General features: G+C 50.5%; 110 protein-coding genes, 1 tRNA gene, 5 pseudogenes and 1 riboswitch (2 of these 117 running past the window's edge). Of the genes and pseudogenes, 57 read left to right on the top strand and 59 right to left on the bottom strand.

Annotated features, from left to right (window positions below):
* On the bottom strand, window positions 1-140 hold the 5' portion of the coding sequence (gene tatA, locus WN53_RS15345; protein ID WP_024483208.1) for a Sec-independent protein translocase subunit TatA. It extends 67 nt beyond the left edge of the window; the window shows 140 of its 207 coding nt (coding positions 1-140); its start codon is at window positions 138-140; the stop codon falls past the left edge of the window.
* Between the two features lie 218 nt (window positions 141-358).
* Here tatA and adrA point away from each other — a divergent pair, with 218 nt between their 5' ends.
* Together adrA and crcB are read left to right on the top strand one after the other, a co-directional pair.
* Window positions 359-1,423, top strand: a complete 1,065-nt coding sequence (gene adrA, locus WN53_RS15340) for a diguanylate cyclase AdrA (RefSeq protein ID WP_024483209.1) — start codon at window positions 359-361, stop codon at window positions 1,421-1,423.
* 286 nt (window positions 1,424-1,709) lie between these two features.
* A riboswitch (Fluoride riboswitch) is annotated at window positions 1,710-1,773 on the top strand.
* Between the two features lie 72 nt (window positions 1,774-1,845).
* Window positions 1,846-2,229 carry a fluoride efflux transporter CrcB gene (gene crcB, locus WN53_RS15335; protein WP_024484953.1) on the top strand — a complete coding sequence of 128 codons (384 nt, stop codon included), beginning with the start codon at window positions 1,846-1,848 and terminating at the stop codon, window positions 2,227-2,229.
* Between the two features lie 248 nt (window positions 2,230-2,477).
* On the opposite strand, the gene cspE is transcribed toward crcB, so the two are convergent.
* On the bottom strand, window positions 2,478-2,687 hold the full coding sequence (cspE, locus tag WN53_RS15330; RefSeq protein WP_002210315.1) for a transcription antiterminator/RNA stability regulator CspE: 210 nt from the start codon (window positions 2,685-2,687) through the stop codon (window positions 2,478-2,480).
* 334 nt (window positions 2,688-3,021) lie between these two features.
* Between cspE and WN53_RS15325 the strand changes: the two genes are divergently transcribed.
* A complete protein-coding gene (locus tag WN53_RS15325) occupies window positions 3,022-3,504 on the top strand; it encodes a cold-shock protein (RefSeq protein ID WP_024484952.1) in 483 nt (160 codons plus the stop codon).
* A 73-nt stretch (window positions 3,505-3,577) separates the two neighbouring features.
* Window positions 3,578-3,739, top strand: coding sequence for a YnfU family zinc-binding protein (locus WN53_RS28845; protein ID WP_021180016.1), 162 nt, complete (start codon window positions 3,578-3,580; stop codon window positions 3,737-3,739).
* 4 nt (window positions 3,740-3,743) lie between these two features.
* Here the strand turns inward: WN53_RS28845 and WN53_RS15320 are convergent, their stop codons facing one another.
* Window positions 3,744-5,183, bottom strand: coding sequence for a GGDEF domain-containing protein (locus tag WN53_RS15320; protein ID WP_024484951.1), 1,440 nt, complete (start codon window positions 5,181-5,183; stop codon window positions 3,744-3,746).
* Between the two features lie 1,093 nt (window positions 5,184-6,276).
* Here WN53_RS15320 and WN53_RS15315 point away from each other — a divergent pair.
* The 16 genes from WN53_RS15315 (at window position 6,277) to WN53_RS15240 (ending at window position 22,525) form a co-directional block, all read left to right on the top strand.
* On the top strand, window positions 6,277-6,942 hold the full coding sequence (locus WN53_RS15315; RefSeq protein ID WP_024484950.1) for a DUF3313 domain-containing protein: 666 nt from the start codon (window positions 6,277-6,279) through the stop codon (window positions 6,940-6,942).
* A 221-nt stretch (window positions 6,943-7,163) separates the two neighbouring features.
* Entirely contained in the window at window positions 7,164-7,865 is a 702-nt protein-coding gene (locus WN53_RS15310; protein ID WP_024484949.1) for a Crp/Fnr family transcriptional regulator, read from the top strand.
* Between the two features lie 187 nt (window positions 7,866-8,052).
* Entirely contained in the window at window positions 8,053-8,805 is a 753-nt protein-coding gene (locus tag WN53_RS15305) for a nucleoside phosphorylase (protein ID WP_021805343.1), read from the top strand.
* Window positions 8,805-9,521, top strand: coding sequence for a nicotinamide riboside transporter PnuC (gene pnuC, locus WN53_RS15300; protein WP_024484948.1), 717 nt, complete (start codon window positions 8,805-8,807; stop codon window positions 9,519-9,521). The genes WN53_RS15305 and pnuC overlap by 1 nt, the downstream gene beginning before the upstream one ends.
* A gap of 99 nt (window positions 9,522-9,620) precedes the next feature.
* Window positions 9,621-9,827, top strand: a complete 207-nt coding sequence (locus WN53_RS15295; protein WP_021180021.1) for a hypothetical protein — start codon at window positions 9,621-9,623, stop codon at window positions 9,825-9,827.
* Between the two features lie 445 nt (window positions 9,828-10,272).
* Window positions 10,273-11,319: a porin gene (locus WN53_RS26865; protein ID WP_024484947.1), complete on the top strand. Its 1,047-nt coding sequence runs from the start codon at window positions 10,273-10,275 to the stop codon at window positions 11,317-11,319.
* 22 nt (window positions 11,320-11,341) lie between these two features.
* Complete coding sequence (locus WN53_RS15285) at window positions 11,342-12,247, top strand: alpha/beta hydrolase family protein (protein ID WP_024484946.1); 906 nt, start codon at window positions 11,342-11,344, stop codon at window positions 12,245-12,247.
* Between the two features lie 160 nt (window positions 12,248-12,407).
* Window positions 12,408-13,265, top strand: a complete 858-nt coding sequence (locus WN53_RS15280; RefSeq protein WP_024484945.1) for a MurR/RpiR family transcriptional regulator — start codon at window positions 12,408-12,410, stop codon at window positions 13,263-13,265.
* A gap of 133 nt (window positions 13,266-13,398) precedes the next feature.
* Window positions 13,399-14,226, top strand: coding sequence for an alpha/beta fold hydrolase (locus tag WN53_RS15275; protein ID WP_024484944.1), 828 nt, complete (start codon window positions 13,399-13,401; stop codon window positions 14,224-14,226).
* A gap of 9 nt (window positions 14,227-14,235) precedes the next feature.
* Window positions 14,236-15,606 (top strand): C4-dicarboxylate transporter DcuC, encoded by a 1,371-nt coding sequence (dcuC, locus tag WN53_RS15270; RefSeq protein ID WP_024484943.1) that lies wholly within the window; start codon window positions 14,236-14,238, stop codon window positions 15,604-15,606.
* A gap of 584 nt (window positions 15,607-16,190) precedes the next feature.
* On the top strand, window positions 16,191-17,171 hold the full coding sequence (locus WN53_RS15265) for a TIM barrel protein (protein WP_024484942.1): 981 nt from the start codon (window positions 16,191-16,193) through the stop codon (window positions 17,169-17,171).
* 65 nt (window positions 17,172-17,236) lie between these two features.
* Complete coding sequence (locus WN53_RS15260; RefSeq protein WP_024484941.1) at window positions 17,237-18,277, top strand: sugar ABC transporter substrate-binding protein; 1,041 nt, start codon at window positions 17,237-17,239, stop codon at window positions 18,275-18,277.
* Window positions 18,278-18,296: 19 nt separating this feature from the next.
* Window positions 18,297-19,790 (top strand): sugar ABC transporter ATP-binding protein, encoded by a 1,494-nt coding sequence (locus WN53_RS15255; protein ID WP_024484940.1) that lies wholly within the window; start codon window positions 18,297-18,299, stop codon window positions 19,788-19,790.
* Between the two features lie 41 nt (window positions 19,791-19,831).
* The gene (locus WN53_RS15250; RefSeq protein ID WP_024484939.1) at window positions 19,832-20,803 is read left to right on the top strand and encodes an ABC transporter permease; all 972 of its coding nucleotides are present in this window, start codon (window positions 19,832-19,834) and stop codon (window positions 20,801-20,803) included.
* Entirely contained in the window at window positions 20,803-21,660 is an 858-nt protein-coding gene (locus WN53_RS15245) for a MurR/RpiR family transcriptional regulator (protein ID WP_024484938.1), read from the top strand. Before WN53_RS15250 ends, WN53_RS15245 begins: the two co-directional genes overlap by 1 nt.
* 1 nt (window position 21,661) lies before the next feature.
* Window positions 21,662-22,525 (top strand): ribokinase, encoded by an 864-nt coding sequence (locus WN53_RS15240; RefSeq protein WP_024484937.1) that lies wholly within the window; start codon window positions 21,662-21,664, stop codon window positions 22,523-22,525.
* A gap of 41 nt (window positions 22,526-22,566) precedes the next feature.
* Here the strand turns inward: WN53_RS15240 and WN53_RS15235 are convergent, their stop codons facing one another.
* The 21 genes from WN53_RS15235 to hcaE form a co-directional block, all read right to left on the bottom strand.
* Window positions 22,567-23,322 carry a GntR family transcriptional regulator gene (locus tag WN53_RS15235; protein ID WP_024484936.1) on the bottom strand — a complete coding sequence of 252 codons (756 nt, stop codon included), beginning with the start codon at window positions 23,320-23,322 and terminating at the stop codon, window positions 22,567-22,569.
* A gap of 13 nt (window positions 23,323-23,335) precedes the next feature.
* Entirely contained in the window at window positions 23,336-24,076 is a 741-nt protein-coding gene (locus WN53_RS15230) for a sugar isomerase domain-containing protein (RefSeq protein WP_024484935.1), read from the bottom strand.
* Between the two features lie 17 nt (window positions 24,077-24,093).
* A complete protein-coding gene (locus WN53_RS15225; RefSeq protein WP_024484934.1) occupies window positions 24,094-25,404 on the bottom strand; it encodes a PTS ascorbate transporter subunit IIC in 1,311 nt (436 codons plus the stop codon).
* A 2-nt stretch (window positions 25,405-25,406) separates the two neighbouring features.
* Window positions 25,407-25,688 (bottom strand): PTS sugar transporter subunit IIB, encoded by a 282-nt coding sequence (locus WN53_RS15220; RefSeq protein ID WP_024484933.1) that lies wholly within the window; start codon window positions 25,686-25,688, stop codon window positions 25,407-25,409.
* A gap of 75 nt (window positions 25,689-25,763) precedes the next feature.
* Window positions 25,764-26,198, bottom strand: coding sequence for a PTS sugar transporter subunit IIA (locus WN53_RS15215; RefSeq protein ID WP_024484932.1), 435 nt, complete (start codon window positions 26,196-26,198; stop codon window positions 25,764-25,766).
* Window positions 26,170-26,931, bottom strand: coding sequence for a creatininase family protein (locus WN53_RS15210; RefSeq protein ID WP_024484931.1), 762 nt, complete (start codon window positions 26,929-26,931; stop codon window positions 26,170-26,172). Before WN53_RS15210 ends, WN53_RS15215 begins: the two co-directional genes overlap by 29 nt.
* 9 nt (window positions 26,932-26,940) lie before the next feature.
* Window positions 26,941-27,912, bottom strand: a complete 972-nt coding sequence (locus tag WN53_RS15205; protein ID WP_024484930.1) for a phosphotriesterase family protein — start codon at window positions 27,910-27,912, stop codon at window positions 26,941-26,943.
* A 176-nt stretch (window positions 27,913-28,088) separates the two neighbouring features.
* On the bottom strand, window positions 28,089-29,399 hold the full coding sequence (gene tcuC, locus WN53_RS15200) for an MFS transporter (RefSeq protein WP_024484929.1): 1,311 nt from the start codon (window positions 29,397-29,399) through the stop codon (window positions 28,089-28,091).
* An 84-nt stretch (window positions 29,400-29,483) separates the two neighbouring features.
* Window positions 29,484-30,602, bottom strand: coding sequence for a tricarballylate utilization 4Fe-4S protein TcuB (tcuB, locus tag WN53_RS15195; RefSeq protein ID WP_024484928.1), 1,119 nt, complete (start codon window positions 30,600-30,602; stop codon window positions 29,484-29,486).
* Complete coding sequence (gene tcuA / locus WN53_RS15190) at window positions 30,589-31,992, bottom strand: FAD-dependent tricarballylate dehydrogenase TcuA (RefSeq protein ID WP_024484927.1); 1,404 nt, start codon at window positions 31,990-31,992, stop codon at window positions 30,589-30,591. The genes tcuB and tcuA overlap by 14 nt, the downstream gene beginning before the upstream one ends.
* An 85-nt stretch (window positions 31,993-32,077) precedes the next feature.
* Window positions 32,078-33,004, bottom strand: a complete 927-nt coding sequence (locus WN53_RS15185; RefSeq protein WP_024484926.1) for a LysR family transcriptional regulator — start codon at window positions 33,002-33,004, stop codon at window positions 32,078-32,080.
* Window positions 33,005-33,145: 141 nt separating this feature from the next.
* On the bottom strand, window positions 33,146-34,156 hold the full coding sequence (mhpE, locus tag WN53_RS15180) for a 4-hydroxy-2-oxovalerate aldolase (RefSeq protein ID WP_024484925.1): 1,011 nt from the start codon (window positions 34,154-34,156) through the stop codon (window positions 33,146-33,148).
* Window positions 34,153-35,103 carry an acetaldehyde dehydrogenase (acetylating) gene (locus WN53_RS15175; RefSeq protein WP_046808102.1) on the bottom strand — a complete coding sequence of 317 codons (951 nt, stop codon included), beginning with the start codon at window positions 35,101-35,103 and terminating at the stop codon, window positions 34,153-34,155. Before WN53_RS15175 ends, mhpE begins: the two co-directional genes overlap by 4 nt.
* A complete protein-coding gene (gene mhpD / locus WN53_RS15170) occupies window positions 35,103-35,897 on the bottom strand; it encodes a 2-keto-4-pentenoate hydratase (RefSeq protein ID WP_024484924.1) in 795 nt (264 codons plus the stop codon). Before mhpD ends, WN53_RS15175 begins: the two co-directional genes overlap by 1 nt.
* A 14-nt stretch (window positions 35,898-35,911) precedes the next feature.
* Entirely contained in the window at window positions 35,912-36,781 is an 870-nt protein-coding gene (locus WN53_RS15165; protein WP_024484923.1) for an alpha/beta fold hydrolase, read from the bottom strand.
* Window positions 36,782-36,802: 21 nt separating this feature from the next.
* Entirely contained in the window at window positions 36,803-37,747 is a 945-nt protein-coding gene (gene mhpB / locus WN53_RS15160) for a 3-carboxyethylcatechol 2,3-dioxygenase (RefSeq protein ID WP_024484922.1), read from the bottom strand.
* Window positions 37,748-37,930: 183 nt separating this feature from the next.
* Window positions 37,931-39,130, bottom strand: coding sequence for a 3-phenylpropionate/cinnamic acid dioxygenase ferredoxin--NAD(+) reductase subunit (gene hcaD, locus WN53_RS15155; RefSeq protein WP_024484921.1), 1,200 nt, complete (start codon window positions 39,128-39,130; stop codon window positions 37,931-37,933).
* 8 nt (window positions 39,131-39,138) lie between these two features.
* Complete coding sequence (hcaB, locus tag WN53_RS15150; RefSeq protein ID WP_024484920.1) at window positions 39,139-39,951, bottom strand: 3-phenylpropionate-dihydrodiol/cinnamic acid-dihydrodiol dehydrogenase; 813 nt, start codon at window positions 39,949-39,951, stop codon at window positions 39,139-39,141.
* The gene (hcaC, locus tag WN53_RS15145; protein ID WP_024484919.1) at window positions 39,951-40,268 is read right to left on the bottom strand and encodes a 3-phenylpropionate/cinnamic acid dioxygenase ferredoxin subunit; all 318 of its coding nucleotides are present in this window, start codon (window positions 40,266-40,268) and stop codon (window positions 39,951-39,953) included. Before hcaC ends, hcaB begins: the two co-directional genes overlap by 1 nt.
* Window positions 40,268-40,789, bottom strand: coding sequence for a 3-phenylpropionate/cinnamic acid dioxygenase subunit beta (gene hcaF, locus WN53_RS15140; RefSeq protein WP_024484918.1), 522 nt, complete (start codon window positions 40,787-40,789; stop codon window positions 40,268-40,270). The genes hcaC and hcaF overlap by 1 nt, the downstream gene beginning before the upstream one ends.
* Window positions 40,786-42,147: a 3-phenylpropionate/cinnamic acid dioxygenase subunit alpha gene (gene hcaE, locus WN53_RS15135; protein WP_024484917.1), complete on the bottom strand. Its 1,362-nt coding sequence runs from the start codon at window positions 42,145-42,147 to the stop codon at window positions 40,786-40,788. The genes hcaF and hcaE overlap by 4 nt, the downstream gene beginning before the upstream one ends.
* Before the next feature lie 136 nt (window positions 42,148-42,283).
* Here hcaE and hcaR point away from each other — a divergent pair, with 136 nt between their 5' ends.
* The gene (gene hcaR / locus WN53_RS15130; RefSeq protein ID WP_024484916.1) at window positions 42,284-43,165 is read left to right on the top strand and encodes a DNA-binding transcriptional regulator HcaR; all 882 of its coding nucleotides are present in this window, start codon (window positions 42,284-42,286) and stop codon (window positions 43,163-43,165) included.
* A 65-nt stretch (window positions 43,166-43,230) separates the two neighbouring features.
* On the opposite strand, the gene WN53_RS15125 is transcribed toward hcaR, so the two are convergent.
* Complete coding sequence (locus WN53_RS15125; RefSeq protein ID WP_024484915.1) at window positions 43,231-44,175, bottom strand: DMT family transporter; 945 nt, start codon at window positions 44,173-44,175, stop codon at window positions 43,231-43,233.
* A 160-nt stretch (window positions 44,176-44,335) separates the two neighbouring features.
* Between WN53_RS15125 and WN53_RS15120 the strand changes: the two genes are divergently transcribed.
* Window positions 44,336-44,824 carry a YbaK/prolyl-tRNA synthetase associated domain-containing protein gene (locus WN53_RS15120; RefSeq protein WP_024484914.1) on the top strand — a complete coding sequence of 163 codons (489 nt, stop codon included), beginning with the start codon at window positions 44,336-44,338 and terminating at the stop codon, window positions 44,822-44,824.
* 204 nt (window positions 44,825-45,028) lie between these two features.
* Here WN53_RS15120 and WN53_RS15115 read toward each other — a convergent pair whose 3' ends face one another.
* The 7 genes and pseudogenes from WN53_RS15115 to nrfA form a co-directional block, all read right to left on the bottom strand.
* Entirely contained in the window at window positions 45,029-45,610 is a 582-nt protein-coding gene (locus WN53_RS15115; RefSeq protein WP_024486119.1) for a TPR domain-containing protein, read from the bottom strand.
* On the bottom strand, window positions 45,607-45,993 hold the full coding sequence (locus WN53_RS15110; RefSeq protein WP_024486118.1) for a heme lyase NrfEFG subunit NrfF: 387 nt from the start codon (window positions 45,991-45,993) through the stop codon (window positions 45,607-45,609). The genes WN53_RS15115 and WN53_RS15110 overlap by 4 nt, the downstream gene beginning before the upstream one ends.
* A complete protein-coding gene (locus WN53_RS15105) occupies window positions 45,981-47,678 on the bottom strand; it encodes a heme lyase CcmF/NrfE family subunit (protein ID WP_024486117.1) in 1,698 nt (565 codons plus the stop codon). Before WN53_RS15105 ends, WN53_RS15110 begins: the two co-directional genes overlap by 13 nt.
* A gap of 31 nt (window positions 47,679-47,709) precedes the next feature.
* A complete protein-coding gene (gene nrfD / locus WN53_RS15100; RefSeq protein ID WP_024486116.1) occupies window positions 47,710-48,657 on the bottom strand; it encodes a cytochrome c nitrite reductase subunit NrfD in 948 nt (315 codons plus the stop codon).
* Window positions 48,654-49,325 carry a cytochrome c nitrite reductase Fe-S protein gene (nrfC, locus tag WN53_RS15095; RefSeq protein WP_024486115.1) on the bottom strand — a complete coding sequence of 224 codons (672 nt, stop codon included), beginning with the start codon at window positions 49,323-49,325 and terminating at the stop codon, window positions 48,654-48,656. Before nrfC ends, nrfD begins: the two co-directional genes overlap by 4 nt.
* Entirely contained in the window at window positions 49,322-49,891 is a 570-nt protein-coding gene (gene nrfB / locus WN53_RS15090; protein ID WP_024486114.1) for a cytochrome c nitrite reductase pentaheme subunit, read from the bottom strand. The genes nrfC and nrfB overlap by 4 nt, the downstream gene beginning before the upstream one ends.
* 42 nt (window positions 49,892-49,933) lie before the next feature.
* A pseudogene (nrfA, locus tag WN53_RS15085) lies at window positions 49,934-51,286 on the bottom strand (ammonia-forming nitrite reductase cytochrome c552 subunit); the annotation flags it as partial.
* A gap of 517 nt (window positions 51,287-51,803) precedes the next feature.
* Between nrfA and WN53_RS15080 the strand changes: the two are divergent.
* Together WN53_RS15080 and WN53_RS15075 are read left to right on the top strand one after the other, a co-directional pair.
* On the top strand, window positions 51,804-52,442 hold the full coding sequence (locus tag WN53_RS15080; protein WP_024486112.1) for a TetR/AcrR family transcriptional regulator: 639 nt from the start codon (window positions 51,804-51,806) through the stop codon (window positions 52,440-52,442).
* A gap of 187 nt (window positions 52,443-52,629) precedes the next feature.
* Window positions 52,630-53,403, top strand: a complete 774-nt coding sequence (locus tag WN53_RS15075) for a MipA/OmpV family protein (protein WP_080660752.1) — start codon at window positions 52,630-52,632, stop codon at window positions 53,401-53,403.
* A 164-nt stretch (window positions 53,404-53,567) separates the two neighbouring features.
* On the opposite strand, the gene WN53_RS15070 is transcribed toward WN53_RS15075, so the two are convergent.
* Window positions 53,568-54,497 carry a LysR substrate-binding domain-containing protein gene (locus tag WN53_RS15070; protein ID WP_021180041.1) on the bottom strand — a complete coding sequence of 310 codons (930 nt, stop codon included), beginning with the start codon at window positions 54,495-54,497 and terminating at the stop codon, window positions 53,568-53,570.
* A 905-nt stretch (window positions 54,498-55,402) separates the two neighbouring features.
* Between WN53_RS15070 and WN53_RS15065 the strand changes: the two genes are divergently transcribed.
* From WN53_RS15065 to WN53_RS15035, 7 genes are all read left to right on the top strand, one after another.
* Entirely contained in the window at window positions 55,403-56,008 is a 606-nt protein-coding gene (locus WN53_RS15065; RefSeq protein ID WP_024486351.1) for an ankyrin repeat domain-containing protein, read from the top strand.
* Between the two features lie 39 nt (window positions 56,009-56,047).
* A complete protein-coding gene (locus tag WN53_RS15060; protein ID WP_024486350.1) occupies window positions 56,048-56,941 on the top strand; it encodes an oxamate carbamoyltransferase subunit AllH family protein in 894 nt (297 codons plus the stop codon).
* Window positions 56,901-58,448: an acyl-CoA synthetase FdrA gene (gene fdrA / locus WN53_RS15055; RefSeq protein ID WP_024486349.1), complete on the top strand. Its 1,548-nt coding sequence runs from the start codon at window positions 56,901-56,903 to the stop codon at window positions 58,446-58,448. Before WN53_RS15060 ends, fdrA begins: the two co-directional genes overlap by 41 nt.
* Window positions 58,448-59,866 carry a YlbE family protein gene (locus WN53_RS15050; protein WP_024486348.1) on the top strand — a complete coding sequence of 473 codons (1,419 nt, stop codon included), beginning with the start codon at window positions 58,448-58,450 and terminating at the stop codon, window positions 59,864-59,866. Before fdrA ends, WN53_RS15050 begins: the two co-directional genes overlap by 1 nt.
* Window positions 59,867-59,987: 121 nt before the next feature.
* Window positions 59,988-61,538 (top strand): xanthine permease, encoded by a 1,551-nt coding sequence (locus tag WN53_RS15045; RefSeq protein WP_024486347.1) that lies wholly within the window; start codon window positions 59,988-59,990, stop codon window positions 61,536-61,538.
* A 273-nt stretch (window positions 61,539-61,811) separates the two neighbouring features.
* On the top strand, window positions 61,812-62,762 hold the full coding sequence (locus WN53_RS15040; RefSeq protein WP_024486346.1) for a carbamate kinase family protein: 951 nt from the start codon (window positions 61,812-61,814) through the stop codon (window positions 62,760-62,762).
* A gap of 13 nt (window positions 62,763-62,775) precedes the next feature.
* Complete coding sequence (locus WN53_RS15035; RefSeq protein WP_024486345.1) at window positions 62,776-64,170, top strand: amidohydrolase family protein; 1,395 nt, start codon at window positions 62,776-62,778, stop codon at window positions 64,168-64,170.
* A 57-nt stretch (window positions 64,171-64,227) separates the two neighbouring features.
* On the opposite strand, the gene WN53_RS15030 is transcribed toward WN53_RS15035, so the two are convergent.
* From WN53_RS15030 to WN53_RS26860, 3 genes are all read right to left on the bottom strand, one after another.
* Window positions 64,228-64,428, bottom strand: a complete 201-nt coding sequence (locus WN53_RS15030; RefSeq protein WP_024486344.1) for a hypothetical protein — start codon at window positions 64,426-64,428, stop codon at window positions 64,228-64,230.
* A gap of 159 nt (window positions 64,429-64,587) precedes the next feature.
* Window positions 64,588-66,240: a PglL family O-oligosaccharyltransferase gene (locus WN53_RS15025; protein WP_051346377.1), complete on the bottom strand. Its 1,653-nt coding sequence runs from the start codon at window positions 66,238-66,240 to the stop codon at window positions 64,588-64,590.
* A gap of 215 nt (window positions 66,241-66,455) precedes the next feature.
* Entirely contained in the window at window positions 66,456-67,064 is a 609-nt protein-coding gene (locus tag WN53_RS26860; RefSeq protein WP_052754319.1) for a LuxR C-terminal-related transcriptional regulator, read from the bottom strand.
* 924 nt (window positions 67,065-67,988) lie between these two features.
* On the opposite strand from WN53_RS26860, the gene WN53_RS15015 reads away from it, so the two are divergent.
* The 7 genes from WN53_RS15015 (at window position 67,989) to WN53_RS14985 (ending at window position 74,646) form a co-directional block, all read left to right on the top strand.
* Window positions 67,989-68,558, top strand: coding sequence for a fimbrial protein (locus tag WN53_RS15015; RefSeq protein WP_024484816.1), 570 nt, complete (start codon window positions 67,989-67,991; stop codon window positions 68,556-68,558).
* Between the two features lie 264 nt (window positions 68,559-68,822).
* Window positions 68,823-71,246, top strand: a complete 2,424-nt coding sequence (locus tag WN53_RS15010; RefSeq protein ID WP_244887722.1) for a fimbria/pilus outer membrane usher protein — start codon at window positions 68,823-68,825, stop codon at window positions 71,244-71,246.
* Window positions 71,247-71,326: 80 nt separating this feature from the next.
* Window positions 71,327-72,022 (top strand): fimbrial biogenesis chaperone, encoded by a 696-nt coding sequence (locus WN53_RS15005; RefSeq protein ID WP_051346295.1) that lies wholly within the window; start codon window positions 71,327-71,329, stop codon window positions 72,020-72,022.
* Window positions 71,967-72,635: a fimbrial protein gene (locus tag WN53_RS15000; protein ID WP_235166967.1), complete on the top strand. Its 669-nt coding sequence runs from the start codon at window positions 71,967-71,969 to the stop codon at window positions 72,633-72,635. Before WN53_RS15005 ends, WN53_RS15000 begins: the two co-directional genes overlap by 56 nt.
* A gap of 37 nt (window positions 72,636-72,672) precedes the next feature.
* Window positions 72,673-73,647, top strand: a complete 975-nt coding sequence (locus WN53_RS14995; protein ID WP_024484814.1) for a hypothetical protein — start codon at window positions 72,673-72,675, stop codon at window positions 73,645-73,647.
* Window positions 73,648-73,661: 14 nt separating this feature from the next.
* Window positions 73,662-74,309, top strand: a complete 648-nt coding sequence (locus WN53_RS14990; RefSeq protein ID WP_046808096.1) for a helix-turn-helix transcriptional regulator — start codon at window positions 73,662-73,664, stop codon at window positions 74,307-74,309.
* A gap of 58 nt (window positions 74,310-74,367) precedes the next feature.
* Window positions 74,368-74,646, top strand: coding sequence for a helix-turn-helix domain-containing protein (locus WN53_RS14985; RefSeq protein WP_024484812.1), 279 nt, complete (start codon window positions 74,368-74,370; stop codon window positions 74,644-74,646).
* Between the two features lie 30 nt (window positions 74,647-74,676).
* On the opposite strand, the gene WN53_RS14980 is transcribed toward WN53_RS14985, so the two are convergent.
* The 4 genes from WN53_RS14980 to murQ all read right to left on the bottom strand — a co-directional run bounded on the left by WN53_RS14980 (window position 74,677) and on the right by murQ (window position 78,556).
* On the bottom strand, window positions 74,677-75,216 hold the full coding sequence (locus WN53_RS14980; RefSeq protein WP_024484811.1) for a FidL-like protein: 540 nt from the start codon (window positions 75,214-75,216) through the stop codon (window positions 74,677-74,679).
* A complete protein-coding gene (locus WN53_RS14975; RefSeq protein WP_024484810.1) occupies window positions 75,209-76,045 on the bottom strand; it encodes a winged helix-turn-helix domain-containing protein in 837 nt (278 codons plus the stop codon). Before WN53_RS14975 ends, WN53_RS14980 begins: the two co-directional genes overlap by 8 nt.
* Window positions 76,046-76,193: 148 nt before the next feature.
* Window positions 76,194-77,645: a PTS N-acetylmuramic acid transporter subunit IIBC gene (gene murP / locus WN53_RS14970; protein ID WP_024484809.1), complete on the bottom strand. Its 1,452-nt coding sequence runs from the start codon at window positions 77,643-77,645 to the stop codon at window positions 76,194-76,196.
* Between the two features lie 2 nt (window positions 77,646-77,647).
* Window positions 77,648-78,556, bottom strand: coding sequence for an N-acetylmuramic acid 6-phosphate etherase (murQ, locus tag WN53_RS14965; protein ID WP_024484808.1), 909 nt, complete (start codon window positions 78,554-78,556; stop codon window positions 77,648-77,650).
* Between the two features lie 228 nt (window positions 78,557-78,784).
* Between murQ and WN53_RS14960 the strand changes: the two genes are divergently transcribed.
* The 4 genes from WN53_RS14960 to WN53_RS14945 all read left to right on the top strand — a co-directional run bounded on the left by WN53_RS14960 (window position 78,785) and on the right by WN53_RS14945 (window position 84,262).
* The gene (locus tag WN53_RS14960; protein WP_024484807.1) at window positions 78,785-79,645 is read left to right on the top strand and encodes an SIS domain-containing protein; all 861 of its coding nucleotides are present in this window, start codon (window positions 78,785-78,787) and stop codon (window positions 79,643-79,645) included.
* 279 nt (window positions 79,646-79,924) lie between these two features.
* The gene (locus WN53_RS14955) at window positions 79,925-81,790 is read left to right on the top strand and encodes a glycoside hydrolase family 3 protein (RefSeq protein ID WP_046808095.1); all 1,866 of its coding nucleotides are present in this window, start codon (window positions 79,925-79,927) and stop codon (window positions 81,788-81,790) included.
* 18 nt (window positions 81,791-81,808) lie between these two features.
* Window positions 81,809-82,894: a hypothetical protein gene (locus tag WN53_RS14950; RefSeq protein ID WP_024484805.1), complete on the top strand. Its 1,086-nt coding sequence runs from the start codon at window positions 81,809-81,811 to the stop codon at window positions 82,892-82,894.
* 36 nt (window positions 82,895-82,930) lie between these two features.
* Window positions 82,931-84,262, top strand: a complete 1,332-nt coding sequence (locus tag WN53_RS14945) for an exo-beta-N-acetylmuramidase NamZ family protein (RefSeq protein ID WP_024484804.1) — start codon at window positions 82,931-82,933, stop codon at window positions 84,260-84,262.
* Window positions 84,263-84,474: 212 nt separating this feature from the next.
* Here the strand turns inward: WN53_RS14945 and WN53_RS27350 are convergent, their stop codons facing one another.
* Complete coding sequence (locus tag WN53_RS27350) at window positions 84,475-84,714, bottom strand: DUF1127 domain-containing protein (protein WP_071784964.1); 240 nt, start codon at window positions 84,712-84,714, stop codon at window positions 84,475-84,477.
* Between the two features lie 166 nt (window positions 84,715-84,880).
* On the opposite strand from WN53_RS27350, the gene WN53_RS14940 reads away from it, so the two are divergent.
* Window positions 84,881-86,305: an aminotransferase-like domain-containing protein gene (locus WN53_RS14940; RefSeq protein WP_037412198.1), complete on the top strand. Its 1,425-nt coding sequence runs from the start codon at window positions 84,881-84,883 to the stop codon at window positions 86,303-86,305.
* Between the two features lie 266 nt (window positions 86,306-86,571).
* Here WN53_RS14940 and WN53_RS27905 read toward each other — a convergent pair.
* Window positions 86,572-86,914, bottom strand: a pseudogene (locus WN53_RS27905) (hypothetical protein); the annotation flags it as partial.
* Window positions 86,915-87,048: 134 nt separating this feature from the next.
* Here WN53_RS27905 and WN53_RS14930 point away from each other — a divergent pair.
* The 4 genes from WN53_RS14930 (at window position 87,049) to WN53_RS14920 (ending at window position 91,150) form a co-directional block, all read left to right on the top strand.
* Entirely contained in the window at window positions 87,049-87,981 is a 933-nt protein-coding gene (locus WN53_RS14930; RefSeq protein ID WP_024484803.1) for a GGDEF domain-containing protein, read from the top strand.
* Between the two features lie 179 nt (window positions 87,982-88,160).
* Window positions 88,161-88,496, top strand: coding sequence for an ArsR/SmtB family transcription factor (locus WN53_RS27345; protein ID WP_024484802.1), 336 nt, complete (start codon window positions 88,161-88,163; stop codon window positions 88,494-88,496).
* Window positions 88,493-89,206, top strand: coding sequence for an arsenical resistance protein ArsH (arsH, locus tag WN53_RS14925; RefSeq protein WP_024484801.1), 714 nt, complete (start codon window positions 88,493-88,495; stop codon window positions 89,204-89,206). The genes WN53_RS27345 and arsH overlap by 4 nt, the downstream gene beginning before the upstream one ends.
* A 471-nt stretch (window positions 89,207-89,677) precedes the next feature.
* Window positions 89,678-91,150 (top strand): SulP family inorganic anion transporter, encoded by a 1,473-nt coding sequence (locus tag WN53_RS14920; protein WP_024484800.1) that lies wholly within the window; start codon window positions 89,678-89,680, stop codon window positions 91,148-91,150.
* 79 nt (window positions 91,151-91,229) lie between these two features.
* Here the strand turns inward: WN53_RS14920 and WN53_RS14915 are convergent.
* Window positions 91,230-91,415: pseudogene (locus tag WN53_RS14915) on the bottom strand (ArsC/Spx/MgsR family protein); the annotation flags it as partial.
* A gap of 42 nt (window positions 91,416-91,457) precedes the next feature.
* Between WN53_RS14915 and WN53_RS27900 the strand changes: the two are divergent.
* The 3 genes and pseudogenes from WN53_RS27900 to WN53_RS28945 form a co-directional block, all read left to right on the top strand.
* The gene (locus WN53_RS27900; protein ID WP_312847530.1) at window positions 91,458-91,604 is read left to right on the top strand and encodes a hypothetical protein; all 147 of its coding nucleotides are present in this window, start codon (window positions 91,458-91,460) and stop codon (window positions 91,602-91,604) included.
* 17 nt (window positions 91,605-91,621) lie between these two features.
* The gene (locus WN53_RS14910) at window positions 91,622-92,008 is read left to right on the top strand and encodes a hypothetical protein (RefSeq protein ID WP_024484799.1); all 387 of its coding nucleotides are present in this window, start codon (window positions 91,622-91,624) and stop codon (window positions 92,006-92,008) included.
* A gap of 513 nt (window positions 92,009-92,521) precedes the next feature.
* Window positions 92,522-92,656: pseudogene (locus WN53_RS28945) on the top strand (integrase); the annotation flags it as partial.
* Window positions 92,657-92,776: 120 nt separating this feature from the next.
* On the opposite strand, the pseudogene WN53_RS14905 reads toward WN53_RS28945, so the two are convergent.
* From WN53_RS14905 to WN53_RS14860, 10 genes and pseudogenes are all read right to left on the bottom strand, one after another.
* Window positions 92,777-93,610: pseudogene (locus WN53_RS14905) on the bottom strand (DUF4942 domain-containing protein).
* A gap of 113 nt (window positions 93,611-93,723) precedes the next feature.
* Window positions 93,724-94,044 (bottom strand): TA system toxin CbtA family protein, encoded by a 321-nt coding sequence (locus WN53_RS14900; RefSeq protein ID WP_024484798.1) that lies wholly within the window; start codon window positions 94,042-94,044, stop codon window positions 93,724-93,726.
* A gap of 36 nt (window positions 94,045-94,080) precedes the next feature.
* Entirely contained in the window at window positions 94,081-94,404 is a 324-nt protein-coding gene (locus tag WN53_RS14895; RefSeq protein WP_024484797.1) for a type IV toxin-antitoxin system YeeU family antitoxin, read from the bottom strand.
* 12 nt (window positions 94,405-94,416) lie between these two features.
* On the bottom strand, window positions 94,417-94,887 hold the full coding sequence (gene radC, locus WN53_RS14890) for a RadC family protein (RefSeq protein WP_024484796.1): 471 nt from the start codon (window positions 94,885-94,887) through the stop codon (window positions 94,417-94,419).
* 69 nt (window positions 94,888-94,956) lie between these two features.
* Window positions 94,957-95,778: a DUF932 domain-containing protein gene (locus WN53_RS14885; protein WP_024484795.1), complete on the bottom strand. Its 822-nt coding sequence runs from the start codon at window positions 95,776-95,778 to the stop codon at window positions 94,957-94,959.
* Window positions 95,779-95,899: 121 nt separating this feature from the next.
* A complete protein-coding gene (locus WN53_RS14880; RefSeq protein ID WP_024484794.1) occupies window positions 95,900-96,352 on the bottom strand; it encodes an IrmA family protein in 453 nt (150 codons plus the stop codon).
* 125 nt (window positions 96,353-96,477) lie between these two features.
* The gene (locus WN53_RS14875) at window positions 96,478-97,110 is read right to left on the bottom strand and encodes a hypothetical protein (RefSeq protein ID WP_024484793.1); all 633 of its coding nucleotides are present in this window, start codon (window positions 97,108-97,110) and stop codon (window positions 96,478-96,480) included.
* 5 nt (window positions 97,111-97,115) lie between these two features.
* Window positions 97,116-97,817, bottom strand: coding sequence for a WYL domain-containing protein (locus WN53_RS14870; protein WP_024484792.1), 702 nt, complete (start codon window positions 97,815-97,817; stop codon window positions 97,116-97,118).
* A gap of 212 nt (window positions 97,818-98,029) precedes the next feature.
* Complete coding sequence (locus WN53_RS14865; RefSeq protein WP_046808094.1) at window positions 98,030-98,905, bottom strand: GTPase family protein; 876 nt, start codon at window positions 98,903-98,905, stop codon at window positions 98,030-98,032.
* A 97-nt stretch (window positions 98,906-99,002) separates the two neighbouring features.
* On the bottom strand, window positions 99,003-99,848 hold the full coding sequence (locus WN53_RS14860) for a hypothetical protein (protein WP_158645283.1): 846 nt from the start codon (window positions 99,846-99,848) through the stop codon (window positions 99,003-99,005).
* Window positions 99,849-100,452: 604 nt separating this feature from the next.
* On the opposite strand from WN53_RS14860, the gene WN53_RS14855 reads away from it, so the two are divergent.
* From WN53_RS14855 to WN53_RS14845, 3 genes are all read left to right on the top strand, one after another.
* Window positions 100,453-101,031: a rolling circle replication-associated protein gene (locus WN53_RS14855; protein WP_046808093.1), complete on the top strand. Its 579-nt coding sequence runs from the start codon at window positions 100,453-100,455 to the stop codon at window positions 101,029-101,031.
* Window positions 101,032-101,140: 109 nt separating this feature from the next.
* Window positions 101,141-101,347, top strand: a complete 207-nt coding sequence (locus tag WN53_RS14850; protein WP_024484789.1) for a helix-turn-helix transcriptional regulator — start codon at window positions 101,141-101,143, stop codon at window positions 101,345-101,347.
* An 85-nt stretch (window positions 101,348-101,432) separates the two neighbouring features.
* Window positions 101,433-102,008 carry a hypothetical protein gene (locus WN53_RS14845; RefSeq protein WP_024484788.1) on the top strand — a complete coding sequence of 192 codons (576 nt, stop codon included), beginning with the start codon at window positions 101,433-101,435 and terminating at the stop codon, window positions 102,006-102,008.
* Between the two features lie 443 nt (window positions 102,009-102,451).
* Here the strand turns inward: WN53_RS14845 and WN53_RS14840 are convergent, their stop codons facing one another.
* On the bottom strand, window positions 102,452-102,931 hold the full coding sequence (locus WN53_RS14840) for a toll/interleukin-1 receptor domain-containing protein (RefSeq protein ID WP_261464898.1): 480 nt from the start codon (window positions 102,929-102,931) through the stop codon (window positions 102,452-102,454).
* A 536-nt stretch (window positions 102,932-103,467) separates the two neighbouring features.
* Between WN53_RS14840 and WN53_RS14835 the strand changes: the two genes are divergently transcribed.
* The 3 genes from WN53_RS14835 to WN53_RS14825 all read left to right on the top strand — a co-directional run bounded on the left by WN53_RS14835 (window position 103,468) and on the right by WN53_RS14825 (window position 108,278).
* Window positions 103,468-104,214, top strand: coding sequence for an HNH endonuclease (locus WN53_RS14835; RefSeq protein WP_024484786.1), 747 nt, complete (start codon window positions 103,468-103,470; stop codon window positions 104,212-104,214).
* An 82-nt stretch (window positions 104,215-104,296) separates the two neighbouring features.
* Entirely contained in the window at window positions 104,297-106,345 is a 2,049-nt protein-coding gene (locus tag WN53_RS14830; protein ID WP_024484785.1) for an ATP-dependent nuclease, read from the top strand.
* Between the two features lie 10 nt (window positions 106,346-106,355).
* A complete protein-coding gene (locus tag WN53_RS14825) occupies window positions 106,356-108,278 on the top strand; it encodes a UvrD-helicase domain-containing protein (protein WP_046808092.1) in 1,923 nt (640 codons plus the stop codon).
* A gap of 560 nt (window positions 108,279-108,838) precedes the next feature.
* Here WN53_RS14825 and WN53_RS14820 read toward each other — a convergent pair.
* The 5 genes from WN53_RS14820 to WN53_RS14800 form a co-directional block, all read right to left on the bottom strand.
* Complete coding sequence (locus WN53_RS14820; protein ID WP_024484784.1) at window positions 108,839-112,090, bottom strand: hypothetical protein; 3,252 nt, start codon at window positions 112,088-112,090, stop codon at window positions 108,839-108,841.
* Window positions 112,091-112,379: 289 nt separating this feature from the next.
* The gene (locus WN53_RS14815) at window positions 112,380-113,588 is read right to left on the bottom strand and encodes a tyrosine-type recombinase/integrase (RefSeq protein ID WP_024484783.1); all 1,209 of its coding nucleotides are present in this window, start codon (window positions 113,586-113,588) and stop codon (window positions 112,380-112,382) included.
* A gap of 195 nt (window positions 113,589-113,783) precedes the next feature.
* Window positions 113,784-113,860: transfer RNA gene (locus tag WN53_RS14810), tRNA-Arg, on the bottom strand.
* Window positions 113,861-114,002: 142 nt separating this feature from the next.
* A complete protein-coding gene (locus WN53_RS14805; protein ID WP_051346293.1) occupies window positions 114,003-114,308 on the bottom strand; it encodes a hypothetical protein in 306 nt (101 codons plus the stop codon).
* Entirely contained in the window at window positions 114,305-114,517 is a 213-nt protein-coding gene (locus tag WN53_RS14800) for a hypothetical protein (protein WP_024484781.1), read from the bottom strand. Before WN53_RS14800 ends, WN53_RS14805 begins: the two co-directional genes overlap by 4 nt.
* Window positions 114,518-114,745: 228 nt before the next feature.
* Here WN53_RS14800 and folD point away from each other — a divergent pair, with 228 nt between their 5' ends.
* A protein-coding gene (gene folD / locus WN53_RS14795; protein ID WP_021805409.1) for a bifunctional methylenetetrahydrofolate dehydrogenase/methenyltetrahydrofolate cyclohydrolase FolD crosses the window boundary here: on the top strand, window positions 114,746-115,343 show its 5' portion. Its footprint extends 269 nt past the window's final position; the window shows 598 of its 867 coding nt (coding positions 1-598); its start codon is at window positions 114,746-114,748; the stop codon falls past the right edge of the window.

Below are 115,343 nucleotides of genomic sequence, written 5' to 3'. Positions count from 1 at the left end.
GTGTCATCGCCCACCGCTTTTTTGAAGCCTTTCAGCGCAGCCCCCAGATCCGCGCCCAGAGTACGCAGTTTGCTGGTGCCGAACAGCAACACGATCAACACCGCAATTACCAGCAGCTTGGTAATACTGATACCTTCCATATTCACCTTCTTTATTCATTTATGGCTGCAGGACGCAGCACGGGAACAAACTTTGTCTATAGGTATTTAGCGACTTTCTTTCGGCTATAACAACAACCAGTTGTAACAAGGTGAGATCTACCTGAGATGATCTATGCTTAGATTATAAGGAATATTCTTGGCTATTCGCTTTTTCCGGCTCCAGACCGGCTGCATAATTCATCACAGGGAAACATGGGATGCCTACAGCTCCATCGGCTTTTAACACCCGGCGTGCAGGCCTCAACTTCGCCAGGCGCCTCTACCTGCCACGTATTGTCGGCCTGGCGATTGGTTTCTGGTGCGTACTTACGGCGCTCTATCCAGGACACCAGCCGGTTGGCGTGTGGATCTTGCTGGCAGTGAATGGCTTTATCTGGCCACATATCGCTTATCAGTGGTCTATCCGCAGCGAAGCCCCCTACGCCACCGAGATCCGCAACCTGCTCATCGATGCACTGTTAGGTGGGATGTGGGTCGCCATCATGGGTTTCAATGCACTCCCCTCCGTGGTGATCCTATCGATGATGGGGATGAACAATATCGCCTCCGGCGGGCCGTCTCTGTATTTCAAAGGGCTGATGGCGCAAATTATCGGGGCGCTGGTTACCAGTGCGATACTCGGCTTCCCGTTTACGCCACAATCCACACCGCTGCAGGTTTATCTGTGTCTGCCGATGATCTTCATCTACCCAGTCTTCCTGGGTTATGTGACCTACCAGACCGCCAAGCGGCTGGCAGAAAAGCAACAGGAGTTATTGCGTATCAGCACGCGTGATGGCTTGACCGGCGTGTTTAACCGCCGCCATTGGGAACACCTGCTGCACAATGAGTTTGATAGCTGCCGGCGCTATAATCATACGGCTACGCTGATCCTGATGGATATTGACCATTTCAAAGCCATCAACGACACCTTTGGCCATGGGCTGGGGGATGAGGCGCTGATCGTGCTGGCGGAAGAGTTGGTGCTGGGGCTGCGGGCGATGGATATCGTTGGCCGCTACGGCGGTGATGAGTTTGGCACGGTGTTGCCCAATACCAGTGCCGAACAGGCCAGCCTGGCGCTCCACCGCATTCAGGAGCGCCTGAACGAGGTCGTCTTCCGTGAAGCCCCTGAGTTAAAGCTGAATATCAGCGCTGGGATCGCCGATTACCAGCCCGAGATGCCCGGCTACCAGGAGTGGTTGAAGGCCGCCGATATCGCACTGTATCGGGCAAAAAATAATGGCCGCAACCGGCAGGAACTCGCCGTACATCATTGCTAACCCACTAGTTTATTAAGCTAATAACTTGATGGGTGGATAAGTTGCTAGCGTAATCAGGTGTTCGTCAGCTCCCCTCACCCTAGCCCTCTCCCACAGGGAGAGGGGACCGGACGTGCCACAGATTAGCTCCTGCGCCGGACCACAACACCGGACTGGCTCCCTCTCCTTTTTGGGGAGAGGGTTGGAGTGAGGGGGAACAGCGATGGCAGAATTGTTAGCAATACCCATCCAGCTAGCAAAACCACAGCGACAAGGTGTAAAATCTGCCCCGTGCGATTGCTTCGTGCCAACAAACGGAGATGACATTCCTCCATAACCGCCTTTCACAGGCTGATGATGTCTACGTAACCTCTCAGAGAGGTGCGTAGGCGCTTGCCTGAACCTTTCTGAGCCTCTTCCATCTTTAGATAGGGTTTATCACCATGTGGAGTTCTTTACTGGCTGTGTTTATTGGCGGTGGTTTGGGTAGCGTATTACGCTGGGCAGTGAGCCTTAAGCTAAACCCTCTACATCCGCATATTCCATTAGGCACTTTGACCGTCAACCTGGTGGGGGGGTTTATCATCGGGCTGGCACTGGCGCTGTTTATCCGTATGACACACATTGATCCGGTTTGGAAGCTGCTGATCACTACCGGATTTTGCGGCGGGTTGACTACCTTCTCTACCTTCTCACTCGAAGTGGTTTATCTGTTGCAGGACGGGCGTGTTGTCTGGGCCATCACCAATATGCTGCTCAACCTGGCGGGTTCGCTGGCGATGACGCTGTTGGCCTTTATGCTGGTCAGAGCGTTCTACGGCCAATGAAATCTCGGGGCTTAATGTTTTCTTAATCTGCCATCGGGATAATCCTCGCTCAGTAACCTGTGCTGAGTGAGGAATTGAATGTTTAACCTGCCAAAAACCACTACTGAATGGATTGTCACCCTGACGTGCGTGTTGATCGTCCTGGCCTTCATCAAGGTTTACCTGTTCCCTTAACCGCTCCCAGCCTGAAAAAAAAGCATAAAAAACCCGCTCATGGAGCGGGTTTTAACAATTTTGGCTACTGTAGCTTAGATAGCGATAACGTTAGCAGCAGATGGCCCTTTGGCACCGTTCGTGATTTCAAATTCTACACGCTGGCCTTCAGCAAGAGTTTTGAAACCATTGCTAGCGATGGCAGAGAAGTGAACGAAAACGTCCTTGCTACCATCTTCTGGAGTAATGAAACCGAAACCTTTAGATTCATTAAACCACTTAACGCTACCTTTAATCTTAGACATCAAACTTACCTTTAACGTGAATGTAAGACACAAAATGTGTGTCCAATACAGTACAGCAATTAGACGGGATTTTGTCCACAACACAGATCACATAAAATCGATAAAAAGTGAAAAAGTCGGTTATTTGCCATGTAAATTGATGTCCGCGGTTACCAGAGATGTCCGAGGCAGCCCAATCCGCCAAAAAACCGTTGAGCGACCGATTAAACACCTCTAAGGCCCATTGTTGCCCCTCAACCCTTTTCGTCTTACTGATGAAACACCGTCCCCCTGTCACTGCACGGCATTACGCGTTATCATTAGCGCTGTTACGAACGACCTGATGAGAATGACCATGAACGGCAAGATAACGACTTTTTTTGAAGACAAAGGCTTCGGTTTTATCACCGACGAGAACGGGGAAAATCGTTATTTTCACGTGATTAAAGTGCAAAACCCAGAGCTGATTAAGAAAAATGCGCTGGTAACCTTTGAGCCAACCAACAATACCAAAGGGCCCTCGGCCTATGCGGTAAAGGTACAGGCACCAAGCAAGTACATCACCATCGCCAACGAGAGGATCAAAATCTCCAGCATCAAGTCCTTCGATACCTTCACCAAAGAAGTGCCGGTCAAGGTGGAGGTCGATAAAGAGAACACCGTGTTGTCCGTTGGTTTGCTGATGAACCGTATCCGTCCGCAAGTAGCCGAAGCGCCACAGACCGCCACGGAAACGCTGCGTATGCTGTCAGTTACCACCTTCCAGAACGCGACTCACGTCTTCTCTGAGCATGAAATCGATATCGATGAAACCGTGCAGGCGTTGAAGACCCTATAGCCCCTGAAAACATTCGAAGCTATTTAATAGCACCTGTGTTAGCGTGGGTTTTCACCTGACACAGGTACGCGATATGTCTGAATCCACCAGCGTTAAAGGTTACAATAACCGCACCACTCAAATTGCCTGCCCAAAGTGTGCTTATGTTACCGAACAGCAATGTTCAAAACTGCGTAAACTCAGCACCTTGATTTGCCCCAACTGCGGCACGCAATTCGCACCAAAGCAGGGCTGAAACGCTATTTGAATATGACATGGTTGAGGCTGTTACCGCTGACCATGTTAAACGATTCTACGCAGTTGCGGCCTTGGGACTTGGCGCGATAAAGCGCAATGTCCGCCATATTCATCAACTGTTCCAGTGATTTATCCTCATTCATTGCCAAACTCGCCACGCCCACACTAATCGTGATCCGTAATGGCGCTTTGCCGTTCGGGTTCAGTTCGGCACTTTCTATCCGCCGGCGCAAATGTTCCCCCAGGGCCACCGCCTGCGTCCCCAGCGCTCGCGGCAGCATAATGGCAAACTCTTCCCCCCCCAGACGACCAAATAGCTGGTCGTGGCGCAGCTCACGTCGCAAAATATGGGCGAATGCTGCCAGAACATGGTCACCGATGGCATGACCATGGGTATCATTGATCAGTTTGAAGTGATCGATATCGATTAACAACAGCGACACCGCCTCCTTCGTGCGCTGCTTCTGTTCCAGCATTTCCCTGCCTTTGCGCGTTAAAGCACTACGCGCCAGTGTCCCGGTAAGGAAGTCGTGGTTCGCACTGTGCTCCAACCGGCGCAGCAGTTTACGGCTAACGGCAATCGAGCTGGACAAAATCAGCGGCCCCATCACCAACATGGCAATCCCCAAACGGGCTGACATCAGGCTGTCCATGACCGCCCCTCGCGCTCCCGGCGTTTCATACAGCATCAGATTGGCAGAAATGCTGACAATCTCCGTCACGCCGGTGAGAAACGTCAGCAAGGTGACGGTAAATAAATGATAACGCACGGCGCACCATAGCAGTGCGGGGATGGGGAAGGCTATCGCGCCCGGCCCACCGATATACACGCTAAGCGCCAACGAAAGCAACAACGCCAGCAAAGGCAGGCTGGAACGCAATTGCCAGCCAAACTGCAGGCTCAGCAATTGCTTTAAGCGTGGCGCGGCCAGCACCACCGGCAGGATTAACAGGTTGGTCGAGAACTGTTCGCTAAACCAGGACATCCAGGCAATGATCAGCGTATTGTTGTATTGACTGTCAGTGCGCAACACTGACAGCGTTGCCGATAGCGCGGCCCCCAGCAGACAGGCGGTAAACATATACAAAATCGCCTGGGGCTTGCCCATACGCCGTTGAGACTTGGGCAGCATCGACATCACGGCATAGCCGGTGGCAATCAGCGCCATATTGCAGGCATTTAGCCAAAGTGCCAGTGGCCAGTTTCCGCCGGCGCTGAAATCGGCAGCAATCATGCCAAGATAGGTGCCAATCCATCCCAACATCGTCGCATAGCCAGGTTTACGCAGCATCAGGCCAAGCAAAATAGCATTCACCGGCCAAAACAGAGAGAGTGACCCTAACGGGCGGGTGAAGATGCCAAACAAGGAAAGCAGGTAGGCCAATAAAAATACATTGACCAGCAGAACCGTCGCTGGCAAACGCTGTCTTTCTACGCTCATGAAATAACCTGCGAGGCAATAATAACAACACTGACTATAAGCATGCTTTCTTTCCCCAAAAAAGTAACAACGAACCACAACGCCCATTAAAATGGTCAATTAAATCAATCAAAAACCCTATCGTGTCTTATTAGTTTAATTCGCCGCTGACAATGTAAAACCCTGTTCGCTGGACTCATCCTTTTAACGAACATGGTTGTTAACAGCATAGTCTAAATTGTTAACGCTATTGAAATAACAAACTATGAGAAATTATAAGGGTATAAGGTTAAGACTCTTCTTACTTACGGGTTATTTTCCTGCAATGCCAGCAGAAGCGCAATGAGAAAAGCCCGTAAAGAGCTGCAGGCTGGCTGGAGGTCGAAAACTAAATGGACAGTTACGGCGCAGGCCCACAGGCCAGCACGGGTAGTGATGGTAAAGCAGCAAGCTTAGACGTAAAAAAGCCCGGCTAGGAACCGGGCATAAAGTGTCGAAATGCAGTGTTAGCCCAAACGGGCTAATAACCGGCATATCATAATCCTCAATTGTGCAGAAAAAGTGGATCCCCCCAAGCTCTCCCCTCTTTAACCGGCAAGTCACCACGCTATCTAACCGCTTCCAGACAGACTAACGCATTGAGCACGCCCGACGCGCAAAAAAAATCCCGCACAAGGCGGGATAAAATCAAAGGGATGGTAATACACTACAGGACTAACACAACATCATCGGGCTGGAATAACCTTACCAGCGCGAGTGTATAGAAATGTCATGCTTGGGTAAGGATGATGTGCCAGATGTAACGCCTGATAGAAGGCACTGACAAACCTGTGGTTTTACTCTGACAGGACATTAATTGTAACCAATGGCAACATGGTTTTTTATGGTGGGTGCGGCACACCAATCGCCGCTCACAGGGTGAATTGCGGGCCTTGCATTACAAACCCTTTGGCGACGCCATTGCGTCGGGGTTTATTAATGAGCTATCCCTGTCGTAATAAAAGCCAATCTGTAACAACGTTATTTTCTTTAAGAAGTTACCCCATGTTTTATTTTGCAGGTTAGTGCTATATTTTTTAGGCACAAACCAACCCTACTTCATGATGGGAAGTATATGAAAAAAAATCGTTTTGGCGTTGCCGCGGCCGTATTAGCTGCGGGTATATTGTTAGCGGGATGTTCCTCAAAGGTGGCAGAAACCACTCAGTACTCTGGGTTCCTGCAGGATTATAGCAAACTACAAAAAACAACAACCCCTAGCGGGCATGAGGTTTTACGCTGGATAGCCCCTGATTTTAATGTGTCTGATTACCGTGGTATCTACGTCCAGCCAGTTGCCTTTTACCCGCCAGCCAAACCGAATGCGCGCGTAAGCCAGGCAACGCTGGATCAAGTCAGGGAATACGCCAACTCACGCCTCAAAGCCGCCATCGCTCAGCGTGCAACCGTGTTACCTAACGCATCTGGTAAGCGCGTATTGGTCGCCAATGTGGCCGTTACCGCAATCGTTGCTGAAAACGAAGACCTGCAGTTCTATGAAGTCGTCCCGGTAGCCGCCGTGATCGCGACCACCATGGCAGCCAGCGGGCACAGAACGCAGAATGCCGCATTATTCCTTGAAGCTAAACTGGTCGATCAGGATACCGGCAAAACGGTACTGGCCGTGGTCCGTAAAGGTTATGGTAAAACTGTCGGCAACAGTACCGCACCAATCACCTTTGCGGACGTGAAAAAAGGTATTGATGACATGATTGACGATATTGTGAACTTCCCAAAATAATAATTAGTGCTGCAAAAGATGGGGAATTAGCTTTCCCCATCTTTTCCCCCATTAAATCTGTGAGTGCCATCACATCACCACCCTGCCGATAAACAAGCTGGGACAAATGTCCCGAGCAATATTCTAATATCAGAGCCAGCTTCCAGTTTTACGCCCTTTTTGACATTGCTGTCGGACTGGCGTCCTGTCCTTACCTGCCGAGGAACTTTATAGTTAACGCTATGCAGAACGACAAAAAAAGCAGTGAATGGTTGAGCGTTGTCGAGTTGGTTACCGGTGACGCCATACTTTACGACCTGCTGAAATATTGCCCGTTGGCTATATTACGCCGTTGGCAGTTACAACAGGTCAGACCCGGCACACTGATCTGCCAACAGCATGAAATTTGTCATGAATTTCATCTGATAGCGCAGGGTAACGTGGACGTTTTTATTCACGCCGACGATGGGCGTAAATATTTACAGGCGCGCTACCATGCCGGAGATATGCTGGGTGAGCTCGAGATCTTTGAGCAACGGCCGTATATCTGCTCGGTAGAAGCGACCAGTGAGGTGACATTGCTGACGCTTTCACGCAGCGATTTTTGCCATTGGCTGACGGTCGACAATTACTTCAACCAGAAAATCATTCAGTCGTTCAGCAGCCAGTACTACCAGCTATCGAAAAAAGCTGGCGAAGACAGTCTCTATTCATTGCACCAGCGCGTCTGCCATGCGCTGTGGCAAAGCTACCAACACCAGGGAGCCCAAAATGAAGGAGAAATTACCATTAATAAACAACAGCTCAGCGAACAGTTTGCCGTGGCCCCACGCAGTATCAACCGCATCCTGTTTGAACTGCGCGAGCAGCAAATTATTACGGTCAACGGTGAACGCATTGCGGTAATCGACCCAGTCCGGTTACACCAACAGGCCGGGTTTTAATTTCTGCGGTATTCGATTTACACCGCCGAACAGGAAATCCACCTATACCCTATGGATTTCAAGCTGCAGCTAGGCGACAAGCTATCCCAGCCCCAGGAGCTTACTTTTAGTAAGTGACTGGGGTGGGATAGTGCAGGTAACAACGCTGCAGTTTGAAAGACGACGGGTATAAATTTAGGTAAGTTCCATGACTCAACTACAACCACACATCCGGCTTAGCCGGCAGATGACACACGCCCATTACGCACTGTTACCGGGCGATCCGCAACGCGTCGAACACGTTGCCCGCTTTCTGGATCAGGTGGAGGATTTTGGCCAAAATCGCGAATACCGGGCGCTGCGCGGTTGGTTTCGTGGCGTGGAAGTCCTGGTGATTTCCACCGGCATGGGTGGCCCTTCAACCGCCATCGCCGCCGAAGAACTACATCAGATCGGCGTAGACTGCCTGGTGCGTATTGGCAGCTGCGGCGCGATGCAAAGTTCAATGAAGTTGGGCGATCTGGTGATTGCCAGCGCGGCGGTACGCGATGAGGGCACCGGCAATGCCTATATTCCCGCTGCCTACCCGGCCAGTGCCGACTGCGGTCTGGTTTATCTGCTGCGCCAGCAGGCACAAAAACTGGGATACAGTACACACTGTGGCTATGTGCGTAGCCATGACAGTTTCTACACGGATCGCGAACAGGAGATCACCGATTTTTGGTCGGCCAAAGGTATTCTCGCCGCCGATATGGAAACCGCCCCGCTGATGGTCGTTGGCGCACTGCGTAATATGCGCATTGCCTCTATCCTGAACGTGGTGGTGGAACACCAGGGCTGCCTGGAACAGAGCATCAACGACTATCAACAGCAGGAGCATTCCTGCCAACGTGGCGAGGAACGCGAAATCGTGCTCGCGCTCGAAACGCTGTATCAGGATCATCTTGAGAGGACGCAATAATGGATTTTTTCAGCATCAATAACGTTATGGTCAACATTCCTCTGGGCGAAGGTGGTTATGCCCTGTCATGGATCGAAGCCATAGGTACGGTGTTTGGCCTGCTGTGCATCTGGTTTGCCAGCAAAGAGAAGATTATCAATTACCTGTTTGGTTTGATTAACGTCACGCTGTTTGCCGCTATCTTCTTCCAGATCCAGCTGTACGCCAGCCTGCTGTTGCAGGTGTTTTTCTTCGTCGCCAACCTGTACGGCTGGTATGCCTGGAGCCGTCAGAACGAAAATAATGAAGCCGCGCTGAAAATTCGCTGGTTGCCACGGCAAAAGGCCCTCACGCTGCTGGTAGTTTGCGTGGTGGCCATCGGCCTGATGTCGCTGTTTATCGATCCGGTATTCGCCGTGCTGACGCGCATTGCCATCGGCATTATGCAGGGAATGGGGCTTTCAGTGGTGATGCCTGAACTGCAGCCAGATGCCTTCCCACTGTGGGATTCCACCATGCTGGTGCTGTCAATCGCCGCCATGGTGCTGATGACGCGCAAATACGTCGAGAACTGGCTGCTGTGGGTACTGATTGACGTGATCAGCGTAGTGATTTACGCCATTCAGGGAGTTTATGCCATGTCGTTGGAGTATATTTTACTGACGGTGATTGCGCTGATGGGATCGTTTGCCTGGATCAACAGTGCGCGCCAAAATGGCTCAAAGCCGTTGCAATAAGGGACAGCACTCAAGGCAATGCCTTGAAAATGGCGGGCATCCCCCCCATGTAACCTGTGTTGTCTGCCATTTCGGTAGGTCTAGCGAAAGGAAATGAATATGTTAGAGAATTATTTTGGCTCTGGGATCGCTCCAACTGAAGAGCAAAAACGCAGATTACTGGCGGTGCAGGCAGCACTGGAACTGTTGAAGGCAACGCTGTCTGACACCAACGACGGCAACGGTGTCGAATACCAGCTGAAAACGGCAGAAAAGCACGTCAGCTCTCTGGCAGATGCCATCCAGGCAGCCGTAGAGAAGAAGTAACGTCCTTGCCTTGCTGGCCCCTGTACAATTCACGTTGTGCGGGGGTTTTTATTGGCTGCTCTCCTCAAAAAAACCTCTTGCCTCCCCCGCTGTCTTTACCCGCAATTCATATTTGTGCCAGCACTCACATATTTAACCAGGGAATTTTTGATTCCCATTCACAACATATCCCCTCTTCCTATAGTGTGAAAATTAATCACCAAGAGGGCGATAACTAAAAATACACAACTTGGATTTCCTTATCAGCATTAAATCATGTGCGGCGCAGGTTGCTCATTGGCACGCTATTTTCTGTTCATTATTAAATAAATTAAATTCATTACCTCCGGCACAAGTCGTTAGAGAGATTAATGCATCCAACTCATTATTTTTAAGTGAGTCGCTTTAGTTCGCCTCATATTTATAAAAAACAAGAAAATGACTTACCTTACACAGGATCATAATAATGAAAACAATACCTCTGGCATTACTCCTTCCTGCCCTGCTAGCCACCAGCGCCGCCGAGGCGGTGACGGTCTATAACAGTAAAGGAACACAACTCGATATTTATGGCCGTATCGAGGCACAAACCGGCAATGAATGGACAGATGAACACACCAATGCCACCAACCTGACCGGCCGTCTTGGCTTTGAAGCCAAACAAAAGCTCGATGAGCAATTCGGCCTGTTTGGCAAGTTGGAATGGCAGGTTAACACTCAGAAGAACGATACCGAGGTCGCCGAAGATAACTGGGATATTCGTTATGGTTATATCGGGATTGACGGTAAGGATCTGGGGAAATTGATGGTTGGGCGTACGCGCAACCCGATGTACCAGTGGATGGGCATTACCGATCGTTACATGAACTACACGGCTAACGTTTACTCCAACTGGGTCGGCACGCGTATCGACTCCTCCTATCAATGGAACCGTCAGGACGGCACATTACAATATGAATATACGAATGGCGGGCTGGACGTTCGCACCGCCTACGTGATGGGTAACGGTGCCAGCGACAGCACCGTTGACGATGGTTATATGGCCAGCCTCGGCTACGCTTTTGAATTCCCGGTGATGGGTATGCCACTAAAAATCAAACCGGTGATCGCCTGGCAGAAAATGACCAAAGACCCCAAAAATACCAGCCTAAGCGGCAACTATACCGATTACACCCAAAAAGGGGTTGGCATACGCCTCAGCTACGACAAAGCTTATCTTGGTATCAACGTTGGCCGACAAACCTACGAGCAAACCGGCCAGCCAGACAAAGATTATGATGCCTTCGACTCGCTGGCCGAATACTGGTTTACCAGCAAAGTCGCGTTACGTGGTGGCTATTCTCAGTTGATCGAGTCTGAAAATGACTACGTCCATCGCAAACAGTGGATCTCCGAATTGGAATACCGACTGAAAAAAGATGTGCATCTTTCTGCCACCTATATTTATGACGATCGGGAAAGCTACGATTCGGCAGAAAATCTGTGGGTACTTGGGTTACGTTACGAATTTTAATCACTGAACAAGGATGAAAATCATGAACAGCAAACTCAGTTTATTCGCCGTGTTAGCGTTGAGTGCCAGCCTCAGCCATGCGGCCCCCCTGCCAAAAGAGAGCGGTAGTTTCGATTTCACCGTGCCACAAACCGGCAAGAAGATGGAAGTCTTCAGCTACCAGCCTCCTGGAGCCAACGCCAACACCCCGGTGGTGTTTGTCCTGACCGGGCTGAACCGTAACGCCGCTGAGTACCGCGACTCATGGGTAGAGAATGCCAAGAAAAACAAACTTATCGTCATCGCTCCGCTGTTCTCCGAAGCCGATTATCCCGGTAACGACGGCTATAATCTGGGGAATATTGAGAATGCCAAAACCCACCAGGTCAACCCTAAAGGGGAATGGGCCTTCACGGTCATTGACGATCTGTTTGCCGATATGCAAAAACAAGGGGTCACCAAACAACAAGACTATTATTTATTTGGCAACAGCGCTGGCTGCCAGTTTGTTCACCGGATGCTGACCTTTGTTCCTGAGGCCAATGTCAAAGCCGCCATTTGTGCAGCAGCGGGATGGTGGACCATGCCAGATGTGGAAAACCCATGGCCCTATGGGCTGGACAATGCGCCAGTGAAAGTGACGCAAAAACAGCTGGCCGACTATTTTGCCAAACCCGTGCTGATCACCGTCGGTGAAAAAGATAACGATCCGTATCACCCTTTGCTGCGCCGTTCTTATGAAGCCATGGCGCAGGGGGATAGCCGGTTAACCCGTGCACAAAGCTATTTCCTGACGGCGCAGCAGAAAGCCAAACGCTATAAGGTCGACTTCAACTGGCGCTTTACGACCTTACCCGATGTAGGGCATAGCGGCTCGAAGATGTCTGCCTATGGCGCCGAGCAATTTGCCTGGTTTGAACAGCATGGCGAGTTCAAGGTACAACCGTAATTCGAGGAGAACGCGCTACTGCCAAAGCAAGCGGTAGCGCGGGTCAGAAGGGAATGAGAGATGACACACACTTCTGACAAGGGAATTTTTGATTCCCCTTTTTTCTGCCTTGGGTTTTGTTATTAATGAAGGAAGAAATTACGTAGAGGGGAAAACTGACATGAACAGAGCGGAATTCACTCAACGTATTGCTGACATTGATAATCTGACCGAAACGGATCGGCGTATCATCGACTATTTTGACAAACACTTTGAGTCCATTCCCTACAGCAAAGTGATTGATGTTTGTCATGAAATCAACATCGCCAAGTCTACCTTGGGGCGATTTATGATGAAGCTCGGCTTCACCGGCTTTCGCGACTTCAAAGAGTCCACCATCGAGCCTGAGCAACGCAGAAACATCTCCCCCATAGAACGCTTCGACAACAGCAAAAACAGAAAAAACGGCATCGAATTCATTGAAAAACACTGCAGCGAGATCACCGATAATATCAACAATACGTTGAAAAACATCAATCGCCAGCATTTGGAGAAAACCATCGCGCTGATTTGCGATCCGGAAAAAAGGCTGTATGTGATTGGCAGCGCAACGGCACATGCCTTGGCCGAGTATTTTTATCTGCTTGGCCGCTATATCAAAAAAGACATTGTGCTGCTGGATGCCAATATTGCCAATTTACCGCATAAGCTAATCGACTCGAGAAAGGGCGATGTGCTACTGGCGATTTCTTATTATCGTTTTTCCAGCGTGACGACAAGGTTAATAAAATGGTTTTATCAAAATCGTGGCGATACCATCGTCATCACCGATAATGCCGTCAATCCGTTCAGCCACTTCGCCACGGCGATGTTGCTGATGGAGAGCCAGCATAGCGGGCTGTTCAGCAGCCGTAGCGCTGGCTTCGTATTAATCGAGGCGCTGGTTAATTATATGGGCGAAGTGAAAAGCAACGAATTAAACGAGAACTTCAACGTCATGGAGTCGTTATTCGAGGCATTTAACGTTTTTAATAAATAACACCAACACCAGGCAGTGTGAATATTCATCAACCATCTTTATAGCCCTGTTGCTTCAGGGCTAAGCATTGACTCACCAGAATGCCATGTAGCAATCCATCTCTGGCGTTTATTTAATGAAAAGAGGCTTTATCATGAGCAGTGAAAACAGCGCAATCCCTGTTTGCCCTGAGCAGCAAATTCTACGTACCTCACAGGGGAATTTATCTTTCCGCGCTTGCGGTGAGGGCGAAACCCTGATCTTTTTACACGGTATTCTGGGCAGCTCGAAGGCCTGGCCATTCCAGTTTGCCGCCTTTTCTCCCCACTACCGCGTCATGGCCTGGGATGCGCCCGGTTATGCCGACTCCGCGCTGGTTCCGGCCGATATCGACGCTTTTGTGCAGATGCTGCATGAGTGGGTGCAACACTGCGGGGCAGAGAAAGTTTCCCTCGTCGGGCACTCAATGGGCGGCTCCGTTGCCAGCCGCTACGCCGCCCGCTATCCAGAGCGGGTAAAAAACCTGGTGTTGTCCTGCACCCATCCCGGCTATGGCGCGCCAGAGTCGGCACCCAGCTCGGAAAAGCTGGAAAAGCGGCTGAAAGAGCTCGCCGAAATTGGCCGCGAAGCCTACGGCAGAAACCGCGCACGTGATCTGCTGCCGTTCCCAGATGTACCTGCGGCAGTGCTGGACTATGCGGCAGAAATTGCAGCAGGCACCAACCTGGAAGGCCTGAGGCGTGCCACTCGCATGTTGCAGCTAGCCGACAACCGCCCGCTACTGCCCCAGCTCAAGATGCCAACGCTGATCCTCACCGGTGAAAAAGACGCCGTGGTGCAACCACAGCTCAAAGCCGATCTGCTGGCGCTGGTGCCCTACACCCAACATATCGAGATGCCCGGGATGGGCCATGCGCCTTATTTCCAGGCTCCGGATTATTACAACACGCTATTGCATGAGTTTTTTGCCAAACACTCATAAGGGGACATGATGACTGGATTTATCATCGGGATGATCGTTACCGTATTGGCGGCCTGGTTTATTATCAAAAACTACCAGCCGCAAACCGTGTTACTGCTGGCGGGGCTGAGCCTGCTGCTGATCACGGCGGTGTTCTTTCCCGATCAATCGATATTGTACGGCAAGGCCAAATCCATCGGCTGGGTTGGCGGGGATATTTTCGCGTTCGTGAAAGAGTCTTTGACCACCCAGGTGGCGGGCATCGGTTTGATCATTATGGCGGCGGGCGGTTTTGCCGATTATATGGATCACATCAAAGCGTCGAACTCGATGGTAAATCTGTGCATCAAACCCTTGCAGATGATCAAGGCTCCTTACCTGATCCTGGCGATCGGCTACATATTATCCCAGTTGCTGCACGTGGCGATTTCCAGCGCGGCCGGTCTGGCGATGCTGCTGTTGGTCACCTTCTTCCCGGTGTTGGTGCGGCTTGGAGTCAGTAAAGCCGCCGCCGCCTCGATGATCGGTATGTCGGCGTTTATGGATCTCGGCCCGGCAGTGGGCACCGCCAACCTGGCAGCCAAACATGCCGGTATGGAAACCGCAGTCTACTTTGCCCACTACCAACTGCCGGTCGCCACCGGCGTGATGCTGGCGGTAGCGGTACTGATCTTCTTCACCGCACGCTACTTTGACGCCAAAGACGGGCATATCGTTACCCAACTGCAGGTGGAACAGCCAACCAGCGAAGATACAGCCAAGGTACCGGCATTCTACGCTTTCCTGCCGGTGTTCCCGGTGATACTGGTGATCGTCTTCAGCCCGCTGGTGATCAGCAGCATCAAGATTGACGTGGTGACGGCGATGATTATCGGCACCCTGTTGGCATTTTTCTGCGAGTTGCTGGTACGGAGGGATTTCAAAACCGCCTGCAAGGGCATCCAGGTGTTCTTCAAAGGCATGGGCACCATGTTTACCAGCATCGTTTCCCTGCTGGTGTGTGCCGACGTTTTCGCCCAGGGCTTGCAGATCATCGGGGCCGTTGACTTCATTATTCACACCGTTCAGGCCGCGGGCTTCGGTTTTGGCAATATGACGATAGTGATGGCCCTGCTGGTCTGCGTGACCGCGGCGCTGACCGGCTCCGGCGTGGCTGCGTTCTTCTCCTTCTCCGGGCTGGCTCCAGGCATTGCCGCCAAATTTGGCGAAAGCGCCGTCAGCATGATCCTGCCAATGCAACTGATGGCCGGTATGGGAAGATCGATTTCCCCGGTGGCCGGGGTGATCATTGCCGTCAGCAAGGCCGGTGAATGCTCGCCGTTTATGATTGTCCGCCGTACTCTTATCCCCGCTGTAGGCGGGATGATCACCATGCTGGTGCTAAACGGCATCCTGAATTAATGTCGTGTTAAAACTCGGGGCAGGGAAATCTCTGCCCTATCATCAAACCCTCGCCAACTGTCCATTTATTGACCATAAACCTGGTCTTTTCTGAAATGTTTCACCGCCTCTATATCGCCTGGTTATCCCCCTGTACACTGCCTGAAAATCGTCCTTAATCCGGGCAGGGATACCGTTTTATTAACAAGGAGTGTTGATATCATGTTCTCAAAGATCATGTTTATTCTGTTTTCCGCCACCGTGGTATTGGTGCTGATTAACTGGGAACGCCTGTGGGACTATATCCGCCCAATGGTGTAACCCGCGTAAAGTGCAGGCCAGCCAACTGGCCTGTCTAGTCCCATGTTCACCTCTGCCAATCCCACCGTATTGCTCCCCTCACCGTCTCAACCTCTCTCGCTCCTGGCTATTTCCTCTGTGGTAAAGCCTTCCTGTAGCGAAATTTCGTGAATGACCTCGCAAAGTGATTAATAAAACGACGAGTGAGCTTGCAGTTGTCAATGGCTAGTGATAGAAAAATACTACTTTACGAAAAATCGTGAAGAAGGAAAGTACATTACAGAACCATTGACCAAGGACACCTCATGTCAGAACTTAAATTCGCCACCCGTTTGAACTCCTTTGCCTCAGGAGCCAATCTTTACTGGCCAGAACTAAAAGGCAAACCCTCTGTATCGCAAATGATTGAGCGGGCCGGAACGGTCAAGGGATTGACCCACCTGGATTTAAACTACCCTCAGCACATCAATGAGGATGTCAAAACCATGAGCCAAAAGATCGAAGCGGCTGGCCTGGCGGTGAATGGCATGCAAATGCGCTGGGATGCGCCAGAATTCAAGATTGGGGCGTTCACCAATCCGGACCCAAAAATCCGCCGCCAGGCGATCGAACTGACCAAGCGTGGGATAGATGCGGGCCGTGAGTTTGGTGCCAGTTTAATGACCCTGTGGATGGGCCAGGATGGTTTTGATTATTGCTTCCAGGCAGATTACAAAAAAATCTGGGAAGACGCCGTCTCCGCGGTACGTGAAGTGGCCGAATATGCTCCAGATGTCGATATCAGTATCGAATACAAACCTAATGAGCCACGGGCCTACAGCATTTTTCCCAACGTCACCACCTGCCTGCTGGCGGTTGAAGAAGCTGGCTGTGCGAATCTGGGTATCACGCTCGACTTTGCCCACGTGCTGTTTGCCAACGAGATCCCGGCCTTTGCCGCCGCCATGGTCGCCCGCCGCTCTCGCCTTATGGGTCTTGATCTGAACGATGGTTGGGGCAAACGCGACGATGGCCTGATGGTGGCTTCGGTCAACCCACGGGCGACGCTGGAATTCCTCTGGCAGATGCAGCGTGACGGCTACACGGGGGCTTACTATTTTGACACCTTCCCAGACGCCAGCGGCCTGGATCCGGTGCGTGAAGCCGAAACCAATATCGCAACGGTGACCCGCCTGCTGAAACTGTGCAAGCAGCTCGACAATAACCCTGAGTTGATGAGCGCCATCAGCAAGCAAGACGCCGTTGCCTCACAGCAAATTGTTAACGACATCATGCTGGCGAAATAGAACCAGCAACCGGGCGCCCAACGGGTGCCTCTAATAATAACTCACAGCACCAAGGATAGAAGAAGATGAAAAAGCACTTACTTTCTGTACTCGCCTCTACCCTGTTTTGCACCAGTGTCTATGCTGCCGATCTGCCACCGTTACAGTCTGATACCGAACCCGACCGTACCGATTGGACCGAGCTTAGTGCCAAATATGGCCCCATGCCAGCGGTGGACAGCAAGCTGAAGATCGGCGGCGTATCCAAAACGCTTACCAACGAATATTGGCGTTCCCTGGGGGAAGGCTACCAAACCACGGCCAAAAAGTACGGCTTTATGGTGGCCTATCAGGCCGCAGCCAATGAAGACGATCAGCTAGGCCAACTCTCGATCGCGGAAACATTGATTTCCCAAGGCTTTAATGGCCTGCTGGTTTCTCCACAAACGGACGCCAACCTGCAACCCGCCTATGAAGTAGCGAAAAGCAAGGGCATCCCGGTAGTCAACGTCAACGACGCCGTCATGCCCAGTGCCGCCCATTACGTAGGTAACGTACAGAAAGATAACGGTGTCCGGGTCGCCAACTGGTTTATCCAGCATCATCCGGAAGGTGGCAAAGTCGCGGTGATCGAAGGCCAGGCTGGCGTTTATGCCGCCACACAGCGAACCAAGGGGTTCAAGGAAACCATTGGTGCCAACGGCAAGTTCACCGTAGTCGCCAGCGTGCCAGCCAACTGGAGCCGGGAAAATGCCTATAACGCCGCCACCACTATCTTGCAGCAGCATCCGGATATGGTTGGTTTCTACGCCAACAACGACGGTATGGCACTCGGAGTGGTTGAAGCGGTTCGCGCACAGGGTAAAACCAACCAGGTCGCAGTGTTTGGTACCGATGGGATTTCCGATGCCTATGCTTCCATCAAACGCGGTGAGTTGACCGGCACAGTGGACAGCTTCCCAGTACTGACTGGCGAAGTGGCGATGGAAGTAATGTTGCGCCTTATCGACGGGCAGAAAATTTCACGCGTAGTCTCCACCCCACAGGCTTTGATCACCAAAGAAAACGCGGATGCTTTCTCCACCAAAGACAACGAGAAACTGCGCCAACTGCTGGTACAGCAATAAGCCAGGCGACGGAGGGTTTATGGAACAGTTTTGTTTAACGATGCGTGGCATTAATAAAACCTACGGCAGCGCGGCTGCGGTTCAGGACGTAGATTTTTCGGTCAGGCACGGGGAAGTCCATGCCTTAATCGGGGAAAACGGCGCAGGGAAATCGACGCTGCTGAATATTCTCTCTGGAGTACGGGCAGCTGACTCTGGTGAAATCCAGGTTGAAGGTCAAACGATCCTGATGAAAAACCCGCTTTCCGCACGCCAGGCGGGGATCGCCATGATCCACCAGGAATTGCAGCATGTTCCTGAACTCTCCGTAGCGCAGAATATGTTTCTTGGCAGGCCGCTGACCCAGTGCCAGGGCCTGTTCGTGGATAAGAAAGCCCAGTACGCAAGGGCAAAGGCGATCCTGAGACGGCTCGATCCCACCATCGACCCGAACGAGCCAATCAAGAATCTGAAGGTCTCTCAGCAGCAGATCGTCGAAATTGCCCGGGCATTACTGGATGAGGCCAAAATCATTGCGATGGATGAGCCAACGTCCAGCCTGACGCCAAGGGAATTTGATCGGCTGGCCGAGTTGATCGCCGATCTTAAATCGATGAACGTCGCGCTGATTTATGTCTCGCATAAGATGAATGAGATTTTTAAAGTCTGCGATCGCGCCACGATTTTACGCGATGGTAAACAGGTCGGCGTGGTCAATATCTGCGACGAAACGGAAGAAACCATCGTCACCAAAATGGTCGGACGCAAGATTGAGAAAGTGCAGCATCACTCTTATGTCACCGACAAAGAAATTTTGCGCGTAGAAGACCTTGGACGCGACAAAGCCGTACTGTCAGCCAGCTTCAGCGTACAGGCAGGAGAAGTTCTGGGGATCGCAGGCCTGGTCGGCGCAGGCCGTACCGAGCTACTGAAGCTGATCGCCGGTATCGACGCCAAAACCAGCGGCCAAGTGTTGGTTGAAGGCTCGCCGGTGAAAAAGCTTAATGTCAGCTCGGCAATCAAGGCTGGCATCGGTTTGGTGCCGGAAGATCGCAAAAAAGAGGGTATTATTAAAGAGCGAGCGGTAAAAATGAATATGGCGCTGCCCTCGATGAGTAACTTCACCCGTTACGGCTGGTTAAAAAAAACCAAACTAAACCAGTTGGCCCTGGAAGTGATGTCCGACTTAAACCTGCGCCCGCTGAATATTGATAAACCCATCGGCACCTTGAGTGGCGGTAATCAGCAAAAGGTCATTATTGGCCGGTGGGTCGCGGCAGATAATAAAGTATTTTTATTTGATGAGCCCACGCGTGGGATCGATATCGGCGCCAAATCAGAAATTTATAATTTAATCGAAAAACTCGCCAAGCAAGGAAAGGCTATTGTAGTGGTCTCATCCGAAATGCCAGAAATTATTCGTATCTCCGATCGGGTACTGGTGATGCGCGAAGGGAAAATTACCCGGGAACTCAAAGGCGACGATATTACAGAAGAAAATATCGCTCGTTATGCGATTAACGATCTGAATTAAAAACGGCTTCTGTATCTTATATTTTTATTAAGGCAATCATTATGATAACTCAGGGTAAGGCTCAGCCTAAAGTGCCGTCCTCGGCGCTATTCAAGTTTAATTTGCGTGATGCGGGCACACTGATTGGTTTACTGATCATTGTGGTCACCTTCTCGCTGCTGTCACCGGGTTTTTTAACGGTGCCTAACCTGCTGAATATTTTACAGCAATCGTCGATCAACGGCATTATTGCCCTGGGCATGACGCTGGTGATTATCTCCGGCGGTATCGACCTCTCGGTGGGGCCAACGGCGGCGTTATCCGCGGTGCTGGGTGCTACGCTGATGGTCGCTGGGGTGCCCGTACCGCTGGCGATAATGGCAACCTTGGGTGTGGGCGCACTGTGTGGGGTTTTCAGCGGCACGCTGGTAGCCTACGCCGGATTACAGCCTTTCATTGTCACCCTGGGCGGCCTCTCGCTGTTCCGGGCCATGGCACTGATCTTTACCAACGGCAACCCTATCTTTGGCATCCCAATGGAGTTTCGTAATTTCATCAACAGCGAAATTTTCGGTGTGCCAAGCCCGATCGTGATTGTGGTTACCATCGCCATCATCCTGTGGGTGGTGATGAATAAAACTCCGCTGGGGGAATATATTCTGGCGGTTGGCGGTAACGAAGAGGCTGCACGCGTAGCCGGTGTACCGGTAAAAAGAACCAAAGTGACGGTGTTTGTGATTTCCGGCGTGTTGGCCTCGCTGGCTTCACTGATCCTGATTGGCCGCCTGGGTGCTGCCGAACCGACAATGGGCAACCTGTGGGAATTGGATGCCATCGCGGCTGCCGCTATAGGTGGGGCATCCTTGATGGGGGGCAAAGGCAGTGTGATCGGCACGCTGATCGGCGCCATCATTCTGGGCTCGTTACGTAACGGATTGACGTTGCTAAATATTCAGGCGTTTTATCAATTGCTTGCCACAGGGCTTATTATTATCATAGCCATGTTGATTGACCGAGCGACAAGAGGCAAGTAATGAAGCAGGATCCGCGAGCAATTGGCGCTCAAATTCGCATGAGATTGCCACAACTGACGCCACTGGAAAGAAAAGTGGTGGACTCGATCACCTCGAAAACTGATTTATCCGAGCAAACCTCATTAAAAGAGATTGCGCTGGAAAATAAAGTTTCTGAGGGGATGGTAGTTAAACTGGCAAAAAAGCTCAACTTCTCTGGCTTCAGAGAGTTCAGAAGCAGTTTGATTTACTATAACTATTCTGAAGTAGCAAGTTTGCATGCAGAAATTGAGCCTGATGATTCGTCGGAGCAATTACTGGAAAAGGTATTCAAAACGTCGATTCAGGCAATAGAAGAAACCATTTCTATTCTAGACGTTTCTGAATTTAACCGCGCCGCAGATATTCTGTTCAAGGCTCGGCACATCGATCTCTATGCCGTCGGTGGTTCGGCCACCATTGCCCGCGATCTGGCGCATAAGCTGCTAAAGATCGGGATTAAATCGACGGTCTACGATGATGCCCACACCATGCTGATGTCTGCTGCGATCTTATCGGATGATGATGCCGTGGTGGCAATCAGCCATTCCGGCGCTACCCGTGCGGTCAACGATCCCATTAAGCTGGCCGCGCGCAACGGTGCCAAGGTGATTGCCATCAGCAATTATGCCGAGTCGCCCATTGCGCGTAATGCGCATGTGGTTCTCAATTCAACCTCACAGGGTTCGCATTTGCTTGGGGAAAACGCAGCGGCACGCATTGCTCAACTTAATATCCTTGATGCACTGTTTGTGGCGATTGCGAAAAAGGATTTGAAGCAGGCTGAAAAGAATCTGATGAAAACCCAGCAGGCGGTCCGTGATTTAAGAGAATACTAACATGAGTAAAATCGTAGTCGCTGGCAGTCTTCATTACGACATTATGCTGCAGGCGCCCCATCGGCCAGAAAAAGGCGAAACGGTGATCGGTAGCAGTTGCGCCTATAAATTTGGTGGCAAAGGGGGCAATCAAGCGGTTTCGGCAGCCAAGGCGGGGGCGCAGGTCAGCTTCGTTGGCGCGGTAGGCGCTGACGATCCGGGTAGATTCCTGCTCGCGGTGCTAATGGAAAACCAGGTTGATACGCGCCACGTCGAGATAACCTCGGCGGCACCTTCCGGTATGAGCGTCGCTATTATGGATGCCGAAGGTGATTATGGTGCAGTGGTGGTCTCGAATGCCAACAACCTGATCGCTCCCCAGCAGTTGGATCAGGGTAGCCTCTGGCAAGATACCGGCATGCTGTTACTACAAAACGAAGTGCCCGAAGCGATTAACCTGGTTGCCGCCAAACAGGCCAAAAATCACGGTGCGTTGGTCTGCCTGAACGCCGCTCCGGCCCGTGAACTCAGCGCACAGCTCCAGGCTTGCATCGATCTGCTGGTGGTCAATGCGGTTGAAGCACGCGATCTTAGTGGCATTACGGTCAACGATTTGCAGCAGGCCTGTATGGCTGCCGAGGCATTGAGCGCTAGTTTTAAGGCCGTGGTGGTCACTGCGGGTGAACATGGCGTCGCCTTCTGTGAGGCCGGTAGCAGCAGCCAATCCCTTCCGGCGCTGAAGGTCGAGCTGGTCAGCACTCACGGTGCCGGTGACTGTTTTATGGGCATGTTGTGCGCCTCATTGTTACAAGGGCAAACATTACCGCAGGCAGTGGCTAGAGCGAACAAGGCTGCCGCCGAACACGTTTCCCACCCCACCCGCTGAATTCGGCGCCCCCTCTCTTGCGCGGAAAGGGGGCTATCAACTCACGGCGCCTTATTAATGGTGCAGTTCCATTGCTGGTTCACCACGCTCTGATTAGCGACGATCTGTAACGACAGTGCAGCATCCTGAGTATGAGTGATGCTGTATTCAAGTACCACATCGTCCAGATTACTGGCGGTCCGCTCAACCCTGAACAAAGCCGAGCCTTGCTCGATGTTCAGCAAGCTGGCCAGTTTGGCATCGCAGATCATCGGTAAATAACGTTCCGTTGCCTTGGTTGGAGAATAACCGAACGTTTCTCGTAGTTGTTCATACAGCGGGCTGCTTCCGTCAACATGACTCAGATCGTTATACACCCGTCCATTCAAGTGGGTGATCGAATGGCCCACCACTTTCTCCCCCTGCATGAACAACCGCTCAAGACGCATCAGTTGGTGGCCTAAATCCAGATGCATCCGCTCAGCCACCTCTTGATCGGCCATGGTCGATAACAGGGAAAGGATTTCTACTTCAACCGGCATAGCCGAATTAAAGCTCAGCAGGACATCTGGCAGATCGGTGTAGTGTTTATGCAACGCATCACGATTGATGAAGGTCCCTTTGCCCTGCTCCCGATGCACCATGCCAACACTGGCCAGTGAATCGATCGCTTGCTTGATGGTCCCGCGGGCGACCTTAAACTCATCGGCAAGCAGTAACTCGCCGGGGAGTTTATCGTCATAGGTAAAGGTGATAATCCGTTGCAGGATAATGCCTTTTATCCTGAGATACAGTGGCAGTCCATCCGACTCAAACATACTGATGCTCCGCTCAGAGGTAGTGTATTTGGCTCCTGTAAGCGTCAAGTATATCCTGATTTATCTGCTGATTGCCGTCTATGTTTGCGCTTGCCAGGATCGGCGGAGTGCGCTGTTTCTGCTGCATCAGTTCACAGATCCGCAGTACCAGACTGTTGGCAATAGTTGCCCCCATAATGGTTGAGAGCGGTGCCGCCTTCTGGGCCAATCCCGGCAGGCTGACGGCGGCATCACCATACTCGCATTGGTTATCAATGGTGATATCGGCGATATCCACCAACAGCTTGCCGCTGGAGTGTCGGGATGTCACCCTGGCCGCGGTGGCCAGACTGGTGATGGCAATCACCTTCGCGCCAACCTTCAGAGCGGCCAGCGCGACATCGATGGTAATGGCGTTGCGGCCAGAAACCGAGTGGATCAGCAGCGTATCCCCCGCTTGCAGCGGTGATTGCTCGATCAACACCCGTCCCAGGCCTTCAACGTTTTCCACCGCGCTGGTCAGCGTCAATGGCCGGACATTGAGCATCAGTGCAGGGGTAAATAAAGGATTAACGATAGCCAAGCCACCGGCCCGGTAGCTCATCTCCTCGGCCAGAATGCCGGCATGGCTGGCACCGAAAACGAACAGATCCCTCTCGGCCAGCACCGTGTCCGCCATCATCTGCGCCGCACGGTTTATCGTGTCTGGCTGCGATTCCAACTGGGCCAGCTTCTGCCGGATTTGCTCATAATACTGGGTCAACGCTTTACTCATAGCCTTCCCTCTCAACATCAGAATGTTAGCAGCCTGGTTAAAGCCGCAATCAGCGGTGCCAGCACAAACATATCGCTGTCACCGGCCCACAGAGCGGTGTCGGGAATGGTGTCGTTGATAAAATAGCTGACACAGAAATATTGCCCCCAGGCCACCACGGTCGAGGTAATAAATCCGGCCAACAGCGCCCCTTTATAGCCGCCGGTGATATTGCCAAATACCCCTGCCGTACCGGCATGGAAGAAAATCACGATCATGCTGGGGATAAACACGTAGCCGGTATAGCGGCCGATCAGGGTGAGCCACAACAGCGAGCCGATAAAGGCACCGACAAAGCCTAACACCACCGCATTGGGGGCAAAGTTGAACAGGATTGGGCAGTCGAGTGCAGGTTTGGCTCCGGGCACCAGGCGTGAACCGATACCGTTAAACGCTGGCACCATTTCACCGATGAACATCCGCACGCCGAGCAACACCACGGCAATACCACCGGTAAACATCAGTGACTGTTTCAGCGCATAGATGTAGAAACTCAGGTCGCCAGACTGCGCCAGGATTTCAGCCGCTTTTGGCGTACCTTTGATTTGCAGAATAAAGGTCCCAATAAAGAACAGCAGCGACATGGTCAATGCGGTCACCACGTTAGAATCCCGCAGAAATCCCAGTTTTTTCGGTACTTTGATATCTTCAGAGCTGATTTTGTTGGCCGCGAAAATCTGGCCAAACAACGCCCCTAGCAAAGCCACAGAGGCAGAGGTGTGCCCCAATGCCACGTTGTCGTTGCCGGTGATCTTGCGCACCCAGGGTTGTACCAGCGCTGGCTGCAACGTCCAGTAAAGCCCCATGATCACCGTCAGCATCAACGTCAGTTGCAGGCCGGAAATGGCCGGATTACTGTTAACCATCACCCCGGCAAAAATCATCGTGGTCCAGAACATCATGTGGCCAGTCAGATAGATATATTTAAAGCGGGTCAGCCGAGCCAGCAGCAGGTTAAGCGCAAACCCGCCAGCAATGGCGATAGTTACGCTGCTGCCATAGCGTTCGGAGAAATGTACCTGGCCGATAATATTCGTCAGATTCATCGAACTCAGGCCAAACACTTCCGTCCAAATGGGCTGGAAGATGAGCAAGGCCGAGACGATAATCCCCGCCCCTGCCCCGATAATCAGAAACCCCAAAATGCCTTTCAAGGTACCAGAAACAATATCCGCCAGCGGTTTACCTTGTAACACCAAGCCCAGCAGCACAATCAGGCCGATTAGAATAGACGCTTCCCCAAAAATATTGACCGTGATCCAGCGCAATACCCCCAGAAATTCGCTCATGGCTATTCCCCCTGCTTAATAATGCCGGCCTGTTCCAGCGCCAGGGCGATCTCTTTGCTGTCGATGTAGTTATTGACGACCGACACCGGGCAAGAGAGATGCTGCAGGTTATCCACCAGCTCGGCATTGGTGATCACCAGATCGGCACTGGCCGAGGCCGCCGAAGAGACATCCATATGTTCCACCGAAGCCTGGATCCCATGCTGTTTTAATACCGCTTCCACGTTCATTTTTAATATCAGGCTTGATCCCATGCCTAAACCGCATACCGTCAGAATTTTCATTAGTATTCGCTCCGAGTTGAACCTTCAAAATCGCTACCCTGGGGATTTCAAGTGACAGTTGAACCGTGAGGAGAGTTACCCCGCGCCGGCTATCAGTTGATAAAGCTGCTCAGGGTCGCGGGAATTCATTAGGGTTTGCAGGTTATTTTCGTCTGCCAGCAGGGTGACGATATGCTGGATCAGTTGAATATGCCGCTCGCTGCTGGTAGCTGACAGCCCCAGCAAAACCTGTACCGGATCGTTTTCTGTGTGGCCAAACGCTACCGGTTCACGCAGCCGCACCAGACTCAACTGCGCTTTAATCGCCCCTTGCTCTGGACGGGCATGCGGCATGGCCAATCCAGGGGCAATCACAAAATAAGGACCAAACTCCTGGTAGCTGGCCACCATTGCCTCAACATATTCCGGGCGGCAAGCACCAGACTGGCAAAGCGCCTGACCCGCTGCCTGAATCGCGTCTGCGGCAGTACTGGCCGAGTTATCAATAAGTATTGCCTGGCGAACGATCATCAGTGCCTCCTGCAGCTAAATGGTGACGGATGGAAGCCAGAGTTGTCTGCAAGGCGTGCTTTACCAAAGCCAGCCCTTTTTCCTCGCTGGCGCAGCCTGGATCGCCTAGTACCGCATAGTCGGAAAACTCCGTCCAGTGCACGGGCTGATAGCGGAAATTCTCTGGAAATTCTGGGTAGTGCGAACGTGCCAGCGTCATCTCGACGTGTTCGGGGGCCAATGCCAGCATCAACGAGGTTTCAATCTCGTCTGCATGCATATAGCCGGGATAGGCAACCGCAGAAGTTCTTAACCGCTGGGCGCAGCTGTCCATCCCGGCCCAGCTATAGCTGAGCAACGTGATACCCTCCTCCTTCAACTGCCTGGCGGCGGCCTTGATGGCATCAAAATTGCCGTAGTGCGCATTGATTACCGCAGTGGTGGTAATCGCGTAACCGGCCATATTGCGTGCTAGCGAGAGCAATAATTGCGTCAACAGATCGTTACCAATATCGATCGCTCCTGCGTGCCCACGCAGTGACCACACCTGGCTGTAGGACACCACCGGCAGGCTTAGCACTGCCTCCCCCAGTTGCTCATCCAGCAAGGCGCAAAATCGCTCAGCCAATAAATTATCGGTATCCAACGGCAGGTGGTCGCCATGAGGCTCCACTGCACCTAGCGGCAACAATGCTATCTGTGCTTTCGCCAACGCCTGCCTGGCCTGCTGCTCGTTCAACTCATGCAGTTTCATGAGGCCTCCTTAGCCAAAAGCAAAGTAGCGTGCCGGATTTTCTACGAAGAAATCATGCAGCAATGCTTCGCCATCAAACCCTGCCTCTTGGGCCTCCTCGATAAATCTTGGCCGCCAGTCGGCCAGAATAAACTTCAGCCCCAGACCGCCTTTACCGTAGTGGGCACTCATGGATTTACGGGCGAAATCACCGCCGATGAGAATTTGTTTCTGGTAGCCACGTTGGCACAGCGCCAAGATGGCCTGGGTGCGGATATGTTCTGGGTAATATTTTATCCGGCTCATACCGTCAAAAGAGAGAAATGCCCCGGTGTTGGCAATCTGACGGTGGAGCCACGGATCGGGGTTACGATCCATATGAGCGAAGCACAGGCGGGACAAATCCAACCCCAAACCTTGAAATATCTGCGCCTGCTCTAATCCCATAGTGCCCATTTCCGTATGGCTATGCATCGGGGCTCCAGTACAAAGCTGTGCCCTTACGATGACTTCCATGGTTTTCCGTTCCAGCGGGGAGATGGTGTTATAGCCGGTGCCGCATTTCACCACGCCAGCGCGATAATCGCTGCCTTCGATACCTTCAGTGACTTCACGGCTAACGTGTTCAACCAGTTCATCAATCGAAGCCCCTTCGATCCATTCTGCAAAGCTTTGCGTCGATCCAGGCCGCTTGCTGCTCCACAGGAACCCTTTGTTAAACCCGGCGGTGGCAATGATATGCACCTGCTGCCGCTTGGCCATTTCGGCTACGGCAACCACCTGACGGCCATAATCGGGAGCCGTGGCGTCATAAATGGCATTGCCGCCGGCCTGATGGAAATCTGCCAGTTCTTGCTCTGAAGCCTGCGGATCATCCAGTAATAGATCGTAATCCCCACGCTCTGCCCAGTAGGGAGGAATACAGTAAATATGATCGTGGCTGTAGGTTACGCCGAGCTGGCTGGCGGCAATATCACCATTTAACGTGCGGATGGATCCCATGAGAACGGCTCCCTGGAACGGAAAAGAAGGTAGCTTCAACATAGGCCAGGATCACTTGATCAGTCAAGTGATCAAGTTCGCAAATTAACCAATCTGCTAGCGAACCACTTGCCTGATAAACAATAATGGCCACGCCATAGCGCAGCCATCAAGAGAAAGTAAAATAGTCAGACTCGTCAGGCGACTTCACTCACCGTCTTGGCGTTCTTGGCCAGTTTGTAAAACAGTATCCAAGTGGCGATCAGCCCCGAAAACGCCGCAAACATCAGCCAGTAGGCGGGGGAACTTTTGCTACCCGTGATCTCCACCAGGCCGGTTGAAACGATCGGCGTCAGGCCGCCAAACACCGCAGTTGCCAGGCTAAACGCCAGCGAGAAGCCTACCGTTCGTACATAGACCGGCATTACCTCGGTCAATGCCGCCACCATCGCGCCGTTATACATGCCAAAGAAAAATGACAGCCACAGCAACACTATCGTCATGCGTTCAAAGCTCGGCGCCTGGGTCAGCCATTCCAACGCCGGGTAAGTGGTCAGTAACGCCAGCACCGTGATGGTCATTAATACCGCTCTGCGGCCAATACGATCGGAAATGGCCCCGCCGATCGGTAACCAGAAGAAGTTGGATAACCCCACCAGCATGGTGACGATCAGACTGTCTTCCGCGCTAAGGTGCAGCACGCTTTTGCCATAGGTGGGCGTATAAACGGTAATAAAGTAGAAGGTAGTCGTGGTCATCGCCACCAATAGCATACCGGCCAAGATCACCTTCCAGTTCTGTACCACCGTATAAAGGATCTCTTTGGTATCAGGCCGATGTTTCCGATTAAGGAATTCTTCGGTTTCCACTAGCGAACGGCGTAATACGAAAATCAAGGGGATGATCATACAGCCAATAAAGAACGGAATACGCCAGCCCCATGCTGATATTTCTTCCGGCGTCAGATTGGCATTCAGATAATAACCAATCAGAGCCGCCGAAATAATAGCAATTTGCTGACTGGCGGATTGCCAACTGGTATAAAAGCCTTTATTTCCCGGAGTGGAAATTTCGGCCAGATAAACCGAGACACCGCCCAGCTCCACGCCGGCAGAGAACCCTTGCAGCAGACGGCCCAGCAACACCAGTACCGGAGCCAACAGGCCAATGGTGGCATAGCCGGGTACCAGGGCAATCAACAAAGTCCCGCAGGCCATGATGGACAACGTTACCATCAGCCCTTTACGCCGGCCAATCCGGTCAATATAGGCCCCGAGCACGATAGCCCCGATTGGGCGCATCAGAAACCCGGCGCCAAATACCGCGAATGTCAGCATCAGCGAAGCAAATTCATTATCGGTTGGGAAAAAGGTTTTAGCGATATAGGTGGCATAAAACCCGAACAGAAAGAAATCGAATTGCTCAAGGAAATTCCCACTGGTTACGCGCAGTATCGCACCCAGCTTGGCAAAGCGCGGGTTAACCGATTTAACAGTATTTTCAACCATTGTATAAACTCTCCATGGCAATCATTTGTCGCCATATTTATATAGTTATGTAGGGTAGATTTATTAAACACGTTGAAAGTCGAATCAGGCTTTACGCCTTTTTTCTATCGCCCACTTTAATAACGCCGCGGTACGATAAAAACCATGGGCAAACTTGCCGTAAGGCAGGGTTAAAAACAGCGCCATCACGGCCCCCAGATGCACCGCCAGTAATGCCCCCATCAGCGAAGTATCACGGCCAACCAGCAAGGCGATACCGGTAATACTCACCAACAGCAATAACAGGATAAAACCCCGGTCCATCGGCTTTTGTGCCGCATCACCGTGGGCCGGGTTGCGGCGCAAGTTAAGCCACAGCAGGCCTGCCGGGCCAATAATCAGCCCTATGCCCCCCAGCGTGCCCAAGATCACCGGTAAACTCAGCAAGTCATATGGCGCTTCTTGCCCCAGCAAAAAGTGATAGCCGGTGGCCACTATGGTTGAGGCAAAGCACAGCATAAAGCCGTAAAACGTGCAGTGATGAAAACGGCGCCGCCGCAGGGTGAAGGCGTCGTCCTCATCGTTACAGCCCTCGCCGTGTCCGCCATCCAGATAGGTTAGCGTCAGCACATTACGGGTGGTTTCTGCCAGCGCAGGCAGGCTGCCCGCCACCGATGAGATCTCCCGCCAGAACTTTCGGGTGCTGAACAGTAACGAACACAGCGAAAATACAAATACGCTGCCAAACATCCCCGCCAGTAAGTTATGGGGGAATATCTGATAAAAATCACCGGCCAGCGGTTGATGGAGCAGGCTGCCGTTAAGTGCCATCACCAACAGCAGAAACAGCCCGATGCCAAAGGCCAATGCCAGCACCACCGCCATTCCCGCCCGCTTGTACAACATGCCAAAGCTGGCTGGCCAGGCGTATTCCTGATAGGTCTCGACGCGTACCTTAGCCATCCCCTGCGGCACATTAACGCCAAACTCATGAGGTGGCGCATACTGGCAGGCGTGCAGACAGGCACCGCAGTTATGGCACAGGTTGGCCAGATAGTTGATATCAGCCTTGCCGAACGTCAGCCGGTAGGTCATGGCGGGAAAGACGGCACAAAAGCCCTCACAGTAGCGGCAGGCGTTGCAGATTTGCATCACCCGCTCGACCTCCTGCTCGTTGTCGGTCAGGGATTGCGCCTCGCGGATTAACGACTCAAGCTGTTTCATAATTAGCCTCTCGCTGTGCGGCCAGTGCCGATTGATGACCGGCGATACGGCCAAAGACAGTGCCAATAGACATTCCCACACCAGCGGTGTAGCCCTTACCCAGCACGTTGCCAGCCATCATTTCTCCGGCCACAAACAGGTTGCGGCTAGGTTGGCCGTTAAAATGCACGGCGGCATGTTCATTCACTTTCAGCCCCAAATAGGTAAAGGTGATGCCGGGTCGTAAGGCGTAACCAAAGAAAGGTGGCGTGTCGATAGGCAAAGCCCAATGCGTTTTCGCCGGAGTAAGACCTTCGGTACGGCAATCGTCCAACAGGGTATGATTGAACGTACCTGGCTGACATGCGCGGTTATAGGTTTCGATGGTTTTTACAAACTGGGCGGGATCCAGCTCTAATTGCATGGCAAGATCGTGCAGGTTATCGGCTTTCACACCTGGGAAGACCGGTGGCATAAAGCGCCCGATGGCTTTGCTATCAATGATGGAATAGCCGATTTGGCCGGGCTGCTGCGCAACCAGACGGCCCCAGATCGCATAGCGTTTAGGCCAGAAATCCTCCCCTTCATCATAAAAACGCTGCGCCTGACGATTGAGCATGATCCCCAGCGAAACACAGTCGACGCGGGTGCAAATCCCGCCGTCATACAACGGGGCGCGAGCATCAATAGCCACGCAGTGAGATTGGGAAGGGTCACCAATCACATCGGCCCCCGCCTCCATCATAAACTTGAGCAACACCCCTTGATTAAAACGGGTACCACGGATCAGAAAGTTATCTGCCGGCCATTCACCTGCGTCATTCTTCCCCCAGGCCTCACGCAGCCACTCACGGTTGGATTCAAACCCACCCGCGGCTAGCACACAGGCGCGGGCTTCAATTCGTTGGTCGCCAATCCGTACCGCAACAAATTGCCCATCTTGTAACTCGATGGCATCAACCGGGCTGAGATAGCGGATCACTACGCCCATTTTTTCAGCACTGCGGTAGTAAGCGTTCACCAAGGCCTTGCCCCCACCCATAAAGAAGGCATTGGTACGGGCCACATGCAAGGCGCCGGACAGTGGCGGCTGAAAATGGACGCCGTGCTTTTTCATCCAGCCCCGGCAGGTCGATGACGCCCGGATCACCATTCTGGCCAGCGGTTCGTTGGTCAGTCCACCGGTGACCTTCAGCAGGTCTTGCCAGTACTCTTCTTCGGGATAGCTGCCCACCAACACATCCTGCGGCGCATCGTGCATGCAGCGTAAATTACGGGTATGTTGAGAATTACCACCGCGCCACTCCTTGGGAGCCGCCTCCAACAGCAATACTGAGGCCCCCCTTTCCCGCGCGGTGAGGGCGGCACACAGTGCCGCATTGCCCCCGCCAATGACCACAACATCAAACATAGTCACACTCTCGGTGTTATCCTTTTGTGACTAAAATGTAACCTTTGGCATAAAGACCAGCTAGCGGGCAATGCTTAACGGGGGTTTAGGGATGGTAAAGGGTCGCGCCTGGCCAGTTGCCCTGCGTTACCAGTTGACGGATCACGCTTTGCAGCACCACCCTGGCGGCCAGGCCAACCGGCGAGAGTTCATCATCGGAAAGGCTGACCAGGAAATTGGGGCGGCTTAATACCGGGTTATCAATTTCTATCACTTTCAGGCTGTCATCCAGAATGCGGGAGATGGCCGCTCCGGGCTGAATGGTAGCTCCCAGCCCCTGGCGAACGGCGTCCATCAAAATCGCCAGCCCGTCGATCTCCGCCACAACGGTTAATTCCAACTGCTGGCGTGCAAAGCTGGTATTGAGCAACGCCCGCAGGCCATGAGTCTGACTGGGTAAAATCAACGGCAGCGAACAAAAGGCTTCGGGCGTAATAGGCTCATCCTGAAATCGTCCGACAATCTCTTGGGTGCCAATCAAGAACAACCGCTCTTCCAACACTGGGATCGCGCTCCAGGTCTGCAGCTTTTTATGTTGGAATACCACCGCCAAATCCAACTGGCGGACCTTGATCATCGACGCCAGATTTCCGGACAGGCTTTCTACCACATGCAGACGGATATCAGCATAGCGCTCACGCATTGCCAGAATAAACGGCAGACCGAGTACTGAGGCAGTACTTGGGGCCATTCCTACGCTGACGTGCCCAGATAAGCGGGCCTGCTTGGCGGCCCGCACGGCGTCATCGGCATGGCGCAGGGCCAATTGAGCCTGAGAAAAAAAGGCCAGACCGGCGTCGGTGGCAACAATCCCACGCGAGGTACGTTGCAATAGGCGGATAGCCAGCTCGCTTTCGAGCCGACTTATCTGCTGGCTCAAGGCCGAGACACCAATATTCAGGTCAAGCGCGGCCTGGCCCATGCTACCTAATTCAACGGTGCGAACAAAATAACGTAACTGTCTCAGTTCCACCCTTCTCTCCCATTAACCCCCAGCGTTACCCTATACTTATCATGGAAAAGCTAACAGAGAAGAGCAAAGTCTGGCGTAGCGGTAAATTTTATCATCGCACAAACAAGAAATAGCAGGCCAGCCTGGCTGACCTGCTTAGGCTTAGCGGGAACGCAGATCCAGCGCCACGTCGACGATCATATCTTCCTGGCCACCCACCATGCGGCGCTTACCCAGCTCGACCAGAATATCCACTGCGTTGATGCCGTATTTCGCCGCGGCCACTTCACAGTGGCGTAGGAAACTGGAGTAAACCCCGGCGTAGCCCAGCGCCAACGTTTCACGATCGACGCGAACGGGCCGATCCTGTAACGGGCGCACCAGATCGTCAGCCGCATCCATCAAGGCATACAGATCCGTGCCATGGTGCCAACCAAGTTTATCCGCCGCCGCAATAAACACCTCAAGCGGTGCGTTACCGGCTCCGGCCCCCATCCCTGCCAAACTGGCATCCACACGATCGCACCCTTCTTCTACTGCCACCATCGAGTTAGCGACCCCAAGGCTGAGGTTATGGTGCGCATGCATGCCGGTATGCGTCTCTGGCTGCAACACCGCTTTCAAGGCACGGAAACGGGCTCGGATATCATTCATATTCATCGCGCCGCCAGAATCCACCACGTAGATGCAGGTTGCCCCATAACTTTCCATCAGCTTGGCCTGGCTGGCCAGATTTTCCGGCGTCGTCATATGGCTCATCATCAGGAAACCCACGGTATCCATGCCAAGCTCACGAGCATAGGCGATATGCTGTTTGGAGACATCGGCTTCGGTACAGTGAGTGGCGACACGCACCACCCGCGCGCCGGCATTATAGGCATCCTTCAGATCGTGAATGGTGCCAATGCCCGGCAGCAGTAAGGTGGCGATTTTAGCGTGAGTGGTCACGTCCGCTGCCGCCGCAATCCATTCCAGATCGGTATGTGCGCCAAAGCCGTAGTTGAAGCTGGAACCCTGCAGACCATCGCCATGCGCCACTTCAATCGAATCCACCTTCGCTGCATCCAGCGCCCTGGCAATGTCCTGCACATTTTGCAGCGTATATTGGTGACGAATCGCGTGCATACCGTCACGCAGGGTCACATCCGAGATAGTGATTTTTTTCTCGTTCATAGCCGTTCTCCAGCAACGTGTGCCATGGCCTGAGCCATCCGCTCGGCGGTCGCCAGCGCAGCGGAAGTCATGATATCAAGGTTGCCTGCATAGGCAGGCAGGTAGTGCGCCGCACCTTCAACCTCCAGAAACACCGAGGTTTTCAGGCCGGAAAAACGGCCAATCCCCGGTAAGTTAAGCGGTGCATCGGCAGGGATGACATCAAACTGCACTTTCTGCTTCAGCCGATAGCCTGGCACATAGGCCTGCACGGCCGCCGCCATTTCGTTGATTGAAGCTTCAACCTTGGCTTGATCTACGGCTTCACTCAGCACATAGACGGTATCGCGCATCATTAAGGACGGTTCCGCCGGGTTCAACACGATAATCGCTTTGCCCCTCTCTGCCCCGCCAACCACCTCGATCGCCTTGCTGGTGGTTTCGGTAAACTCATCAATATTGGCGCGAGTGCCCGGCCCGGCAGACTTGCTGGCAATAGAGGCAATAATTTCGGCGTAATGGACTTTGGCTACCCTTGAGACCGCAGCCACCATCGGGATAGTTGCCTGCCCGCCGCAGGTCACCATATTGACGTTAACCTGGTTGAGATTTTGTTCCAGATTGACCACCGGCACGCAGTAAGGACCCATCGCCGCAGGTGTCAGATCGATCAGCCGGATCCCCGGTTTGGCCGCCCGCAGGATGGCATCATTTTTAACATGAGCGCTCGCGCTGGTGGCATCAAAGACAAAATCAATGTCGGCGAACTCCGGCATCAGGATCAGCCCGTTAACGCCGGTATGACAGGTCGCAACCCCCATCCGGCGAGCACGAGCCAAGCCGTCCGATTCAGGATCGATCCCCACCATCGCCCCCATCTCCAGATGCTTGGCGTTACGCAGGATTTTAATCATCAAATCGGTACCGATATTGCCGGAACCGATGATCGCCACTTTTCTCTTGCTCATCATTGGCTATCCTCATAGAAGTGGGCCGAAACCGTGCCGACGCCTTCAATTATTGCCGTAAAACTGTCACCTGCTTGCACCGGCACCATCGGGCCCAATGCTCCGGTCAGCACTACATCGCCTGCTCGTAACGGCGTGCCGAGACTGGCCATTTTGCGTGCCAACCAGACGGCAGCATTGATCGGATGCCCAAGACATTCACTGCCACGCCCGCTAGACACCACCTCGTTATTGCGCGTCATGCTCATGCCGCAATGTTGCAGATCCACCTCATCGATCCGACGCACCGGGCCACCCAGCACGTACACACCACAGGAAGCGTTATCCGCCACGGTATCGACAAACGCGATCGACCAGTCCTTGATACGGCTGCCCACCACTTCCAGCGCGGGCAATACCCATTCCACTGCGCCACATAACTCATCGAACGTAGTGTCGGCATGCGGTAAATCACGAGCCAGCACCAACGCAATCTCCGCTTCGATACGTGGCTGCATCACCCGCGAAAATGGAATGCCCTGGTTGGTGCCGTAGCACATGTCGGCGAACAGGGTGCCGAAGTCCGGCTGGTCAACTCCCAGCTGTTGCTGAACCTTGGGATGGGTGAGCCCTACTTTGCGCCCCACCACTCGGCGGCCAGCAGCCTGCCAATGCTGTACGTTCAATTGCTGGATGGCGTAGGCCGCCTCGCCGTTATCGAGGCCAAGGCGATCGCGCAAGGGCTCAATCACCTTGCCGCTGGCCTCGGACTGCCGTAACGCCTCAGCCAATTGCTCCAAATTGTAATCACTCATCATTCGCTCCCTGATTAATGCTTGAGGAAATCCACAACCATGCGGTTAAAGGTGTCGGCATGTTCCCACTGCGCCCAATGCCCACAGTTGCTGAACACATGCAGTTGTGACCCGGCAATGCCCGCCAGCAGACGCAGCCCGGTGTCCATCGGTACAAAGCGATCGTTACGCCCCCAGACAATCAGCGTCTGGGCTTTGATTTCGCCCAGGCGTGGGCTGAAATCCGGGAACTGTTTCGGATTAATGGACAGGCTCTTGACGAAGTTTTCCAGGTGGTCACGATGCGCCAGAATATTGTCGAGGCGGGTTTTGAACAGCGCTTCGGTCAGATCGCTGGGATCGTAAACAAAAATGTTCATCATTTTGCGCAGGTTCTCGATATTTGGCTCGCGATAAAGCCCCTGCAACAGCTTGATCCCTTCCGTTGGCATCGGTACAAACGGGCTAGCACCACCGGTACCGCCCCCCATCAACACCAGTTTGCCAACGCGCTCAGGCCAGGTCAGGGTAAATGCCACGGCGCTGTGGCCGCCCATCGAGTTCCCCAGCAGATGTACCTGCTGCAGATCCAGCGCGTCCACCAGCCCTTTCAAAATGCGGGCATTGAGGTCCGAGCGGGAACCGGTACTGACAATCGAATCGCTCTTGCTCCAGCCAGGGAAATCCAACAGGATCACGCGATAACCCGCCGTCACCAGCGGTTCAATATTACGGCTGAAGTTCGCCCAGCCGCTGGCTCCGGGGCCGGAACCGTGCAGCATCACCACGGTTTGTGCACCGTTGCCACAATCGTTGTAATGGATACGCAGGCTGGCTTCACCCTCTTGGATCTGCACGAAGCGGCTGGTATTTTCTTCAGTAAGGTCAAAAGATTGCGATGTCATGATGGTGTTCCTTTATCGTTATTATTTCCGCGGTGCGGCGCTAATTGAGCCGAACCCGGCGATCCACTCGGGAAGCTCGCGGTAATAGCGCCCCTCGGTCTGATAAGGACCAAATGCCGATAGTGCAGCAAAGGCGGCCATCCAGGCTTTAACCTCATGGGTTGAGCGACCAGCGATCGCCGACAGTTCGTCATTGCCCAGCCCATCCAGTTCCGCCAACTGTCCGCCGGAAAGAATGTCCATAAACTGGTTGTCCCAGACCGGGTTGAGAGGATGTAAGGTGCTCTGATCCTGCACAAAAGCACGGGCAGCAGAGATAACACGGTGCTGGCGTAATTGGCGCTCGTCTGGCGGTAATTGGCGGCCACTGCCCAACAGGCGGTCACGCATATGAGCGTCGGCCCCGGCCAACTGAGGTACCGGCGGCTGGTGCGAAAGCCCGCCGGAGCCCAGGATCAACACTCGTTTATCCAGGCCACGGGCAAAACGCCCGATAGCTTCCCCCAACAGGCGCGTACGCTTGAAGCCAGGCAAGGGTGGCGCGACGCCATTGATAAATACCGGCAGCACCGGGCAGTTCGCCAGGCCACCGAGCAGATACTCCAGCGGCTGGGCAAAACCATGATCCACCTGCATGCAGTAGGAAACCGCAACGTCGACCCCTGCATCCAACACCGATTGAGCGCAGGCCTCGGCCAGCTTCGCAGGCACCGGCAGCTCGCCAGCGGCACTGTTGAAGTCACCAATTGCCGTAGCGGCCATACCAATGCAGAACGGCGGCATGATGTCGTAGAAAAAGCCGTTGTAATGATCTGGCGCGAACAGGATCACCAGTTCAGGATCAAATGCCTGTATCCGCTGCCGTGCATCGGCAATGGTTTTTTCCACTTCGGCCAGCACCGCTGGGGCCGGATCAACGTAGCCCACCAGCGGGGAATGAGAGAGGCAATGGAGATAAGCGTTCATATCGAGTCACCTTGTTTTTAATTTTTAGAGTGTTTGGCGCGGAACGGAGCGAAACGGCTATTCCAGACGGTCCCTGGTTCCGGGCGTAAAAGCCCCTCCTCACCTGCTCGCGACACCAGATCAACTCCCTCTCCTGCGTAAGAGAGTGGGGTGAGAAGGGGAAACCGCTTAGCCTTGGCGGGGCTAAATCAAGCTCTTTAGTGCCACAAGTGGATCGGTCAACAGCTTTTCATCCACCACGTTCCCTTGCTGGATCAGTCTGCGCAGATGGCGCATTTCCCGGCCCTGGTTCAGCGTGATGGCCCCCACCAACCGACCCTCTTGCAACGCAAACCAGATGGCGTTGTGCGCCTCTACGCTGCCGCGCACCAACCAATGTTCGCTCTGCATGGCCCCGATAAACTGAATATTGCTGTCGAACTGATCGGTCCAGAACCATACCGGCACCGTCGCCGGTAACGGCTGCGCCAACATGGCGCAGGCCGCCACCAGTGCCTGCTGGTTGGCGTTATCCCAGGTTTCAAGGCGGACAAGTTGCTCCCCCTGACGGCGTAAGGTGACATCGCCAGCCGCATAAATATTGGCAACCGAAGTGCGGCAATGATCATCGACAATGATGCCGTTGGCAGTCGCTAACCCTGCCTGGATAGCCAGACGATCGTTGGCTTCAATACCAACGCCATAAATCACCGCGTCTCCGATCAGGCGTTCCCCGTCCTGCAACGTCAGCACCACGTTTTCCTGTTCCAGTGCGGCGTGCTCAATCTGGGCATTGAGGCAAAGACGCACTTGATGCTGTTGATGCAGGCTCATCAGATAATCGCGCACCGGCGGTGGAGCATTGCGCCCCATCACCATCGCTGCCTGCTCAATCACCGTCACCTCACAGCCACTCTGCTTCGCACTGGCTGCCAACTCGAGGCCAATGGTGCCAGCACCGACAATCAGGATCCGTTGGTTGGCAATCAGTGCGCCACGTAATCGCCTGGCATCTGCCGCTGTGCGCAAGGTATGAGATTTATCACCCAACGCATCCAGCGAGGTAAGCCGTCGTGCCTTGGCCCCGGTCGCCAGCAGCAACCGGTCCCACTCCAGTTCTTCACCATCAGCCAGCAGCACCGAGTGCTGTAAGGTATCGATCGCGACAACCTGCGTATTGCGGCGCAGGACAATGGCATTCTCCTCATAGAAGGAAGCAGGCAGAATGTCTTGCAACTGCGGGGTGGGCGACAGCAACATGGCTTTCGACAAAGGCGGACGTTCGTACGGAATTTCCGACTCTTCGCTGATCAAGGTAATACCACCGGTAAACCGCTGTGCACGTAGGGCTGCGGCCGCCATAGCTCCGGCCTGACCACCGCCGATAATCACTATCTGTTTCATGTTGGCTCCTATAGCTGCAATCCACCCGCCACGTGGCGAATACCCCGAATGGCCAGGCCCGCATCGGCATTGATCATCACGCCACTCAACGTCCGGTTGTTACGGCGCGAGGCCAGCATCAGGTAAGGGCCGGTAAAATCTTCCGGCGCTGGGGAGAACTGCAACGGCAGAATGGCGGCTATCTTTTCCGGCGTCAGCGATTGCATAATCGAGGTGTCCTGCTGCCCAAGCGCCTGTGGGCCACGCAAGTCACTGGCCATGCCACAGGGCCCGACGCCATTGACCCGAACCTTAGGGGCCAGTTCGTAAGCCAACTGACGGATCAGCCCAACGTCAGCATGCTTGCTGGCGGTATATAGCGGGCCGCCGCCGCCGGGGTACCAGGCCGCATTGGAAAGCGTGAAGATCATACTGCCGCAGGAGTGGATCAATGCCGGAGCACTGGCTTTGGCGCCCAACAGATAGCCTTTGACGTTAACGGCAAACAGCTCGTTAAAGCCGGATTCCAACTGCTCCGCCGGTGTCGCCAGCAACGAGGCATTATGATCCCAGATACCGGCATTGCCGATAAAACAGTCCAGACGCCCAAAGCGGGACAGCGCCATTGCCACCGCACGTTGGTTATCGGCAAAGGAAGTTACGTCCCCCTGCACGACGACCACCTGCTCGCCAAACTGCTGCTGTAACAGGCTGACCTTTTCCGCTGAACGTTCCAGGGTCGCCACCCTGGCACCCTCCTCGATAAAGCGCGCCACCAGAGCCAGCCCCAAGCCTGAGCCGCCACCGGTTATCAGCACTACGTCATCTTTAAGATCGGACATCAGACGCCCTCCGGTAAATCGATAAACACGGCCCCCTCTAACACGGTGACCTGATAGGTTTGCAGCGCCTCCGTGGCGGGCATGCACAGTGCTTTACCGGTCTTCAGGCAAAAGCTGGCCGAGTGCAGTGGGCATTCCACGGTCGCGTCATCCTCGATATAGCCCTCAGACATCGACGCATTACCGTGGCTGCAACGATCGTTGATCGCGTAATATTCACCGCCCACGTGAAACAACGCGATCGTCGGCTCAGTATCGAGCCGGAGAGCTTCCCCCTCCGGCAACGCCCCAACAGAACAAGCATGGATTCGTTTCATCAGAACAGGATGCTCATGTTGTGGGAGGTGATAACCGCCTGATCGAGAATGATTTCACGCCCACACAGTCCCCAGCCCTCTTCGGTTGAACGGCGACGCAGCAGATCGGTACGGGTGCCAACGTAGATGGTTTCATCACGCTCTTTTTGCGACCGGTAAAGCAGGTAGTTCACTCGCACGGAGAACACATCGGCCTGTGCCGTTTCGCTGATAATGCAGTTGTTGACCATATGGCGAGTACGGGACGGCGGCTCTTCAGCCCAGGCCATCCCGGTTTCCAGACGCGCGATCCGGCGTTCAAGCTGTGATTTGGTGTCGTTGAAAATCCAGGTGGTCGGTGGTTGAACGCATTTGCGCCGATCGCGAGTCTGGGCATTAACCCTAGTGCGCATGGTGTAGCTCAAATCATCGTCAAGCAGTTCCAGCCAGGCACGGAACGCCCAATCATCTAACAGGGAGGCTTCGTGGTAGAGAAACTGGGTAATCTGATGCTGGAGTTCCATAGAGATCGGATGGCTCATTTCATCACCTCCTGCTGGTAGGCTGCGGTTTTCTCTTGGACTTCCTGCCAGGTATCGCTGCTCAGCAAATCCGCCCAACGTTGGTACATGCCGCGCGCGGCGGTTTCAGAAAAGATGTAGTTGGTAATACCGGGGATACCGTCTTCACGGCGTTTTTCCTGATTCAGCCCCATCTCCAGGCACAATGGATTGTGACGGGCCTGGTGGCCTTTGAGCAGTTTCTGGATCTCAGCCCAGTTTTCCGAATCATCCTGCTCAAGGAAACCGGCAGGGCCAAAGGCTCGAGTGGCGCTATTTTCAAACGCCGCTTTGGTTTCCGGCGAGGCGGCCTTGTCGGCAATGCAGAACGCCCAGACTTCTACCTGATCTGGCCCACGGGGATGCCAGACACGCATAGTGGCGGTGCCATTGAGCCAGGAAAGCGTAGGGAAAATATTGTTATGCCCCGCCAGGCGCAAGGCGCGGATTTTGCCCAGACGCTGTTCGGCTTCGGGGTAGCTTTCCCGGTAGTAGCGCGAGACTTCACCATCAACCCACACGTTGGCGTCCGGCTTTTCGGTAAAGAAGAAGCCGCAGCCGTGGCCGTCCTGGCCGAATTGCACCGCGTCTTTGGCGGTTTCCCACACCGGGCGTGCGGTCTGGTCATTACCCAGTTTTTTATCACTGCCATCCTGCATGCCGCCCAAGACCTGTACCGCCGAGACATGGCTGAACAGGGCATGATACTGATCGCTGGCGAACTGCTCGGCCGGGAACTTCCAGTTGCAGTTAATTACCCACTTCTGCACGCCACCGACAATTTCGGTGCCGCCTTCCCGCCGATCCAGCAAACCATCCAGATACCAGGCCATATCCCCCAGATATTCTTTGAGTGGCGGAGCACTGGTATCCCAGTTGCCAAATATCAGGCCTTTATAGCTTTCGACACCGGGTACTTCCTTCAGCCCCCAATGCGATTTGCACAAGCCTTGTGGATAGGCGCGCGGCTCCAATGGCACCTCGGTCAATTCGCCATCGATGCCATAAGACCAGCCGTGATAAGGGCAGGTAAAAGCACGGGTATTGCCACTGTCCGCGTAGCTGACACGCATCGCGCGATGGCGACACTGGTTGAGAAACGCTTTGATGGAGCCATCTTTCTGGCGGATAACGACGACTGCGTCTTCCCCCATGTAAGTGTTAAAGAAATCGCCTGGTTTTGGTATTTGGCTTTCATGGGCCAGAAACAGCCAGCAACGGCCAAATATCCGCTCCAGTTCTAATTGATAAATTTCCGGGTCGGTATAAATACGGGGCATAACCTGCCCATTTCGGGTGTCGATCAGGCTATAAACATCTAATTTTGCGTTGGTGGTCATATTATTTGATCCTCATCCAAGAGATGTGTTGACCTTCGTAGGGGTTACGCAAAGGATGTTGCTTTCTAGTTACTATTTTGTGAAATAGTAAAAATCGACCGTATCAGACATTTTTTCTATGGTGGGATAAAAAGGCATGGAGCTAAGACACTTACGTTATTTTGTCGCGGTAGCTGAAGAACTCAATTTCACCCGGGCCGCCGAGAGGCTACATACATCGCAGCCCTCATTGAGCAGCCAGATAAAAGATCTTGAGGGTTGTGTCGGCGCGCCATTATTAATAAGAAATAATCGTCAGGTTTCGCTAACCCGCGCCGGAGAGGTATTTTTACATCAGGCGATCAATATTCTTGAATTGTCAGAGCAGGCAAAACAGCTGGCGCGTAAGGCCATGGAGCAACAGGTTCGGCTGATCATTGGCTTTGTGCCCTGTGCGGAAGTGAATATCCTGCCCGACGTTCTGCCCCAGTTACGCCTGCAGTTACCGGCGTCCAGTATCGAACTGGTGAGTATCATTACCACTCAGCAAGAAGATAAGTTATTGAAAGGAGAGATTGACGTTGGTTTTATGCGCCGCCCGATTATCAGTAATCAGTTGAACTACCGGGTGGTTTATCGTGAGCCCTTGGTGGTGGTGATGCCCATCGATCACCCACTGAGTAAAGAATCGCAGCTAGAACCGCATCATCTTGATGGCGAAAATTTTATCAGCACCGATCCGGCACATTCCGGCGCTTTGCATCAGATGGTGACAGCCTACCTCGCCGAATTCCACAGCAAACCCAAGATCGTGCAGGCAGCAACCAACATTCTGGTCACCATGAATCTGGTAGGAATGGGGCTAGGCTTGTCTATTGTGCCGCGCTATGTCAGCCATTTTCAGTCCTCTAACGTGGTCTTCCGCCCGCTACCGGCCAGTGCACCACAGATTGAATTATTGATGGCCTGGCACAGAGAGAATAGCAGCCCGGCGCTGGCACAGATGATTGACCTGGTGGAAGAACAACCAGAGGGTTAGCCGCATCCAGACCTTTTTTCTTTCAGTCTCAGAACCCACCACTTGGGCGGGTCTTTGAGAGATTGCTAGGCGATAGCTTCGCGCTTTTCCTTACGCACCACGTTGACCCGCCAGATACCAAAGCACACCAGCACCAGCGCCACGGCATAACGCCATTCCATGATGCTTTCCTGTAAGAAAATGGCCGACAGCACCGCGCCGGAAACCGGGATCAGGAAGTTGAACGGTGCAATCATGCCCACGCGGTTATATTTCAGCAGCAGGCTCCAGAGCGCGAAAGCGACCGAGGACAGCAGCGCCAGGTAGCTCAGGATCGCCACCGATGCCCAACCGTGGAACTCCAGGCGTCCTCCGGCCAAGTAGCCCCCCACCGTCAGCATCACACCACCGATGGCCAGTTGCCAACCGGTCATGATAGTCGGATCGACGGTCTGCGAAATGCGTTTGCCATACAGCGTAGCGGCCGAAAGGATAAACGCGGCGATCACCACAAAACCGTCCCCCAGCCAGCTAAAGTTGAAGTCCATCAGTTGAGTGTTGAAGTTCACCACCATCACCCCGGCAAAACCCACCACGCAGCCGACGATTTTATTCATGCTAAGGCGATCGTTTTTATAAATAAAATGCGCCAGCAACACGCTAAAGAAGGTGCCGGTCGCGTTCATGATCGATCCTTTTACCCCGGTGGTGTAGGCCAGACCGATATAGAAGAAGACGTATTGCAGCGCCGTTTGCGTGCTCCCTAACACCACCAACTGTGAATACTGGCGCCGTGACAAACGGCCGATGGGTTTACCCTGCAACATGGCAAACAGCAGCAATAAGGCCCCGGCAATCACAAAACGGTAACCGGCAAAGACGATCTTGCCGGGGAGATCGTCGGTGGCGATCTGGAAAATTTCATAACCATTTTTAATCGCCGGGTAGGCACTGCCCCACAGCAAACAGCAGAAAGCCGCACACAGCCAAACGAACTTCGGCTGGGTAAACAACGACAGATTAGTCTTCACGCCCCTTTCCTTTCAAAAAATTAAAATCCCGTTTCATAAATACGTATTATCCGTAAAAACAAAAAAATAGCCCGTTGTTTAATCAATAATTTGGCTGAACCCTTCGCCGTCATAACGCGTTATGATAGGGCCGGAAAATCAACACTCAGGAGAACATGGCGTGTCTACCGCAACCTTTAGCCGTTTAACTTCCCTTCTTGACCAACAGCAAGCGCGCTATCGCGTAGTTGATCATCCCAAGGCAGGGAAATCCGAAGAAGTCGCCAAGATACGCGGCACCCAGTTAGGTCAAGGGGCGAAAGCGTTGGTGTGTCACGTTAAGGGGAATGGCATCAAACAGCATGTGCTGGCCATCCTGCCCGCCGACCAACAGGCCGATCTCGGCGCGTTGGCACAGGGTGTTGGCGGTACTCGCGCCTCACTGGCCAGCCCGGTTGAAGTCGACCAACTGACCGACTGCGTCTTTGGCGCGATCCCGCCATTCAGCTTCCACCCGGACTTGCTGCTGGTGGCCGACCCGCTGCTGTTTGAGCGCTTTGACGAGCTGGCCTTTAATGCCGGCACGCTGGAGCGTTCTCTAATCCTCAACACTGGGGATTACCAGCGCATTGCTCAGCCCAAGCTGGTGAAGTTTATCCGCGTGGAATGATCTCCGGCCCCCTCACCCCAACCCTCTCCCCCAGGAGAGGGAGCTGATCGGCGTCGTAATCAGGCTGTGCTGCTTCGGGAAGTAATGCGTAAGAAGAATGGCAATCGTCCCCTAATCCAATGTGGATCACCGGATTTTCAGACTCACTCGATCGGTCCCCTCTCCCTGTGGGAGAGGGTTAGGGTGAGGGGCAATCGCTCAATTTTATTGATTATTTAACAACAGTTTAGCCATATTAATGGCCTCAATCAGCTGTGGCCGGTTAACTCGTGGCGACTGGCTGTCCAACAGACGTTGCCACAAGCTTATCGCCTTGGCATATTCCGTATGCAAAAAGGCATCGGCAGCCAGCAACATCAGCGCCGAGACCTCATCCTTATCCAGTGCCAAGGCCTTTGCTATATTGCTCTCCACCTGCGGGGTAATACGCTGCCCAGCCTGGTAATAAAGCACCGTTGCCAACGCCGAGTACAGTTCGGCATTCGCCCCCCGCAGTGCCAATGCCCGCTGATAGGCCGCCTGCGCATCGGCAAAATTATCGTTAAACAGATAATATTCCCCCAGCTGTGCCCACAACACGCTGTCTTGCGGTGACTGGTCGATCTGTTGCTGTAACTGCTGAAACTCGCTTTCGGCCTGCTCTTGAGGCGTGAGTGGTTGGACAGGCAAGCTGCGCTTATGCTGTTCGGCCAACACAGTCGCCGGGCGGCCGCTGGCCACATACCAACATGCGGTGAGGCCAAGCACCAGCACGATAAACAACAGAGGGTAACAACGCGATTTCATTCCGCTTTCCTCCGCCGCCATAACACCAGCCCGATCGTCCCTAACATCAGCGGTGGCAGCCCCCAAAGTAACAACGTAGAGGCCTCAAATGCGGGTTGATAGCGGACAAAGTTGCCGTAGCGTGCCGTCATAAAATTCATGATTTCCGCCTGCGTTTTGCCTTGTTCGGTCATGGCAAACACCTCATGGCGCATGGCGACCGCCGCAGGGGCATTGGACTCCAGCAGGCTCTGATTCTGGCATTGCGGGCAACGGATCTGGCCTGCAACTGCCAACGCTCTCTCCTGTATTTCCGGCGAGGTAAATGCCCAGGTATCGACGATCTGGGCCGCCAGCGGCAACGTGATGATCCCCCACAACAGCAGAGCGGTTAACCAGCGCATGCTCGCCTCCTTTGCCAACCGGTAGCCAACACGCCAATCATCATCAGCGCCCCACCCCACCAGATCCAACGGATGCCGGTCTGTACATAAAAACGCATGGCATAACGCTGCTCGCCGCTTTTTTCGCCCATCACCACGTACCAGTCATGGAAAGCGTTCCAGTCAATGCCGGGTTCAAACATCTGTTGGCGGCGGGCGGTATAAAACCGCCTTTCAGGCGTCAACTGGGCCACGGGCTTGCCTTGCCGGGTAACCTCAATCACCGCCTGTTCACTGGTGAAATTAGCCTGAGCCTGTAGATCTACCGAACGCAGCGTAAATTGGTATCCCGCCAGGCTGACCGTCTCGCCCACGGTGACGTTCAGGCTGATTTCATGGCGTTGCAGCGCCGAACTGGCGATACCTAATGCCGTCAGCAGCACTCCGGCGTGAGCGATCCACTGGCCATAGCGCCGCTGCCTAAACCCGCCGTAGCACATCAATACCAATCCCAGCAGCCCAAACGGCAGCAGCACCAGATTGAAATAAGGCGCGCCGACCGAGATCTGCCCCCATCCCATCATCCGATAGAGCATCGGGTACAAAGTGCCCACCAGCACGATCAGGGCGGCGGAGCTGAGAAGCAACAACGCGCCGAGCAACGCAGGTTTCACCGGGGACGTAACGGCTTTCCCCCGGTTGGCGCGTAAGGCATAGATTAAAAATGACGACCCGCTAAGAAAGGCAAACAGGATAAACAGCGGCAAGGCGCGCTGCTCATCCAGCGCAAAGGCGTGTACTGAAACCAGAATGCCTGAACGCACAATCAGGGTGCCCAACAGGCTGAGAACAAAGGTGCCCAACGTCAGCAATAGCGACCAATGCCGCAACCCACCGTTACGCTGGCCGACCGCCAAACTGTGTAACAAAGCGGTCGCGGTCAGCCAAGGGAGCAGCGAAGCATTCTCCACCGGATCCCAGAACCACCAGCCGCCCCAGCCCAACTCGCTGTATGCCCACCAGGACCCCAAAATGATCCCGGCAGTGAGGAAACACCAGGCCGGTTTGGCCCAGCGTAGGCACTGCCCGGCAATCTCGGCGCTAAACTCCCCTCGCAGCAAGGCGGCCAGCATCAGAGCACTGCAGGTGGCAAACCCGGCATAGCCCAAATAGAGCAGCGGAGGGTGGAGGATCAGGCCGATATGTTGCAGCATCGGGTTCAAATCGCGCCCCTGTACCGCCGCAGGGAAGAGCCGAACGAAAGGATCGGAGAAGAACAGGATGAAAAGCAGAAAACAGCCGACGATCAGCGCCAGAATGGCCAACGTAAGTGGCTGTAGTGAGCGTACCGATTTGGGGCTGAACAAGGCAAAGCAGGCAGACCAACCGGCCAGGCACAGCAGCCAGAGCAGCAGCGAGCCTTCATGCCCACCCCACAGCGCCCCGGCCTTCATCAGCGGTGGCAACTGGCTGTGACCATGTTGTGCTACGTACATTACCGAGAAGTCATTACTCAAAAACAGCTGGAGCAGAATGGCGAAAGACAGTGCGATTAACACAAAAATGCTCAGGCTCCAGCCACGCGCTGGCAACAGCCCACCCCAACGGCGATCCATCAACGTCAACAGCGTGATGCCAGCCAGCAGCAGCGACGCCGTGCAGGCCAGCAATAACGCAATAAATCCCAGCTCGGGTAACCACAACACATCTACCGCCTTATTCTGCTACAACATGCCTTCAAGCAACTGTCATCTGCCCGGCATACAGAATGAAATAACGCAGCAACAGCACGCCACACAGGCTAGCGCCGCTGATCAACAGGATATGGAAACGCGCTTTCCCCCAGCCCAAGGCCTTCAGCAGCAATGGCATAATCAGCCCACAGCCGACGACGCCCAACCAGAACCACCAGGACCAGAACCCACCGCCAAGCGCGGCCGACAAGGCACGGAGTTTGCCGTCATCCCCCAGCCACAGGCCGATGAAGAACGCCGCCAGCAAGAAGATCTCCAGCCACACCACCGGCGTCTCCAGGCGATGCAGGAAATGCACTTCCCGGCTGTGCAGATGACCTTTAGGGCCGAAGGCCGCCACCAGCAGTGCCACCGCGATCCCGGACGAAACGCCCGAGAACAGGAACAGCACCGGTAACAATGGGTTATTCAGCATCGGATACGACTTCAGCGCCGAAAGCAGGAAGCCGGTATAAGCCCCCAACAGCACCGCCAACACCAGCATCACCGTTTCTATTGGCCGCAACAACGGCAGCAAGCGCTGCAGCAGACGCGGGATCACCGCCAACTTTGGTAACCAACGCTGTTGTAGCGCCGCCACCTCGTCACGGAAGATCAGCGCCAACCAGACCACCAGCACTACCATGTAGACCTGGAACAGCATCACCCCCATCGACATCACCGAGGTGAAGCTATAGTGGAACATCAGTTTCCAGAAGGTCCACGGACGGGTCAGGTGGAAAATCAGGATCACCAGCCCAAGCATGACCGAGGTTGGCGCGACAAACAGCGTGGTCAACATCACCCGGCTGTTGGATGCCCCCTCCTCTGGATGATAGCGGCGCAACAGGATAGCCAGAGTGACCAGACCGGCGGAGATGCCGATCAGGAACAGGTAAATCGCAATGGGCCAGTCCCAGACCAGAGAGTCAAAATGAAAGGCAGAAGTCATTGACTTGTCTCCCCATATTTAAACGGCACGCGATACATTTTTGGCCGTGTCCCTAACGCTATCTTGTAGCGATAAGTGGTCTTTTGCTGCAACAGCCGCGAAATATCACTGTGTGGATCGTCGAGATTGCCAAAGGTTAATGCCTTGGTGGGACATGACAATACACAGGCTGGCTGCTTGCCCTGCCGCAGGTTGGTCTTGCGGCAAAAATCGCATTTATCCGCCGTTTTGCTCACCGGATGAATAAAGCGTACCCGGTAAGGGCACGCAGCGATGCAGTATTGGCAACCGACACAGAGATCCGGGTTCACGTCGACAATGCCGCTGGCGGCATCGATAAACGAGGCACCCGTTGGGCAGACATGCACACAGGGAGCGTCATCGCAATGCTGGCACGAATGGCGGAAAAACCGGTACTTCACGTCCGGAAATTGGCCTATCGGTTCGCTACGGATGATCTCCAGCCGTGAAACGCCCACCGGCACCTGATTGACTTCGCGGCAGGCATCGATACAGGCGGTACAGCCGATGCAACGCGACTCATCGTGGATCATGCCGTAACGGATGCCATTGACGTTCATGGTATGCGCCAGCAGCTTTTCCGTCAGGGTCGAGCCAGCCGCCAACACGCCAATGCCTACGATAAAACGGCGCCGTGAGCAGCTCATGGCTGCCCCTTATCCAGTCTTACGGACGCTGGATTAAACGCGGGATCATCCTGTTGTTGACGGTGGCAGTCCACGCAGAGCTTGATGCGCCCCTTGTCGTTCAGCCCTTGTACCTTATCTTGCTGCGGGTGCAACGTATGGCAGCTGGCGCAGCTCACCTTGGCCAAATGCACATCATGTGGCCAGAAGGCTTTTTGCAACGTCTCTGGCAGGTGGCAGGACATGCAAACGCTGTTTTGCTGTTCGACGCCGAACATTGGCTCGTTGAAACGCATCACATCCTTCACGCCCTCACGGTGATGCAGTGAAGGTGAACCGTGACAGTTGGTGCAGGTCAGCGGCAATTTGTTATTCGGGTTAATGGCTCCCGCATGTTTACCGTGCATCGCATTCTGTTGCGGCTTATGGCAGCGCAGGCAGGCCTCATCCGGATTACGTTGCAAGGTGACTTCCGCCGATTGCTGTTGAACCGCGGGGCTGTCGGTCTGGGCCGATACCGGTAATACTGTCAGCCAAAGGCTACAGGCAAGCACCCCGGTAGTTAATAACGAACGCAGTACGCTCATATTGACTCCATTTATTTACGCCCCGCGCACGGGGCGGAGGGGTTATTTGCCTAACAGCCCGGTTTTACGTGCCTGTTCTTCCCACTGCGGTACCACCGTCTTGAGGAATTCCTGCTTTTCGGCGTTCAGCTGCGGCATGTCCATACCCAGCGCCAACTGTGCCTTTTCCTTGGTGGAAATGTCCGGCAACTTGACTTCAGTGGTGATGCCCTTGGTCGCTAGCAGACGGATCAACTGAGTCCGAGCCTGTGCAGCCTGATCGAGCGCGGTGCCCAAAATGCGCAATGCAACTTCTGGCGCATGCATTTGAATACCGTGGGAAGCAATGGAAAAATCCCAGCGCCATTGCGCATGACGGATGTGGGTCAAGATAGGCTTCATCTCGGCTTCGGTGGCACCGGCATCCCAGGCCGCTTTCGCTTCAAAGTGCGCGTGAACCAGTTGGTCTTCTACCTTCAGCTTGATCTCGTTGATATCCTGCTTACGTTTTTCGACCACCGCCTGCATGCTGGCTTTATCCTGGGTGTGGCAGTTCTTGCAGGTTTGTTCGAAGTTATCGAACGGGTTGCCAATTTTGTGATCGGTATAGATCTTGCCTTCGGCGTTTTGCACTTTCGGCATATGGCAGTCGATACAGGTGACGTTGTTCTTACCATGAATACCCGCGCTCCAGGTTTCATATTCTGGATGTTGGGCTTTCAGCATTGGCGTCTTGGACAGCGGGTTGGTCCAGTCGGAGAATTCGATATTGTCGTAATACACTTCCATGTCATCGACCGTGGTGCCCTTGTCCCAAGGGAATTTCACCGCTTTGTCTTTACCATCAAAGTAATACTCAACGTGGCACTGCCCACACACCATCGATTGCTGATCGAAGCGGCCTGCCTTGTCAAACGGCTTACCTATCGTTTCCATGGCACGAGCCGCGTAAGGGCGGGACAGGTGTAGCGCAGGTTTACCAGCGGCAAAATCAGCGGAAGCGGTATTGTGGCAATCCGCACAGCCGAGATTATTAACGATTTCCGGCCCGCCACGCGCCCATTTACCGTGGAAGTAGGCCGCTTCGCCCTGTTCGGCGATCACCCTGGCAACGTCCGGGCTTTTACAACTCCAGCAGGCCATCGGCAACGGACCATCTTCTGCCGTTTTTGGTGCACCCGTTCGCAAGGATTCACGAATATCCGTGATGGCATAGGCATGCCCACGCGGCTTGTTGTAATCCTTGGCAAACGGGTATCCGGCCCAGAGAATGACCAGACGCGGGTCGCCAGCCAAAGCGTCTACCCGATCGGACTGCTCGGAAGTCGCCTGCCAGGACTTATATTGGTCAGGGTGAGGTGCAGAGAAGGTTTCATTCTTGGCTTCAACCTTCTGCGGCGTGGCGGCAGGTGTCGCCTCTGCCTGTGCCGAGAAAGAGAGAAAAACCGCGTACATCCCTGCCAGAAATAGCATCAATAACTTGCTTACCTTATTCATAAGCATCCCATCCATTTAGCCTGCTTGAGAGCAGTGCTTTTATTAGTCGTTAAGTTCTTGTTAGAACAGATTCTCGCCATTACTCCGTGCGTAGGGATACCATAGACCACACAAAAAATGTTGTCTTTGGTCAAGTTCCGGCAGGTTGTTCAGTTGTTGATTGAATTTTGCGAGGCAGCGCAAACCCGAACTAACTCTAATTAGTTATTGAAAGATAAGGGGTTGGATGGGGAAACAAAATGATGACACGTACTCGATGTTTCCCCTCCCCCCAAAAAGGAGAGGTGACTAGTTCGGAGCGGTAGTCAGATACGGAAGGTAATCTGCGGAATATCCACCCCGGCCATTGCGTGCAAAAAAGCTGCATTTTTTTGTTGACTGACCGTCAGTCAATTAATACCGTAGCGCTACTCCATACGAAAAAGAGGGATTTAATATGGTACGTACTGTGAAAACGCCAGAGGTGCGCCGGGCTGAAATTTTGCAGGCGGCAAGCGAGCTGTTTCAGGAAATCGGTTATGAGTCGACCTCTGTTGATTCCATCGTCCGCAGTGCAGGCATCGCCAAGGGGACGTTTTATTACTACTTCAAATCTAAAGATGAAGTCCTGGCAGCACTGGCACAGCAACTGTGTGCCGAGATGGTTGCCCGTTCACAAATCATTGCTGACGATCCGCAACTGGGGGCGATTGAAAAGTTCTGCGCCATCATCGCCTCGCAGAATCAAACCGTAGAAGCCGGGCAGGCTTTGGTTGAGGACTTACACCGCCCAGAGAACCGCGCATTGCATGAGCGCAGCAATATTGAAACGGTGTTGGCCTTTGGGCCAATTCTTGCGGCAGTGGTCGAGCAGGGAAACCAGGAAGGCGTATTTCAGGTTGATGATCCGCTATCGACGGTGCAGTTCATTCTCGCCGGTTCGCTGTTCCTGTTCGGCCACCAGATGTTTAGCTGGACGCCTGAAGAGCAAGCCGCACGTATGCAGGCCATGCTGTTGCTGATTGAGCGCGCCTTCGGTGCCGTTGCCGGGTCATTTGCCGCCGTATTAGGAGCCAGTATCCAAGGGGAAGAATAAAATGGCCCCGGTACAATCTATTATTTTCTGCAACGCTAATGGCGGCGTTGCTTATTTACATTAAACAGGAGGCTGTTAAAAATAAAACAATAACATTTCATTAGCGTATCAATAAAAACCTGAACTTTAGTTATCGGCTCATTAGCGGCTGATGGCTACCTTTTGACCTAACTCTGGGATATTTATCATGATGGATTATTCTTCTTTATCTACTCGCACGTCATTTTTAATGGTTAAACCATTCTCGCTGGCGGCCATATTATTAACGGGCAATGCCTATGCTGGTGATTGGTCGGTAGGTGCTGGCGTTCTGGCGGAACAGTTACCCTATCGCGACTATGATGCACAATATATACCGCTGCCGATTGTGACTTATCAAGGAGAGCAGTTTTTTATTAATAGCCAAGGGATCGGCATTAATCTTCTGAGTTCCGAGAAGCATAATCTGCATTTGGCGGTTAACTACTCCCCGCTAAGCTTTAAGCCTGAGGATAGCGACGATCCGGCGATGAGGAAGCTGGATAAGCGGCGAGCGACCGCCATGGCAGGCATCGGTTATCAGTATCATGCCGATTGGGGGAGCCTTAACGCTGATATTGCAACTGACGTGCTGGGCTATAGCGACGGTGTAATTGCCGATGTCGGCTATCAATACCGCTTCCAGTTTGGCAAATTTCAGCTGGTACCCGGTTTCGGCATGCGCTGGCAAAACCGCGCCTTCAATAATTACTATTTTGGTATCAGCGAACCGGAGTCACAGCGCAGCGGAATGCAACAATACCGAGCGAAAAGTGGCGTCACATCTTACATTTCTCTCGCCAGCTATTATGCCATTAATAACGACTGGCAGCTGTTCCTGATAGGGTTTAATGAACAGATGAGCGACACGGTGAAAGATAGCCCGATGACCAACCGTGATTATAGTATCAATGCAGTGGCCGGTGTTTTATATAGTTTCTGATCGACTCACTATTTGATAAAACCAGCGATGACTCCCAATACGCATTTATGGGAAGGGGCTGTTTTCGCCATAACCCACTGCACCTTAATTTGTGACTAGCCAACTTTAAGGTGCAGTTTACTCTCTGCCAGTGTAAGAAAATTTTAGGCACCAAGATCCCCAAATCACTCCCGGTAAAGCAAATCCCCATAAATCCCGGTCAGCACCCCACCCGGAGCGAACTGCTTTTTGATCCACTGGGTGACCTGCCCGGTTGCCGCATGCTGCGTCGCCAGCAACATGCTGGAATCCTGCCGTGGGTTATGAATGGCGCGGGTAGCCAATAGCCCTTCCGCTACCGGCTCACGCGCCATATATTCCGGCAAGAAGCCAATCCCCTCCCCTAAAATCTGGCATTGGCACTTGGTGTTAAAGTCCGGCACCAGGATCGCTTCCTGCCCGTGCAGCAACCACCCCACCTTCTTGTTGATGGTATGCGCGGTGTCTTCCACCATGATGTTGGGATAAAGCCGTAGCTGGCTCTCAGAGATCGGCTCTGGCATAAACGCCAATGGATGATCGGGCGCAATGGCGAACACCCAACGGATGGCGCCGATCTCGGTGTAATCAATGCCGCCGCCGTCCAGCAACGTATCCGGTGCACCAATGGCGATATTGGCCTGGTTGTTGATGATGGAATCCCAGACGCCGTTGTACACCTCGGTGGTCACCGTGATGTGGCAGGTGGGGAATTGCTTCTTCAACACCTGTAGCAGCCGGGCGGTATGCCGAGGGGTGTAGAGCAACTGATTGATACAGATGCGCACCCGCGCCTCTATACCCTGAGAGATGGTATCTATACCGCGCTTGATGGCATGGAAGTCGTTAAGCAGGTCGGTTGCTTTACGGTAGAAGTAAAAGCCGGACTCGGTGAGTTCGATGCTGCGCGTGCTGCGGTTAAACAGCACGACGTCCAGCCCGGTTTCCATCCGTTTGATGGTATAGCTGATGGCCGAGGTCGTCAGATCCAGCTCCTTGGCCGCCTTGCTGAAGCTGCCAAAACGCGCCGTGGTGGTAAATGCCAACAGATTTTCTTCGGTAAAAATAGAATTCATAGACCCCTCACCCTAACCCTCTCCCACAGGGAGAGGGGACCGATCGAGTGTGTTTGAAATTATCGTGACTCACTTTGGCTAGGTCACAACATACCTCGCCTTTCTTGTTTTCACTCCCTACTTTCCGAAGCTGAACGGTCCAACCACGCACTCCGGGCAGCTCGCACTCCCTGTGGGGAAAGGGACCGATCGAGTTTGCTGATTTTTTGCGTAAAACCTCATCCACCTTCTTTTTGCACCCCACTTTCCGAAGCTGCACGGGCTCGCCATGCACTCGGGGCAGCTCCCTCTCCCTATGGAAACAGATCGATTTCGATGATCACCCATCCACCTTCTTTTTGCACCACACTTTCCGAAGCTGAACGGTCCAACCACGCACTCCGGGCAGCTCCCTCTCCCTGCGGGGAAAGGGACCGATCGAGTTTGCTGATTTTTTGCGTAAAACCTCATTCACCTTCTTTTTGCATCCCACTTTCCGAAGCTGCACAGGCTAGCCATGCACTCGGGGCAGCTCCCTCTCCCTGTGGGAGAGGGTTGGGGTGAGGGGCCGCCGCATTGTTGAATGTATTTGTAAATCCTATGGCACGCAACCAGTATTGAACAAAATTTAACACTGCGATCACAACTGATTTGAAGACAATCACACTTCTGATTATTAGTTTGGAGCCTGATGTGGCGCGAGGTGAAAGCCCATTCCCCGCAGAGACGTTTGCCGTGGCAAAAGGCGCAAAACATAAGAGAAAGATTGCGCCGACGCACAGTTTGTCTTTATTGTTGAATTATTTTCAACAATTACACCCTTTGCGATGAATGATTCTTAAGCGGATGTTTTTATCCAGCATCTGTTGCTATTCTCAGTAGCAATGAAAGCATCCAATCCCACTAAAAAAACAGGGAGCTAGAATATGTCTGATAAAGCGCTAATCACAGAGTTTCTTTTTGCGGCGGAAAAGGGTGACAGCGACGCGCTGAAAAGCTGCCTGACTGAAGGTGCGGATATCAATGCCACCAACCGCCAGGGCCGCACCGCAATTACGCTTGCCAGCTTGAATAAACATTACGACTGCGTGGAATTATTAATCGCTGCCGGTGCCGATATTGATAAGCAGGATCAGACCTGTTTTAACCCCTTCCTGCTGAGCTGCCTGAATAACGATTTAACGCTGCTACGCCTGGTATTGCCAGCAAACCCGGATTTGGACCGCTTAACACGCTTTGGCGGCGTAGGTATTACCCCGGCCAGTGAAAAAGGCCACGTCGATATTGTGCGTGAATTGTTAACGCGTACCGAAATTAACGTCAATCACACCAACTTTGTCGGTTGGACGCCGCTGCTGGAAGCCATAGTGTTGAATGATGGCGGTGCGAAACAGCAAGAGATTGTCAAATTACTGCTCGAGCACGGTGCTAATCCACATATGACCGACAAATATGGTAAATCGCCTCTGACGCTGGCCCGTGAAAAAGGCTATCACGAAATTGCTGAACTGCTGGTTGCCGCCGGCGCTTAACAGAGGAGAAATGCCATCGCACAGCCGCAACGGCAGTGCATTACAGCGTTATCGGCGGAGGTGGCGTTCCCCCGCCAGAGGCTAAGTGGGCAGGTCGAACAGGTTTTTTCCCGCGCGGTAAACCTGTTCGTCCCCGAGCAGAACATGCTCTACACGTTATTAAGCGACGAGTACGATAACGCCCCCAATAGTTGCCGCATAGCGCTCAGGCACTGTGACCAGATATTTAGCCCAGGAGATCGCGTCGAGTTCTCTCAGGGCGGCATTGAAATAGGTAAACATTGTTGGGTTGATTTTTCCCACTGCGATATATGGCAGCAACCTGACCTGTATTTAACCGATAAAAACCGGGCATCTATTGACTGGTTACAATGGGGAGAATGCATTAATCAACAGGCTTCATCCGGTAATTCGCTGTTTAATTACCGTGGCGATAATATATTTTATCGGGAAATGGCCAGGTTATTACAACTGCATCGTGATGCGTTATTTCTGGCTATACGGCGCGATGAAGATCCCGACGAGGCCTTACATTCCCTCATTGGTTTGGGAATTGGCCTGACGCCTTCTGGGGATGATTATCTGGTTGGGCTTTGCTCTATATTACTGTTGCCCGGTCATCCGGCACAAAAGTATCGCGAGGTTTTTCTGGCGGTGCTGGAAAAAGCACAACATAAAACCACGCTGCTAAGCGCTATTACCTTAGAGGCGGCAATCAATCAGCGTTACCGACAGGTGATAAGTCACCTGTTAGAAAAATTAATACACGACGATCGTCACCTTATTATCGATACCATTAACAAGATTAAACAGATTGGTTCAAGTTCGGGTTGCGACATGCTGTATGGCATGGCCGATGCCTGCCTCTTGACCTCATATTTTGGAGAAAAATATGTCCATCAGGATAGTGGTAAAAAACAACACCTGGTTTGACTCTGTTTCGCTGATGTCTATTTCCACTAAAGCGAACAAACTTGAAGGCGTTGAACAAGCGTTTGTGGCCATGGCCACGGAGATGAACAAAGGGGTGCTGGAGAATCTGGGCTTGTTAACCCCAGAGCTGGAAGCCGCCAAAAACGGCGATCTGATGATCGTGATTAAGGGCGCCAGCGATGAAGCTAATGAGGCAACCCTGCAAGCGATCGAAGCCTTGTTCACCCACAAAGATAAAGGTGGCCGCCACGAAGCGCGCTACGCCACCCTCGCCAGTGCGAAAACGCATATCCCGGAGAGCAACCTCGCGGTGATCTCGGTCAACGGGTTGTACGCGGCACGTGAAGCTCGTCAAGCGCTGGAAAACGATCTCAACGTAATGCTGTTCTCCGATAACGTCTCCATCGAGGACGAATTGGCGCTGAAACAGTTGGCGCATGAAAAAGGCCTGCTGATGATGGGGCCAGACTGCGGCACCGCCATTATTAATGGCACCGCCCTGTGTTTTGGTAACGCGGTTCGCCGTGGCAACATCGGTATTATCGGCGCATCCGGCACCGGTAGCCAGGAGCTGAGCGTACGTATCCATGAGTTTGGCGGCGGCATTTCGCAGCTGATTGGCACCGGCGGGCGCGATCTGAGTGAAAAGATCGGCGGCCGGATGATGCTGGATGCGATAGAGATGCTAGAGAACGACAACGGTACAGAGGTGATTGTACTGGTCTCCAAACCCCCTGCCCCAGCCGTGGCACACACCGTGCTCGAGCGCGCCCGTGCCTGCCGTAAACCCGTAGTGGTTTGCTTCCTTGGGCGCAATGAGCCACCAGCCGATGAGCCAGGGTTACAGTTTGCGCGTGCAACCAAGCAGGCAGCGTTAAAGGCCGTGCTGCTTACCGGCATCAAAGAAGAGTCCCTCGACCTGCATCCACTCAACTGGCCGCTGATTGAAGAAGTCCGTGCCAAGCTGACGCCGCAGCAAAAATACATTCGTGGCCTGTTCTGTGGCGGCACCCTGTGCGACGAAGCGATGTTTGCCGCACTGGAAAAATACGACGATGTCTACAGCAATATTCAACCCGACCCGGCCATGCGCCTGCAAGACCTTAACCGCAGTGTGGCACACACCTTCCTCGACTTTGGCGATGACGACTTCACCAATGGCAAACCACACCCGATGATCGACCCGACCAACCGCATCCAACGTCTGTTGCAGGAAGCGCGCGACCCAGAAGTTGGCGTGATCGTGATGGACTTCGTGCTGGGCTTTGGCTCTCACGAAGATCCGGTGGGCGTAATGATCGAGGCGATCACAGAGGCCAAAGCCATTGCGGCCAGCGAGAGCCGACCGTTGGAGATCCTTGGCTATGTGCTGGGCACCGATCTCGATACGCCGTCGCTACAGCAGCAGTGCCAGATGCTCACCGATGCGGGCGTGATCTGGGCGAGCAGCAGCACCAATACCGGATTGCTGGCGCGTGAATTTGTCTGTAAAGGAGGGAAAGCCTGATGAGCCACTCGTTATTTAACCAACCGCTGAACGTGATTAACGTCGGTATCGCCATGTTCAGTGATGACCTGAAAAAACAGCATGTGCCAGTGACCCAGCTCGATTGGACTCCGCCGGGCCAAGGTAATATGGCGGTGGTTGAGGCCCTCGATCAGATTGCCTCCCCCGCGCTTGCCGAGAAAGTGGCTGCCGCCAACAAACTGGCGCTGGAACGCATTATTCAGTCGCATCCGGTGCTGGTAGGTTATGACCAGGCGATCAACGTCGTCCCAGGTATGACGCGCAACACCATTTTACATGCAGGCCCACCGATCACCTGGCAGAAGATGTGCGGTGGGATGAAGGGCGCGGTCACCGGTGCGCTGGTGTTTGAAGGACTGGCGGCCAACCTCGACGAAGCCGCAGAATTGGCAGCCTCCGGGGAAATCATCTTCTCGCCGTGCCATGAACACGACTGCGTTGGCTCGATGGCGGGCGTGACTTCTGCATCAATGTTTATGCATATCGTCGAAAATAAAACCTACGGCAACCGCGCTTATACCAATATGAGCGAGCAGATGGCGAAGATCCTGCGCATGGGGGCCAATGACCAGAGCGTGATCGACCGACTGAACTGGATGCGCGATGTGCAAGGCCCGATGCTGCGCGATGCGATGAAGCTGGCCGGTGAGATCGACTTGCGGCTGATGCTGGCACAGGCGCTGCATATGGGTGACGAGTGCCACAACCGCAACAATGCGGGCACTACGCTGCTGATCCAGGCGCTGACGCCGTGGATTATCCAGGCGGGCTACCCGGTTGAACAGCAGCGCGAGGTCTTCGACTTTGTCGCCAGCAGCGATTACTTCTCCGGCCCAACCTGGATGGCAATGTGTAAAGCGGCAATGGATGCGGCGCACGGTATTGAGTACAGCACCGTGGTTACCACCATGGCACGTAACGGCGTTGAGTTTGGTCTGCGCATCAGCGGGCTACCGGGCCAGTGGTTTACCGGCCCGGCACAGCAGGTTATCGGCCCGATGTTTGCAGGTTATAAACCTGAAGACTCGGGGCTGGATATCGGCGACAGCGCCATCACCGAAACCTACGGCATTGGTGGTTTTGCCATGGCGACCGCTCCGGCCATCGTCGCACTGGTAGGGGGCACGGTGGATGAAGCGATTGATTTCTCGCGCCAGATGCGTGAAATCACCCTGGGCGAAAACCCCAACGTCACCATTCCCCTGCTGTCGTTTATGGGGATCCCAACGGCGATCGATATTACCAAGGTCGGCAGCAGCGGCATCCTGCCGGTGATCAACACCGCCATCGCCCATAAGGATGCAGGGATCGGCATGATCGGTGCCGGGATTGTGCACCCGCCGTTCACCTGTTTTGAGAAAGCAATACTGAGTTATCGCGACCACTACTGCCAATAAAAAAATAACGGGGCTAACCCAGCGTTAGCCCCACCTGACACCAGAGAGTTGTTCACCTGCAGGACCAATGGCGATCCCGTGGATCGTCGAGAGTTGTTAAACGACCTGTGAAGGATTTTCCATGAACAAAATGAAATTAGAGTGGAAACGCGGTGACTGGGCAGCCTACTTCGGGCTGATGACCAATAACCTGACCAACCTGCTCACCATGATGGGGTTACTCATCTTCGTGGTGGGTATCCCCAAAGAGATTGTCTACGGACGCATAGCCCCGGCCTTTGGCCTGGCCGTGATGATGGCCAGCATCTGTTACACCTGGTTCGGCCTGCAAATGGCTCGCCAGACCGGGCGGAGCGATGTGACCGCGCTGCCTTCCGGCCCGAGCGCACCTTCCATTTTTACCGTGACCTTCCTGGTGCTGATGCCGGTTTATCAGTCCACCGGCGATGCGGACTTTGCCATTTCGATCGGCCTGGTGTGGTGCTTTGTTGAAGCACTGATCCTGGTGGGCGGCTCATTCCTCGGCGAAACCATCCGCAAGATGATCCCGCGCACCGTGCTGCTTTCTTGCCTTTCCGGCCTGGGGCTGTTGCTGCTGGCGATGAACCCGATGCTGCAAGCGTTCGAAGCTCCGACCGTTTCGTTCATCGTGCTGCTGCTGATCTTTATCAACTGGTTTGGCAAAAAGCCTATATTCGCCCGCATTCCGACCGGTTTGCTGCTGTTGATCGCCGGTACCGCGCTGGCGTGGATCTCCGGCCTGCAAAGCCCGGATGCGATTAAAGCCTCGATGTCTTCCTTTGGCTTTAACCCGCCAGGGTTCCATGTCGATAGCTTTATGCAGGGCCTGCCGCACGCGCTGCCGTATCTGGCCTCTGCCGTTCCGCTGGGGCTGGCGAACTACATCTTTGACCTGGAGAACATCGAGAGTGCGCACGCCGCCGGGGATGAATACAACACCCGCAAAGTGATGATGGCCAACGGCCTTTCCTCCATGTTCGGCTGCCTGCTGGGTAACCCGTTCCCGGTGACCGTATATGTGGGCCACGCCGGTTGGAAAGCGATGGGCGCCAGTATCGGTTACACCTTGGCTTCCGGCGTGACAATGTTCCTGGTACCGCTGTTCGGGCTGGGTGCCTTTATGCTGGCCGTGATCCCGATGACGGCGATCGTGCCAATCCTGGTATTTATCGGCGTGGTCACCGCCAACCAGGTGGTGAGGGAAACGCCGAAGATCGAGGTCCCGGTGATCTTCATCTGCCTGTTCCCGTGGATCGCCAACTGGGGATTAACCATGGTCAACAGCGTGCTGGGGGCGGCGGGCACCTCGGGAGCCAAGCTGGGCGCAGAGTTGCTGCATAGCAAAGGCGTGTATTACCAGGGGCTGGTGCATTTGGGTAGCGGTGCGCCGCTGGCCAGTATGCTGTGGGGATGTGTCGCGATTTTCGCCATCATCAACAAACCGCTGCGTGGTGCGGTGGCGGCGGCAACCGGCGCACTGCTGGCGCTGTTCGGCGTGATCCATGCGCCAGCCGTGGGCTTTGCCGAGGGAAGCTCGTTGCTGTTCACGCTGGCTTACCTGATGATGGCGGCCATGTTTGTGCTGAAACATTTTCTCGATAGCCGTGAAACGGTGGCCGCCGCAGTTCAGGAGCCAACCAAGACCGCCTGACCCCTCACCCCAACCCTCTCCCACAGGGAGAGGGAGCTGCCCCGAGCGCATGGCAAGCCCGTGCAGCTTCGGAAAGTAAGGAGTAATAAAAGGAGGGTATCACACGGAAAAATCAACGGACTCAGTTGGGTGAAAAAACAAGGTGGATGAGTTATTACGCAGAAAAATCAACGAACTCGATCGGTTCCCTCTCCCTGTGGGAGAGGGTTAGGGTGAGGGGCAATCACCAGCTCCCGCCCCTATTTAAACGGCCTTTTTAATCGGAAAACCCAGATGAAAGAACTCGTCGTCGTCGCCATTGGTGGCAACAGCATTATCAAAGACAACGCCAGCCAGACAGTGGAACATCAGGCCGAGGCGGTGAAAAAGGTCGCAGACTCGGTGCTGGAAATGCTGGCATCGGATTACCACATCGTCCTCACCCACGGCAACGGCCCGCAGGTGGGGCTGGAATTGCGCCGTGCCGAAGTGGCCCACGAACATGAAGGCCTGCCGCTGACCCCGCTGGCCAACTGCGTGGCGGATACCCAAGGCGGTATCGGCTATCTCATTCAGCAGGCACTCAATAACCGCCTGGCACAGCATGGCGGGCAGAAAGCGGTAACCGTCATCACGCAGGTTGAAGTGGATAAACAGGATCCCGGTTTCACCAACCCCACCAAACCGATCGGCGCTTTCTTTAGCGAACAACAGCGCGATGCGTTATTGCAGCAATACCCCACCTGGCGTTTTGTAGAAGACTCCGGGCGCGGCTATCGCCGGGTGGTCGCCTCACCGGAACCCATCAGGATCGTGGAGGCCGACGCAATCAAGGCACTCACGCAACAGGGGTTTGTGGTGATCGGAGCAGGCGGCGGTGGCATCCCTGTAGCGCGTAATTCACAAGGGGATTACCAAAGCGTCGATGCGGTGATCGATAAAGATCTGTCCACTGCCCTGCTCGCCAGGGAAATCCGTGCCGACGTACTGGTGATCACCACTGGCGTAGAGAAAGTGTGCATTCACTTTGGCAAACCGAATCAGCAAGCGTTAGGCCAGGTGAACGTGGCCGAAATGACCCGCTATATGGCAGAAGGCCACTTCCCTGCTGGCAGCATGCTGCCGAAGATCGTCGCCAGCCTGGCGTTCTTACGCGATGGCGGCAAACGCGTCGTCATCACCTCGCCGGATTGCCTCCCCGCCGCACTGCGCGGTGAAACGGGCACCCATATCGTTAACCTCTGAGAGGCAACAACAGATGAATGAGAACAAAAGCCGCCGTGAGTTTTTAAGCCATAGTGGCAAAGTAGCTGCGGCCTGCGCACTATTGGGCGCAACCTCCTCCGTCGGTTATGCTGCTAACCCGGCAACCACGAACTGTGAGGCAGACCAGCGCATGAAAATTACCGACCCGCACTATTATCTGGATAACGTGCTGCTAGAGGCGGGTTTTGAGTTTGACGGGGCAACCCCGGTCAGCACCCGCACCGAACTGAAAACGCTGGAGATCAACCAGGGCAAGATCGTTGCGTTGCGCGATAACCGCCAGCATGCGGACAGTACGCTGCCGGTCTACGACGCTGGCGGCAAACTGATGCTGCCCGCCATGCGTGATATGCACATCCATCTGGACAAAACTTTTTACGGCGGCCCATGGCGTTCGCTGAATCGCCCAGCGGGCACCACCATCAAAGATATGATTCGGCTGGAGCAGAAGCTGTTGCCGGAACTGCAACCTTACACCCAAGAGCGGGCCGAAAAGCTGATCGATCTGATTCAGTCCTACGGTTCCACCACCGCTCGCAGCCATTGCAACGTTGAGCCGACCTCCGGCCTGAAAAACCTGGAGAATCTGCAAGAAGTGTTGGCTCGCTGCAAATCCGGTTTTGACTGCGAAATTGTCGCGTTCCCACAGCATGGCTTGCTGTATTCGAAATCAGAGCCGCTGATGCGTGAGGCAATGCAGGCAGGAGCGCACTACGTTGGTGGGCTGGATCCAACCAATGTCGATGGCGCCATGGAAAAGTCGCTCGATAGCATGTTCCAGATCGCACTGGATTATAACAAAGGGGTGGACATCCACCTGCACGAAACCAGCCCGGCAGGCATTGCGGCGGTGAATTACATGGTGGCAACCGTTGAGAAAACGCCACAGTTAAAGGGCAAGCTGACCATTAGCCACGCCTTTGCGCTGGCAATGATGAATGAACAGCAGGTGGATGAGATTGCTACCCGTATGGCAGCACAGCAGATCACCATTGCCACCACGGTGCCTATTGGCACTATGCACATGCCGCTCAGCCAACTGCGTGAAAAAGGCGTGTTTTTGATGACCGGCACCGACAGCGTGATCGACCACTGGTCGCCGTATGGTTTGGGCGACATGTTGGAGAAAGCCAACCTTTACGCTCAGCTTTACGTCCGCCCGAATGAGGGAACCCTGTCACGTTCGTTGGCGCTCGCCACCGGTGATGTCTTGCCGCTGAATGATAAGGGTGAACGCGTATGGCCGAAAGCCCAGGACGATGCCAGTTTTGTGCTGGTAGATGCCTCCTGCTCCGCCGAAGCGGTAGCGCGTATTTCCCCAAGAACCGCCACGTTCCATAAGGGCGAGATGGTCTGGGGCCGCGTTGGGAAAGGTAGTAAGGCCTGATAGATGTCGTGACACCTAGGGGCGCAGCATGCTGCGCCCATTTAAATCATCACTGGCTTACCCCGTACTTGCATTAACAATCCACCAATAGAACAGACCGAGCAAGACCAAAAATACCAATACGGTGATTAACACCCGTATCCGCCTGCGCCCTTTGGTAAACGAGTAAATGCAATTCACAATTTCGTAGATCGCTTCCAGTATCCCAAAAATAATTCTAAATACCACACTTGCCAAGTCGCTGATAATGTCAAACATTCCCTGTTCCTTGCTATCCATAAAGGCAATACCGTACCAGCTAGTCGCATGATAAACCACTGACCTGCGCTAGCAGACCAACTGATTGCCCCACTCTTACCAGCGCATTGTTGGCTCGCACGGATCATAGTGTGCACACCAGTATAAACTTATCTCTCTTCACTCAGGCAAATCGGTTAAAAACCGAGGATCGGTGGGAAATAATGCGTTTGCTTCGTGGTGTAAACGCCGGTAGGTGGCGGTATCCTGCTGATATTGTGCGATAGCTAACCATGAGGCATAAACATTTTTATCGATCCGTCGTGCAAGATAGCCCTGAGCCCATTGGGCATAGTTTTCAAGCAGGCGGGGATCGCGGGTCTGGTTATACATTAGCAACGCATGGGTCTGTTGATCGTAATGCCAGCGTTCGGTATTCACCCAGGGGTCAAACGCCATCGCACGGCGAGCAGGTTGAATATCCGCGAAGTGATTATGCTCAAAGGCGGTTAAAGACAAATTGGCATACAGCCCAATACTGGCCACTATGAAAACGATGGCTGAAGCCATGGGCACTACAGCTCGTAAAAATGAGGGAGTTATCAAAGGAAAAGTAGTGCGTTCTGTGGCCTTATCGGTTTGGCGATCCCACTGTGCCAGCAGCAGTAAAAAAATGGCCCAATGTGCGCTAGACAGTATAAACGGATATTCCGTTTGGCTATGTAACAGCAAAGGGAGAAGCGCGATGACCAGCGCCAGGCTTACACCATGTTTTCGCCAAGATAGCCAGAACAGCCTGAAACCAGCACACAGTAAGATCGCCATGCCTGCCAAGGCAGCTATGCCCCCTTCAACCCACCACAGCAAGATTTCATTATGCGGATGGCGCACCACGCCAAGACCCAATGTGGATAATCCGGCAGCCAGACGATAGTGCTGAAAGCCGTATTCGAATCCGCCGTAGCCCCAACCCAGCCAAGGCTTTTCGACAATCATCTTTAGGCTGTCCTGCAACATGATCAGCCGGGCCTGATTTGACGCGGCGTGTTCAACCGTTTCAACCCCTCCATTTATTTGAAAAATCAGGGCAATAGTGATACCAACAAGCATTAAACCTGTTGCGATCCCCGTAAGCTTTTTTGCCTGCCGCCATCCCAACCAGAGCAACAGCGCCCCGCTGATACCGCCGCCAAGCCAGCCTATCCGTGACTGTAACCACACCAGTAACGCGGGGAACAGCACCAGCACCAACCCCAAGGAATATCGTCTGCCTCGTTCTGCTTTTGGCTGAGTTAAGGAAAAATCAGGCAACAACAACAGCATCAATGCCAGTGCCAATCCGCAAGCGATAAAGCTGGCCAGCACATTCACCTGTTGGAAAACCCCATAAGGCCGACCGTTTTTCATTGGGTAGTCAAACCAAGCCGGTACGGTTCCCGGTAAGGTCAATTGTAAAAGAGCGATCACCCCCTGGAATACAGCGGCCAGCAGAATGGCGTAAAATAGCCAATGTCGTGCAAAGTGCGGTGGGCGATATTGCATCCATGAGACGTAAAAAATCCAACCGCCAGCCAACCCAAGCCAGCGTGCCAGCCCAGCACTCTGCCAATGGGGGGAGGTATATAATAGGGGAATTGCCAGGATCACCACGGCCAGCAGCAGCCAACGAGCCGTTACGCTAAGGGAGATGGGAGAGTTAGCCGGTAGTGTCAACCAGAGAGTGGCAGTGACGGCAGCCATCACCGCCCAAGTCAGGATATTTTGCGGTAGTTTCAGGCCACTTCCGCCCATATTAGGTAGGGCGAGTGGGCTAAGTAATATCAGCCAAATCATTAGTAACCCTAGAGGCAATAAAGATAACCCCATTGGGCTAGCCAATGGTAAAGGACTTTGTGGATGACGCATTTTTTCACCTGATAAAATAAGCTTCAGTGCCAAGAACTACGGTATGGCTCTTTTATGCCTATCACTCTTCAATTTAGGGGGGGCTAGTCACCCTAATTGTAACAAGATTCAGGGGCCTGAAGTCAAATAAGATAACTCATACTTTATATTTTCCTCCCTGAGCTGGATAACCCGCCTTGTAACAGCCAATGGAATAATTCTTGGTTGCGCTTGAAATTCAGTTTTCTCATCGCTGAACGCTTATACCCACTTATGGTTTTGACGTGAAGCCTCATCACATTTGCCGTTTCTTCGTGCGATTTACCTTGTCTCAGATAGCGCAGCACTTCACTTTCGCGGAAAGTGAAGCCCTTGGTGACGGGCGTTGTACTCGGAGACAGGCATCCTTGCACAGATATCGCCTCTTCGAGCATGCTCTTGACAACATCGATCGGTTGATTTCGATATAATGTCCCATTTTTTCGTACCGATTGAAATAAATGTGATGGCAAGCGATTTTTTTGGTCCCGAATCAGGAAAAATAACGGAGTCTGCCCTTTCGAAGGTAGGGGGTGCCAAACGTTAAACATGGCACCATAGTCGATCGCTTGAAAAATGATATCTGCCGAGAACCCAGCTACTGGCCGAGTAATAAATTGCACCTCAATACCCTTACTGCGGTAAAAACCAGAAATTATGTGGCATAAACCGATGGTAAAATAGTTATCCCTATCGATTATCAGAACTTTGATTATTTTGGCCGACGCTGCCATCGTAGTATTACCCCGTTCAATACATTAAATATCTAAAATCTTCGATAGACTTCATACGTTAACTTATAGCCATTGATATAAAATAGATTATAGTGATATAACAAACCTATCAATTTAATTTCCTCACCCCCTAATAATGTGAGGTTTAATTCTTTTTTAAAGAAAAAAATAGATATTTAATTTAAAATTAACCGTGGAATTAAACTTGTGAACGTACATGAAAGCATGGATTAAATGGCCCCATCTGATTGATAGTATTGAATCCACTATTTTTATTGTACAACCGTGACGAACAAGTTTGTCTATGGCTTGTGAATAGACAGTCATCATGATTGCTATAAAATTCTGTTGTTCGAAAGCAGACCTACACCTACCGGAACCATGCATTACACGCGAGAAAAGCCTCCCTCAAGCATTTAATCGCCTAAGCCAATCAAGATGCATCAACGTCGATTCCCCCCGAAGCTAGAACCACCTCAAGAAACCTCCTAGAAAAAATTTGTTAACTATAATTACCGGTGATTTTTTCGTCATAAAAATGCAATGCAGCCCCAAATTGTTATCTTAAAGATAACAAAAAATTAAATTTAATGACTTTAATTGTTAAAATAATGATAAAAACATTAAAGCCATCAAGAGCTAGCGACCTTAACTTAAGAAAATACTGAAATTTAGTATCAATACTATTCACATAAAAGTTAACAATCACGCTAAATAAGTGCTGCAGATAGTTTGCGCGGAACTTAATTCTTAATATGGTTATTTTTCAAATTATTATATCGCGATATGAAAAATATCAGTATTATTGATTTGCAAGAGAGATGGGCTCTCTTCGATATTACATATGGTTGTTCATGCCACTTTTATCTGTAGTGAAAGTCGTCTGAACGAACTGTTTTATCGTAACTTTATGAAGGACGAATCATGTTTAACGCCAAAAAGAATATTTTCATTATTGCCATGTCAGCATTGGTATCTTCTTCCGCTTTCGCTGATGCCCCTGTAGGTGCTGACCAAGGGTCAGGCCGTATTCATTTCACGGGTACCGTGATCAACGCACCTTGCTCCGTGGCTCCGGGTGATGCAGATATCAACGTCGATATGGGTCAGGTAGCGAATAAGGTACTTGAAACCGGCAACAAATATTCTCAAAACGTTAGCTACACCATTCATCTGCAAGATTGTGATTTGTCTTCACAAACTGCAGGTGCTGTGGAATATCCAGCTATGTCAAAAGTGGGCGTTTCTTTTGGTGGCACCGCAGACAGCAGCGTTGCTGAACTGGTCGCAAACACCGGAAGTGCAAAGGGTGCAGCAATCCGTTTGATCGATGCTAATGGCGATCTACTGAAGGTGGGCGATACCTCAAAAGATATCAATCTGGTCACCGGTAACAATGAGCTGGTCTTTGCAGCCCGTGTTGAAGCAAACAATCAGCCGGTTTCTACGGGGACTATCGTTTCCCAAGCGACATACGCACTAAACTATAAATAATATTTTAGCTATCATCAGGTAAACATCCTTAATAATTGCAGTTGTATTTTTACTGAGGCAACTGCAATTATAAAGCGTATTGAGGAGAGAGCACCTCAATAAACAGCACCTCAATAAACAGCATCACCATTAATTTTCTATAGCAAAGTTCTAACTTTCTCTAAAAACATAAAAAGTGATTTCACTATGTATTTTACATTGAATCGGATCTCAATGGGTCTTAGGCTGACAAGATTAGTTATCTTGACCTTGGCTGGGATAGGTATGTCTACAGCAAGCCAAGCCGTCGAATTCAACACCCATATTATCGACGCTAAAGATCGAGAAAACATTGACCTATCACGTTTTGAAGTGGCGAACTACATTCTGCCAGGAGAGTATCTGCTGGATATTGTGATCAATGGTCACTTATTGCCAGAACAACGCTTAATAAAATATATTGCTACTGAAAGTAAAAAAAATAGCCGAGTGTGCCTTACGCCAGAATTAGTCGAACAATTCGATTTGACTGATAGTTTCCGTTCTTCGTTGACCACGTGGCATGGCCAGCAATGCCTCTCGCTGGACCAGGATCCTGAAGTTACAGCCCGCTATGATCAAGAGAAACAGACCCTAACGATTACGATACCTCAGGCCTGGCTCAATTATCGCGATCAGAACTGGGTTCCCCCCTCACAGTGGGACGAGGGAGTCCCTGGTTTCTTGCTGGACTACAACCTGCTAGGCAGCAAATTCGTCCCCAAAGAGGGCGCGCGCTCAACCAATTTCAGTAGTTACGGAACTACCGGTGCCAATATGGGGCCATGGCGTCTACGTGGCGATTACCAGTATACCAATAGTCACTCGTCAAACGGGCCAAGGAGTGACCAATTTACCTGGGCGCAGGTCTACCTGTATCGTGCAATACCAGCGTTGGGCGCAAAATTGAGCGGTGGGCAAACCTACCTTAACTCGGACATATTCGATTCATTCCGCTTTGCAGGGGTATCACTGAATAGCGATCAACGTATGTTACCGCCGTCCCTGCGTGGTTACGCACCGCAGGTCACTGGCATAGCAAAAACCAATGCCAGGGTGATTATCAGTCAAAATAGCCGGATTATTTATCAGGCCAACGTGCCCCCAGGGCCGTTTGTTATTCAGGATCTGAGTGAAGCGGTACAAGGCGCACTCGATGTACGTATTGAAGAGGAAAACGGTAGCGTGACCTCCTATCAGGTCAGCACGGCAACCATTCCCTTCCTGACCAGAAAAGGAAGCGTTCGGTTTAAAACCGCACTGGGTAAACCGACAGAGGGACGAAACAATCACGCCATCGACCCAGCGTTCTATAGCGGTGAGCTTTCCTGGGGGATACTGAATAATTTGTCGCTGTACGGCGGAGTGATTACCACCAACGGTGACTATCAGGCACAAGCGTTGGGCATAGGCCAAAACCTGCAAAGCTTTGGGGCTGTCTCTTTCGACGTTACCCGTTCGGCTGCAAATCTGGCGCACCAGAACAAGCAGACGGGATACAGCGTTCGGGCCAATTATGCCAAGCGTTTTGAGGCCACCGGCAGCCAGATCACGTTCGCCGGATATCGCTTTTCAGAAAAAACGTTTATGTCGTTGAATCAGTACCTTGACAAAGTCAGTGGCAATACCTATTCAAGGGATGACAAACAAACGTATACGATAACCGCGAACCAATACGTGCCATGGCCAGATGTCACGCTCTATTTGTCGGCCACGCACAAAATTTATTGGAATGATTCATCGACCAATAATTACAGCATGTCGGCGAGCAAAATTTTCGATATCGGCCCATTCAGAGGGATATCGACCACGCTGACCGCCAGCAAATTGAAATATCGCTATGAGGACGAGGATCAGATATTCCTGTCATTCAGCTTACCAATCTCTGCCGGGCAACAGATCAGTTATGACGCGCAGCAAAGCTCTAGCGGGGGCTTCAGTCAGGCCGTTTCTTATTACAATAGCCAGGACATTAATAACACTTGGCGGGTCAGTGCGGGGGGCAACAGCCCTGATATCCAGAAAGGCAATGGCGTGTTCCGTGGTAATTATCAGCACAATACGCCACATGGGCAATTTGGCTTGAATGGTAGTGTCAAAAATAATGATTATCGTTCACTCAGCGGCAACTGGTACGGTTCATTGACGGCGACGCCTTACGGGGCAGCACTACACCAAAACAGCGCAGGCGATGAACCAAGGATCATGCTGGCTGCGCAGGTAAAAGGGATCCCAATCAATAACGGGTCTGGTGTCACCAACGACTACGGCATTGCCGTGGCTAATGGCGTATCAAGTTATCAAACATCGGACGTATGGATTGATGTCAATAATCTACCTGTCGATGTCGAAGTTTATAGTTCCGTTGTCAGTAAGACTCTAACCGAAGGTGCTATTGGCTACCGAAAAATTCGTGCCATAAAAGGCCAGCAACTGATGGCGGTGATCCGGTTACAGGATGGCAGTTTTCCTCCGTTGGGCTCTGTGGTAACGGATAACAGCACTGGGTTCGAATCCGGCTTGGTTGGTGAAAATGGACTGGTTTATCTTGCGGGTATTTCTGCAGAGAAGAAACTGACTGTACGATGGGGTGAAAATAAACAATGTCGCATCCACGCACCCGATGATAGTTCTATTTATTCCGGTCAGGTTTTATTGCCATGTCAATAGGCATATGTTTCACGACTGCGCCACTTTATTAGGGATGAAATGAAGAAATGAAAAAAAATTTACGCTTAGCCATATTGGCTATGACTATTTTAGCCTGCAATGCCACCTTTGCTGCAATTAACCTGGACAGAACTCGCGTGATATTCGGGAGTAACGATCAATCTGTCAGCGTCATGCTTGAAAATCAGAGTAAAAGCTTGCCCTATCTGGCACAAGTTTGGCTTGAGAATGCCGCCGGGGAAAAAATCCCCAGTCCGCTAGTCGCTCTGCCGCCAATGCAGCGTATCGACTCAGGCCAAAAAAGCCTGGTCAGGATCCTGCAACTGGCAGATGCGAAAGCATTACCTAAGGATCGTGAGTCGATTTTTTATTTCAATGTCAGAGAAGTGCCGCCGAAGAGCGAACTAAACAACGTGATGCAGGTAGCGATCCAAAGCCGGATAAAAGTGTTCTTCCGACCTGCGGCAATTACGCCAAAGCAAGGGGATATCTGGCAGGAGAAGATCGCGGTGACGGCGCAAAATGGCACGGTAAAAATGGCTAACCCGACCCCCTTCTACATCACAATTGGCTATTTAAGCCAGGATAATCGCGGCAATTTCCCTGGTTTTGACAGCGTCATGATCGCTCCATACTCGACAGAAACGGTGGCTACCGGTGGCTATAGTGGCGAACGCTATAGCATTGGGTATATGGATGACTATGGCGGTCTGCAGATCAATGAGTATCAGTGCCGAAACAGCCAATGTGAAAAAATCAACAATAAGAGCCGATAAAGCGGAGGATGGCATGAAGCTTAACCGCACATATAGTGTACTGGCATTACTGTTATGCATTTTCGTTGGGACCGCGGCGGCTAGCCCAGCGCACCAATCAGCGGAAGGAATGCGCGGGAAACTGTCATTTTCCGGTGCGGTGATCACCTCGCCTTGTCACATTGAAATGGCTAGCGATGAACAGGTTATCCCTTTAGGGGTTATTAGCAACGCAACGTTTAACCGAGTGGGTGCTCACTCTTCACCCATTCCTTTAAAAATACATGTCGTCAACTGCGTCATGGAAAAACACTCCGCCTTCGATAAGGTAAAAATGAACGAAGAAAGTGCCAACAATGGCTATCTGGTTTCAATAACTTTTTACGGTGAAAGCGCCTCCTCGACGCGACAGGATTTATTGGGTGGGAAGGATATGAAGCATGGGGTTGGCTTGGCTATTGAGAACGAACAGGGAGAACGGGTGATTTTAGGCGAGGAAAGCCAACTATTCCGGCTACAAGATAATAACGATGTACTGCAATTGTTCGTCATGTTGGAAAGTTATGAACAACTAGATCGTATTCAACTAGGTAATTTCTATACACAAGCTACCTTTAGGCTTAGCTATAAATAATAAAAACTCTAGCGCCGATTTTAAATCAGGATAAAAAATGCATACTCAAAGAAAATGGTGTTCACTTCACCTCATATCACTATTGCTCAGTTTATTATTTATGAGCCAGACAGCTAAGGCTTTAGACTGTGTTGAAAAAGGCACTCAGTTGGTGAATATGCCACCAATCCCCGTCGGTAAACTGGCGATCCCTTCCAATGTGCCTATCGGAACCAAAATATGGGAATCCAATGAAATCAGTATGACGGCCTATTGTGATAATGTTCTTGGCACAATCACTGACGTAGTGCATTTTTATTTCAACCCAAAATCCCAGTCGTTGGGAGAAGGACTGAAGCTCGGTGTGAGTTATAATGGCCAGGATCTTGAGGAAAATGCACAAAGTTTGAGCACCGGTAGTGCACCTATCAAAAAAGGTCAGAATGTCACTATCCCAATTACGTTCAGGCTCTATATCAAATTGGCAGGTAACGCACCAAGCAATGGGACCTATAAAGGAAACGATCAATTCATTGTATTCCAATTAGATGGCAGCCGCGGCCTGAATAATTCCGCCAACGCAAAAAACGTAAAATATACGCTATCAGGCCTGCAAGGAGTCCGCTTTCTGGCCTGTGGCTCAGATTTAAAAGTCTATCCTGAATCGCAAATAGTCAACTTTTCCGCTATCCAGAAGAATTTGTTAACGGGAACCTCTGGCGTAAGCATGCCTTTCGCTATTCAAGCAATAAAGCAAGGTTGTCTCGATAACTTCTCGCTACAGGCTGAATTCTCTACCCCAAGTCCATTGATTGGTGATGATGCAATAGACTTACAGAATGGGACTAAATTAACCCTATACAACGATTTACAACAGGCTATCAAATTTAATCGCTACGATGATTTTGCAGAGTTAAATAATGTCAATCAAGTCACGAAAGACTTTATAGCGACAATAAGTGCAATTCCAGGAAGAGACATTGCCCTGGGTCAATTTGATACCTCAGTGATTGTAAAAGTCAACTACTACTAATACTTGGAGATAACATGGCGGTTTGGCAAGAAATAAATGACTTGGAACCAATGAGTCAGGGATCGTGCTTTATTGTTTTTTTTAATGATTTTTGTACGGAGATGGGGCTTAATTATTTGTTGGAGAATGCGTATTCTGAGCTAGGCGTTTATAAAATGCAGCGTTCTATCCAGCAGTATACTATGCCGACTTATGATTTAATTAATTATTTTTCAGCCTTAAAAAGAGATTGCATTAATAACAGAGTCATTATTTTAACCGAGAGTAAAGAGATGGAGATTTTACATTCCCTTACTTCATTTAAAATGTTCCATTTATTGTCAAAAAAAGAGACCCTACAGTTTATCCATCGTGTTGTTACTCAGTCCGTCAATACTAATAACCAATATGCTAGCCCAGGCATTATTGAAAAGAAAGAAGCTAATGGTGCTAATAAACCCCTCTCACAGCGGGAGTGGTTTGTATTAAACAGTTTGGCTCGAAAAATAACGCCTGCGGCCATTGGCAAGATGGCAGGAATAAATATTAAAACCGTCAGCGCGCATAAAATGAACGCCATGAGAAAGTTAGGACTTACCTCGCCACAGTTCCTTCAATTATTAGTGGGACTTTCCGAAGTTAAAAATATTAGCACGATGGTACTGAAAGAACCGCCAAAATGATATTTATACTGAGAGTAGGCCAGACCAATATCATTGGTTTGGATGAGGAAGGTCTTCAATGGAGTTTAGAAACAATGCCAGATCGCTGGTGAAAGCACTGGAAGATCCGCGAGTTCAGTACGACGATCAAAAATTGAAAGAAGAGGTTGAGTTAGAGTATATTCTACAAAAAATGCGTGAAGAAGCGGGATTAAGCCAGGCAGAAGTCGCAAAAAGACTGGGAGTCACACCACCAGCAATTAGCCGTTTGGAAAAGAAACCGACACACGCCAGCTTTAAAACGCTCAAACGCTATGCATTGGCATGTGGTTTTAGCCTGTACTTTTATTATCGATAGGCGTTGATTTCTGCTAGTTTCCCAAGAAATTTAATGATACACACACATCATAAAAGGTGACTGATTATTCGAAATTAAAATAGTATTCTCGGTTTTCGGTTTAATCACTACTATATCGTTATAGCCCACTTTGAACATGCTGTCAAACATGACAAGGCTTGCGAAATTGTTATCAATATTATCGATTGCATTGACATCGATACGCTCACTGTTCAATGTATAAGTATGCTGTCTAACACTCTCAACTCGATAACTATAGTAAATATTTCTTAAGATCGTTTGCTTTTTTATGACTTCATTTTTTTCATTATACATTGTCGCGGTGCCACTTATTGCGTAAATAATATTGTGCGAATTCAAGAATGAGAAGTAAACATTGGCATTCATAGTCACAAGTTTGTCATTGTATATGCTTTCCACACTAATATTACCACGACAACCGTAGTTATAAATGGGCTCATCCACGCGATTGTTTTGGTAACTGAATACGGTATAAATAGCATATAGAACAAGTACTGCCGTCACCAATACAGTAGAGATTATTATGTTTTTTGTTTTTATATTACTCATTGCATTTCCTATCATTTCTATAAAAACTCTGGCATGATTCTATGCGGTTGTCTTTACCCACCTCGCATCTTGCCATAAACTCACGAAAGGAGCCGGTGTTAATAGGAGATAACGTTGATTCAGTATGAAATATGAAGGCATCATTACTTTTGCAAACCATATTTTTATCGGCCATAAAACATTTGGCTCGAGCTATAAATTTTTCATTTTCACTCTTAGTAATGGGTGTCACAGAGTACAATTTACACTCACCAAAATTTGCAACAAAATGGTTAAGTTGCATAGGTTTTTTATCGTAACTTAAGATTACAAAAAATGAGATTAAACAAAAGCTTAGAGCGAGAAAAAGATAAACCACGACAGATTTTTTGATATTATTTTTGTTATTTATATCGACAACTGGAGTTGGCTTTTCTTTAAGCAAAACGGTTTCATGTGATTTATCATCATGAATTAAAGGCTTTTCATCAAGGATTTCCTGCTTTTCAGATTCAAGATAAACTTGCACTTTGGTTTCTTTCTTGATCAAGAAACCAATTTTAGGAATGGTTACGATAAATTCTGATTCGATACCTAAGCTGGAAATGATTTTCCGCAATTTACTGATACATTGATTGAGATTGTTATTGCTTGAAATCAAACCATAATCATCCCAAACCTTCTGGAACAGAGTCTCGCGTAGTACGATGGAACCATGCTGTTCGATAAGCAAGGCCAGGACACGCCGAGCCGGATTAGAAATGATTATTTTCTCATTCCCATCCTCAAGAAGCGTAAACGCGTTTTCATCCATATTGAAAAGCACGCGATTTTCAATGATATAAATCATTCATAAGATACCTTTATCTTTCATTCTAACAAGTATATCCCAGTGAATCATAACTTCAAGCGTAGGCGAAATCTTGGAGAGTGCAAAAGCTGCTAGATGGGGATAAAAAACAGCCCTGCAAGCAGGGCTATTTCGCAATAATATTAAATCAGCTTAAATCAACATCCTTGCTGCCAAACAACCAGGTCAGAATAAAGCCGGCGATATAGGAGATCAAAATACCGGCGACATACACCAGCATGCCGGCAAAAATCCCGTTGGCTGAGGTCATTAATGGGATCGACACCAGGCCCGAAGGACCAAACACCGTATTCAGCCCCACCGGCAACCCCATCCAGGCAACCAGACCGATAAAGAACCCACCGACCGCGCCCCCAAGACAGGCAGTAACGAAAGGCTTCAGACGCGGTAAGGTGACGCCGTAAATCAGCGGCTCACCAATCCCCAGCAGGCCGGGGAAAATGGCACCTTTAATCTGGGTACGAAGCAGAGAGCCTTTAGGAGAGCGAGCAAATAGCGCCAGTGACGCCCCCACCTGCCCTGCACCGGCCATCGCCAGAATAGGGAACAGCGAGTTGAAGCCCTGCGCATCCATCAAGGCAAAGTAAACCGGCACAAAGCCCTGATGAATGCCAAACACAACGGCGATCAGGAACAACCCGGCCAGAATGGCGGTACCGAACGGGTTGCCGTTCAAGTGCATAAACAGCCATGACATGCCCTTAAACAACTCACCGCCAACCGGCATAATCACCACAAAGGTAATGGCGCCAGTGATCAGCAGGGTAATTGACGAAGTCAGGATCATATCCAGATTATCGGGGATCACCCGGCGCACCTGCCTTTCGATCCATGCGCCCAAGATACAGGCCAGTAGCACCCCAATAATGTTACCGCGTGGGTCGATCGCCAGCCCAAAAAAGTCGCTCATCCCTGCGTAGTAGCCGGTAGTTCCTTCCGGTACATAGCGTAAAACAAACAGCGAAGCGATGATCGCACCGTTAACCCCGGTGCCACCAAAGGCCTTCTGAGTATTAAAGCCAATCAGGATACTAAGGAAGGTAAACAAACCGATGCTGAACACTTTCATGTAAGCGATCAGCCCTTTGAGCCATGCGGCCGGTGCCACTCCCTCCACGATCAGCGTTTGCTGCATCAGGGTAGCGATCCCCAACAACAGCCCTGCGGCAATAAAACCTGGGATCAACGGCGTAAAAATCGTGGCAAATTTAGTCAGGAAATTATGCACCGCGCTATTTTGCTTGGCTTTCATCTGCTGCTTGTTTTCACTTGCCAGGGCCTGCAAGTCAGCTTGCTCGGCATTCCCCCGTTCCTGCTGCGGCTGCGCCGTTAACAACGCATTCATCATCTCGCTGGCAGTTTGCGCTTTGCCAGGGCCGAGGATAACCTGCAGTTGATCGTCGCCGTTAACTACCCCCATCACGCCAGGGATCTTCTTCAACTCTTCAAGCCGTATTTGCTGACGATCTTTTAACGTCAGACGCAGCCTGGTCATGCAGTTACCGCAGATAATGATATTTTTACTGCCGCCTACCAGAAGTAAAATTTGCTCTATCATCGGAACGGTTATTTTCGCCATGGTTATGCCTGTATCCCTTGCAGTGCTTGACGGATAAATCCTTTGTTTTTACTCAAAACCGCGCTGGCCTCAGGTGCAGACAAGCCGCCGAGGATCATCACAATCGCGGTTTTGCAGTGGCGCTGACATTGATTAAGTGCCTCTTCCGCCTCTTCAGGGCTGCACTCCGTGGCTTCGACCACGATATTGACCTGGCGCTGTATCAGCTTGGCGTTGGTGGCTTCCACGTCGACCATCAGGTTGCTGTAAACCTTGCCGCTGCGGATCATCGCCCCGGTGGTGATCATATTCAGGATTAACTTCTGCGCCGTTCCCGCTTTCATCCGCGATGAACCTGTCACCACTTCTGGGCCTACCACCGGTTCAATCGCGATATCGGCTGCCTGACCCATTTCGCTATTCGGATTGCATGAGATGGCTACGGCAGTCGCCCCAACGCTACGGGCATAAGCTATTGCCCCCAGCACATAAGGGGTGCGGCCGCTCGCTGCGATGCCGACCAACACATCACGCGCGTTGAAATCGAGATTACGCAGATCCTGCTCGCCCATTTGCGGACTATCTTCGGCATTTTCCACCGCCTGCAAAATCGCGGCATGGCCCCCGGCAATCAGACCAACTACCTGCTCACGCGGCGTGCCGTAAGTAGGTGGGCACTCACTGGCATCCAGGATCCCCAACCGGCCAGAGGTGCCCGCTCCGCAATAAATCAATCGGCCACCGTTGGCAAAAGCCTCCACCACCAGATCCACTACCCTGGCGATTTCTGGCAAGGTGGCGGCTACCGCCAGCGGCACTTTTTGGTCTTCGCTGTTGATCACGGCGAGCATATCCAGTGTGGGCAGCGTATCAATTTGCGAACTGGCCGGGTTGCGGCTTTCCGTCACCATCTGGCTTAAATTTATCTTCATAGGGGCTTCCAATGGGTTAAGATTTTCGACAATGTTAAGGAATTATTTATTCGGCAAATGTGATAATCGTCACGGTAAATCTATTCTCGCCGAGAGCTAAATCAGGAATAAAGCGGAAAAACAACCGCCATTTAAAATTTAATTTCCAACAATTTCAAATAAATAAGTCAAAGGAATGAAAAGCCCCCTAACTGGAATAATCTATTACACACAGTGGAGATATTGTTGATGTCAGTCCTGAACGAAATCACCTGGTTGTTGCCAAGCCTGGCCGAAAACCAGCAAAAAATCGCTAAATATATCCTTGATAACCCGGAAGCCGTCCTGGGCATGTCTTCTTCCCAGTTTGCTGAAGATGCGGGGGTCAGCCAGTCTGCCATCGTCAAGTTTAGCCAGAAAATCGGTATGAAAGGCTTCCCTGCCCTGAAAATTGCCATCAGTGAGGAGCTGGGTAGAAATAACCTGTTCAAGTCCTCTCCGCACAAGGCCTTGCATAACGCCATCTCGTCGGAAGATTCATTGATGGTTGTGGCACAAAAGCTGGCCCATGAGAAAAATGCCGCAATCGTCGAGACGACAAAAAGGATCAATTTCGCCATTTTCCAACAGGTGGTCGATGCCATCGATAACGCCCAGCGCGTGCAGATCGTCGGCATTTGGGGCTCTGGCCTCACCGCCAAAGATCTGAGCTATAAATTACAAAAGATCGGTATCCTGAGCCTGGTGGAAGCCGATCTTCACGTCCAGATTGCCACCGCGCAGGCGCTAACCGCCAAAGACGTACAAATCGTGATTTCTTTCAGTGGCCGCAGGAAAGATATGCATATCGCCGCCTCCATGGCAAAAGCACAGGGAGCGACAGTGGTCGCCATAACCGGCAGCAAAGATAATCCTTTAGCCAAAATAGCCGATTATGTATTGGAAAGTGTCTCTGATGAAAACGAGTGGCGTAGCTCTTCGATTTCGTCCAGAACCGCACAGAATACCCTGACGGATTTGATTTTCCTGGCGTTAATGCAACAACGCAAAGAGAGCGCCAAACCTCTGGTGCTGAATGCGAGCATGACCATTAATAACCTGGACGACTGACCCCCAGAAAAAACCGAATACCATTAAAACAATGACAAGAATTATCTTAACTTTTTATGACGAGATTAAAATAATTATCGCAAGATATTCTTGCCCTTAAAGGGTTATTCTTTGCTCGCCCCCTTTACCAATCAAGCTGCGCGATACAATGCTGGTATAAAAAACCGGCATTATTCCTTTGCGCATCACAAACACGAATCGATCAACTGTGATAATTATCACTTTATTACCTGCTTTGGAATGTACAATCGCCGGAAATTGATACCTCGGAGTCATCCCATGAAAAAAATAATACCGGCCATATTTTTATTTAGTGCCGGAAGCTATGCTGCCGCTATTCCTGAAACCCAACTAAAAGAGATGTGGCTCTCCCCCAAAGGCGCAGCTGAAAAGATCATTGCCGACATGAGTTTGGCGGAAAAACTCGGACAAATGTTGATGGTGGACATTCGTTCCTGGGATGAAAACGGCAGCGAAAGCAAAACCCCTTTTACCGAGATGAATACCAACGTCAGTAAAATGATGACGGACTATCATTTAGGCTCGGTGATCCTGTTCCGTGAAAACCTGATTAATACCCCACAAACGGTTGAGTTGATTAATAATTTCCAGCACGCACGGAGTAACTTACCGCTGTTTATCAGTACCGATCAGGAAGGTGGGTATGTTACCCGCCTGCGTGTGGGCACTGAGATGCCGGGCAATATGGCCTTGGGGGCTACCGGTGTGGCCGATTTAGCCAAACAGGCTGGGAATATTCATGGTTATGAGTTAACCAGCCTTGGGTTTAACTTTAACTTTGGGCCTGTAGTGGATGTGAATAACAACCAGAATAATCCAGTCATCGGCGTTCGCTCTTATTCCGACGATCCAATTCTGGTTGGACAATTAGCTCGAAGCTATATCGAAGGTATTCACCAATATCCGGTGCTCACCTCTCTGAAGCACTTCCCTGGGCACGGCAACGTCGCCTCAGATACCCATTTTGCACTCCCCAGCGTCAACACGGATAAGGCTTCATGGCAACAGACCGAACTGAAACCCTTTGTCGACGTGATGCCCGATACCGATGCCATCATGACCGCCCATGTGGTGGTGCCAGCGCTTGATAGCACCATCCTGACCAACATCAAGGGAGAGAAAATCGGTACCCCGGCGACCTTATCCAAAGCGATCTTGACCGATACCCTGCGTAATCAACTCAAGTTTGACGGGCTGATCCTGACGGATGCCATGGACATGGGAGCCATTACCGGCAATTTTGACCGTCATTGGTCCATCAAGCAGGCTATTTTAGCCGGTAATGATATTGTCTTGATGCCAATAGGAATTAAAGACAGTGCCAGCATTGAACAACTCGGCGAACTGTACGCTTATTTGCAGGCCGAAGCGGAAAAAGACCCGGTGCTGAAGCAACGCATTGAAGATTCCGCCCAGCGGGTGATTTATACCAAGCTCAGTAAACGCATCTCCCCTGCGCCTCATAATGCTGCCACGGCTGAAAGCATTGTCGCTTCCAAGGCGCACAAGGATCTGGAAAACGCCATTTCGGAGCGGGCCATTACGCTGATCAAAAACGATCGGGTCCTGCCTTATCCGCTTAAAGCACAAAACAACATTATGGTCTTTTCGGACGAAGGCCCACGCAATGAGTTAATCAACAAGCATTTAGCTCAGATTGCCGACGAGTTGAAAGTGGGCTTAAACGTCAAAGATCAGGTGGTCAAACTGGATCAGGACACGTTGACGACCGAAGAAATTGAGCAGCAACTGCAAGGTCAGCAGTTGGTTATCCTGGCTACCTACAACCTGAAGCTCAACCCAGCCAATGCGCAGCGCATCATCGACGTAGCCAACAAGCAAAACATTCCTCTGGTGGTTATTGCTACGCGTAATCCCTATGACATCGCTTATTTATCGGGCGTAAAGGCTAACATTGCGATTTATGGTATCACCGGTTTTGATGTCACCAATAACGTCCGCAACAGCCTGGAAACCAATATTCGCAGTGGTTTAAGAACGCTGTTCAAGGGGCCAGCAGGGGATAGCCTTGCAACGCCTCACGGTAAATTGCCGGTTGATATTAAAACACCAGATAATAATAACGTGCTCTACCCACGCGGTTACGGATTAACAGCATTATAATATCTCTGAAGGTAAAACATGAAGATCTTAACAGGGCTAGTGATTTTCAGTGCCATTCTCATGGCACAACCGGTATTGGCTGATGAGTCTGAGACGGATTATGATCAGGAGATCATCAAACTCAATAAACGCATTCAGCAAATAGAAAAAGAAAAGAAAGAGGCACAGGATAAAGTTCACCAACAAACCTGGCGCTTTGATACCTATATTGGTACCGAGCAGGAGATAGACAGTGACGATCGCTGGAAATATATCCGTGGCAGCGTAGCTACCTCGCCTTATGTCGGTGCCTTTATTTACCAGAATGATTCATTATGGCTGTATGACGTTCAGTTTTTGAAAACCTATCTGGATAATACGCCAGAATATGACCGCACACGTTGGCAGGCAGGCGTCACCAGAACCTTTCCCTTTACTCTGGCAGGGAAAACTGGCAACACCAAATTACGCCTCGGTTATCGTAACGACAACTGGCATTATCCATCCATCAGCAACCCGGCACTGGCCGATCCAGAATACAAAGGGGATATCCGCAAGGGTGAGGAGCGACACGAGATCTGGATCCGTCCGCAAGCTTATTATAAGTACTCTGATAGCCTGAGTTTTAATGCCAGCCTCTCCTTCCGCCTGATTGACCGCAAGTTGGATTATGCGCGGGCAAAAGGAGATTATGGGGTTTACAAACGCGACTGGAGCCAGATCAATGAGCACTTCGCGGGGGCAAACCTGACGTTTAACCAGAAAAACTCCCTCTGGCTGAACTATCTGTATATCGATGAGCAACTGGTCAATACGCTGTATAACAAGGAGCATTTCCTGTGGGCGATTTACCGTTACAAGTTCGATAGTGGCGTGATGTTAATGCCTTATACCCGCCTGGCGTTGACTAAAGGGACGCAAAGCTTCCGCGACTCCAGAAACCAGGAAACGGTGTATAAAGAGAAAGACCGAAGCCGCTACGGCTTCCAGGCAATCTATCCGTTTACCAAGCAGACGTCGCTGTTTGTCGACAGTTACTACCGCCCGGAACAAACCTGGATGAACGGTGATAAAACCAGCAACAACTTCTGGTTCTGGGCGCTGGAACTGCGGCATAACTTCTGACGGGCAATTGATCCCATTAATAGAGAGAAATAAGGAATGAGGCATCTGCTACTGACAGTGTTATTCCTGTGCTCGTCGTTTGCTCTCAGCGCTGGCTATGCCAGCGCTGTACCAGGCATAGTGCTCGGCGTCGACCAGGAACAAACCTATGGGCCACTGCTCAAAAATAAGCGCGTCGGCCTGATGGTGAACCAAAGCTCAATCAATAAACAGGGCCAACACACCATCGACAAATTGCTCGCCGAGCAGGAAAAATATCAATTTACCGTGACCACTCTGTTCTCGGTAGAACACGGTATCCGTGGTAATGCCGATGCCGGGCTGGGCGACGATAACCATATCGATAAGCACAGCGGCCTGCCGATCGTGTCTTTGTATGGCAGGGATGAGGATGGACGTTCTCGAGCCCATCCCACCGAGGCACAGTTAGCCAATGTCGATATCGTTATTTACGATCTGCAGGATGTGGGCGTTCGTTTCTTTACCTACACCATTTCCCTGCACCATATGCTGGAAAGCCTGCAAAAATACCATAAGAAAATGATGGTATTCGACCGGCCCAATCCGCTCGGCAGCCATGTGTATGGCCCTATTCTTGAGGAGGCATACATCTCGGGGATTGGTATGCATCCGATACCAATGGTGCACGGACTCACCTCCGGGGAGTTTGCCCGCATGATCACCGGCGAAGGTTGGCTGACGAATTTCAACGATACCCACTGGCAGGCCTTTGGCAACAAACACCATCAGTTGCCCGCTGAAGACCTGATGGTTATCAGCATGGCTAACTACCAGCATGACACCCCTTATTCACTGCCAGTACGGCCATCACCGAACCTGCGCAGCGATCTGGCTATCCAGCTTTACCCTTCTTTGGGGCTGTTTGAAGCCACCAGCGTCAACATGGGCAGAGGTTCAGACCATCCATTTGAACAACTGGGTTTCCCTACGCGCCAGTTTTACGTCAATACCTGCTATCAGGTGGATATTAACCAGCAGAAAACCGGCTGGCCCCAGGCCGGAAAGGAAGTGTGCGGGGAGATTTTGACCGCTACCGATATCAGCCAGGTTAAACCAACGATACGTTACCTGGTCGACTGGTGGTTCAAGTTCAAGACTGCGGGCTATGAGATGGTGATCCCTGCGGCAAAAGAAGCGCAGTACCTGGATTATCAGGAGGAGTTCTTCTTGATACGCCCTCAGTGGCTGGCCAAGCTCACCGGCACCAGCAAACTGGTTACGTTGCTGAATGACGCAAGCGAAAGAAAACTGTCCGTTGATGAAACGGTCCAGTTCATCGAAGCCCAGTGGCAACCAGCGGTGGATAGCTATTTGCAGTTGCGTGAGAAATATAAGCTTTACCCTTAACGAGACTGCTATGGCGCAAGGGGCGCCACATTTTGCGCCCCTTACATTCAGCCATTGCCACGTTGTCATTAACCTTTCCCTTTTCCTATGACTTTGACTTTTGGTGGCGGTAGTCTTTGCCACCTCTTTTTTTGTCAGTACCGGTTATGGGGCGCAGCATGCCGTTGAAATGAGATTTCTATGGCCCCTCTCTGTTCTATCTTTAACCCAGCTCAGCGCCAGAACGGACGGCTGTAGTCTCGCTTGATATCATCCCGGCGTAGACCGATATCCTTTAGCTGATCGCCATTCAGCCTTGCCAGGGTATTGGCAGCTTTGCGCCGCTCATTCCAACGCTTTGCCCATCTGTATGCTTTTAGCCATAAACGGGCAACAATAGAATAGTGTTTCGTTGTTGCTCCCTCAGCCGATAAGCAGCCACCATCAATTTGATTTTCAACAATATTACTCATAATCAGCTCCCCGTCAGTCGATGAGCCCTTAGCATGATGCTTGGCTGAAAAACATTACAGATGCAAATAGCGGCTATTATTTCCATACAGATATATGCTAAACAGTCTGAATGGCAAAAATCAGCGCCATCTGTACTGGTCCTTCTCTCTTTATCAGGTGATATCCATGACTCGCTACCAACAATTGGCCAATATCCTTAGCCAACGCATCAAAGAAGGGCTGTATGTGCCCGGAGAGCGGCTGCCTTCCGTTCGGGTGTTGAGTGACGAGCACGGAGTGAGTATCAGCACCGTACAGCAGGCCTATCGGCAGCTCGAAGAGTGCCTGCTGATCGAGTCGCGGCCGAAATCGGGATACTTCGTGCGCTGTAGCTCAAATCTTCCTGCTTTACCCGCGCTATGCAGCCATGCACAACGGCCTGTCGAGATTTCTCAGTGGGAAAATACGCTGGAGTTTTTACGGGGGAGCACTCAAAAGAATGTGCTACATCTGGGCGTCGGCACACCGGACCTGTCTGGCCCAGGCCTGAAAATACTCAACCGTTTGCTAGCCCGTATCAGCCTGCATCAAAGTGAGGAAGTACTGGATTACGACAGTATTTACGGCACGACGACGCTGCGTGAGCAGATTGCCCGCCTGATGCTGGACAGCGGCAATCATCAATCGGCAGACAATATCATTATTACCTCTGGCTGCCATGGCGCACTGGCTATTGCGCTAGGGGCCGTTTGCCAGCCTGGCGACATTGTGGCGGTGGATTCCCCCAGCTTTCATGGTGCGATGCAGACCCTGAAAGGGATGGGGATGAAGGTGATTGAAATCCCCACCGATCCTGTGGTGGGGATCAGCCTGGAAGCGTTGGAAATGGCGCTGGATCAGTGGCCGATTAAAGCCATCCAACTGACTCCGACCTGCAATAACCCCTTGGGTTACAACATGCCGGATGAGCGCAAGAAAGCGCTGCTGACATTGGCTCAACGCTATGACGTGGCCATTATTGAAGACGATGTGTACGGCGCACTCGCTTATCAATACCCACGCCCGCCGACCATTGCCTCGTTTGATGATGATGGCCGTGTATTGCTGTGCAGTTCCTTCTCTAAAACCGTTGCGCCCGGTCTGCGGGTTGGTTGGATTGCGCCGGGGCGTTACTTAGAGAAAGCGTTACATATGAAGTACATTTCCGCTGGGCGGGTCCCCACCTTGCCACAGCTGGCAATGGCTGAATTCATCAAGCAAGGGCATTACCTACAACATTTACGCCGCATGCGCCGCCAATATCAACGTAATCGCGACATTATGACGGGTTGGATCATGAAGTATTTCCCGCCAAATACCTGCCTGAGCAGGCCACAAGGGAGCTTTATGTTATGGGTGGAGCTGCCTTACGGATTCGATAGCCTGCGTCTGAACCGCTGTTTGCTGCCGCAGGGCATACAGATTGCCGTCGGTTTTATCAGTTCTGCTGCCGGAAAATACCGCAATTGCCTACGGCTAAGCTACAGCAAGCCCATGACCCGCGAGATTGAGCAAGCGCTCCAAAAGGTGGGTAACACGATTTTTGAATTGTTGGAGAACCTTAAAAAATGAATGCCGAGGGTTTATGAGTTCCACTACAGCAATCTGAGCCCGCAATTCACATTGCGGACTCAGATTGCTGACAACCCCTCACCGGACTTGCAACGTAGGGGCGCTGCATGCTGCGCCCGTCAGTATAATCAATGGGTTAGCAAATACTGGTATAGATAGATCCCGACCTATTCAGCAATATTGCCACTTTGTCATCAATCTGAGCCCGCAATTCACGTTTCGGGCTTTTTTGTCTCTGCAGCACGATCCTTTGGCACAACTAACCGTTAGTGATCCAGATAGAGATAATGTAGCCAGCTGGTCATACGTAGCAGGACCTTGCGCATGATGGAAAGATGCTCAAAGTGCTCTGTATAGACCGCAGTTTGCGCAGTGACCCCATCAGGCAATTTATCGAGGTCTGGAACAGGGTCTAAATCAATCATCACGTAAATCGGCCTTGTCTCCCTGAGCTAAACGCAGGATCGAGTTTTGACGGAATACCGCCACCACCTGCCGTTTTTGTTGCGGAATAAAAGTCATCACCGGTTTGAAAGGCAGACGCACTGCCGTCGTGCCAGGCCTGGCCAGCACTTGAGTGACGTAACCCTCCCTCGTTTTCAACACTATCGCGAATGTCAAAAAACGGACATGCACCTTTCTCAACGACTACACTTGTAAAATTGGTTTGATGGCGAGTGATCTCTTGATGCTGCGTTGCTTACGAACAACGTTCTCCCTACGATCCCACTAACGGACTTTGTATGAAGATTGAAATTCTTAAGCAGGCGGTTATGGATTCACGAGACGGCATCACCATCTCTGACAATGTCATAGACGACAATCCTTTGATTTTTGTAAATCCGGCTTTTGAGAGAATGACCGGCTACTCCTTCGAAGAAATCACCAACATCAACTGTCGATACCTACAAAATAACGATCGGGAACAGCCAGAGCTGGAGATTGTGCGCAACGCCGTTAAAAAAGGTGAGTACTGCCTTGTAACCTTGCGAAACTACCGCAAGGATGGAACTATGTTTTGGAACGAGTTAAGCATATCGCCAATTCATGATGAGAGTGGGACTGTAACCAATTTTATCGGGATCCAAAAAGACGTAACACCAAGAATGATAATCCAGCAACAGCTTCGTGATGAGCATCGGTCCCTCGAGGAAATGAAAATACACTTCGAGCAACTCTCCATAAAGGATGGACTCACCGGGATTTATAATCGCCGTTTTTTTGATACGCAGTTCGACATTCAATGCAAAATTGCCATCCGTAATGGCGACTCATTGACGCTCGCCATGATCGATGTCGATCACTTCAAATCATTCAATGATATTTATGGACATCAGGCAGGCGATGAAGCGCTAATACGTGTCGCGGATTGCTTGAGCAAGTCCTTCAAGCGGGGGTCTGATTTTGTCGCCAGGTATGGCGGCGAAGAATTTGTCATTCTCTCCAATGGCATGACGAAAGACCAGGCAACGCTGTATGTGCAGACGCTATGCCAACTGGTGCGAGATTTGAGAATACCGCACTCCGCTTCCAGCACTGGATACTTGACTATAAGCATCGGTTTTTCAGTTCATACATTTGGCCAACTGCCCTCGCCTAACGTACTACTGACACATGCCGATAAAGCTCTCTACGTAGCTAAAGCCCGGGGCAAAGATCAGTTTTTCAGTCTTTAGATTCGGTAGTCTAACTGCTTGCCCGCCTGATCTATGACAGAGTTTGTGGGCGGACGGGCCAGCTACACTGTAACCATGCCACCTCCTCCCTTTAACATCACAGAGTGTTTATGCTCTTGGCATTTTGAGAGGAATACGCTAAATTTCCATAATTCTGGAAATATAAAATAAAGGTGCTTATGGAGCTTTCGAAAGCAGCGGATACCCTGAAAGAGCTGGGGCATCCAACACGTCTGAGTGTGTACAGAGAGCTGGTTAAAGCCGGGCATCAGGGGCTGCCTGTAGGAGAACTGCAAAAGCGGCTTGAGATCCCTGCTTCAACATTAAGCCATCATCTGTCAGCACTGATTTCAGTTTCCCTTGTACATCAGGAACGGCAAGGACGAACACTTTTTTGCCATGCTCACTATGAAAGTCTGGATGCGCTGATCGCCTTCCTTACTGAGGAATGTTGCACTGGTACCGCTGATTGTTCCACTACTGCCATAAATCAAAAAAATGGAGAGGTAAAATGACGGACGAGCTTAAGAACGTTGATACAGGTTTATTCGACACGTCAATTAACGAGGGGAGATTCGGTGTTCCTGCCATTCAACATCCTGCCCGCATTCTGATGCTTTATGGTTCTGTACGCGAACGTTCATACAGCCGACTGGCAACTGAGGAAGCTGCAAGATTATTGACTGCGATGGGCGCAGAAGTGCGGATCTTCAATCCTTCTGGCTTGCCTCTTCCTGATGATGCACCTGAATTGCATCCTAAAGTGATGGAGCTACGCGAGCTGGTTCGTTGGTCTGAAGGGATGGTGTGGTGCTCACCTGAGCGGCATGGTGCAATGACCGGCATCATGAAGGCCCAGATTGACTGGATACCCCTATCGGAAGGCGCTGTTCGCCCTTCTCAGGGTAAGACGCTGGCCGTTATGCAGGTCTGCGGTGGCTCTCAGTCTTTCAATGCCGTAAACCAGATGCGCATTCTTGGCCGTTGGATGCGGATGATCACCATTCCAAATCAGTCCTCCGTGGCAAAAGCCTGGCAGGAGTTTGATGAGGATGGACGAATGAAACCGTCGTCTTATTACGACCGCATTGTGGATGTGATGGAAGAGCTCGTGAAATTTACTCTCCTGACCCGGGGCAACTCAGCCTATCTCGTTGATCGCTATAGCGAACGAAAAGAGTCGGCAGAAGAGCTTTCCCGGCGAGTGAATCAGAGCAAGATTTGAGGCCTGACATGAGTGGTATGATTGCTTTCAATTCGTGTGTGGCGTTTTTTCAGACGGCAACATGAGGCGGAACTGTCTCACGTTTTGACATCAACCCACCGGTAAATGGCGAAGTAACATGAAAAAAGCAGGAGGGGAGTTACTTCTCCCCTATTTTCCTAAGCCTGTAGTTTTGGGTTTAAAATTCCTTGTTTTTTTATTATAGTGCCCGCTTAGCTCATGTGACTGGGCTTGATTTGATGGCTGGATGAGTGTGTTTTTACTGGCTAAACACTCTTCTGAAAGTAACTAAAGCAGACTTGAGGCCTAAATTTTTATCATGCGTATTACGCCACCCTGAGTTTTCCCTTCCTTCGTCGTACTGAGCCAGCCTCTGCACGCACTCAATAACATCCCGTCTGCGGATGTGTTTTACCGTACATAAATTTTTGCCCTCAAGGGCTGACTGTATCTAAAAACCGAGAAATAACTATGTTGCTGTCCTCAACGCGTAAGGACTGGCTAGGTAACGTCCGTGGTGACGTACTGGCCGGTATTGTTGTCGCGCTCGCGCTCATTCCAGAATCGATCGCCTTTTCCATTATTGCCGGCGTCGATCCCCAGGTAGGGCTCTACTCTGCTTTCTGTATCCCGGTAGTTATGGCTTTCTTTGGCGGGCGTCCGGCGATGATTTCTTCATCCACAGGTGCAATGGCGCTGCTGATGGTGACGCTGGTTAAAGACCACGGCCTTCAATATCTGTTGGCGGCGTCCATTCTGACGGGGGTCTTCCAACTGATAGCCGGTTATCTGAAATTAGGCAGACTGATGCGTTTGGTCTCACGCTCAGTGGTAACCGGATTCGTCAACGCGCTGGCAATTCTGATCTTTATGGCGCAGTTACCTGAACTGACTAATGTGACCTGGCATGTTTATGCCATGACTGCGGCGGGTCTAGGAATTATTTATCTCTTCCCGTACCTTAACAAAACCATTCCTTCACCACTTGTCTGCATCGTGGTGCTGACTGGCATTGCCATGTGGCTGCATCTGGATGTACGAACTGTAGGTGACATGGGTAAACTTCCGGACAGCCTGCCTGTCTTCCTGCTTCCCGACGTGCCGCTAACTATCCAGACACTGCTCATCATCCTGCCATATTCTGCGGGGCTTGCGGTTGTTGGCCTGCTTGAGTCAATGATGACCGCGACTATCGTGGATGACATGACCGACACCCCCAGTGACAAGAACCGGGAATGCAAAGCGCAGGGTATCGCCAATATCTGTACGCCCTTTATAGGAGGAATGGCAGGGTGTGCGATGATCGGGCAATCGGTTATCAACGTAAAATCAGGCGGGCGTGGTCGGCTTTCTACTCTCACGGCTAGCGTAGTGCTGCTTTGCCTGATTGTGTTCCTGCGTGACTGGGTATCTCAGATCCCCATGGCAGCGCTCGTCGCTGTGATGATTATGGTATCCATCGGGACGTTCTCCTGGCGATCCATTATCAACCTGCGCACACATCCACTTTCAACCAGCGTGGTCATGCTCGCCACTGTCGCTGTCGTGGTTGCAACACATAATCTGGCCTTTGGCGTGCTGACTGGCGTACTGATAGCCTCGCTCAACTTTGCCACTAAAATATCCCGGTTCATGAGAGTCACTTCTGTTCTTGAGGATTCGAGCCGAACCTATACCGTTACCGGCCAGGTTTTTTTTGCCTCGGCAGACCGCTTTACCAGCCACTTTAATTTCCGCGAAGCCATTGAGCATGTGGTGATAGATGTTTCACACGCCCATTTCTGGGATATCACATCCGTCAGCGCTCTGGATAAGGTGGTCATTAAGTTCCGCAGAGAAGGCACGGAAGTTGAGATCCGTGGGATGAACGAAGCTACCTGCACCATCGTTGACCGTTTTGGTGTTCACGATAAACCCGAAGAACTCGAAAAAGCAGGCTTCTGATACTTCGTTAACACGGGTCCCCAGGAAAAAGGGCGAGTATTCTCGCCCTTTCATCATCTCGCCCCTTTAACATACACAATCAACTCAAGCGATGCCCCTTTTCATCGACCACCTTCTCACCGTCTTCTTTAGTAAACGCGCTTTTCTGCACATCCGGAAGAATATCCAGCACGACTTCTGAAGGGCGGCACAGTCGAGTTCCCAGCGGCGTCACGACAATGGGACGGTTAATCAGGATCGGATGCTGCAACATAAAGTCGATTAAACAACGTGAGCACTCAATGGTCGCTCGCTCAATGCGGAGCTGGTGCAGATCGTTCAGGATGCCATGTCCAGGCCTTCACCTGTTATTGGCTACCGTAGCGACACGGAAAAGTTGGCCGCTCAGCAGGCCGAAACCGTCAAGAAGATGGTTTTCGAAATGCTCGTGCAGATGTATGCTGATAAAAAATAATCAGTTAGGACTCTGGGATGAAAAAGATCATCATTGCCATGTTGGCCTTGGCCTCACTACCCGTTAGCGCCGAGTGCTGGGTTGTGTCGAACTTAAAAGGCTCAACATTCATGAAGGATGATGCTTACAAACGAACGGATGACGGTTTTAGCGGCTCGTTCATGATAACAATTGATGAGAAAAACTCCTCCGTTGTGACAAACGGCACGGACGCTGGAGGGATAAAATACACTCCTATATCCCAAAATACGCTTATTGGATTATCTCAGTCTGATTCTGGTGAGGCGGTTGAGACGTGGTCTATCAACAATGATGGAAAGGTAATGATGACAAAAGTCCTAACCGGATGGGGAGGGTTTGACTCCTCCAAAGCATTTGTTGGTGATGTAACAGGCAAGTGCTAAACGCTACGGCCGGGAGCTATATATATAAAATTTTAGCGTTATCTTTGTTACTGGCGCCATGCGTTTCTAATGCTCAATGCTGGGTGGTCTCCAACCTGAAAGGCCAGTCTCAATTCAGTCCTGAGTACAAACTTCAACAAGATGAGGCCGCTGGGACATACCATATTTCTATAAATGGGAATACAGCAAGCCTTACTTCAGTTGGTGATGCATATGAATCAGGACTTACGTACTCACCTGTGTCATCAACTTCTATGGTTGGAGAATCTCACGGTAAAAGTAACTCCTTCATCGAGACATGGGCGATTACACCGGATGGGAAAGTGCTCTACACTAAAACTCGGGCTAGTTCTTCACATTGGAGCCAATTGTCATCTTTCATCGGCGATGTTATTGGAAAGTGTTAGCCATCCATAACTAATTATTAGGGCTTTTTATGGGTAAATTAATTTTGTGCCTTATAGCAATTGTTTTAACTGGCTGCGCTCAATCCACTCAGGTAAACCGCGGCGATGGGAAAGCATAGAAATGGTTCAGCGTTATGCGCACCTCTCCTCCTCTCATTTAACCGAACATGCGAGAAAAATTGACGAAGTCTTGGCAGGCAATGTCACTAATCTAGCACTTTTGGAAAACGTAGCAATATGAATGCCCTACAGGATTCGAATACATCAAGTATTGATATGTTTTATATGGATAAAATCGCGTTCGATAAAATTTGTACCAACATTTATACCAACAGATAAATTTGTTAGAAGATACAGCCTATTATCGCTGGGCTAGCATGCCCGGATAATGCTTGGCAATGATATCATTCATTCTCTCAGTCAGCTCAGGTCGCTTGAATGTCAGATGAGCGGTTCCTTTCTGAAAGTAACGAATGCTGAAAAATGCATCTTCGTAAACATCCTTCGAAGGGTTATCACGAATATGCTCCATTAACCGAGTAGTAACATCACCACGGTTGTCAGGGATGGGTTTTCCATCCAACAGAAACAGCATTCGCTCCAGGTCCGCCAGTTGATCCCGCCGCCAGCCCCAGTTCAAACTAAAGCCCCAGCGGCTATGCGTCATCAGATTGTTGACGATGATCTTTTTACCAAAGCTGCAAGGACTATTGGTTTTGTAATCCCACGACAGCCTTTTAAAGACATTGATAATGCCGCGCTCAAATACATCCATTTTGTTCAGATGTAGCTGCTCAAAAGTACTCAGGATATTCGCTTCGCTGATGGCAGGCAGATCCCCCTCCTCCAGGTTCTTATGCCACTGATCGCGAGCCTGAGCATCCATCAAGGCCATCATGCCAGACTTCAACATTAAATCGCGTCAGATACTGCGATCGATATTGCGGGTGATCGCAGGCAGCGCTTTATCAACCTTTTCGGTCATCCAGCTATCGTAACGGTGCCCGGCTTTCATCGCCCAGTCTTGCGCTGTGCCACCGCCAATTTCTGAGGTTAGCCGTGATATGGCATCAAGCTGCTCAATGATCTGTTGAATCTGCATAAGCGCGGAATCGCGGCCAGTAACAATGCGCTCGATACTGGTCGAAAGGATAAGTTCGTTGTGATCTGTTAACACGTCGGGTTCTGTTTGCATCGTTAATCGTCCATAAAAGCAAACACGCCTGCCGGGAGTGGCAGGCGCATTATGCGATGAATAAAAAGAGTGGAAAGTGCGGAGGTAAAAATCAGGAATGAGACTCGAAAAATTTACGTATTCATCAGCCCGGTAGCACGCCTTGCTCTGAGAATATCGGTGGCGGTCAGAAATGGTGTCTGCTCCTGCGATGTAAACCCTTTGCGGTCAGTGCGAACCAGTTCATAGCGTTCCACCAGAAAATTCACTGCATCGGCTAGGGTGATCCCCGCTTCGATATGCTGTTGAATGGCCGTATCGTCGTGGAATGGCGTGTCGTTGAGTGTCAGGCCGTAATGGTGCTCTAGCAGATACGTTAACAGTTGCTGCCAGACTTGCACGGGTGACAAGCGCGACGCAACCGGCACCGTGGCCGGTACAAATGAAATGTGCATGAGTTGAGTCCTGATAATAGAAGAAGAGAGAAGGTGTTACTGGGTTGGATAAATAGAAATGTAAACGTAGCCGCAGCTACCACGGGTATCAGCTATGCAGGTTAAACCCGCAAGCTGAATGGTCACCTGATGTTGATGGTGTGGATTTAGCTCACCGGAATGCAGCATTGCTTGCAGCAGATCTATAAACAACGGGAAAGCCTGATCCAGTTTCTGTAATTGCTTAGGGTTAAAGCTCCCCGTCAACCCAGCCCTGTCAGCCAGGTAATGCAGCCGGTTACCTTCCTGAACCAATCTTGCGCCAAATCGCGGGGTGATATCGCTTTGTAACCCCCATTCATGAGGTAGTGTTAATGGCATGAAAACCTCCGTTTAAAGCAAACCCTGCTCAGCAAAAGAAACCACTTCATTCCCAACCACAAGATGATCCAGCACTCGCACTTCGACCAGTGCCAACGCTTTTACGATCCGCTGAGTAACATGTTTGTCCTGCTGGCTGATTTCTGTCGTACCTGACGGATGGTTGTGCGCCAGAATTACTGCAGCGGCGTTGTGGCGCAGAGCCGCTTTCACCAGCTCACGGGGATGTACTTCGGTATGGCTGATGGAGCCCGTAAACAACGCTTCGTGCCCCAGCAGGCAATGTTGGTTATCAAGGTACATCACGAGAAATACCTCCCGCTCTTGGCGAGCCAACTGTAATTGCACCCAGCTTTTAGCAACGCTGGCGGCAGTAAACTGTTCACCCGGCTGGCGCTGATATTTCTCCAGCAGGCGCAGGGCTCGCCGGATAACGCGCTGCTCGTTTGCCGGGAATACCTCGGATAGATGAAGTGCAGACATATCAGTTCCTTAAAACACAAAGCCCCGCCGATTTATCGACAGGGCTTGAAGGGAATGAGAGTAAAAGATTCATGAAGCAAGCTGCAGCATATTTTCGGCCATAACCCACAGAGCGCGGTTAAGCTTCACATCACCGTCGATACCTTTTACTGCACGGGTGTGGGCACGTTTGCCTTTGGTCGTTCTCCCCGACAGCCCGCCTTTAATCAGGTTTTCCTGAATACGCTGGTAAGTGGTCCACAGATCATTGTTTTCGTCCTGCCAGCGGCGCGGGGAAAGGATCTGTGATTCCGTCACCGGCTGATGCTCTTCACCAAAGCGATAGGTTAATGCCGCTTTTGCCATTGCCAGTTGGGCCGGTGGCGGTAACAGCAGTGACTGCATGGCATCGCGCTTCTCTTCCACTCGGTCAAATATCCCCAGTATTTCGTAAGCCCCTTCAATGACTTTCTCCACCACATTGCCTTTATGCGGCACGCGCACCTCACCAAAACTCTCACCGCAAATCAGTCCATTTTGACAAACCGATCTAAATAGCCCCGGCAGCATCTGGTATGAGCTGGAGCCGTCATGGCTGTTAAGCAGAATAATTTCTGGCACTTGCTTGCCGGTGATTTGGCCTTCGCGGCGCAGGCGCAGCATGTGTTTGGTGTGTTCACGCTTGCTCTGGTCCCGCACACGGGTCTGACAGGCAAAGAACGGCTGGAAGCCTTCACGCTTCAGGTTATCGAGCAGGGTGATGGTCGGGATGTAGGTGTACCGGTCGCTACGTGATTCATGCTTTTCTTCACTAAATACACTCGGTACGTAATGCGCCAGTTCATCACGGGTTAATGGGCGATCGCGGCGAACGAGGTTCACCGATCCAAAGCGAGATGCTAATCGGGTCATGGTTAGTTCCTTATTCAGAGATTAAAAATGAAAAGGCCATGCTTCCCGAAGGAGGCATGGCCTGATGTGTAGTGAGGGGATTTTGTTAAGTTAAGGTTTGGCAGATGCAAAGATAAGCCAGTTATGATGCCTTATTCCCGGCAACCGATACCGGCAGTGGCTGGTAATATTGTGGATCGAATATAGACAGCGGCAGGTCAATCTGATAACCGTTATGTTCTTCTGTTGCCTTCATGATTTCTACTGAGCTGACGTTTTCCACGCATTCGTTTTCCAGTGATGCTTCCTGAGACCGCATGGCATCACTGTCACCAAACGCGGCTACCTCCATATTCCCCATCGCCAGTGTGTTGCCACTTTTGTCTTTCAGACGCAGGGAAAGGATCAGCGGGCCGAAGCCCTCGCCACTGCCGCCGTTATCTAGACGGAACTGGTAGACGCAAACATTGCCTGGCACCCAGACCGTATCCGTGTTGCGGATACTGATATAGCGTTGTTCGTCAGCATAAGCGGATGACAGGTGGCACAGCATTAAACCGGCGATGACAGGTAAGGCTTTAACAAATTGGCTCATGGGTGGCGCGATTTTGCGGTAAATAGGCTTTGTCCATACCCTTGCAGTCATGAGAGTAGGTATCGCAATAACCTTCTGATAATCCTTTTCCATCGTTCTTTGCCTTTAGTGGTATTGAGAAGAGATCAGCAGTTTCCTGTGCGGCGACATAATTCAGCGAGACTTTGCTGTGCCACCCATTGCTGGAGCTTTCGATCTTCTTCCGAACGTTTAGCAGTCAGAACGGCCTGCTGTTGTTTATTCACACAGTTATCCGGCATGACCATAACTACCTGTGGGCTGAATTGCTGCCTGATTTTAGCCAGCTCGTTTTCCACATTCTCGACGCGAGGATAGCCATAGAGAACATTCTGCTCGGCCTCGTCTCTTGCCCAGAATTTGTTATCAATAATGGCGAAATAACATCCATTTCCGTTATTCTCTCCCTGGTAGACCGTTTCAATATCGTTGTAATTACCGCTAAGTGGATTCAATTTCAGCTGACGGATGGTGTGAGCTTTCTTGTCAGCCAGGAAAATTGCACCGCCGCCACGGACGCGCAGCAGAAACTGTTTCGTCCACGGGTAGTTATCAATCACGCTGGCTTGATAGAGCATGTTGTGCAGCTTATTGTCATCCATACCATCGGCGGATTTCCAGCCGTCAGCCTGCATGTATTGCCAGGCTTTGACTGTGCCGACAGTGTTTCCAGCGTCAGCCGGAAACACAACACCAAAGCAAAAACTGGCGGCCAGCACTGTAGTGGTAAGCAATTTCATTGTGATTATTCCTTCTGAGGTATAAGCCCGCCGTCAGTTGCGACAAGCAATGAATGGAAAAAGCGAAAGTGGGGTAAAGCCTGAAGAAAATCCGGGTGAGAGAGGATGTCGCGCATCACTATATCCGGGGCGAAGCTGCCGTTGTGGAGCGTGACCGCCCGAATATCGGTCAGGGGAAAAACGGCAATCCGGGCCTGATGCTCACCCGTCAGATACCACTCGCCCTCACGCAGAACCAAGCGATAGGGAGCAAGGTCTGTGCAGCGACAACCGCTTCCCAGTAGCGTCACCTTCCGGTGTTCCGATACTGCGCTCACCAGTCGTGTGAACACGCCCAAGTCTGGGGATGACGCTTGGGCCACTCCCTGCCAGATAAGGCAGGGAGACTCACCAGGACCGCTCAACAGTGAAGCGACCAGATGATTATCCATACCAGGAAACAGTGCTTCAACGCCCGACTGGCGGGCAAATGTCATCACAGCCAGCTCTCTCTGGCGGCCGCCGGACAGCAAGCGACACTGACCCTTGCGATACTCTAGATCCAGATACATCAGCCTTTCCCGAAAGTCCCGGCGCAGGGTACGAACCGACACGCCAAATTCAGTTGCCAACGTTCGCAAATCCAGCGTTTCACCCGCAACCAGACGGCTGATAATTAACGACAGCCTGACGGCAAGCCGGTCATGACGGCGTTCAGCCTGAGTCATGAGACAGGTTCTCCAGTGAGATAATTAGCTGAAAATAAAACAGTTATTTTAACGAGGGGCAGGGACAGGGAATGGACACAAGAAGACGTATTTTTTACTGTTGCCGAACTCAACTGTGACGGGGCTTAGAGAGAAAACATACCAAATTCGATAGCTTATAAAACGTCATAACGGACAGGGTATGTCCCTAAGATAACGGCAGGTGTGCCAGCTCAGAAGAAAATCCAGTCCCAGACGGCACGGGCAACGGATACCACGGCCTCGCGGACGGTACGAATGATCGCTTTTAGTGGTGCGGGAATAAATGATGCCACTTCCGCAGAATCAAACACTTCTCCAACCGCATGACCAAAACCCTCACGCGCCTGCTTTTTTACCGGTTCACTGCATAACCTCCCGTGCAGTTGCGTCGCCAGAGGGCTGGTGGCACGGTCAGGCAGGCAACGCATCATGGTTTCGACCATTGACGGTAGATTCCATTCTGTCCTTGCTGAAACAGCGCACACTGGATGGCTCGGTGAAAACAGCTGGCGAATGGAGTCCAGCTTGGACTCGATATTAGCCAACTGGTGCGGTGATGGCGTATTGCTGGTGGCGTTCCATTCATGGCAAGGTTCGATTTTGTCGACCTGGTTAATGACAAACAGTATTCGCTGTTGGTAGCCCGTCATCACTCGCCTGTAGAAACGTTCATCGACGGAGAAAGCACGATCATCGGCTTTGATAACCCACAGGATTAAATCCAGCTCAGGGAGGATACGGCGATACAGAGATTCATATTCGCTATCCCGTTGCTCACTCTCGCCTACACCGGGTAGGTCTACCAGTATCAGGCTATGCTCACCACTGCTCAGCCGCAATCGCAGTACGTCACGGGTGCAGGCTTGGACATCACTGACGGGCGTGACCTCACCCTGGAAAAGCGCATTGTAGAGCGACGATTTTCCTGCACCTGTTTTTCCCATGATACCTATGACAGGTTCGTAGTGAGTGAGCTTTTGAATATGGTCAAGAATATGCTTGCTGATGGCATGGGGGAGTGACGCCAGCGGCTTTTCGATAGCCTGCAAACTTTCTGATTTTTTCATGAAACGACCTCAGACAGAAAAACAAAACCCTCGAGCCTGAATGGTTTCGGGGGTGATTCACAGAGATAATATCTGTCTGAATTTTTTTTGAATATTATTATTTCTTTGCGATTTTATTTTTGTATGCAACCTTAATTGCATGTTCAACTACCTTGTCGTTCGATATGCATCCGTCCAAAGCCAAAGTCCTTAACATTAGATGAGTATCTTCAGAAATGTAGATATTAAGTGGCTTTAGTTTTTTAGTTACTTTGTTTTTCAATCTATTTTTTTGTGTCGCCCATGCACTTTTGAATTTAATTTTAAATAAACTTACAGTATCAGGTGACTCTGAGTTTTTCTTTTTCCATTCGAAGTATAGGGCGTAGCACCATGCAAGAGTTTCGTCTCTAGTATTACCACAAACACGCATACCTGAAGATGGAATATGCTTCTCTAGATAACCTTTTAACCAACCATAAACATCATTTTCTTGAGAGTGAAAATCACTAAAAATATTTTCATGCTCAATTAATTTAGCCCATTCTATTGCTTTAGATTTCATAAACTCCTTAGGTGTTATACTAAGTGGCCAGCTGTGAATTACCTTTCTGATATTCTGTATCCTGACAAGATGATCGGGCGGTAAAGAATCTGGAGACAAAATATCAAGAATCCCCGTTCCCAACGTCATTCCTTGCGTTTTAGAATATAATTCACATGCCAACCACAGGCTCGCACGAGCATCACTTTTAAACCATCCAAGATCAACTTCCGTAGGGAAGGAAAATGATTGATAGCTTTCCACCTCAGCAAAGAAATTGTCTAAATCCTGCTCATTATGACCAAGAGACTGGCAGTGTTTTCTGACACGTTCGAGATAGGTACGATAATTCTTATCACCTGCATGTGATGGGCAATTAATATTGTATCGCTGTAGTGCATTTTCCAGGATTTTTATCATCTCACCATCATTACGAACTACCCGAACCATTTTCAATCTCCCACACCAATAAAATCACTTAGTGATTTACAGTAATTTTAAGTTACATATCATTTTGTTTTACAGGCATTTCACATTTATTTCAAGTGAAAAAATTTGACGTAATCATGGTCTAATGTTACGCAATCACTGGATGCATTGGTATCTGAGTGGTGATTCTATTACAAAAATTTAGCGACAGGAACATCTATCAGGGCGTGGAACAGTTCAAGGATAAGACAGTCATATCCACAAATTCAGGGTGACTCAAAAGTTAGTAAGAACAAAACTGCGGTACTATTACTTTTTTGATGGCATATTCGGTCTATGATCTTGTTGCCAGTTCGTATCCTCCGTCGAGCGTGATTTTCCATCATCCTCGATTATCGCCTCAGAAAAGGGGGTTATGCTGTAAGCAGCCATGATAGGGAATTAAGGTTAATTAATATTATTAAAAGAAGTACATATACCTATCCCCTCCCGTATACGTTAAAGATGATAAGCATGTACTGGATAAACCTATCGACTTATCCAAGTAAAAATTACAGGACTACATCTTCCTTTGAATCACTACTGAGGAAGAAAAATGAAAAGACCATTTAACGCCAACCCAAAGTATGAAATGGATAGTCTATTGCTAACTGATATCAATACGCATATGGAGGCGATGTTCCAGCGCTTTGCAAAATTACTACCTTTCAGGATCGACTTTGCCTATAAAAAGAACTCAGCAAGCTTTGGGCATGCCTGCAAACATTCAATGTATAACGAAGTCCAAATATTGATTAAAGAGTTCGAAAAATCCTTTCCGATTGTGGGCTATTACTGGGTGATAGAGTACACGAAGAGAAAAGGACTGCATGCCCATTTTGTTTGCTATCTGAATGGGCAATTTCAGAACTGTCATTATCCTGTGTCCCGAGCTATGGGGGATATTTGGAAACAAATAACAGATAATGATGGATATCATTACCTTTGTGTCTACAAAGATATTTACAAAATCAAAATTGGCAAGATTATCCGACATTTTGATACAGACGAGATCGATAATCTGCGTTATGTCATTAGCTATCTGGCTAAATGTGAGCAAAAGGAAAATGGCATCATCGCGGGTAAAAGCGTGATACCGGTAAAAAGCAAGCGAGGTAGACCACGCATACGCTGAACAACCTTCACTGACTTTTTACAGATTCACCGGTTGGTATGTTGGAGCTGGCATGAGTAATCATCAACCACGACTCCGGCTAACCCAAATGCTACCGGAGAACTCAATCATGACCATCAAACCTTCCTTATTTGAAGACCAATTTGTCGATATGGCTTTCATTACCCGTCTGTTAGGCGTCAGCAATAAGTGGATATACCGGCTCATCAAAGATGGTGTCTTTCCGAAACCCATCAAGTTGGGGCGCAGTTCCCGCTGGCTACAAAGCGAAATAGAGTCCTGGTTGCAGGAGCGTATCAGCCAGTCTCGTCAGTAATCACCTTTCTGAAAACCATCAGCGTCATCTCCCCAAAGCGCAGTATGACGCTAGTTTGAACACAGCACATACGGATAATTCCCCCATGCAAGATACAATCGCTCGCTATGATTTTTTACTCAAAACTTACCAAAGCTGGCTTACTGACTTGACCAAACTGACTGTCAAGCATGGAATATGCCATCAGAATATTTATCCCAGCCATTACCTTACGCTGTCCACACTTTACTTCCCAGATACCGGCCCTGTACCTGGGATCGTGCCACAGTGCCTGTACCGAATGATCTATAACAAAACCAAACCAGAGCCGTTGAGTATTCAAAATGATTTACGTCTTAGCCTGGAGACTAACGGGCAGCTACTTTTTACTCACGGGGGCCTAGAAGGCGTATTGCTTAGCGAATGCGTCAGACTCAAACAACGCTCACTTGCCAATAAACTGATAAGCCTGCTTCAGCAGTTCAATAACGTGGAGTATCGCCATAAGCTTGTTTGGCTTTTCTGGTATGACCGTATGCTCGGAGCGCCTCTTGATGACTGGCTGGAGAACCTTAAAAAAATGAATGACGAAGAGTTCTGCTTTTGGCTGTTGCAGCGTCAGGAAGAAAACGCAGAGTTAACCCATTTGATGGATGAATATGTGAACTTTACGTACTACTGATTAACGCATAAAACCTTTCCACGTGGCGTTATGTCGAAACCCCATTTGTTGCATCTAACCTCCTTTCTATAGCAATACTTCTATAGCAATACAGATAGTTATGCCACTACATTCAGCAATCCCCCCGTAATCCTTATATGTTTAAAGTGAAATCAGGTGTTTCTCCTGATGCTGCAGCACGTCAGTTATCTGGGGAGGCTGCTCAGGTGTGAGGGCTACGCTTTACATGGAAATGCTTGCAGCGGTACGTTACAACCCGCAATAAATCTTATCTCACATGGTAAACCTAAAAAAATGGCGCTAACCGCCTGTATCAGATAGTTTATTACTATTCTGAATGCAAGGCTTTGTGGTGAGTCGCAGTGCCGATGTGAATGAATTTAACGGACAGAAAAACCTGCCCGTTAAATAGATGAATGATGTGAACAACTTTGGGTTAGTTGTTAGAGCGTTACCAGCTCGGAGAGTTTTTCAGCAATATTTGCCATTGTATCTTCTGCGGTATTTAATCCACTTCGCGAGCCGAGTAAGGGGCTGACTTCGCGGAGAGCTTCATAACTTGTGTCGTGTACAATAGGAACGAGCAGATCACGAGCCAGGAGTGCCGAAAGCTCTTTGTCTGCAATGCCTTCTCCTGCAAGACGCTTCAACAACGCAGGGGTCACCAGCACAATTCCTACTCGCGACTTCACTAGGCCCTTATCTATTTCGCGTAGCAATGTTGCTCCGAGGAGGACATCCTTTTCACTGAACCAAACCGACACACCGCGAGATTCTAGCTCGTCATGCAGTTCTTTGGCTGCTCCTTTGCGGTCATCCCATGCATGGCAAAGAAAGACATCTCGAAGATCAGGTACGGCTGCTCGTTTCTCGACGTTTTCTCGGACTGGTGTGAGCGTTCTCACCTCGGCAGGTGTGTACACCGCGGATGAGCCAGTTCGTGACCAGCGTGGTTTACTGCTGCTACTAGATCCGCCGCCGCTACCAGATCCACTGACACCATTCCCTGAAGAGGGATAGGAAGGAGCCGAATATGAGGAGTACGAGCGATAGCCTGCGTAACGGCTACTGCATGCGGGGCAAGCTGCAGCTCCGCTCGCTGTACGGTGCCCATTTATTGGTGCTGTGCATCTAGCCATGTACTTATCCTTCTAAGAAGTGGTTTGGGTAGTCTGACCTGCATCTCTTTGATTAAAAGGCCATTGCGGATGGATACTGGCTTAATACCCAGCATGGTTGAATATACAGATCAATAACCATTCGATCAACGCTGTTATTTTTCTGAACAGTTGACTTCAAACGTAACAGCTCCCCCATTACGACACATCACTCAATGACATCAGGCCAATAAGTAAGAGCATCACTCCCTTGAGGTATTTGATACTCTGACGGGAACAACAAGGCACATTTCGATATACAGACCGAAGTCGCAAATATGTAGTCAAAGAGGATCGTGTTTATGACGCAGCGTTACACGCCGGAACAAGCCGAGCGGATGAAAAAAAGGCGATATTGGGTATACGTAGATGGCGAATGTTTCAGCAGCGCAGCGTCAGCGAACAAATACGTGGGCGAGAACATTTTTCATGCCGCGTGGCGTGCCGACCTTATTGCTGAATCCGGCGGGGAGGCGATGCAGGTCGGTGACAGAACAAAGTCTGTCCGGCGCGGAGATCATAGCGTTGTGCTGGAGCGTCGGGGCGACCTGTCGGATAAATCCGTCCGTGACTACAACGCCGCGCGCAGAAAGTTGTTGAATGCTGGCTGGCGCGACGATGAGCTTGACGAGATGGATAATGGCGAGCTTTATGCGCTATATAAAAGCGAGTTAGAGCGTGAACTGTTATCGGTGCCGCATTTTTCTGGTTTTGAAAGAAAGTACACTCGAGCTGAGATCCGCCCCGCACAGGGACGTTTCAGACGTGCAGTGATATCAAACTGGGAAAACCAGTGTGCTATTACCGGTACACGGCTCGCTCTCGAGGCCGCCCATATCGTTAGTCACGCTAGCGGGGGTAATGCGAGCGTGGAAAACGGAATCTGCCTTGCTGCGGATTTGCATACGCTGCTGGATTCAGGCCACCTGCTTATTCTTGATGGCATCATTCGCCTATCAGATGAAGCAAAAGACGACCTCCGCTATGCGGCACTGGAAGGCAATATGCTGGGAATACCTCGCGTCAAAGTCCGTTTCCCGACACTTTAACCAACATAAATTTAGAACGTAATATCGTCATTCCGTTTCATCTACGATGCATCAAATGTGAAATTTCTACTAAGGAGAGAACATGTATCTGAAGCACATCAGCGCACGCAACTATCGTGCCTTTGGAGATAGTGCATCCGCACCTGCACTCGACTGGGAGCTCAATCCGGGGCTAAACATCCTTGTAGGAGAAAATGATGCAGGAAAGACCTGTATCGTTGATGCTATCCGCCAGGTGCTGCTGACGACCAGTTATGAGAACATCCGTCTCTTCGAGCAAGATTTTCACATTCACGGCGCGATTCGTTCTAATACCCTTTGTATCGAAGCCACTCTGTGTGGGCTAAGTACCGATCAGGAAGCTTCAGTCCTTGAATGGTTGACACTTGGTGAAGACGGAACTTGTTCCCTTATTCTGCATCTTGAGGCACGATTCCCCCCCCCCCAGGCAACTAAGCGTTCACGTGTTGAAACAATTGTGCGAACTGGAGTAAATGGCAGTGGGCCAGAAGTGGGTTACGCGGTAAGAGAGCTGGTGCGGGCAACTTACTTAAGGCCCCTACGCGATGCTGAGGCGGAGTTAAGCTCAGGGCGCCAATCACGTCTATCCCAGATTCTTGGAGCCCATAATCTTATTGCTGGCCAAGAAGTAAACGACTTCGATCAGACAATGCCAACTAACATTCCTACACAACTAGTCGGCCTGATGGCGTTCACTCAGCACCACCTTGGTCAACATCAAGTTATCAAAAGTGTAGAGAAGGACATCAATGACAACTACTTAAGCCAATTTGCATTTTCCGGAGATGCAATTCAGTCGCGCATCCGTATCACACCCAATCTAGCGCTTACACCTATTCTAGAGAAATTCGAGCTGTCGCTGCTTCCCGGAGCACACATTGCTCCTGACGCTCGTTGCGCTCGCGGTCTTGGGTATAACAATGCATTGTTTATGGCTACTGAACTGGTGCTGCTGCGAGATGGCGAAGAACTGGGCCTCCTTCTCGTTGAGGAACCAGAGGCGCATCTCCACCCTCAGTTGCAAGAGCGCGTGATGGATCTCCTGAAAGAGCACTCTAACGATGATCAGGCGCATAAGCGGGTTCAGGTTATTATGACGACGCACAGCCCTTCTTTGGTATCAACTGCACGCATTGAAGATATAACACTGGTGCACAAGGCACAGACCTTCCCTTTAGCTGTCGGCAAAACGAAACTAAAGCGTACCGACTACTCTTTCCTTCGCCGTTTTATCGATGCAACCAAAGCGAATCTATTTTTTGCACGCGGTGTCATGATGGTGGAAGGGCCTGCTGAAGCAATCTTGCTACCAGCTATTGCAGAGATGTGTGGTCGCTCATTCTCAAAGCACGGTGTATCACTTGTTAACGTTGGAAATACCGGGCTTTACCATTACGCCCGCATTCTCCAGCGAGAAGGTACCGGCCCGGATATCCCAATACCGGTCGTATGCCTGACAGACCGGGACATTGTGCCTGACGTAGCAAAAAGCTACGTCTCAAAACCCGCTAAGGGTAAGCGCTTCGATTCGGATTATGACGCTGATGAAATGAAGCAAGTAGTGCAAAGCAAAAAGGACCGTGCGGAAGGCGGTAACACGATCGTCTGCGTATCTGATAGGTGGACACTCGAATATGATCTTGCCCACTACGGTTGCGCTAAGCTGATGTATCTCGCCATTTCTCTTGCCGTAAAGGCTAAGTCACGTGATGAAAGGTTAGAAGAAAGCGACGAAGTTGAGACACTTGCAGCGGAAGAAACGAACTGGTTAGCGCTGGAGGCTGCGGGTCACTCCGATGAAGCTCTCGCTGCAATTATTTATCAGCCTCTTCAAGAGAAAAAAGCTTCGAAAGCCATAGCTGCTCAGTATGCAGCTGAGCTGGTTTCTACAGGCGCGTATGGCACGAATGACGAACTGTTCAATAAACTACCTCCATACGTGCAAACTGCACTATCACACCTGACGATAGAGCTAAAATCCAAATCCTCTGCGCTGACGGGGGCTGTTACCGGAGCTGCCATATCGACTGGTGCAACTACGGCGGCAGTAACAACAGCCATGTCGGCAAGCTCTACCGTTCCGGCTAACGCGGCAACAAACGGTATCTAGGAGATCATAAATGAGTGCTGTCCATCTCTCTCCAGACGACTTAGTCGAACTGACGACGCTAGCCAGAGACCTGAACTTTGACGATGCTGAACGTCGTTCTGCCCTACTTGAAAACGGATCGCGTGATTTTAATGCAGTACCCGGAAGTGGGAAGACATCGCTGCTTGCAGCAAAACTTTTGTTGCTGGCTAGGAAATGGCCTCATGCACGCCGAGGCATATGTGTTCTAAGTCACACTAACGTTGCTCGCGATGAGATTGCACATCGCCTGGCGGGAACAGTTGAAGGAACCCAGCTTCTGAGCTACCCCCATTTCATTGGTACTATCCATAGCTTCGTCAATCATTTCTTTGCAATGCCCTTACTACGTAGCCTAGGAATGAAGATTGATGTCATTGATGATCAGGTGTTCGCGGACAAAGCTCGCTCCCTACTTCTGACGAGGAAATTTTCAAGCCTTCGCTTTTATCTGGAGAAACAGATGAATGGTGAAGGTATTGCTACTACGCTCTTCTATCGCACGGCAGAGCTTGGAGTGCATGTTGAAAGCGGCAGCCTACCCGCATCGCACACCAAATCATACAATTCATTGATAGAACTAAAAAACATGCTGGCGTGTCAAGGTGTTTTTCGGCATCGTGACATGTTTGCATTTGCTGACCTTGCGCTTCAGACCTGCCCGAGGCTTCTTGATGTTGTCCATCGTCGCTTCCCGATGGTGTTCATCGACGAAATGCAGGATACCTCCTGGGAGCAAGAGTCCTTGTTAAATCGTATTTTCGATGGCCGGTCAGTGATGCAGCGTTTTGGGGATATCGATCAGAAGATTCTCTCTGATGAAGAACAAGCTGAATTACTCACATTCCCACGGGCTGGGTATGGATGTATAAGCACCAGCAAACGGTTCGGTAAATCAATTTCCGATGCTGTAGGGTGTGTCCGTGTCAGTGGCGAGGCTGTTGTTGGTGAGGGCGAAAATTCTAATGCCCCAGTTCTATTACTGTACAAAACGGAGAGTGCTATCAAAGTGGTCGAACACTTTGGTCGAATTGTTATCGACAGACTGAGTGAGGACAACATCGGTTTGCGCGAAGTTAAGGCGATGAGCGCTCGCAAAACCGGTGAGAGCAACGTTGACGCAGGTCGTCATCTCCTTGATTACTGTCCAACCTATGGCGGAGACAAGCTTAGTGCAGGAATACGCTCAGAAAGTTTCTGGAGTCTCATCGGTGACAGTAAAGGGGCTTTGAAAGAAACATCTTTGAGTTCAAGAGTTTCAGACGTTCGCAGAGCGTTATTGATTATTCTGCGTGCATCTGGGGCATCGTGGGCGCAAGACATTCGTGATGCACGAGCGCTTTCACGAGCTGCGAAGGCTGTTACACCCACTGGAACAATTGATAAGTTAACACGGCAGCTTGCATTGTACGGAGAGGAACTTTGTACAGATGGTCAGCGAGATGCACTGACAGAACTGCTCTACACGCAACTTAAGCCATACCTTCCCGAAGAGATAAGCCTTGAAATATTTAAGGGACTGAGCACTTTCGAAGACGCAGGCGAGAGGGGGAGACTAAACACTTCTGCCTCGGCGAGATGTGAAATTAGTTTTCAGGGGAGAAGCCTCGACATTGGACTCGGTACGGTTGCAGGGATGAAAGGCGAAACTCACGCCGCATCTTTAATCCTTGAATCCTACGGTGGGTTCAGTCGTAAGTTCGATGTTGCACTGGGGCTAGAGTATATTGCAGGAACAGCGGCAAAAAAAATTTCAAAGCTTCCTAAAACTCAACAGGCGCAAATGCGCAACCTTTACGTAGCAATGTCTCGACCAGCGAAATTGTTATGTCTTGCAGCGAACGAAAGCCGAGTTTCGCAGACTTTGCGTGATGCGCTGGTACTTAAAGGATGGCATATAGAATATGTGACTTGAAAAAGTACATGCCAGCATGATGCATCAATTCTCTTGATTAAGAAATGCCCGCTTCTTACTCGCAGCGACCGTTTTGTACACGAATGCTGGCAGCGTAGGGCCATACACGGGCATTACAAATAGCACCTTGTATTATCCCAATAAAGCAAAGCAGTGGTTCACAGAACCCTTGTAATACATTCGATTAATATCTAGACATTCAGAAGGTTAGAGCCGCGACAAGGTAGTATTCCGGTCGACCAAGGACGATGTTGTTATCCAAAGATTTCCTTCGGAGCTGGTCTTCTCGATCACATCACGGACTTGAATGTATTGTTGAGTAAGGAAATAACCCGTCAGAGATTGCTGTGTTATATACAACAATTAAGATTAATTATTGTCATTATTAAAATGCTTCTGAACTGAGAAGCATTTAAGCCAGATGGAATTTGAAAGATATTGTCATAACCAACCGAAAACTGTCAGATCAGCTCTAAGTTAATACATGTTTTCTAAGTGATTTTCAAAGAACTGTTTTGAACCCGCCCCATTAAAGAGGCGGTGTTCCTCATAGCATAATACTATTTGGCATTTATCAACTCTAATAATGGAGCATCAGCCACATCATCTGGAATATATGGATCATCGTCATCTAAATTGATACCAATACAATCAACATCATTCAAGCCGATTTCCCATGCCCACCTAACATCTAACGTACTCATTTCTATTCCTAGACTGTCTTTTCGTGGAGAATCAGTAGTAATATTCTTTAACATTGCATCACATCCGAGATAAAATTTTCCGCAGGAATGATAAGCAGCAAGGAATCTATCAAGGTTGACATTGTTATCGGGAGTCATCGTGTTAATTCGGCTGATCATCGTCATTCTTTTAGTCATTGGAGCATTCTTCATATTCTCAGATATCAGTACTCTATAATGAGCTGGTTTTTTAACTGAGATACCTTTGACGATACAAACACGTAATCTGGATTTATTATCTGATAAGCCTACAGATGATATAAGATCTTTAAAAATATCTTCACCCACACCGGAGTCTTTAAATAATAGATATAATCCTGGGTGACATGCTTTGAATTGAACGAAGCCCACCCCTTTCCAGCGTGTCCTATCCCACAGACGAGGTTTGATTAGACTTTGTATGGAATAATCTTTATGTGTTATATTTTCGGAATTAAGTTCCTCTTCAGGCATTCTTCCTTTTCCAAATGTTGGATCATTTATATCCTCGATCTCCAACACTTTCGGAAATTCACTATCCCAGGATTTATCTCTTAGAAGAGGGTAAGTTTTCTTTTCAGCACTTGTGGAATGAATTTTCTTAATTTGTTGATCAATATCATTTCCAAGAACATTTTCAATAGCTTTGATACAGGCACCGAAACTAATTGCTCTGTCGAATGCAGCATCTTCGAATATCATTTTTTCAATGTATTCTGTATTTTTTATAAAAAATAATTCAGGGACAAGATCAAATACTATTTTCTTGAATTCATTGGTGATTTTTCGTTGAGCATCAATTATAAAATCACTTGCATCAAAACCAGAACAATTTATTGTAAGATTTAGTTTTCCACTATTGCTATTTATTTCATGTGATAAGGATAAGTCATCTTCGTCATCTGCTATTACTTCAATAATTAAAAATGCTTCTTTTAGATGGATGTTATCAATCGCACAAGTTGCAAAAGCACTCTCTAAAAGTGATAAGACATTAGTTGAAAACTCTATAAATGGTGACCGATTCGGAAAGTTGATTTCTATGGTGCATCCAAAAATAAAAGATGTATATACTCCTCGTTTGCCATGGTTATCTTTTATGCCTTGACTATTAAATCCTGCATCAAAGTCACGTATTTTTTGCAAAAAATCATTATTATCATAATCTGCAATAACATCGTACTCACGCTCAAAATCTTCAATATAACCTAAAGCATATTTAAGACATCCCGATGATACGAAAAGTCCTAATCTATCCAGTTCATCAGGAATATTACTCTGTAGATTTATTTCCTTTAGATCAGTGTTCAAAATAAGTTGGCTTATGTAAAAATCAATTTGCTGATTTTCTTTATCACCGAACGAGCTATCACTGATATTCTGGTTAATTATTAAAAACAATTCATACCATAAAATGGCATGTGCTAATTTTCCTATTTTTATTTCCGTTAGGCATAAACTATAATAAATCTCAACCTGCTTTAATGATATCTCATCATACTTCCAGTAGTTATCTGTAATCAAAGAAGCGGATAGAAGCAAGCATGAACGTGAACTCCATAGCAACCCAATGGATTCGTAAGCATAAGCTATTGCTTTTAATGCTAATATAAATTTATCTCGTGATTCCTCTTTATAGAGTGGAATAAAAGTTTTTCCTAAATACTTGATTGCCTGATAAGGGTGACCATTTTGAATTCTCTTTATGCCTCTTCGTAGATTTAATAATGCCCCTTTAACTTCACCGCCTCTAAGAGTGGATTGCTCAGTCATATAGTCTAATAAATTCTCATATGCATCAACCTCGAAAAAAATGTCATCTAGTTCGTTCAAAAGTTGGAAGTTTTTCTCAAAAGGATAGCCTATTAAATTTCCACTACTTTTAAAAATTTCATGTAACTCTTCAAATACAACCGAAGCATCTTCTACATCTGAAAACGTTGTCATTTTATAAATGGCTTTGTGAGTTCTCGCTGTAAGTGCATTACTGGGACGAGATTCATCGTCAGCTATCTCATCTAGTTTAGCGAGCATATTACGTTCGATATTCTCAATGTCGATTGTAGATGTTGCGTTGTTAAGTCTAATATAACTTTTATGGACTGTTACTAAGTTTAAAACTTTCTCCCATTTTGAGGAGTTAGTTGATGATGCTATACATTCATACGCTAATTGAAGATTTTCTTCGAAAAGGTTAAAATCTTCCATCCAAAAATGGGCCTTCCAAGCGTATTGATAATACGCATCCAGCAATTGTTGGTTTGTACCAAATTTTTTTGAGATTTTTATAGCTCTTTCAAATAGACCTTGTGTTTCAATTATCGCTTTTTCAAGCTCAGCGCTTAACTCTGCAACTTCTAAGAAAAAGTCCACTTGCTCATATGAAATTCCAGCAGGGTTTATTTTCCCTCTAATATACTCGGTTAGTTCTTCATATTTTTTTTGCTTCTTATAATCATTTTCTCCAAAAATAACCTCTCTATTATATTGTGTTGGAACCGATAATGTATCAATGACCAATTGCTCGAAATGATTTTTGTAGATTTGATCTAGTATCCAATTAATATCTAATATACGGACATCTATTCCTGTTTGTGCTTTTAAGGTATCTTCAACCTCTGAACGAATATTTGACTTAGCCGATTGATTTGTTACGCAAAATATTTTTTTATAACCACGAGCTGTTTCTTTTATTTTAAGCACATCTTCATGACATTTTTTCTTCCAGTCTTTGCGTGTACTTACCGCAAAGGCCCAGCGTTCTTTATTTGATGTTTCATTAACACCTTCTAACCAAAGAAGCTTATTTTGTTCCGAAACAGGGAATGTTTGTGTGTCAGTTTTACCATCCCCCCCAGCTACAGGACCTGTCTGTTCAAGGAGATTAGGGCAAATTATTTTCTCACATATTCTTTTAGCAAAATCTTCGAATTGTAATTCTTGATTTCTTGTATTTAGAGTAGAAAGAAAATGCTCAAGTACAACTCTATCTAAAGACCCTGTCTCTCGAATCGTTGAATCAGAAAATTTTTCAGGGCGACGACGCTTTAGAAATTCTTTAGATGAAAATTTGGCTTCCTGTACTTTCATGATTGTTATGCTCCATTTGTCACCGACATCAAAACCTTGTGTTTATTCACTGGAATTATTATTCATACTGTTTTTTTGAATAAAACACCAGTAGTGTGCTATGTTCAGACAAGCTAGCTATGTAATCACTATACCACTGCATCATTTCTCGCCTCCCTTCCAGATACTGTGCATGGTTGTAAGCCCCACGAACCGCGTTTTAATCCACATGTGCAAGCTGTGACCCAATTTACGTCGAGCTACAGCATTGCTTATAGCGATAGATGCTCATCCTGCAGCTGCAGAAAATTTATGCCTTTTTACGAATATTTACTGCGATTCCCCTAGCCGCCAACCCATCCACATATTCCCCATACCACTGCAACATCTCCCTACGCTGCTCCAAGTACTGCGCATGGTTGTATGTGCCACGAATGGTATTCTTATCCACATGAGCCAGCTGTAACTCAATCCACGCCGTGTTATAGCCTTGTTCATGCAAGATAGTACTCATCGTGTGCCTGAAGCCATGACCTGTCGCCTTCCCGTGATACCCAATCCTTTTTAGTACCTGATTGATACTCGCTTCGCTCATTGGCTTGGTGATGTCGTTACGCCCAGGAAATACAAGGTTATAACGGCCCGTCACTGCCTGGATCTCTCGCAGTGCTGCCACAACTTGATCAGATAGTGGTACAAGGTGAGGACGGCGCATCTTCATCCTTTCAACCGGTACTTCCCAAACTCGCTTGTCGAAATCAAACTCTTTCCATTCAGCCATGCGAAGTTCAATAGTACGAACTCCCGTTAACATCAGAATTTTTGTTGCTAGCCGAGTTATTGGGCTACCCGAATAAGCGGCGAGAGCCTCTAAGAAGGCAGGAAGTTCATCCGCTAACAGATGAGGGTAGTGCACAGATTTTGGCGGGGTTAACGCACTTGCCAGCTCTGAGGCAGGGTTAGTTTCAGCCCGACCGGTGACAATTGCATAGCGAAAGACTTGGTTACAGGCTTGGCGGATTTTGCGAAGCTTATCGAGGACACCACGTTTTTCGAGTTTACGAAGTGAACTGAGGATCTCCAGAGGCTTGATCTCTGCAACTGGGCGCTTACCTATATCAGGGAAGATATCGTTTTCAAACGCTTCCATAATGTCTTCAGCGTAACCCTTCGACCAGTTTGGACGTTTGTACTCATGCCATTCCAGAGCGATCGCTTTGAAGGTATTTTCCACTGTCGCTTTACGAGCTTGTTTCTCAACCTTTTTCTGTTCACTGGGGTCGATAGCGTTAGCGACTTGCCGCTTAGCTTCATCTCTCCGCTGCCTGGCTTCAGATAACGAAATCTCAGGATAGATACCCAACGCCAGCATCTTTTGTTTACCGTCGAAGCGGTACTGCAAGCGCCAGTATTTAGATCCATTGGGATGAACCATTAAATGCATTCCTTCGCCATCGGTAAGCTTGTAAGGCTTATCTGTGGGCTTTGCACTTCTTACCTTTACATCGGTTAACGCCATTTGAGGCCCTCCGTTGCTGGCTGTTGGTACAGGATTTCATTGAACGGGGTTGTACCATCACATATACCAACAGATACTACTTGATGCTGGTGGGTGTAGATAGACTCTGAGAGAGTTTCGACGCGCTAAAATCAGCCAAATCACTGAATTTTAGGAATAAAAAAAGACGTCGGTTGACGTCTATTTACTTCGAAATGGTACGCCCTACAGGGCTCGAACCTGTGACCTACGGCTTAGAAGGCCGTTGCTCTATCCAACTGAGCTAAGGGCGCATTGAAATACGGATGCGGCAACCGAGGTTGCGGAGTTGGATTATACGGTCAGAGGTTATCGAGTCAATGCCTTTTGACGATGTGACGGCGGCAGCGGTGTTTTATGGCGATTTTTCGCACACAAAAGCTATGGTAAGTCACCCTAACGCGATGATCTGGCTACGCTAATCCCCTGCCATAATACCGCCTCATCACCCCCTTGTGGTTCAGCCGCTGGTGCCAATGGGCGTGGGTTTGGCCTTTGCCCTGCTTTTTGCGACATACAGGCACGAGCCGATCGCACCACGGCGTTGATATCCCCCCAATCGGCCTGCGGAACGTTCAGCACATTACAGGTCTGCGCCAGCATTGCCCTAGGCAACTCACTGGCTACCAAGGTATTCATCGATGCCTGACAAAGCGGCGTAGCAAGCAGCAATACCAGCACTAAAGGAACACAACGCATCATTGACGGCCCCTTTTGTACCACTGCGCCATACGTTGGCTCCAGGAAGGACGGCCCTCCTTCGGCTTACAAAGCCGATGTAACGCCTGCAACAACGCCACCTGCGCCGGATGTAGGGAAGAATCAAACACCGTTTCACCAATATGCCGCTGCTCATCTGCTGGATTTCCACCAGGTTGATGCAATGGATAGAGCCGAGTAATCGTCTTCATGATCCTGCCTCCATAGGCCCCAAACGCCAGGGGCGATGGGTTAAGCCTAAAAGACTGGAGGTAAAAAAAGCGTAGAGGATCATTCCGTTGGTGTAAAAAATGTATAAACCGCTACGCAATCGTGTGCTTATTCTCTGCATTAACCCGATCGAAAGCCTGACAGCGCGCCTCTCTTCTGCCAAAATAGCGCCATCCCCCGCTTTTCTTAAATGATGGATTTCCTCACTGATGGCAGCAAAGATTATTGATGGCAAAACGATTGCGCAGCAGGTTAGAAACGAAGTAGCTGAGCAAGTGAAACAACGTCTGGCGGCCGGCAAGCGTGCGCCGGGCCTGGCGGTGGTACTGGTTGGTGAGAATCCGGCTTCGCAGATTTATGTCGCCAGCAAGCGCAAGGCCTGTGAGGAAGTGGGCTTTATCTCCCGCTCTTACGATCTGCCAGCCTCTACCACCGAGCCTGAACTGCTGGCGCTGATCGACAAATTAAACGCCGATAAAGAAATTGACGGCATTCTGGTACAGCTCCCTTTGCCTGCAGGCATTGATAACGTGAAGGTGCTGGAGCGCATCAGCCCGGATAAAGACGTGGACGGTTTCCATCCTTACAACGTCGGCCGCCTGTGCCAGCGCGCGCCTAAACTGCGCCCTTGTACCCCACGCGGCATTGTCACCCTGCTGGAACGCTACAACATTGATACCTATGGCCTGAACGCCGTGGTGGTGGGTGCCTCCAACATCGTTGGCCGCCCGATGAGTATGGAGCTGCTGCTGGCTGGCTGTACCACCACCGTCACGCACCGCTTTACCAAAAACCTGCGCCACCACG

This window comes from Serratia fonticola, assembly GCF_001006005.1.
In the GTDB taxonomy this organism is placed as follows: domain Bacteria; phylum Pseudomonadota; class Gammaproteobacteria; order Enterobacterales; family Enterobacteriaceae; genus Chania; species Chania fonticola.
This window is presented reverse-complemented; position numbering and strand designations above follow the sequence as displayed.

Bases quoted from the DNA above. Each gene is read 5' to 3' on its own strand.
- adrA (WP_024483209.1), top strand. From the start codon at position 359: ATGCCTACAGCTCCATCGGCTTTTAACACCCGGCGTGCAGGCCTCAAC.
- crcB (WP_024484953.1), top strand. From the start codon at position 1,846: ATGTGGAGTTCTTTACTGGCTGTGTTTATTGGCGGTGGTTTGGGTAGC.
- cspE (WP_002210315.1), bottom strand. From the start codon at position 2,687: ATGTCTAAGATTAAAGGTAGCGTTAAGTGGTTTAATGAATCTAAAGGT.
- WN53_RS15325 (WP_024484952.1), top strand. From the start codon at position 3,022: ATGAACGGCAAGATAACGACTTTTTTTGAAGACAAAGGCTTCGGTTTT.
- WN53_RS28845 (WP_021180016.1), top strand. From the start codon at position 3,578: ATGTCTGAATCCACCAGCGTTAAAGGTTACAATAACCGCACCACTCAA.
- WN53_RS15320 (WP_024484951.1), bottom strand. From the start codon at position 5,183: ATGAGCGTAGAAAGACAGCGTTTGCCAGCGACGGTTCTGCTGGTCAAT.
- WN53_RS15315 (WP_024484950.1), top strand. From the start codon at position 6,277: ATGAAAAAAAATCGTTTTGGCGTTGCCGCGGCCGTATTAGCTGCGGGT.
- WN53_RS15310 (WP_024484949.1), top strand. From the start codon at position 7,164: ATGCAGAACGACAAAAAAAGCAGTGAATGGTTGAGCGTTGTCGAGTTG.
- WN53_RS15305 (WP_021805343.1), top strand. From the start codon at position 8,053: ATGACTCAACTACAACCACACATCCGGCTTAGCCGGCAGATGACACAC.
- pnuC (WP_024484948.1), top strand. From the start codon at position 8,805: ATGGATTTTTTCAGCATCAATAACGTTATGGTCAACATTCCTCTGGGC.
- WN53_RS15295 (WP_021180021.1), top strand. From the start codon at position 9,621: ATGTTAGAGAATTATTTTGGCTCTGGGATCGCTCCAACTGAAGAGCAA.
- WN53_RS26865 (WP_024484947.1), top strand. From the start codon at position 10,273: ATGAAAACAATACCTCTGGCATTACTCCTTCCTGCCCTGCTAGCCACC.
- WN53_RS15285 (WP_024484946.1), top strand. From the start codon at position 11,342: ATGAACAGCAAACTCAGTTTATTCGCCGTGTTAGCGTTGAGTGCCAGC.
- WN53_RS15280 (WP_024484945.1), top strand. From the start codon at position 12,408: ATGAACAGAGCGGAATTCACTCAACGTATTGCTGACATTGATAATCTG.
- WN53_RS15275 (WP_024484944.1), top strand. From the start codon at position 13,399: ATGAGCAGTGAAAACAGCGCAATCCCTGTTTGCCCTGAGCAGCAAATT.
- dcuC (WP_024484943.1), top strand. From the start codon at position 14,236: ATGACTGGATTTATCATCGGGATGATCGTTACCGTATTGGCGGCCTGG.
- WN53_RS15265 (WP_024484942.1), top strand. From the start codon at position 16,191: ATGTCAGAACTTAAATTCGCCACCCGTTTGAACTCCTTTGCCTCAGGA.
- WN53_RS15260 (WP_024484941.1), top strand. From the start codon at position 17,237: ATGAAAAAGCACTTACTTTCTGTACTCGCCTCTACCCTGTTTTGCACC.
- WN53_RS15255 (WP_024484940.1), top strand. From the start codon at position 18,297: ATGGAACAGTTTTGTTTAACGATGCGTGGCATTAATAAAACCTACGGC.
- WN53_RS15250 (WP_024484939.1), top strand. From the start codon at position 19,832: ATGATAACTCAGGGTAAGGCTCAGCCTAAAGTGCCGTCCTCGGCGCTA.
- WN53_RS15245 (WP_024484938.1), top strand. From the start codon at position 20,803: ATGAAGCAGGATCCGCGAGCAATTGGCGCTCAAATTCGCATGAGATTG.
- WN53_RS15240 (WP_024484937.1), top strand. From the start codon at position 21,662: ATGAGTAAAATCGTAGTCGCTGGCAGTCTTCATTACGACATTATGCTG.
- WN53_RS15235 (WP_024484936.1), bottom strand. From the start codon at position 23,322: ATGTTTGAGTCGGATGGACTGCCACTGTATCTCAGGATAAAAGGCATT.
- WN53_RS15230 (WP_024484935.1), bottom strand. From the start codon at position 24,076: ATGAGTAAAGCGTTGACCCAGTATTATGAGCAAATCCGGCAGAAGCTG.
- WN53_RS15225 (WP_024484934.1), bottom strand. From the start codon at position 25,404: ATGAGCGAATTTCTGGGGGTATTGCGCTGGATCACGGTCAATATTTTT.
- WN53_RS15220 (WP_024484933.1), bottom strand. From the start codon at position 25,688: ATGAAAATTCTGACGGTATGCGGTTTAGGCATGGGATCAAGCCTGATA.
- WN53_RS15215 (WP_024484932.1), bottom strand. From the start codon at position 26,198: ATGATCGTTCGCCAGGCAATACTTATTGATAACTCGGCCAGTACTGCC.
- WN53_RS15210 (WP_024484931.1), bottom strand. From the start codon at position 26,931: ATGAAACTGCATGAGTTGAACGAGCAGCAGGCCAGGCAGGCGTTGGCG.
- WN53_RS15205 (WP_024484930.1), bottom strand. From the start codon at position 27,912: ATGGGATCCATCCGCACGTTAAATGGTGATATTGCCGCCAGCCAGCTC.
- tcuC (WP_024484929.1), bottom strand. From the start codon at position 29,399: ATGGTTGAAAATACTGTTAAATCGGTTAACCCGCGCTTTGCCAAGCTG.
- tcuB (WP_024484928.1), bottom strand. From the start codon at position 30,602: ATGAAACAGCTTGAGTCGTTAATCCGCGAGGCGCAATCCCTGACCGAC.
- tcuA (WP_024484927.1), bottom strand. From the start codon at position 31,992: ATGTTTGATGTTGTGGTCATTGGCGGGGGCAATGCGGCACTGTGTGCC.
- mhpE (WP_024484925.1), bottom strand. From the start codon at position 34,156: ATGAACGAGAAAAAAATCACTATCTCGGATGTGACCCTGCGTGACGGT.
- WN53_RS15175 (WP_046808102.1), bottom strand. From the start codon at position 35,103: ATGAGCAAGAGAAAAGTGGCGATCATCGGTTCCGGCAATATCGGTACC.
- mhpD (WP_024484924.1), bottom strand. From the start codon at position 35,897: ATGAGTGATTACAATTTGGAGCAATTGGCTGAGGCGTTACGGCAGTCC.
- WN53_RS15165 (WP_024484923.1), bottom strand. From the start codon at position 36,781: ATGACATCGCAATCTTTTGACCTTACTGAAGAAAATACCAGCCGCTTC.
- mhpB (WP_024484922.1), bottom strand. From the start codon at position 37,747: ATGAACGCTTATCTCCATTGCCTCTCTCATTCCCCGCTGGTGGGCTAC.
- hcaD (WP_024484921.1), bottom strand. From the start codon at position 39,130: ATGAAACAGATAGTGATTATCGGCGGTGGTCAGGCCGGAGCTATGGCG.
- hcaB (WP_024484920.1), bottom strand. From the start codon at position 39,951: ATGTCCGATCTTAAAGATGACGTAGTGCTGATAACCGGTGGCGGCTCA.
- hcaC (WP_024484919.1), bottom strand. From the start codon at position 40,268: ATGAAACGAATCCATGCTTGTTCTGTTGGGGCGTTGCCGGAGGGGGAA.
- hcaF (WP_024484918.1), bottom strand. From the start codon at position 40,789: ATGAGCCATCCGATCTCTATGGAACTCCAGCATCAGATTACCCAGTTT.
- hcaE (WP_024484917.1), bottom strand. From the start codon at position 42,147: ATGACCACCAACGCAAAATTAGATGTTTATAGCCTGATCGACACCCGA.
- hcaR (WP_024484916.1), top strand. From the start codon at position 42,284: ATGGAGCTAAGACACTTACGTTATTTTGTCGCGGTAGCTGAAGAACTC.
- WN53_RS15115 (WP_024486119.1), bottom strand. From the start codon at position 45,610: ATGAAATCGCGTTGTTACCCTCTGTTGTTTATCGTGCTGGTGCTTGGC.
- WN53_RS15110 (WP_024486118.1), bottom strand. From the start codon at position 45,993: ATGCGCTGGTTAACCGCTCTGCTGTTGTGGGGGATCATCACGTTGCCG.
- nrfD (WP_024486116.1), bottom strand. From the start codon at position 48,657: ATGACTTCTGCCTTTCATTTTGACTCTCTGGTCTGGGACTGGCCCATT.
- nrfC (WP_024486115.1), bottom strand. From the start codon at position 49,325: ATGAGCTGCTCACGGCGCCGTTTTATCGTAGGCATTGGCGTGTTGGCG.
- nrfB (WP_024486114.1), bottom strand. From the start codon at position 49,891: ATGAGCGTACTGCGTTCGTTATTAACTACCGGGGTGCTTGCCTGTAGC.
- WN53_RS15080 (WP_024486112.1), top strand. From the start codon at position 51,804: ATGGTACGTACTGTGAAAACGCCAGAGGTGCGCCGGGCTGAAATTTTG.
- WN53_RS15075 (WP_080660752.1), top strand. From the start codon at position 52,630: ATGATGGATTATTCTTCTTTATCTACTCGCACGTCATTTTTAATGGTT.
- WN53_RS15070 (WP_021180041.1), bottom strand. From the start codon at position 54,497: ATGAATTCTATTTTTACCGAAGAAAATCTGTTGGCATTTACCACCACG.
- WN53_RS15065 (WP_024486351.1), top strand. From the start codon at position 55,403: ATGTCTGATAAAGCGCTAATCACAGAGTTTCTTTTTGCGGCGGAAAAG.
- fdrA (WP_024486349.1), top strand. From the start codon at position 56,901: ATGTCCATCAGGATAGTGGTAAAAAACAACACCTGGTTTGACTCTGTT.
- WN53_RS15050 (WP_024486348.1), top strand. From the start codon at position 58,448: ATGAGCCACTCGTTATTTAACCAACCGCTGAACGTGATTAACGTCGGT.
- WN53_RS15045 (WP_024486347.1), top strand. From the start codon at position 59,988: ATGAACAAAATGAAATTAGAGTGGAAACGCGGTGACTGGGCAGCCTAC.
- WN53_RS15040 (WP_024486346.1), top strand. From the start codon at position 61,812: ATGAAAGAACTCGTCGTCGTCGCCATTGGTGGCAACAGCATTATCAAA.
- WN53_RS15035 (WP_024486345.1), top strand. From the start codon at position 62,776: ATGAATGAGAACAAAAGCCGCCGTGAGTTTTTAAGCCATAGTGGCAAA.
- WN53_RS15030 (WP_024486344.1), bottom strand. From the start codon at position 64,428: ATGTTTGACATTATCAGCGACTTGGCAAGTGTGGTATTTAGAATTATT.
- WN53_RS15025 (WP_051346377.1), bottom strand. From the start codon at position 66,240: ATGATTTGGCTGATATTACTTAGCCCACTCGCCCTACCTAATATGGGC.
- WN53_RS26860 (WP_052754319.1), bottom strand. From the start codon at position 67,064: ATGGCAGCGTCGGCCAAAATAATCAAAGTTCTGATAATCGATAGGGAT.
- WN53_RS15015 (WP_024484816.1), top strand. From the start codon at position 67,989: ATGTTTAACGCCAAAAAGAATATTTTCATTATTGCCATGTCAGCATTG.
- WN53_RS15010 (WP_244887722.1), top strand. From the start codon at position 68,823: ATGTCTACAGCAAGCCAAGCCGTCGAATTCAACACCCATATTATCGAC.
- WN53_RS15005 (WP_051346295.1), top strand. From the start codon at position 71,327: ATGACTATTTTAGCCTGCAATGCCACCTTTGCTGCAATTAACCTGGAC.
- WN53_RS15000 (WP_235166967.1), top strand. From the start codon at position 71,967: ATGAGTATCAGTGCCGAAACAGCCAATGTGAAAAAATCAACAATAAGA.
- WN53_RS14995 (WP_024484814.1), top strand. From the start codon at position 72,673: ATGCATACTCAAAGAAAATGGTGTTCACTTCACCTCATATCACTATTG.
- WN53_RS14990 (WP_046808096.1), top strand. From the start codon at position 73,662: ATGGCGGTTTGGCAAGAAATAAATGACTTGGAACCAATGAGTCAGGGA.
- WN53_RS14985 (WP_024484812.1), top strand. From the start codon at position 74,368: ATGGAGTTTAGAAACAATGCCAGATCGCTGGTGAAAGCACTGGAAGAT.
- WN53_RS14980 (WP_024484811.1), bottom strand. From the start codon at position 75,216: ATGAGTAATATAAAAACAAAAAACATAATAATCTCTACTGTATTGGTG.
- WN53_RS14975 (WP_024484810.1), bottom strand. From the start codon at position 76,045: ATGATTTATATCATTGAAAATCGCGTGCTTTTCAATATGGATGAAAAC.
- murP (WP_024484809.1), bottom strand. From the start codon at position 77,645: ATGGCGAAAATAACCGTTCCGATGATAGAGCAAATTTTACTTCTGGTA.
- murQ (WP_024484808.1), bottom strand. From the start codon at position 78,556: ATGAAGATAAATTTAAGCCAGATGGTGACGGAAAGCCGCAACCCGGCC.
- WN53_RS14960 (WP_024484807.1), top strand. From the start codon at position 78,785: ATGTCAGTCCTGAACGAAATCACCTGGTTGTTGCCAAGCCTGGCCGAA.
- WN53_RS14955 (WP_046808095.1), top strand. From the start codon at position 79,925: ATGAAAAAAATAATACCGGCCATATTTTTATTTAGTGCCGGAAGCTAT.
- WN53_RS14950 (WP_024484805.1), top strand. From the start codon at position 81,809: ATGAAGATCTTAACAGGGCTAGTGATTTTCAGTGCCATTCTCATGGCA.
- WN53_RS14945 (WP_024484804.1), top strand. From the start codon at position 82,931: ATGAGGCATCTGCTACTGACAGTGTTATTCCTGTGCTCGTCGTTTGCT.
- WN53_RS27350 (WP_071784964.1), bottom strand. From the start codon at position 84,714: ATGAGTAATATTGTTGAAAATCAAATTGATGGTGGCTGCTTATCGGCT.
- WN53_RS14940 (WP_037412198.1), top strand. From the start codon at position 84,881: ATGACTCGCTACCAACAATTGGCCAATATCCTTAGCCAACGCATCAAA.
- WN53_RS14930 (WP_024484803.1), top strand. From the start codon at position 87,049: ATGAAGATTGAAATTCTTAAGCAGGCGGTTATGGATTCACGAGACGGC.
- WN53_RS27345 (WP_024484802.1), top strand. From the start codon at position 88,161: ATGGAGCTTTCGAAAGCAGCGGATACCCTGAAAGAGCTGGGGCATCCA.
- arsH (WP_024484801.1), top strand. From the start codon at position 88,493: ATGACGGACGAGCTTAAGAACGTTGATACAGGTTTATTCGACACGTCA.
- WN53_RS14920 (WP_024484800.1), top strand. From the start codon at position 89,678: ATGTTGCTGTCCTCAACGCGTAAGGACTGGCTAGGTAACGTCCGTGGT.
- WN53_RS14910 (WP_024484799.1), top strand. From the start codon at position 91,622: ATGAAAAAGATCATCATTGCCATGTTGGCCTTGGCCTCACTACCCGTT.
- WN53_RS14900 (WP_024484798.1), bottom strand. From the start codon at position 94,044: ATGCACATTTCATTTGTACCGGCCACGGTGCCGGTTGCGTCGCGCTTG.
- WN53_RS14895 (WP_024484797.1), bottom strand. From the start codon at position 94,404: ATGCCATTAACACTACCTCATGAATGGGGGTTACAAAGCGATATCACC.
- radC (WP_024484796.1), bottom strand. From the start codon at position 94,887: ATGTCTGCACTTCATCTATCCGAGGTATTCCCGGCAAACGAGCAGCGC.
- WN53_RS14885 (WP_024484795.1), bottom strand. From the start codon at position 95,778: ATGACCCGATTAGCATCTCGCTTTGGATCGGTGAACCTCGTTCGCCGC.
- WN53_RS14880 (WP_024484794.1), bottom strand. From the start codon at position 96,352: ATGAGCCAATTTGTTAAAGCCTTACCTGTCATCGCCGGTTTAATGCTG.
- WN53_RS14875 (WP_024484793.1), bottom strand. From the start codon at position 97,110: ATGAAATTGCTTACCACTACAGTGCTGGCCGCCAGTTTTTGCTTTGGT.
- WN53_RS14870 (WP_024484792.1), bottom strand. From the start codon at position 97,817: ATGACTCAGGCTGAACGCCGTCATGACCGGCTTGCCGTCAGGCTGTCG.
- WN53_RS14865 (WP_046808094.1), bottom strand. From the start codon at position 98,905: ATGAAAAAATCAGAAAGTTTGCAGGCTATCGAAAAGCCGCTGGCGTCA.
- WN53_RS14860 (WP_158645283.1), bottom strand. From the start codon at position 99,848: ATGATAAAAATCCTGGAAAATGCACTACAGCGATACAATATTAATTGC.
- WN53_RS14855 (WP_046808093.1), top strand. From the start codon at position 100,453: ATGAAAAGACCATTTAACGCCAACCCAAAGTATGAAATGGATAGTCTA.
- WN53_RS14850 (WP_024484789.1), top strand. From the start codon at position 101,141: ATGACCATCAAACCTTCCTTATTTGAAGACCAATTTGTCGATATGGCT.
- WN53_RS14845 (WP_024484788.1), top strand. From the start codon at position 101,433: ATGCAAGATACAATCGCTCGCTATGATTTTTTACTCAAAACTTACCAA.
- WN53_RS14835 (WP_024484786.1), top strand. From the start codon at position 103,468: ATGACGCAGCGTTACACGCCGGAACAAGCCGAGCGGATGAAAAAAAGG.
- WN53_RS14830 (WP_024484785.1), top strand. From the start codon at position 104,297: ATGTATCTGAAGCACATCAGCGCACGCAACTATCGTGCCTTTGGAGAT.
- WN53_RS14825 (WP_046808092.1), top strand. From the start codon at position 106,356: ATGAGTGCTGTCCATCTCTCTCCAGACGACTTAGTCGAACTGACGACG.
- WN53_RS14820 (WP_024484784.1), bottom strand. From the start codon at position 112,090: ATGAAAGTACAGGAAGCCAAATTTTCATCTAAAGAATTTCTAAAGCGT.
- WN53_RS14815 (WP_024484783.1), bottom strand. From the start codon at position 113,588: ATGGCGTTAACCGATGTAAAGGTAAGAAGTGCAAAGCCCACAGATAAG.
- WN53_RS14805 (WP_051346293.1), bottom strand. From the start codon at position 114,308: ATGATGCGTTGTGTTCCTTTAGTGCTGGTATTGCTGCTTGCTACGCCG.
- WN53_RS14800 (WP_024484781.1), bottom strand. From the start codon at position 114,517: ATGAAGACGATTACTCGGCTCTATCCATTGCATCAACCTGGTGGAAAT.